This window comes from Acinetobacter sp. RW6, from assembly GCF_041956835.1.
Taxonomy (GTDB): domain Bacteria; phylum Pseudomonadota; class Gammaproteobacteria; order Pseudomonadales; family Moraxellaceae; genus Acinetobacter; species Acinetobacter calcoaceticus.
On sequence record NZ_CP167121.1, the window covers coordinates 3225850 to 3341192 of the forward strand.

Here is a 115343-nt window from a genome sequence, read left to right on the forward strand (position 1 = left end):
TGGGAAACCCCACACTACCATCAGCGCTAAGAGGTTTCACTTCTGAGTTCGGGAAGGGATCAGGTGGTTCACTCTTGCTATGGTCGCCAGCACAACTGGTATGGATACTTGCATTGGTCTTATTAGTTGCCGATGCGTTTTCCAAATCTTTACAGATGGGCTGATTGAGTCTTACTTTATTTTGTTCATTTTAGCTAAGCGTATAACTAAATCAAGTTGCTTTGCATATTAATGAATCGATTGATGCTTTATATACAACTGCTTGGGTGTTGTATAGTCAAGCCTCACGAGCAATTAGTATTGGTCAGCTTCACATATCACTATGCTTCCACATCCAACCTATCAACGTCCTAGTCTCGAACGGCTCTTTAGAGGACATAAAGTCCTAGGGAAATCTTATCTTGAGGTAGGCTTCCCGCTTAGATGCTTTCAGCGGTTATCCCTTCCGAACATAGCTACCCGGCGATGCGACTGGCGTCACAACCGGTACACCAGAGGTTCGTCCACTCTGGTCCTCTCGTACTAGGAGCAGATCCTCTCAAATTTCCAGCGCCCACGGTAGATAGGGACCGAACTGTCTCACGACGTTCTAAACCCAGCTCGCGTACCTCTTTAAATGGCGAACAGCCATACCCTTGGGACCTGCTTCAGCCCCAGGATGAGATGAGCCGACATCGAGGTGCCAAACACCGCCGTCGATATGAACTCTTGGGCGGTATCAGCCTGTTATCCCCAGAGTACCTTTTATCCGTTGAGCGATGGCCCTTCCATACAGAACCACCGGATCACTAAGACCTACTTTCGTACCTGCTCGACTTGTGGGTCTCGCAGTTAAGCGCGCTTTTGCCTTTATACTCTACGCGTGATTTCCGACCACGCTGAGCGCACCTTCGTACTCCTCCGTTACTCTTTAGGAGGAGACCGCCCCAGTCAAACTACCCACCAGACATGGTCCTCGCCCCGGATTACGGGGCAGAGTTAGAACCTCAACATTACCAGGGTGGTATTTCAAGGACGGCTCCATTGGAACTAGCGTTCCAACTTCAAAGCCTCCCACCTATCCTACACAAGTAAGGTCAAAGTTCAATGTCAAGCTGCAGTAAAGGTTCACGGGGTCTTTCCGTCTAGCCGCGGGTACACTGCATCTTCACAGCGATTTCGATTTCACTGAGCCTCTGCTGGAGACAGCGCCGCCATCATTATGCCATTCGTGCAGGTCGGAACTTACCCGACAAGGAATTTCGCTACCTTAGGACCGTTATAGTTACGGCCGCCGTTTACTGGGGCTTCGATCAAGAGCTTCGCTTACGCTAACCCCATCAATTAACCTTCCAGCACCGGGCAGGCATCACACCCTATACGTCCACTTTCGTGTTTGCAGAGTGCTATGTTTTTAATAAACAGTTGCAGCGGCCTGGTTTCTGTGGCTGTCATCAGCTCAGGAAGCAAGTTCCATCACCAACAACAGCGTACCTTCTCCCGAAGTTACGGTACCATTTTGCCTAGTTCCTTCAGCAGAGTTCTCTCAAGCGCCTTGGTCTACTCGACCTGACCACCTGTGTCGGTTTAGGGTACGATTCCTGTGTAACTGAAGCTTAGAGACTTTTCCTGGAAGCATGGTATCAGCCACTTCGCTGTACAAGTACAGCTTGCTATCAGATCTCAGCATAGAGCACCCCGGATTTGCCTAAGATGCATGCCTACTTCCTTTCACCTGGACAACCAACGCCAGGCTGACTTAACCTTCTCCGTCCTCTCATCGCATTACACAGAAGTATTGGAATATTAACCAATTTCCCATCGACTACGCCTTTCGGCCTCGCCTTAGGGGTCGACTCACCCAGCCCCGATTAACGTTGGACTGGAACCCTTGGTCTTTCGGCGAACGGGTTTTTCACCCGTTTTGTCGTTACTCACGTCAGCATTCGCACTTCTGATACCTCCAGCATACTTCTCAATACACCTTCATCGGCTTACAGAACGCTCCCCTACCACTTGACTTAAAAGTCAAATCCGCAGCTTCGGCACATAGTTTTAGCCCCGTTACATCTTCCGCGCAGGCCGACTCGACTAGTGAGCTATTACGCTTTCTTTAAAGGGTGGCTGCTTCTAAGCCAACCTCCTAGCTGTCTATGCCTTCCCACATCGTTTCCCACTTAACTATGATTTTGGGGCCTTAGCTGGCGGTCTGGATTGTTTTCCTCTTGACTACGGACGTTAGCACCCGCAGTCTGTCTCCCGGATAGTACTCATAGGTATTCGGAGTTTGCATCGGTTTGGTAAGTCGGGATGACCCCCTAGCCGAAACAGTGCTCTACCCCCTATGGTATTCGTCCGAGGCGCTACCTAAATAGCTTTCGGGGAGAACCAGCTATCACCAGGCTTGATTAGCCTTTCACCCCTATCCACAAGTCATCCCCTGGCTTTTCAACGACAGTGGGTTCGGTCCTCCAGTTAGTGTTACCCAACCTTCAACCTGCTCATGGATAGATCGCCTGGTTTCGGGTCTATACCCAGCAACTAAACGCCCTATTAAGACTCGATTTCTCTACGGCTCCCCTATACGGTTAACCTCGCTACTGAATATAAGTCGCTGACCCATTATACAAAAGGTACGCAGTCACCGAACAAGTCGGCTCCCACTGCTTGTATGCATGCGGTTTCAGGATCTATTTCACTCCCCTCACAGGGGTTCTTTTCGCCTTTCCCTCACGGTACTGGTTCACTATCGGTCAGTCAGGAGTATTTAGCCTTGGAGGATGGTCCCCCCATATTCAGACAAGGTTTCACGTGCCTCGCCCTACTCGTCATCATTATGTGTGCCCTTTCGTGTACGGGAATATCACCCTCTACGTTCGCACTTCCCAGAGCGTTCCACTAAAACACACATAACTTAATGGGCTGATCCCCGTTCGCTCGCCGCTACTAAGGGAATCTCAATTGATTTCTTTTCCTAAGGGTACTGAGATGTTTCACTTCCCCTCGTTCGCCTTGCAACACTATGTATTCATGTTGCAATACCTACCTTAAAGTAGGTGGGTTCCCCCATTCAGAAATCTCCGGATCAAAGGATATTTGCCGCCTCCCCGGAGCTTATCGCAGGCTATTACGTCTTTCATCGCCTCTGACTGCCAAGGCATCCACCACATGCACTTAATTACTTGACTATACAACCCCAAACAGTCGTTATTACCTACAAGGAGTAATAAGACATGATCAATGATTTCTCATCAATCTCTTACAGTTTGAAGTACTGTGTATTTAAACACTGTACAGCTTCAATCTAATTCATATACCAAAACGCTTGATTCAGTTAATTTGCTAGTTCTCAATTAATTCCAAGATCAGAATTACTTCTTCTCTTTTCATTATTGAGTGAACAATTTATTTCAGACTCAATTTTGCCAATCTGTTAATGAATAAACATGCCTTCGTCAGGTCATGCTTAATACCGTGATACTTAAATCACAGAAGTTAATAAACTAAGATCTTACAACCTCTATTTACTAATTTCTGTAATCCGAACTTCTCTTAAGTTCTGGTGGAGACTAGGAGAGTCGAACTCCTGACCTCCTGCGTGCAAAGCAGGCGCTCTACCAACTAAGCTAAGTCCCCAGCTTACATCATCAGTTATGTATCTTCTTTTCTATAACTTCAACCAGTCAAAGTCATGGTGGGTCTGACAAGACTTGAACTTGTGACCCCACGCTTATCAAGCGTGTGCTCTAACCAACTGAGCTACAGACCCTCAGATACATCTATGAAGAACAACTTGTTGTGGATTCTTACCAATCGTCAATCTTTCGTTAAGGAGGTGATCCAGCCGCAGGTTCCCCTACGGCTACCTTGTTACGACTTCACCCCAGTCATCGGCCACACCGTGGTAAGCGTCCTCCTTGCGGTTAGACTACCTACTTCTGGTGCAACAAACTCCCATGGTGTGACGGGCGGTGTGTACAAGGCCCGGGAACGTATTCACCGCGGCATTCTGATCCGCGATTACTAGCGATTCCGACTTCATGGAGTCGAGTTGCAGACTCCAATCCGGACTACGATCGGCTTTTTGAGATTAGCATCCTATCGCTAGGTAGCAACCCTTTGTACCGACCATTGTAGCACGTGTGTAGCCCTGGCCGTAAGGGCCATGATGACTTGACGTCGTCCCCGCCTTCCTCCAGTTTGTCACTGGCAGTATCCTTAAAGTTCCCGACATTACTCGCTGGCAAATAAGGAAAAGGGTTGCGCTCGTTGCGGGACTTAACCCAACATCTCACGACACGAGCTGACGACAGCCATGCAGCACCTGTATGTAAGTTCCCGAAGGCACCAATCCATCTCTGGAAAGTTCTTACTATGTCAAGGCCAGGTAAGGTTCTTCGCGTTGCATCGAATTAAACCACATGCTCCACCGCTTGTGCGGGCCCCCGTCAATTCATTTGAGTTTTAGTCTTGCGACCGTACTCCCCAGGCGGTCTACTTATCGCGTTAGCTGCGCCACTAAAGCCTCAAAGGCCCCAACGGCTAGTAGACATCGTTTACGGCATGGACTACCAGGGTATCTAATCCTGTTTGCTCCCCATGCTTTCGCACCTCAGCGTCAGTGTTAGGCCAGATGGCTGCCTTCGCCATCGGTATTCCTCCAGATCTCTACGCATTTCACCGCTACACCTGGAATTCTACCATCCTCTCCCACACTCTAGCTAACCAGTATCGAATGCAATTCCCAAGTTAAGCTCGGGGATTTCACATTTGACTTAATTAGCCGCCTACGCGCGCTTTACGCCCAGTAAATCCGATTAACGCTTGCACCCTCTGTATTACCGCGGCTGCTGGCACAGAGTTAGCCGGTGCTTATTCTGCGAGTAACGTCCACTATCTGAAGGTATTAACTTCAGTAGCCTCCTCCTCGCTTAAAGTGCTTTACAACCATAAGGCCTTCTTCACACACGCGGCATGGCTGGATCAGGCTTGCGCCCATTGTCCAATATTCCCCACTGCTGCCTCCCGTAGGAGTCTGGGCCGTGTCTCAGTCCCAGTGTGGCGGATCATCCTCTCAGACCCGCTACAGATCGTCGCCTTGGTAGGCCTTTACCCCACCAACTAGCTAATCCGACTTAGGCTCATCTATTAGCGCAAGGTCCGAAGATCCCCTGCTTTCTCCCGTAGGACGTATGCGGTATTAGCATTCCTTTCGAAATGTTGTCCCCCACTAATAGGCAGATTCCTAAGCATTACTCACCCGTCCGCCGCTAAGTGATAGTGCAAGCACCATCACTCCGCTCGACTTGCATGTGTTAAGCCTGCCGCCAGCGTTCAATCTGAGCCATGATCAAACTCTTCAGTTAAAAATCATTTTGCACCTTATTAAAGACAAGGTGCCAATTCTGGCTCATCAATTTTCTGACTTAAATTTCGCTCAAATAAACTTCGAGTAATTTAAACCAATCAATCAATGATAATATTTCGATCGATCAATCAGTAAAAATCCACACAAGTTGTTCTTCATAATCTCTTAATGATCTTCTTACTGGTTCGTCACCAGCAAGCTAGGTCGGCTATATTACTCTTAATCTCTTAAAAGTCAACAGGTAATTTCGATATTTTTAAAACTTATTCTCAAAACTAACTTCTCATCAAATTCATTACCTAAAGCAACTCACTCAATTCCAAGTAACTGTTTTTCAACAAGTTTCTATCTGCATCACCGCCGATGGATGTGCATTATAGAGGATTAAATTCCCTTTGCAAGCGAAAATTAAAAACTTATGACTTGAGCGTTCATTTTTAAAACAATAATCATATTAACCAATTGTTTTATATCAATAATTATTTTGATTATTTATTTTTGACTTAAATAAGCCAATATCATGCTCGATAATTCTTGTTTAAGTTGTTGTTCTGAGATAAGAAAATTGTTCTGACTAACATATCTCATCATTGTAAAAAGCGTACTATTGATGATTACAAAGGATTTATGCTTCACCTGTTCGAAGTCCCATTGATGGGGATTTCTACTAAATGTATATAGTCCAACTTCAAAAAAATGTCTTTCTAAAATCTGAGCAGCTTGCGAATGACTATAGTCATGCCAATGCTTCAGCACCTCTATAAAAAATCCATGATCGGCTTTTAATGCAGCAAATCCTAGTTCAATTGCTAAGGGGATAAGGATATCCAAAGGAATATTTCCTTGCTGCATAACTAATTCTTTGAATTGTTGCCCCAATAGTTCGCTTTTACGGCGCAACAGTTCTTCTATGATTTGATCTTTATTCTCAAAGTATTGGTAAATTGAACCCACACTTACTCCAGATCTCTCTGCAATTTTAGGAGTCGTGGTATGGAGCAATCCATATTGGGCAATACAGTGCTGTGTCGCCTCTAAAATATGGTCAACAATAATTTTTGAACGCTGTTGCTGTGGGGCTTTTCTCATTGGTTTTTTATTCTTTAAATGTGAATTGAATGCGAATAATTATTCATATTAGCCTATTTATTATTCAGTTTAATAAGTAAGTGACAATATGCAAACAAGTAGCCCGACTCGACTTGCCTCTTTTAATGACATGCAAGACAGTAATTTCTTTACTCAGTTTTTAAATGTCTGTTGCGAAAAACCAGCACAGCCAAACTATGCAGAATATATGTCTTTACAACGTGCTCTTTATGAAGGGGACGTTGAAATGGATAAAGTAATTGATTGGGTTATGCAAAATCCCAAAGATCACCGCATGATTTTTGAGAAGATATTATTTCAAGGCCGCCATGACTTATCTGAGCCCCTACCTACTGAGTTAGAAAGTTTCTTTAATTACATTGAACAAAAACCTGAATGGTTAGACCAACACCAAATTGTTGAGGCTATTAAATTTACTCATCGTTTAGGAATAAATAATGGTTTTATTCTTAGAGATTTATCTTTAATGGCGGGATATTTATATCCGGGGTTTAATCAACCTTTAATTTTAACAGGTGCATTAAAGAAACAGGCGGGTACTCGTTTAGCAGAAACCACGAAATGGTGGGTGGATATTACTGAACCTCAGGGCCTCACTCGTTTGAGTTCAGGTTTTACCTCAACCATTTATGTTCGCTTTATTCATGCACTCGTTCGCCGACAATTAAAAAAGTCTGATCGTTGGGATAGCGAAGTTTGGGGAATTCCTCTTAATCAGTTTGATTTAGCAATGACCAATTTAGCGTTTAGCAGTGTGGTTTTACTCGGTATTAGAGCTGTAGGAATATGGCCGACAAAACAGGAAACTAAGAATTTTTTACATTTTTGGCGTTATGTTGGCTGGTTGATGGGTATTGATGAAAAATGGCTTATTCAATCTGAGTCTGAAGGCTGGCGATTACTGTACTGGATGCAGTTTGCTCACCCTCGCTCCGATCACAGCAGTATTGAATTAGGATCGAGCTTATCTAAAGAACCTTTTGAGAGAAAGTATCTGCATTTACGCTCTTTGCAGCAGAAGCTTGCTTACCGACAACATTTAGAACTTACCCAATTTTTTATTGGTAAGAAAAGAATGAAACTACTCGGATTGCCTCAACAATCTGCTTCTTGGTTTGCTTATTATCTAATTTTGCGTAATTCATTACTTTATAGTGGTGCAAAGCTTTCACCAAGAATTGAAAACTTCTTATCCAAATCAGGGCGTAATATACAAAAACTTGGTCTAAGTCTTTATCAGAATCAAGGTAAAGCAAAAACCTTGGCGAGTATGCATCAATAATTTTCCAAGCCTAAAAATAAAAAATGGAAGCCCGTTAACCAGACTTCCATTTTTAAATATTAAAGGCTTATTGAGATGATGAACTGTGCATTTCAGCGTGATTCATTTGCTCGTGTGACTCCATCATCTGCTTATTTTTTTGACTTGGCATGTAATCAGGTTCATTGTTGATTGCCAAGTAAAAAATGATCATAAACAATAAACTCAAGATAGAAGCCACAATAAGTAACTTCCATCCCCACCAAGACTGTTCAGGCGATAATTTATTTGTCATTTGATTTCTCTCGTTAAATTAATATTTTCAGTTCATTTAATTCGTTACAGCTTATTAAAACTTCATGCTCATACGAACCCAGTAGTTTCTTCCGATATTATTGAACTGCTCTTCACTCGCAAATCCAAAGCCTGCACTACCCGCTTTATTTAAGTGTTCGGTGTAGGTTTTATCTAATACGTTGTCGATGCCGACAGATACATCAATATCCTTACGAAGGTTGTAACTTCCGTTTAGAGAAAGAGTTGAAAAACCTTTACTTGGTTTTAAGTCATATCCCACGATGTTACCTTGATGTAGACTCACGCGGTTTTGCTCAGCAACAGCTCGCCACAACAGACCTAAATTATATTTGTCAGCCACATAGCGAATATTTATTCGACCTTCTAAAGGTGAAATTTGAGGTAAAGGTTTGTCATCTGTGGTGTTTTTACCCCATGCATACATCGCACTCAAATCAGCCTGAATATGGTCGGTAAATTGATAGCCAATACCAGCTTCTGCACCTGCAATGGTTGCATCGACATTTTTAGCACCCGCAGTAATATCATGACTCATATCATGCCCACCCATTCCCGTGCTTGGGTGATGGTGATAACTCATTAAAATGTAGTCGTCGACTAAGCCTGCATAGGCAGAAGCCCATGTATTTAAAGCTCCATGTTGTTGCTGAAAGCCCAAATCCAACTGTAGTGTTTTCTCAGGATTCACACCGTTAAAGGTATTGGTTGAGCCAGCATTACCATGTTTAGGCGAAAAAAGTTCCCAATAATCAGGCATACGCTCTACATAGCCTAAACCGATATAGCTTTTTAGGTCATGCTCAGGATGTTGATTTTCCCAGCGGACAAATGCACTTGGTAAAGTCTTTTCAAGTTTAGTATTAAAGCCTTTTGCTTGAGAATCTGCGCGCTCATCTTCAACTGTTACTCGATCTAAACGCACACCTGTAACCAGTTTGTTGAGATCGTTCCATTGATAACCAAGTTCACCAAAAGCACCATATGATTGAAAACGCATATCTTGACGATATGGAACATTCATAGAAGGCATATTTGGCGATGACATGCTACCGCCATGTTTATTAAATTGAGAATCTACACCTGTAATCAGACTCCATTTATTCCATTCAGAGGTCATGGCTAAACGTGAGTTTAATGTACGGCGCGTCACTTGCATGGCCATCGTGTTTGGCATCAGCATAGTCATACCATCATGTGTCATTTCAACTAATGGCGGAGTACGTAAGCTAAAGTTATCCATAATATGGTCGTTATAACTATAGTTCACCTGCCCTTCTATTTTCTTGATGACATTAGTGATGTTTTTCTTTTCAAAACGTAGACCTAAGCTTTCACGCGCAAATTGAGAACCATCCATTGAACGCCCAGCATAAAGCGATTCACCATCAGATTTTCCACCAGTGAGTTCAATCCATGTGTTTTCATCTGGAGTGAAACCAATCGCCACATCAGCATTCCATTTTTCCCATGCTGAAGGTACGGTATTGCCGTCACCATCTTGATAACTATTGGACTCAGAACGATTAGCATTTAAACGGATATATTTTTTCTCATCACCAATTGCCGCTTCAACATTATGGTCAATACGCCCATATGAACCTAACAAAACACTGGCTTGCCCACGATAAGGTTTCTCTGTAGTGAGCTTTTCAGGCTGACGTTCAAAAAGAACAGTCGCTGCTGAACCCGTATTGGCATATTGAACTGTTTGCGGACCTTTAATGACAGAAATACGGTCATAACTTTCTGGTGAAATATAAGAAGTTGGTGCATCCATACGATTTGGACATGCACCTAAGTTTTCGGTTCCATCCGTCAAAATTTTGATGCGTGAGCCAAACATACCTCGGAATGTTACATCGCCATTTGTTCCACCGCTTTGTATTGAGTTAAAACCCATAATACTTTGCAGGTAATCTGCACCATCTGTAGCAGGTACTGGCTGAATCGGTTGCTTTGGATCTGCATGAACAATAAGACCATTTGCATCATTGCCTTGCTGTGCTGTAACAACGATAAGTGCCAATGAATGAAGTGTTTTGGTATCAATATCATTTTTTTCTGAATCAGCAAAAACTAGACCCGAATGAGAAACAGCAAGCATCGCAACCCATAAAGGTTGTAATAAGAATTTAGAATGTGACATTTTTTATACGCTCTAAAACATAAATAAAGTGATATTGAAGTCAATCAAGACCCCAACAAAAAATTGCTTTTATTTATGCAAATAGAGGTGGTGCACGCCCTTGCGGGAGTAGGAAAAGTCGCTGTAGTGCAAAATAAACATGTTTGAATGCTTGTTGATAAGCGACTAAGCGAACTTGTATGCGAACTAAAACTTCTTTTACGCCAAATTCAGGCGGTAAAACCAGATTGGCATAGACGGTACAATATTGACACTGGTGATTTGCATCATGATGGTCATGGTGTTCAGGTACTTGAGCCTGTTCAATATGATGATCATGATGCGAATGCATGGTATGTGACATGGCTTCCGTCTGTGCTTTGGGTTTCAGCAAAGCACGGGTAATAGTTTCACAGACCGGAGCAATTTGATATTGCTTCGGTAATAGCGGCTGTAGAAATACCGCGACCTGTAAAAATACTGCTGCACATGCAAGCAACAGACCACTACGAAAAACCAAAAATCACATCCACACTATATTAATATTTGAAGAATAGAAATTTTTAACGTTTTACTGCAACTTTTTCACGCTCACGTTGACGAACAACTTTTTCGACTTTTTCTCGCGCACGCTGACGTTTAAGTGGCGACAAATAATCCACAAATAATTTGCCATTTAAGTGATCCATTTCATGTTGGATACAAACAGCGAGAAGTCCATCAGCTTCTATCTCAAATGCTTGACCTTCAAGGTTAATTGCCTCAATTTTCACACGTGACGGGCGCTCAACTTTGTCGTATATTTGTGGCACCGATAGGCAGCCTTCTTCGTACTGCTGCTTATCTTCTGTCAGCGGAGTGATTTTGGGGTTAATAAAAACCAAGGGTTCATCTTTAGCTTCAGATAAATCTATAACGATTAACTGAATATGACGATCTACCTGTGAAGCTGCTAAACCAATACCTGGTGCGGCATACATGGTTTCAAGCATATCTGCTGCAAGTTGACGAATTTCATCAGTAACTTCTTCAACAGGCTTAGCAATGGTACGAAGTCGGGGATCAGGAAAACTTAAAATAGGTAATAAGGCCATACTGACGTCCTCACTTATGCCATTGATTGAAAAACCAAATGAAGGAAATACTTCATCGAAAAATTGTGTGTAAGCCGCCTATTATAACGCATCTGCACGCATAATTTTTAGGAATTATCATAATGAAAAAGGTTTTTAACGGCATGGGTGAATTTCATGCTTTGGGGATAAAAAAGCATTTACTTGCTTTCGCACTTTTTACAGGGGTTGCAATGGGTACAGTAGCAGAGGTTCATGCTGCTAGTCCGAACCATAATCCACCCTCTCTAAAAAGTAATGCACCACATGTCTACGTTGTAAAACGAGGAGATACGCTGTGGGATATTTCTGGTCATTTCCTAAGTAAACCTTGGCGCTGGCCAGAAATCTGGGCAAGTAATCAGCACGTCAAAAATCCACACTGGATTTACCCGGGTGACCGCTTATTGTTATGCAGTTTAGCTGGTCGACCATTGATAGGTAAAGATGAGGGAGATGGTTGTGTCGGCATTATTCGTCGCTACACAGGCCAAACAGCAAACTTACAACCTCAAGTTCGTGTGGAGTCACTCAACGATAACGTGCCTGTTATTCCACTTGAGCATATTAAACAGTGGTTAGAACACAGTACTATTTTACCAGCCGATGCAATTGAACATACGCCTTATATTGTTGGCACTGCCGATCAGCGTGTACTTGCGGCAAAGGGCCAAACGATTTATGCACGCGGACAAGGTTTAATTGATGGTCAACGTTATGCTGTCTACCGTGAAGGTGAACCGTACTATTTCATGGATAGTAAGGGTAAAAAACACAGTCTAGGTATTGAACTACAACAGGTTGCGTCAGGTATTGCGATCTCTTCTGAGAAAGACATAACAACACTTGAGCTAACTGATAGCTACAATTCCGAAGTGCGTCGTGGTGATCGGGTCATGCCAGAAGAAGATGCGACTTTACCCACTCTATTTTACCCAGTGGATGCTAAACAAGTGACGGATGGTGGCAAGATCATTCGTGTCATGGGTTCAATTGGTAGAGCAGCCAAAAATAGTGTAGTGACTTTAGACCGCGGTACGGCTCAAGGCATTCAGGTGGGTCAAGTCTTTGATATTACCCAACAAGGTGAAACCATTCGAGACCCTAAAACCAAAGAACCAATACAGTTACCTGGACAGCAAATTGGTAGCCTTATGGTATTTAGAACTTTTGATAAGCTTAGCTATGCATATGTATTAGAAAGTGACTTACCCATTAAAGTAGGTTCAAACATTCAGCCACCTCGTTTTGATGATTAACGCTGGATATACACTTTACAATGCTTACTCAACTTTCTTCACACCATTACCACACCCTTAAAGTGTGGTATTTGGTGCAGCACTCTTTAGTTAGCTTTAAAAAAATTGTCGACTATTTCGGTAGCTGTGAAACGGCTGTCCAACCTGCTGGGTTAGCCCAATGGTCTAATCTCGGTTTACATGCCAATCATTTAAAACGCGTAGATGAATTTCAAACTGCTCAAGGTCAGGCTCATTTTGAAAAACTGGTTCAGCAGATCCAGCAATATACTGACTTTATTTTAACGCCAGATGACTCTGGCTATCCTACGCAATTGCTACCTTACATAGACTATCCACCTATCATTTTTGGAAAAGGCCAAGCTCAAGCTTTGTTGCAACCACAAATTGCGATTGTGGGTAGTCGAAAACCAAGCCCACATGGTCGTCAGGTTGCTTATGATTTTGCCTATTACTTAAGTGAAAAAGGATTTTATGTGAGTAGTGGCTTGGCATATGGCATTGACGAAGCTGCTCACCAAGGAGCTTCAGTACATCAACGAACTATTGCTGTCACCGGAACAGGTCTAGACAGCACCTACCCTGCTCAGAATAAAAAACTTGCAGAACAGATCTTGGCTCAAAACGGCGCCATCATTACTGAGTTTTTACCCGGTACGCCACCATTACAGCAACATTTCCCTCGTAGGAACCGAATTGTTAGTGGTTTGAGTTTAGGAGTACTCGTCGTAGAAGCGACTTTAAAAAGTGGCTCACTGATTACTGCCAACAAAGCTGCTGAGCAAGGTAAAACGGTATTTGCTATTCCTGGCCATATTTACAGTGAGTTTCATCAGGGCTGCCATCAGCTTATTCGTGAAGGCGCAATCTTAGTCGATCATCCTGAACAGATTATTGAGGACCTTGCTCTCCCAACACAGTGGCAGAGTCAACAACAAAGCCAAAGTGAAGCAACTGAAACTGGCGCGCCAGAAATTCCTGAACATTTAATTAAACTGTATCAATCTTTAGACTGGGTCGGTCAAGATACTGATCAGCTTGTCGTGCATCACTCACAACCCGTTGCAGAACTCACCTCTTCACTCATGGAACTAGAACTACTTGGTTTATGTATGCAACAATCAGGGCTGTATTTACGTTGTCGCTCTTAGTATGGGAGCACACAATAGCAATTCTGTCTGATTGAAATGAAGAGTATTACCATGATTACCACCTCAGTTACCGAAGCCGCCGAAAGTTTACATCAAGGTCAAGTCTTGGCGTATCCAACTGAGGCAGTTTGGGGGCTAGGTTGCGACCCTTTTAACGAACAAGCTTTTCAAAAAATTCTAGTGCTGAAACAAAGACCTATTGAGAAGGGGGTCATTTTATTAGCCAGCCATATTAGCCAAGTCGAACACCTGTTGACCTCTTTACCTGAAGCGACTCAACAAGAAATTATTGATTGCTGGACGAATCACCAACCTTCAGAAAGAGCCACAACTTGGCTCTTGCCAGCTGGTGAACATATTCCTTCATGGATTAAAGGTGAACATCCACTTGTCGCTGTTCGAGTCACCACACATCCTTTGTGTGTAGCATTATGCAATGCTTTTCATGGTTTTATTGTCTCGACTAGTGCCAACCCGAGTGGGCAAGAACCGGCTCATTCACTACAAGATGCCTGCCAATACTTTGGTTCACAATTAAACTATCTCAATGGTGACTTAGGCCAAAGTCAGCAGCCAAGTAGAATTATTAATGCTCTCACAGGCGAGATTATCCGCGCCTAATTTCAGACAAAAAAAAAGCTCAGTTATATAGGGATAACTGAGCATAAAAAGGATGGGTATATACCGCATCCAGAGGGTTTGGATATCTCTGCAACGAAAGAGAATCTGCAAAAAGAGCGTCTTTCGTAGTGGTCGCTATTATGTGGCAAGAGACTAAATGAGAGAAATATATAATTTCTCTAAAAAAAGCATGAAAAGTGTAGGGAATTTACGGATTTTTACTTAAAAATTAAAATTATATTAATATTTTTATTGGCTTTTTTAATATTTATATTTCAACCTATTGTTATAAACTATTTATAAATCATATAGAAAAGCTTTAACTAATAAAAAATGGCATATTTTTATTAATTTTTTTCAAAATATGCCATAGTTTTTTTAGTCGTCTTAGTTTTGCTCTTGTATCAGCTCACTCTTTTTAGAACCGACCTTCTTTTGAGCCATAATGATACCAATTAAAATTATTACGCCCCCTAGTGTGTGATAAATGGTCCACTGCTCAGATAACCAGACACTCGCAATAATTGCTGTAAACACAGGAACAAGGTTCATAAAGATACTTGTTCTATTAGGTCCTAATTGCTGAACAGCCAACATCCAAACTAAAGGTGCAATGAGTGAAGCAAATACTCCTGCATAAATAGCACTCGGAGCATTTTGTGCATTTAAAGCATCCAGTCCGAACCAGAAAATTAAAGGAAGGTGAAATATTACAGAAAAACCAATCTGGACATATAAGCTCGTCATGATTGGAAGTGGCAACTGCCATTTTTTAAGAAACACCCCATAAAATGCATAAAAGAACACAGCGATAATCATTAAAGCATCACCAAGATGTCCACCAGAACTTAATAGGTGGCCAATATTTCCTTGGGACATGACATAGAGCAAACCTGCAAAAGACAAAATACTGCCAAAAACTGCAAAGCGATTAGGCACATCTTTTAAAATAGCAAGAGAAACGAAAATGGTAAAGATCGGAATAAATGCATTCACAATTCCCATATTAGTTGCACTGGTATAATGTGCAGCCGTATAAGCAAGCCCTTGATAAAGCACCATTCCAAATGCACTTAATACTGCTAATTTAGGCAAATATTGTTTTAATAAGTGTCGCTGTTTCCAAACTGGTAACAACATAAATGGGGTTAAAATAATAAAGGCGATTAACCACCGATAAAAACTGATACTGACAGGAGAGATATAATCAGAAACATAGCGGGTAACTACAATATTTAAAGACCAAATCAGTACTGCCAAAATGGGGAATATAAACGCCCATTTATGATATTTCATGACCTGACTCATAGTAATACGCCATCTGTAAAAGAGAGTTTATTTTGAAGAATGTCTTAATAAATTGAAATATCGTATTTCCGACATTGATATTGAACTTAGGACATCCTCCTTTTTTTAGAATAATGTCCAAGTCTTCATGGCATGTTCCACAACTTTGTGTAATTGCTCGGTACTCGCCCCATCTCTTGCTTGAATCGTTAACCCTTGAATGACGGTTGCATAAAAGTCTGTCATTTCCTGTAACGGTGCATTTGGAGACAAATCACCCTGCTCTACACCTTGTTGAAGACGTTTGAATAATTTTTCTTTGGTCTTTATTCTTTTATCGAGAAGATTCTGCTGCACATTCTGAGTAGCGTCAGAACAATTCATAGCAGCAACGACGAGCATACAACCAGCAGGCTTATTTGGCTGGACGAGTCTTTTAACGTTATCGTATAGATAAAGTTCAAAAGCGATTTTTGCTGTTTTTGCTTCTAAAAAGATGGTTTCAATAGGACATGCTTCATGAGCCAAATAGTAATCAATACTTTGATAGAAGAGCCCCGCCTTATCTCCAAACGCACTGTATAAGCTTGGTGCTGTAATTTCCAAAGCCTGTGTTAAATCACTGATCGACGTTGCTTCATAGCCATGCTCCCAAAACAGTAACATTGCCTTTTGCAAAACCTGCTGTTCATCAAAGCATTTAGGACGTCCACGCTTTTTTTTCAGCGTGTCTTCAGCAGCGATCAAATTCGTTTCATGCGTATTTGTCATAAAGATCACATCTATTTTTATAACAATCGTTATTAAATTAATTGACGTTCGATTTTTTATCAACTATTTTATTTTCATAATGATCGTTAGTTAATTAATAAATTGCCTTTCTTCACTCCAAATTTAGCCAAGTAAGGATTTCCTATGGACCAATCTTCTATCTCTAAAGCGCGACCCACGACCTCCCCACAGGGAAGCTGGTTTGCCATTTTGGCCGTTGCCATTGCAGCATTTGCATTAGTAACAAGTGAATTTTTACCTGTTGGTGTTTTAAATAGTGTTGCAACAGATTTAAATATTTCTGTAGGTACAGCTGGTCTTATTATTACCGTACCCGGCATTATGGCCGCGATTGCTGCCCCCTTATTACCAGTTTCAGTGAAACAACTTGATCGACGCTATGTTCTCATTTTACTGACAGCAATTATGGTTATTGCCAATACCATTACTGCTTTTGCTGAAAACTTTCATATTTTATTACTCAGTCGCTTAATTTTAGGCATCTCAATTGGCGGGTTCTGGGCCACGGCAATCGCTTTAAGTGGAAAATTAGCTCCCGCTCATCTCCCTATTGCTAAAGCAACTGCTGTTGTAATGGCAGGCGTAACTTTTGCGACAGTTTTGGGTGTTCCTATTGGAACATGGTTAAGTGAATTTTATGGCTGGCGCAGTGCTTTTGGAATTACAGCAGGAATTGGCTTAATTGTTTTAATCTTACAATTAATCTTTTTACCTAAACTTGTTCCAGACTCGCCAATCCATATGAGGGACTTACCAGCATTATTACGCACGCCTAAAGCACGTAGCGGCATGCTTATTGTTCTACTTATCGGACTCGCTCATTTTTGTGCATATAGCTATTTAGCACCTTTCTTCAAAAATATTGCTGGCTTTAATGGTACAACGATTAGTTCATTATTATTGCTCTACGGAATTGCAGGTATTTTCGGAAATGCATTTGCTGGATATAGTGGCAATCTGAATGTCCGTTATACGCTTGCCTTTGTTAGTGCTTGCTTTGCAATTGTATTTTTTGGATTCCCACTTTTTGCCATTCATGAATTTGGTGCTATTGTCTTAACTGCTTTATGGGGCTTCGCATTTGGTGCTTTCCCTACCTCAGCCAATATCTGGATGTTTGTACATGCGCCACATGCAGTTGAAAAAGGTATGCCTCTTTTTGTAGGTATGTTTCAGGTCATGATTGCCACAGGTTCATTATTAGGCGGTTATGTGGTTGATCATTTCAATGAAAATACCTTAATTTATGGTGTATTAAGCTTTGTGGCTTTAGCACTCGTAAGTACATTTACCTTTGCAAAGGGCTTAAATAATCCTAAAGCGACCTGTGAAAATTAAAATATAGTCTGAGTACAAAGATGAACAATGAGGACCAACACTTTTCTTTATTGAACAGTATAGAAGTTCATGAATTTCTATATCAAAAAGAAGATATTGTTCGTCCTCATGCCTCGCTCTGGGGAGATTTTAATTTCAGCTTAAATGGCATTTTAGAAATGCAGGTGGAAGAACAACTATATCTATCTCCCCCTAGCTATGGACTTTGGATTCCACCTCAAACAGTTCATCAATCGACTGATATTGATCACGAAATTCACTATATCTGTATTCGTCTACATCCCCGCCTATGCTCTGTTTTAGGAGATGTCTGTCAGTGTTTTAGTATCCAGCCCTTTTTTCGGACCTTAGTCCTCCAAATTCTGGAACAACAGAAGCAGAATAAAAAACCTGAATATTTAGAACATCTTTTACAAGTCTTATTCGACCAATTACAACAAGCCCCAGCCTATTCGCATTATTTGCCTCAAACGCGACACCCAGTTTTATTGCCTATTTTAGAAAAGCTTTCCGACCCATTACTTTTTGATCACTCTTTACAGCAGTTACTTCAAAATTTCTCTGTAAGTGACCGCCACCTGTTACGTTTGAGTCAACAAGAGCTACAACTCTCTTTATCCGAATGGCGAAATCGAGCCAAAATTGTTTATGCAATTCATCAAATACGACAAGGTACTCCAATTAAACGCTTAGCATATGATTTAGGTTATCAACATAGCTCAAGTTTTATTGAGTTTTTTAAACGTTATACTGGACAAACACCTATTCAAATTAGAAATAACTAGAATTCAGTTTATCTTTTAAAATCTTTTTCTTTTTTTGAACACGAATATTATTGCACTACCCCTCAATAGCAGTTAAAACAAATGCGTTACTTGATATCAACTACAATCTTTAGGAAATACTCATGACACAATCTGTATATCACATTCCAGTAAAAGCTATTTCAGGCGAAACGGTTGACCTTGAACAATATAAGAGCAAGGTTTTACTTATTGTAAATACTGCCTCTAAATGTGGTTTAACTCCACAATACGAAGGCTTAGAAAAGCTTTATCAAGCAAAAAAAGATCAAGGCCTTGAAATTTTAGGTTTTCCAGCAAACAACTTTAAAGAGCAAGAACCAGGTTCAGATGAAGAAATTCAACAATTCTGTTCATTAAATTATGATGTTCACTTCCCTTTATTTTCTAAAGTATCTGTTGTCGGTGAAGATAAGCACCCACTCTATGAAACTTTGACAGCAGCTCAACCAGAACGTACTGGTGAAGGACCTTTCCGTGAGCGTTTAGAAGGCTTAGGTATTCCAACTAATCCAGCTCCAGAAGTTTTATGGAACTTCGAGAAATTCTTAATTAATAAAAATGGCGAAGTAGTGGCTCGTTTTGCTCCAAACCTAACTGCGGATGATGAACAAATCGTTAAAGCAGTTGAAGCAGAGTTAGCAAAATAACGTTAAAAAAACGTAAAAAAGAGCGTTTTCTACGCTCTTTTTTATTATCTGGTCAAAATGTTGTTTGTTTGCAAAAATACAATCTTTCTCCATATTTTATGCCTATAGTACCTATTTGCTTTATTTGATGTTGTTTGTAGTTATGAAAAAAGTTTTACAGGGTGCATTTCTTCCTTTTGTAATTTTTGCCTCAGGCATGCTTTTACTCGGGTGTGATCAGGCACAAGACCATGCTACTGAACAAGAAAATACTGAAATAACTGAACAGGCATCTGATCAAGCTATTGAACGACAAGAGTCAGATATTGCTCCGAGTAAAACCGAATTTAAAAGCGGCAATATTTTTTATATGGTTCGAGATGCTGCTAATTTACAGCTTAAAGCTGGCGATTATGTTGAACAACTTAAAGACACTCAACTTGACGTTGAACAAGCTATCCAAGATAAAAATCAAAATGAATTAAAAACAACTGTTTCAACTTTAAAACAGCAATTAGAAGGTTTAAATCAAGCTCTTCTCACCTTAGATATCAAAAGTCAGGAAATTGAGAATATTCGCCAAAGTTTACTACATGCCAATCAACAAGCTCTAAGCATGCCTTTACTAAATGGAAAATTAGATCAAATCAATTTTGACCAAATTGAAAAACAGCTGAATACCATTCAAATGGATATGGTTAAACTCGCAGCTATGATTATGGCTGGAGATGAAAAACCTGATCCAAAAACTGATTCTTAAGTTATATCCAAATAACAAAAAAGCCACCTTACGGTGGCTTTTTTGATGAACAGTGCACAAATTATAATGCGCGGTTCTTCATCTTACGGATAGTTTCAAGCTGACCTGAAATCTCTGATAGAGATGCCAATGCAGCAGCTGAGTCCAAATCACTCTTTTGGTTCGCAAGCAATTGTTCAGCATTTTTACGTGCTTCTAAAATTGCAGCTTCATCCAAGTTGTCTGCACGGATTGCAGTATCTGCAAGAACCGTTACAACATGAGGTTGAACTTCTAAAACACCGCCAGATACATAGACGATTTCTTCTGTACCATTTTCCAACTGAACACGAATCGGGCCCGGTTGAAGCAAAGTCACAAGTGGTGCGTGTCCTGGCAAAATACCAAGTTCACCACCTGCGCCTTTCGCGATTAACATCGTTACTGCGCCAGAGTAAATAGACTCTTTAACACTTACGACATCACATTGCATAGTCGCCATGAGATGATCTCCTTAAATTAGAGTTTCTCAGCTTTAGCAATCACTTCGTCAATACCACCAACCATATAGAACGCTTGTTCTGGGATGTGATCGTATTCACCAGCTAATAGACCTTTAAAGCCACGAATCGTTTCTTTAAGCGATACTAATTTACCAGGAGCGCCAGTAAACACTTCAGCTACATGGAATGGTTGAGAGAAGAAACGTTGGATTTTACGCGCACGGTAAACAACCAATTTATCTTCTTCAGCTAACTCATCCATACCCAAGATTGCGATGATGTCTTTAAGCTCTTTATAACGTTGCAAAATGTTCTGTACAGAACGTGCAATTTCATAATGCTCTTGACCAACAACTAATGGGTCTAACTGACGTGAAGTTGAGTCAAGTGGATCGATCGCTGGATAGATACCAGAAGATGCGATGTCACGGCTCAATACTACTGTTGCATCTAAGTGAGCAAATGTAGTTGCAGGCGATGGATCTGTTAAGTCATCGGCAGGTACGTATACTGCTTGGATCGATGTGATCGAACCAGATTTAGTAGACGTAATACGCTCTTGAAGAACACCCATTTCTTCTGCAAGTGTAGGCTGGTAACCTACCGCAGATGGCATACGACCTAACAATGCTGATACTTCAGTACCTGCAAGAGTATAACGGTAGATGTTGTCAACGAATAATAATACGTCACGACCTTTACCATTTTCGTCTTTTTGATCACGGAAGTATTCAGCCATAGTCAAACCAGTTAACGCTACGCGTAAACGGTTACCTGGTGGCTCATTCATCTGACCGTAGACCATTGCTACTTTGTCAAGAACGTTAGAATCTTTCATCTCGTGATAGAAGTCGTTACCTTCACGAGTACGCTCACCAACACCAGCAAACACAGATAAACCTGAGTGAGCTTTCGCGATGTTGTTGATCAACTCCATCATGTTAACGGTTTTACCAACACCAGCACCACCGAATAAACCAACTTTACCACCTTTTGCAAACGGGCAAAGTAAGTCAATTACTTTAATACCAGTTTCTAAAAGGTCAGTAGAAGCAGCTTGTTCAGCATAAGAAGGCGCTTGACGGTGAATTGGCAAACGTTCTTCAGTTGCAACTGGACCAGCTTCATCAATTGGGCGGCCCAAAACGTCCATGATACGACCAAGCGTAGCTGGACCTACTGGAACAGAAATCGGTGCATTTGTGCTAGTTACATTAAGGCCACGTTTAAGACCTTCTGTAGAACCCATTGCGATGGTACGAACAACACCATCGCCAAGCTGTTGCTGAACTTCTAATGTAGTTTCAGTACCGTCAACTTGGAGAGCGTCATAGATCTTAGGAACGCTATTGCGCTCAAACTCGACGTCGATAACCGCGCCGATGATCTGAATGATACGACCGCTACTCATTGCTGTCTCCTCAATTCAAACTTAATAATGTTAAACGGCAGCGGCACCGCCAACGATCTCAGAAATTTCCTGAGTAATCGCGGCTTGACGCAGCTTGTTGTAAATGAGTTGTAGGTCTTTAATCAGTTGTCCTGCGTTGTCTGTCGCTGCTTTCATCGCGACCATACGAGCTGACTGCTCACATGCAACGTTTTCAATCACACCTTGATAAACCATAGACTCGATATAGCGAACCAACAAACCATTTAACAATTGTTCTGCTTCTGGTTCGTAGATATAGTCCCAACCATAAGTACGGTTGAGATCATCGCCTTCTTCTGCTGGTGCTAAAGGAACAAGTTGTTCTACTTTAGGCTGCTGAGTCATTGCATTAATGAAGCCATTTGATACGAGGTAGATACGATCTAATTCGCCCTTATCAAATGCATCAAGCATAACTTGGACTGAGCCAGTTAACTGTTCCAAACTCGGCGCATCGCCAAGTTGGGTAGTTGCACCAAGCACTTTACCGCCGTAATTCTTAAAAAACGAAACCGCTTTTTGACCAATTAAAGCAAATTCAACTTCAATTGACTGCTGTTGTTGTGCTTTGACATGCTGCACAACTTTCTTGAACAAGTTAATGTTCAAGCCACCGGCCAAACCACGATCTGAAGACACTACGATATAGCCAACGCGCTTAACAGGGCGGTCAACCATATAACGGTGTTTGTATTCAGGGTTTGCTTGAACCAAGTGAGCAATTACACGGCGCATATTATCGGCATACGGACGGCCCTGAGCCATGCGCTCTTGCGCACGACGCATTTTAGAAGCAGCTACCATTTGCATCGCGCGAGTAATCTTTTGCGTGCTCTTGATACTAGCTACTTTGGCGCGAATTTCTTTTAAATTTGCCATACGCTTAACCTAGTATTCGAAAGCCCTTTCGAGCTTCCGAAGGTTGATCCGTGAACCAAACTTAACTAAAACTAAACTTAGTAAGTTTGAGTCGCTTTAAAGCTTTCAATACCTGCTTTGATTGCTGCTTCGATGTCTTTGTTGTAATCACCAGTTTCATCGATTTGTTTCATCAACGGAGCATATTCTGAGCGGAAGTAAGAAATTAACGCAGCATCAAAGTCTACGATTTTCTTAACTTCTACGTCAGCCATATAGCCTTCGTTAGATGCATAAACAGAAACAGCTTGGTCAGCAATTGAGTAAGGAGCATATTGCTTTTGCTTCATTAACTCAGTTACACGTTGACCATGTTCAAGTTGCTTACGAGTTGCTTCGTCAAGGTCAGAAGCGAACTGAGCAAACGCAGCCAATTCACGGTATTGTGCTAAAGCAGTACGGATACCACCAGACAATTTTTTGATGATCTTAGTTTGAGCAGAACCACCAACACGAGATACAGAGATACCCGCGTTCACAGCAGGACGAATACCTGCGTTGAATAATGATGTTTCTAAGAAGATCTGACCGTCAGTAATCGAAATTACGTTCGTTGGTACGAATGCAGATACGTCACCTGCTTGAGTTTCAATAATTGGCAATGCAGTTAAAGAACCAGTTTTACCAGTTACTGCGCCATTAGTGAATTTCTCAACGTAGTCAGCAGATACACGAGAAGCACGTTCAAGAAGACGTGAGTGAAGATAGAATACGTCACCTGGATACGCTTCACGACCTGGCGGACGACGTAAAAGCAATGAAATTTGACGGTAAGCAACAGCTTGCTTAGACAAATCATCATAAATAATAAGAGCGTCTTCACCGCGGTCACGGAAGTATTCACCCATTGTACAGCCAGAGTACGGAGCTAAGTACTGCATTGCAGCAGGATCAGCAGCCGCAGCAGCGACAACAGTTGTATACGCCATAGCGCCAGTTTCTTCTAGCTTACGTACAACGTTTGCAATTGTTGATTGTTTTTGACCAATCGCAACGTATACACATTTAATGCCAGAATTTTTCTGAGCGATAATCGCATCGATCGCCATCGCTGTTTTACCAGTTTGACGGTCACCAATAATCAACTCACGCTGACCACGACCCACAGGAATCATGGTATCAACTGATTTATAACCAGTTTGAACAGGTTCATCTACAGACTGACGCCAAATTACGCCTGGTGCTACTTTTTCAACAGCATCAGTTAATTTTGCATCAATTGGGCCTTTACCATCAATTGGGTTACCCAAAGCGTCGACAACACGGCCAAGAAGTTCCGGACCAACTGGAACTTCAAGTACACGACCTGTACAACGAGCTTTTTGACCTTCTTGAAGGCTTAAGTAGTTACCTAAGACAACGGCACCCACTGAATCCTGTTCTAGGTTCAGTGCCATACCAAATAAGCCGCCGTCAAATTCGATCATTTCACCGTACATTGCATCAGCAAGACCGTGAATGCGCACGATACCGTCGGATACCATAACAATGGTACCTTCGTTTTTAGCGGTCGCGCTGGTGTCCAGATCGCTGATACGCTGTTTAATGAGCGCACTGATCTCGGATGGATTCAGTTGTTGCATTGCGCTATTCCTCAATCTTTTAATAGTTCAGTCTTCATCATTTGCATTATGCAAGAAGACGAGTACGCATTTTTTCAAGCTTGTTAAGCGCAGAATCATCTATCACTTGATCGCCTGCACGAATCACAACACCTGCAATAAGCTCAGGTTTAACTTCAACTGAAACAGTTACAGTACTGTTAAAACGCTTTTCTAAAGCAGATTTCAACAATTGCTCTTGCTCAGCAGTTAATGGGAAAGCCGATTCAATCACGACATCCACATTGTTGTTATTCTGTGATTTAAGCTGTTCATATTCTGCTTCAATTTCAGGTAACAACATTAAACGATCGTTATCTGCAAGAAGTGTCAAAAAGTTAGACACTGCTTGAGACTGATCTTCACCTAAAACTTTAGCAAAAAGCTTCACTTGCTCCACAGGAGTAAGTTCAGGGCGATTTAAATAAGCGGAAAATGCTTCGTCTTGCACCGCAGCACTGAGCACTTGTAACGCATTCGACCAATTGTCTGTTGCACCTTGCTCAGAAGCATAAGCAAATGCTGCTTTGGCATACGGACGTGCCAACGTCAAGAGTTCAGCCATGATTCGCCTCTCTTAAAGTTTAGCAGCCAGCTGAGACAGCATGGCGTTATGAGCTTCTGCGTCAACTTGCTGGTTCAGGATTTTTTCTGCGCCAGTTACTGCCAAAGCAGCTACTTGTTGACGTAATTCTTCGCGAGCAGAATTGATTTCTTGATCAACAGCTTCTTTAGCCTGTTGACGAATACGCTCACCTTCAGCCGCAGCTTGAGTACGAGATTCTTCGATCAATTGTGCTGCACGACGGTTCGCTTGTTCGATCAATTGAGCCGCTTGTGCTTTAGCTGCATCAAGCTCTTGCTTTACTTGCGATTGTGCATCGGCAAGCTCAGCTTTCGCTTTTTCTGCTGCATTTAAGCCATCAGCAATTTTACGCTGACGCTCACTAATCGCATTGATTAGTGGTGGCCAAACAAACTTCATGCAGAATGCAACAAAGAATGCAAACGCAATCGCTTGACCAATCAATGTGAGGTTGATATTCATTGCAATTCCTCAAATAGTGGATTTAGGAATTAAGATGATTAACCTACAAATGGATTAGCGAAGATGAAGAACAAGCCAATACCAACACCGATCATAGGCACAGCATCAAGAAGACCCGCGATTAAGAACATACGAGTTTGAAGTTGTGGAGCCAATTCTGGTTGACGAGCAACAGCTTCTAGAAAGCGACCACCCAAAAGACCAAAACCAATCGCAGTACCTAAAGCACCGAAAGCGATCAAGATAGCAGATGCAATTGCAACTAGACCTAAAGTGAGTTCCATGAAAAATTCCTCAGAGGTTAGGTTATTACCAAATTAAATTAAAAAAATTCAGCCCAACCATCGTTTGATAGTTAGGCAATACCATTAATGTTTTTCGCTTGCCATGCTCAAGTAAACGATGGTAAGCATCATAAAGATGAATGCCTGCAACGTGATTACAAGAATGTGGAAGATCGCCCAAGGCACAGATAACGCCCATTGAATCCAAAACGGCAATAAAGCAATTAGGATAAAGATCAGCTCACCTGCATACATGTTACCGAATAGTCGGAGAGCTAATGAAATCGGACGAGCAAGGAATGTTACCAATTCCAAAATCAAGTTCACTGGAATAAGCAACGCTTTTGCAACTGGATTACTTGGGTTAAATGGGTTAAGTGCCAACTCGCCAACGAAACCACTAACACCCTTTTCGCGGATGCTGTAGAACAAGATAAGTACAAACACAGATAAAGACATACCTAAAGTAATGTTTGGATCTGTAGATGGAACGATCTTGAAGTAAACGTGGTGAGGGTTCATACCAAATACGTTTGCACCCACAAATGCTGCAACTTGAGGAATCCAGTCAACTGGGAACAAGTCCATTAAGTTCATGAGGAAAATCCACACGAAAATAGTTAATGCAAGCGGAGCGATTAAACGTGATTTGCCATGAAAGGTGTCACGGACACTTGAGTCAACAAACTCAATGATCATTTCAATTGCAGACTGGAATTTAGTTGGAACACCTGCATTTGCAGCTTTCGCAACCATCCAGAATAACAAACAGAAAATAACACCAAGGCCAATTGACCAACCCATTGAATCCAAGTGAATTGCAGTGAACCCCATCGAATGAGCTTCTTCAGCAGTCTCAGCCAATTTCCATGTACCGTCTGGCATTTTGCCATAGGTCATATTGGTCAAGTGATGCTTGATATACTCTGTCGAAGTGAGGGCATGTTCTTCAGCAGCCATAAATCACACCTGGTCAATGTCAATTACTAAAAAGAAGGGTTACGAACATCGGCGTACTGTCGATATCTCGCCACCCTCCAAAAAATCTTCAATTCTTCTTGTTTCTATACCCGTTTTTCTAGACGTGACACCCAAAATGGAGCGACCCACGACATTGCCTGAACGAGAATAAAACCAAACAGCAATGCTAACGGTGATAAAGGTTTAACATTGCTCAAAATCAAAATAAATCCAACGATCATGATTGCAAATTTGCCTAACATGCCCCTATACATGTTAGACAGCACTTGTTTTGATGCTCTCGCACCTGCTGTTCTGAAGGATTGCCACGAGAAATAACTCATAGCAAGCCAGCAAACCAGTGCACCAAGTGCCGCACTTAATGCTGCTGTCATGTCTTTTATGCTCCACGCCACGAGGGCGGAAACAGGGATCATACATGCTTGTAAGAAGACCAAAGCTTTTGCTAATCGTCGGTCAATCAAGCGACTAGTTCGGCTCATTATTTATCCACTCACAGCATAAATGCTTGACAAGTTTAGCTGATGATCGCTTTTAATCGCAGGCATTATAGAGTTACACCCCTGAACATGCAATCTTTTCCCGACTTTAGTCGGGGTTTTTCATGACTGGTGGTGCTGACGCTACAGTCAGCCTTTGTTTATTTTTTATCTTACTTTTGCGTACTTAATACACATTTATCTGTTTTTATAGCCAGTTTCTTCCATGCAGTGACGAAATCATCCTCGTTATTCATGCTCTCGTCTACTGGTTGAAAAGTAATGTTACCTAATTTTTGATACTGACTTTTAGTGGTAAAACTTTCTGCGAGCAAACACATCTGATTTTTCGGTCGATTATCATTAAGATACTTAATTTGAGCTGCAGTTGGTGCAACATGCGGATCATCTGTCAAAGCGCCTGCGAACTTTAAGTTTAACGAGCGCTCTAAATATTGATAGGCATCATGATATGACCAATATGGCTTACCATTACTTGTACTGTCGTAAACTTGTACAGCCTGAAACATCTTACGGGCAAAAATATTGGCATTATTCCAATATTTAGCCTTGTTTTCAGGATGCTGCTGAGAACGTAAAGCAGCAATAAAGAAACCAATTCGGACTGCGTTGTTTGGTTCTAACCACACATGGGTGTCTACTGTATTAGGTAAAGCTACACCGCGTGTACTACGCAGTGGTAGAACAGAAACTATGCCACTATCTAATAAAGCAATCGCTTTCTTATTATTACCTAACAATTTATTTAGAGGTGCTTCATGAGCCTTACCCAACCAGATCACTAAAGATGCATCATTAATTGCTTTACGGTGAGCCGGAGTCAACTGTATGTCATGACCTGTCTGACCTTTAAGCAAAAGCTGAGGTTCTTCAACACCCTGAGTGATTTCTTTTGCAATCAGATAAATCGGGTGTGTAGAAACCACCAAACCCTGACTCCACCCTAACGTACTCAAAAGAGAGAACATACTGAAAACAAAAAAACGGAACATGCTAGACCATCAATTTAAATTAGCTCGAAGCATGTTATAATATAACAAAGTTACAAAAATACCTAAGATTAATCGAATGAAGCATCGCTTCATGCTAATATTCCGTTAAAAATTCGAGGTTATTTCTATGAGTTCCTGCTCGCATGAACATCATGATTCTTTGCATGGTGTGCATGATCACCATAATGTCGCAAACCGTTTAGCTGAAGCAGAAAATTTATGTTCTGCGACTGGCGCACGACTTACGCCTTTGCGCAAAGAAGTTTTGGAACTCATTTTAAACGCTTCGGGTCCAATGGGTGCATATGACTTACTCGCACGTATAAAAAGTCAAACTGATCGCCCCGCTGCTCCTCCAACTGTATATAGAACTTTAGATTTTTTATTAGAAAAAGGTTTGATCCATCGCCTAACTTCTATTAATGCCTATATTCCCTGTTGCCACCCTCGTGAAGGCCATCAAGCAGCATTCTTGATTTGTACCGAATGCCACATGGTTAAAGAAGCATCTTCTCAAGGTTTAACTCACCAGCTTGACCAACTTGCAGCGTCAGATGAGTTCGTGGCTCAACACAGCATTATTGAAATTTCGGGGAAATGCCAACAGTGCCGCACAACTCCTTAAATCCCGTATTAATTCAGCTTGAGCAGGTTTCTGTTCATCGCGATAATCGGGATATTTTAAAAAAAGTTGATTTTGCTCTACATCAAAATGAAATTGTGTCTTTGATTGGTCCCAATGGTGCAGGTAAATCAACACTTATTAAAGCTCTACTCGGTATTCTCCAGCCGAGTAGTGGCCGAGTTATCCATCATAAAAAACTTAAAATGGCTTATGTGCCACAAAAGTTCAATCCTTCACACAGCCTACCTTTGCGTGTTCAGGATTTACTTGATTTAGAAAAATGCAACCCTGCCCTACGTCAGGAAATTATTCAAGACACAGGCATTTCCAAGTTACAACAATCAAAAGTACAACAACTTTCTGGTGGAGAGCGCCAACGGGTACTACTAGCGCGTGCCTTACTTCGCCAGCCAGATATTTTAGTTCTTGATGAACCTATGCAAGGCTTAGATATTCAATCTGAAGCTGAACTTTATGAGTATGTCCGCAGTTTACCGGAACGATATGACTGTGCAATTTTAATTGTTTCCCATGACTTACAATGGGTGATGGAAGGAACACACCGTGTAGTGTGTTTAAATAAACATATTTGCTGTAGTGGACTACCCGAGAACATTCAACAACATCCTGAATATCAGGCTATATTTGGAACTCAACGGGTTTTCTATCAACATCATCATGATCACTGTGCTCACGGTGATGCTGCACACCCCTGCCCTCATAATGACCGCCCTCACATCCACCCAGAACCGGAAGCTTAAGCCATGATGGAATGGTTACAATTATTGTTACCCGCATGGATTATGGGAACCTTACTGGTCTTTTTGACCGCGCCTCTTGGTTGTCTAATGCTTTGGAGACGGATGTCTTTTTTTGCTGACACCATGGCACACGGCACCCTACTTGGGGTCGCTATCGCAGGTGCTTTAAGCCTCCCACTTTGGCTTGGTGTTGCAGGCACTGCCATTTTATTAGTCGCAATTTTATGGGCACTCCATGACAATCGCTTACCCAATGATGCCCTCTTAGCCTTATGTTCAGCGACATTACTCTGTAGCGGTTTATTGTTTATTCAACATGTACCAAGTTTAAGACCAGAGCTATTAAGTTATTTATTTGGTGATTTACTGAGTATTGACTGGCCCGACTTACCGGTTTTCACTTTAGTTATCGCGATATCACTCGTAATTCTTTACCGCTTTTGGCAGCCGCAAATACAGTTTGCAATTGATCCAGACATTGCAGTCAGTGAAGGGGTAAATGCGAACTGGCAACGTCTTATTTTTATGCTTTTATTGGCTTTATTTACTGTCTTAGCTTTGCGTGCTGTAGGTTCTTTACTTATGGGTGCATTACTCGTAATACCTGCTTTAAGCGCTCGCTTACTGGCAAACTCACCAAAGCAAATGGTTATTTGGGCATTCGTGTTAGCCCAGCTTGGTGTGAGTGTCGGCCTATGGTCAAGCGCAGCACTGAATATCTCTACAGGCTTGAGTATTGTTTTATGTATGGCGTTAACTTTTGCCATTATTTTTATAACTCAAAAGCTAAAAAATCAAACACAGGCGGCCTGAATTAGGACGCCTGATGAACTGTACTTAATAATAAAGCCGCACAGCTAAACATAACAGCAAACCCCCTATTCAAATATTTTTGCTGTTTAGGGGAACGAAGTAATCTTAGAACCTTTGATGCCAGCCCTGTATATCCAGCCATGACAATCAAATCAATACTAATCATAGTCACAGTCATAATCAGATACTGTATCCATTGAGGCTTACTCAAATCTAAAAACTGCGGTAAAACAGCTAATAGAAATACAATCGCTTTGGGATTACTAATATTGACCACAAAGCCATTTAGCAATAGCGCAAATACAGATTTATCTCTTTTTTCTTGTTGAATCTCTATATCTTTTACAGGTGCTGTCCATTGCAAATAAGCAAGGTATAACAAATAAATCACACCAAACCATTTCACAAACTGAAAAGCCAAAGGTGTCGTTGCAAATAGAACCCCAACACCCGCTGCCACCACCATAATTTGAAGTAGCAAAGCAATTTGTAAACCGATTGCATTCCAATAACCATGTCTAAAGCCATAGTTTAAGCCACTCGACATTGAAGCAATTGCTCCCGCACCTGGTGAGATACTAATTACCCAACAGGCCAACATATAAGCGAACCAAACTTGCAGAGACATAGTGAAAAATAGACTATAAAAGTGGAATTATACTGTTTTATAAAACTATCTTGATGAGAATTCAAACAATAAAATCAAGAAATAGACTACTAACAGCTCTGCGCATCAGGCACAATAATTAAAACTCATATCAAATTATAATCGAGGAGATTCCTTCCAATGAGTGCTCAATCTGTCATTTTGCCGTTGCCATCAGACCATGCACGCTTTATTGTTCTTCGCTTAAAAGACTTAACTATTGATGAATTAAAAAACCAACTTAGTGCTTTATTTGAAGCACGTGACCGCCTTATTACCCAACATTCAGATGCTCAAATTAAAACAGCAGTTGCTTTTGGTCCTGAATTATGGGAACAGCTATATTCGCAAACTCCTGTAGGTTTTAAGCAGCTTGAGCCTGAACAAGGCGCATTCAATATGCCCGTTGTGCCAGCTGATGTTCTCATTCATATCGCCAGCATGCGCTCTGATATTTGTTTTGCCTTGAGCCAAGCATTTTTTGAAGGTATTCAAGATAAAGTTGAGGTTCTTGATGAGCGTGTATGCTTCCGTTATTTCGATGGCCGAGATATGACTGGCTTCATAGACGGAACCGAAAATCCTCAATTTCCAGACGACCGAGCTGAGACAGCGCTCTTACCAGAAAGCGCTGGGGTATTTGCAGATGGCAGTTTCATTTTCGCGCAGCGCTATGCCCATGATTTAGAAAAGTGGAAAAAATTGAAAGTTGATGCGCAAGAAAATGTTATGGGCCGCACAAAACTTGAATCTATTGAATTAGATGATGACGTTAAACCAGAAAACGCCCATGTTGCCCGTACTGTTGTTGAAGATGATGAAGGCGAAGAAATGGAAATTTTACGTCATAGTCTACCTTATGGAGATGGTAGAGGTGATCAAGGCCTATTTTTTATTGCCTACACCAAAGACTTGACCATTATTGATGCCATGTTAAAGCGCATGTTCGGTACAAGTGGAGATGGTATCCACGACCGTTTATTGCATTTCGTGACCCCACTTGATGGTGCTTATTATTTTGCACCTAGTGAAGAGTTGCTAGAAGAAGTTCTAGGGGACTAAAATAAAAAAGAGGAGCTTAAGCTCCTCTTTTTATATTCTCACTCTTAGAAAGGAATACGCTTATATTTGCGGTATTCAGGTTTCCAGAACGACTGATCAATTTTCTGTTTCAACAAATCATCACTAATCGTTACAGCAACACCATCAGCCATAGCAGCTTTCGCAACTTCGAACGCAATAACTTTAGAAACTTGTTGAATCTCACCCAATGGCGGCAATAAATCAGCTTGCGGATCTTTAAGCAATGGAGAGCAATTTGCTAAAGCACTACTTGATGCCATTAACATATTTTCTGTAACCCGCTTAGCGCCCGATGCCACAACACCTAAACCAATGCCTGGGAAAATGTACGAGTTATTACACTGCGAAATATTGTAAAGTTTGCCGTGATGATTCACAGGAGCAAACGGACTACCTGTTGCAATTAATGCTTTACCTTCAGTCCACTCCACAATATCAGCAGGTACAGCTTCAACACGTGAAGTCGGATTAGATAATGGCATTACAATTGGTCGTTCACAATTTGCTGCCAAAGTCCTAATAATTTCTTCTGTGAACAAGCCTGGCTGACCAGAAACACCAATTAACACTGTAGGCTTAGCATTTTTAACAACATCAAGTAGTGAAATAACTTCTTCGATATTGCCCCACTGATCAACTACCTCAGCTTTTTGTGCCAACTTACGTTGGAAGTCGAGCAAGTTTGGTTGATTCTCAGTGATCAAACCAAAACGGTCTACCATATAAACGCGAGCACGCGCTTCTGCATCGGTTAAACCTTCTGCGATCATTTGTGCAACAATTTGTTCTGCAATACCACAACCTGCCGAACCCGCACCTAAGAAAGCAATTTTTTGATCTTTTAATTGCTTGCCCGCTGCACGACTAGCAGCAATCAAGCTACCGACAGATACCGCTGCTGTTCCTTGAATATCATCGTTAAAACAGCAAATTTTATCGCGATATTTTTCCAAAAGTGGCATCGCATTTTTTTGTGCAAAATCTTCAAACTGAATTAATGCTTTTGGCCAACGACGCTTCACAGCTTCAATCACCATATCTACAAATGCGTAATATTCATCGCCACTAATACGTGGCTGACGCCAACCCATATAGATCGGATCATTTAACAGTTGAGGATTATTGGTACCAACATCAATTGTAATTGGCAATGTATAGGCTGGGCTAATACCACCACAAGCTGTGTAAAGCGAAAGTTTTCCAATAGGAATCCCCATTCCGCCAATACCTTGGTCACCAAGACCTAAAATACGTTCACCATCTGTAATGACGATAACTTTTACATTGTTTTTATTTACGTTTTGCAAAATATCATCAATCACATCACGATCTGGATATGAAATGAAGATACCGCGGTGACGACGATAGATATCAGAGAAACGCTGACATGCCTCACCTACGGTTGGGGTGTAAATAATCGGCATCATTTCTTCGAGATGATTTTCGATTAAATGATAGAACAAGGTTTCGTTGGTATCTTGGATATTACGCAAATAGATATGTCGATTGATATCATCAGTGAAAGCGCAATATTGCTGATAAGAGCGCTGGCTTTGCTCTTCAATAGTTTCAATAATATGGGGGAGTAAACCGTGTAAGTTAAAGTTACTTCTTTCTTCTTCAGTGAAAGCCGAACCTTTATTTAAAAGTGGTAACTCTAAAAGTGTAAAACCTGCATATGGGATATAAAGGGGATGTTTACTTGGGTGTCCTGATATCATTGCCTATCTCATTTTCCAGCTTAGAGTAGAGAAAAACACGTTTTGTATGGTCTCTAAAACTCTTTGTGCGTATAAGCTTAAGCCTAATTCGTTCAAAATAGATATTTTAAACTGTGATGTTAAAATTGAAGACTATTTAGTTAAAACATGTTTAAAAATAATTAATAAATATCAATACTTTAATAATTTTATATTTTTAAAAATTCTTTTATTTATCTAATTTCAAAAGCTTTTAATATATATTTTTACTTACATAGCCATTTTTATAAGAAATAATGGTGGGATTAAAAGCTAATCTACTTTTTAAAACTTCTTAGAAGGCTTGTATTTGTTTGTTTTTAGAATAGTGAAGTGATTCACCCTGCAATATTCATTTAAAAAATAATCCTCAGTAAATTGCACAAAAAGAATTACTGGAATATTAAATCCACTCCCCTAACTCATAGGAAATTTGCTATATTTGACGTTTTTCTGCGACATCTATTTTCGATTGATATGAATACGGCAATACAAGCAGCTCTCGACCATGCAGTGCAAACTCTTCAACAAGAAGGGGTGCTTCCTTCCGACTGGAATAACACAAGCAACTTAACACGCACCAAAGACCGAAGCCATGGCGACTTTGCTTCTAATATTGCCATGATCGGCTCGAAAGCTGCTGGTATGAAACCACGTGATTTAGCTGAGAAAGTTCTAGCTGCATTACCAGAAGTTGCAGATATCAGCAAAGCTGAAATCGCAGGACCTGGTTTTATTAACTTCTTTTTAAATGCAGACCAGCGCTTTGCTATTCTTGACCAGATTCAAGCACAAAAAGAATTTTTTGGTCGCAGTCAGGCAAATGCAGCGAAAAAGATCCAAGTAGAATTCGTTTCTGCAAACCCAACGTCTAGTCTACATGTAGGTCATGGTCGTGGTGCTGCATATGGTATGACTGTTGCCAAATTACTTGAAGCAACAGGTGCTAAAGTTGACCGCGAATACTATGTAAATGATGCTGGCCGTCAAATGGATATTTTGGCGACATCTACTTATTTACGTTATTTAGAATTACTAGGTCAAAACCTTGTATTTCCAAAAAATGCTTATCAAGGCGATTACGTTAAAGAAATAGCACAGACTATTATTGATAAAGATGGCGACGCATATCTTCGTGAAGTGGCTGATGTCTATAAAGATGTGCCAGAAGACGTGCAATATGCAGAAGAACTAGATAGCGACGGCAATAAAGTCGTTTTATCTGGCGACAAAGAAAAACATATTGATGGTCTTATTGCCAACTCTCAACAATTACTGGGTGAAGGCTACCGCGTATTCCATCAAGCTGCTCTTCATGCCATTTTAGATGATATTAAAGATGACCTTGCTGACTTTGGTGTAACGTTCAACCAATGGTTTAGTGAAGCATCTCTTAGCGCAAAAATTGACGAAGCTTTAGAAACACTTGATCAACGTGGCTTCCTTTATGAAAAAGATGGCAACATCTGGTTTAAATCGACTGAATTTGGCGATGAAAAAGACCGTGTTGTTAAACGTCGTAATGGTCAAACGACTTACTTTGCATCAGACATTGCTTACCACTTAAATAAATTACAACGTGGTTATACCGACCTGATTGATATTTGGGGTTCTGATCACCACGGCTATATTTCTCGCGTAAAAGCGGCAATCGATGCAATGGGTTACGACTCTAAAAAATTGACTGTGCTTTTGGTTCAGTTTGTAAGTTTATGGCGTGGCGGAGAGATGGTTCAAATGTCATCTCGTTCAGGTCAGTTCGTGACTTTACGTGACTTGCGTAAAGAAGTGGGCAACGACGCAGCTCGTTTCTACTACGTGATGCGTAAGAGTGAACAACACATTGACTTCGACCTTGACCTTGCTGTGTCACAAAGTAAAGACAATGCTGTGTATTACATTCAATATGCACATGCACGTATTTGCCGTATGTTAGAAAAAGCGTTAAGCACAGGCTTACAATTCGATGTAAATGCTGCACGTACACATGCTACTCGCCTATCTCTTGATGCTGAAACTGAGATTCTTGCTAAACTGGCAGCTTATCCAGATGCAGTGTTGCGTGCTGCAAATGCGTATGAACCACATCAGGTGGGTAACTACTTAAAAGAGTTAGCTGCCTTGTTCCACGCTTGGTACAATGAACATAAAGTATTAGGCGATGATGCTGAGCTTACACAAGCACGTTTATTGCTTTCAATCAATGTACAACAAGTGTTGCATAATGGTTTAGAATTACTTGGTGTATCTGCACCAGACTCTATGTAAAAATTATATTGCATGGCAGTAAAATAAAGGTCATGCAACATATAGTAAGCAGTGGTTTGTAGAGTTAAAATAGCTTATACAAGCCACTGTTTTTAGCATCGTAATACGAGAATCAAACTCGAATTAAAACAATCAAAATACAGAGGAATAATCCACGTGTTTGGCAAAACGCAACGCGGTGTATCTGAAAGACCTAACAAGCCTAAAAAGCCCCTAATTCCCAAATGGTTAGGGACACTTGTCGCTATTTTGGCGGTCTTATGTATCGCTGTAATGCTTATGCTTTGGAAACCTTGGCAACCTGTTCCTGCAAAAAATCAGATTACCTCTGAACATTATCAAGAAGAAGATACGAATAAAGACTATCGTTTCTACGACCTATTACCTCAACAGCAAGTAACTCCTATTCCGGAACAAGCGATTCCTGAAAGCAAAAATCAAGGCACAGCCATGATTGTTGAGGCACCAAGTGCAACTCAACCAGCTGCTTCAGAAAGTGCAGGAATTGATACGAATCCATCAGCCACCGCTCCTCAGCAACCTACTTATATTTTACAGGTTCGCAGCTATAATGACCCAGATCAAGCTGATGCTCGCCGTGCAGAAATCATTTTAAATGGCTTATCTGCAGATGTAGTTAAGAGTACTGAAAATGGGCAAATATGGTACCGTGTTATTTCAGGACCTTATGACACCCAAGATGCTGCATTGGCTGCTCAACAGACTTTACAACACAGCGGCATTGACTCCATCGTGATCAAACGAAAGTAAAGTGAAAATAAAAAGGAACAAATATTTGTTCCTTTTCTTTTAAATATCAGCACAATTGCTTTCATTAGAACCAATTCCCTTTTTTTTCGCTTTTTGAAACGCCACCCTGCGCCGAATACGATGTAAAAAAGCCTGAATATTAGGATATTTCCCTTGCAAGCGTGATTGTAAAGACTCTAGAGGGAAGCTCATTTGAATATCGGCAAATGAAAAATCGCCTGCGAAATATTCATGCTCTGCCAAATAGTTTTCTAAAAAACTAATATGATCTTTCATACGTGGGCGGACAAAATTTGCCTTCACCCCTTCCGTGATTTTTTTTGCTACTGGTTGAATTAACCATGGCACATGCTTATTTACACTATTCATGACCAAAGTCATGACTAAGAGTGGCATGAGTGAGCCTTCTGCATAGTGCATCCAATAAATATACTGCTGTAAATCTTGGGGCTGCGTAGGTTTAAATTGTTGATTCTGATCATAACGTTGCTGTAGATATTCCAAGATCACAGCTGATTCTGCGATGACTTGCTCATCATCTGTCAGAATTGGAGCTTTACCTAAAGGATGAATACATTTCAATGTTTCTGGAGCGGAATAGTTAGGTAAGCGCTGATAATAATGAATATCATAATCTAAGCCTAATTCTTCTAAAGCCCATAAAATTCGAAACGATCGCGAACATTCCAGGTGGTGTAAACTAATCATGTTATTGCCTGCTTTTATTTTTCTTTTTACATAAAAAACAGCATGTGAACATGCTGTTTTATTCCATTTGTGGGATGGATATAAAATCATCCACCTCCACAAAATAGCATTTTTACACTGTAACAAGCACAGTATGAATGTCTAAACTACGTAACAAAGTTTTAGTGACTGGTGTTTTACCACATACCGCTAAGATTTTTTGTTGGAGCTCTTCATCTGGTAAGTCTTTAAAAACAATACGACGTTCTATATGTTCTTCATGCTCTCTATTGGTATGAAAATCAATTTCAACCGAGAACTCACCAAAATCATAACCTTTGTGATTTGCATACATTCTTAAAGTAATGAGTGTACAAGCTGCTAAACTTCCAGTAAGCAAATCATAAGGCGCTGGGCCTTGATCTTGACCTTCTAGCTTTTCAGGCTCATCACAAAAATACTGATGGCGACCACTGGTAATTTCACCCTTCCATTGCTCAGCAAGGGGCTTTGCTTTACTACTTGCGATTACTGCTGTCATTTTGATGCTCTCATTTGATCTGGAAGAACAGGAGCTTCTAAGCGTGCGCCAACATAATCTGGAATTTCACCAAAACGCGCATCATGACTAATCCATTGCTCACGAGCTTCTTTTAAATCATCCATTGTCCGTGCAACAAAGTTCCACCAGAGCAAAATTGGCGTTTCAAACGGTTCACCACCAATTAAAAGAACACGGTTGCCTTTTTTTACTTCAATCTCAATTTCACTTAGTCCAGTATCCAAAACAACCATGTTGTCAGCAGTTAACTCATGTCCATTCACATGGGCAATACCTTCTAATGCCATAAAACCATATTCATAATTAGGATTTAATGGAATACGGGTTTTAGTATCTTCGGTAGCAATTAAATCGACACCCACTAAAGGCGTATGTACCACTACTGGAGAAGTAGTTGCCAGATATTCGCCCACAAGAACAGTAAATTCTAGACCGTCCTTTTCAACAACAGGCAACTCAGGATAATGTTCAAATTTCGGGTCCATATTGCGCTTATGGTCAGGCAAAGCAATCCAGAGCTGAGCAGCGTGCATTTGAGTTTCAGTATCAGGCGCGACTTCTGTATGAGAAATGCCATGACCTGCTGTCATCAAGTTAACTTGCTTAGGACGAATTAATTGTTTTGAACCTAAACTATCGGTATGCATCATGGTCCCTTCAATCATCCAAGTGAAGGTTTGCAAACCAATATGAGGATGAGGGCCAACATCCAGACCGTCTCCCGCAGGAAAAGACACTGGGCCTGCATGATCTAGAAAACACCACGCACCAATCATTCGCTTTTGTCTGCTAGGCAAAGCCCGCTTAATCACTGTCCCCTGTCCAATTTCAGCAGAGCGAATTGGAAATTCCTGAATAAACTGATTGGCAAATTTTTCACAATCCTTTGAATCAGAAATATCGTAATCATTATTATTGCTCATGATATTACTCTCTTTTACCTATGCTTTTGCAATGAGTTGTTATAGTGATCTTAACAATACACTCATTATTCAATATAGTCTTTTAGTAATACACAGGGTGTTATGAATGAGACAATCCATTTTTAATTATAGAAAAATCAAGGCTGCATGAAACATGTTTAAGATGATTGATCTTTAACGATCTGTTTTAGGTTTTTCATGAATTGACCAAATTGTGGGAAAAACTCTTGAAATAGAGGGTGGTCTCGATTTTCCAACATAACTTCACTAAAAAGTTTTAGTCCCACCCCAAAAGATTTTGTAGTTTCATCATCAAAAAAACCTGCTTTTTTTAAGCGCTCCACAATTTCAAAGATATCGTCATGATTACCCGCATAAAACTCAAGACGCTCGGTATATGTAGAGGCCTCTCCTTTTGCATTCTTTAAGTGTTGCACAGTGACATGATATTGATGTTGTTTCATAAATAAATTCTCTATTAAAAATTTAATGACTATGGATGATTTCGACCTGTTTAAGATCGATTTGAAATTGTGTAAATACTGACTGTAAAGATGCTAAAAATTGTTCTTGTTTAGCAGCTGTTAGATCTGTACAACGAATTTGCAATAATTGATTATTCTCGACTGTTGGTAAGTTAAATTTAGCTTCATCTCGTTGTGGCTGACGATTTGAAATTAAACCCGCTCCCGCTAAGTCGTTCACTACCCGATAAACTGTGGCTAAACTTAATTTCTGTTTTTGGGCATATAACTTCTGGTAAATCTGTTTGACAGTTAGATCTTCTGCTTGCTGTTGAATTAAAGACAAAACAGCAAGTCTTGGATGAGTGACTTTTAGGCCCGTTTCTTTGATTTTATGCTGTAGCTCTAACATTTCTATTTCCAACTTATAATCGCCCAATCGAAACCGCAGCTTGATCAATTTTTTCAGCAATTTGATAAATCTGCTCTTGCTGCAAACTCGCCGAGTTCAACTTCAAACGTAAGGCTGTTTTTAGGTTTTCCATCGCACGGTGAATTTCAATTAATTCATCATTACTGTGAATTTCACGTCTAAGTCGTAATTTTTCTAATAGCTCAGTCAGCTTGTCTTGTTGTTCGGCTAAGTAAGCTTTACCAAATTCTGTGATTTGATATTGCTTACGTTCTACGTCTAACAAAGTAATGAAATTCATTTCTTCCAGACTAGTTAAAGTTGGGTAAATGGTACCTGCACTTGGTGTATAGCCATCGCCCACCAAATCACTTATTTCTTTAATAATTTCATAGCCATGCTTTGGACTTTGCTGAATGAGATAAAGTACTAAAAGTTTCATTCTGCCCGCTTCAAAAAGTCTCCCCCGTCGCCCTGAACGGTGATGACCACCATGATGTTCGTGGTGTTCAGCATGATGATGTTCTGATTGTTGTTTCATCAGTAAAGATTCCCTAATATGCTTAATTTATATTTATTAAGATATATCTTAATATATCTTTTATCAACTATAAGTAATAAGTTCAGATCTATTGTTTTGATATATATTAAAATTAATTTTAAACCTATAAAAGTTAAGCAATAAAAAAGAGTGCTTATGCACTCTTAAAAACTATTCTTGTCAAACCAATCTTGGTTTATTTATCTCATTTAAAATTCATTCGCCAAAAGCTAAATTTGGCACCCAGCTTTAAACCACTTCATTAAGGAATCACTAATTTTACTCATATCATTAGGATCCATACTGCCCTGATCTACTACAAAAACACCTGTCCCTAGAAATGGTATAAGAATAGATATTCCACCACTATCATCACCAATAGCCAAATAGTCTCCTGCATATTTTTGAACTTCAAAAGTTTGATTTCTTTCAAAAACTTCATCAGAAGAATAAATAACTACTCCTCTTTCAAATAAAAAACCATCCGAAAATTCTAATAACTGAAAATATATGTCAGGTAGTTGTCTATGGAAATCATTTTCAATTTTGGTTCTTAGTTCATTTAATAGTGGCATAACCTTTAGACCTTAAAATTAGTTAAAAACCAATTCACAAAATAAAATTATAAAATATTATATTCAGTCTTCTATGTACAATCCCTTGAGCTAATACACTTCACTGAAATCCTTAAGTAATAAAAAAGGACGCTAATGCGTCCTTTTCTTTACCAACAAGCAGAGAAAAATTATTCCCATTCAATTGTTGCTGGTGGCTTAGATGACACGTCGTATACAACACGTGATACATCTTTAATTTCATTCATAATACGCGTTGAGATTTTATCAACCAATTCGTATGGTAAATGTGCAAAACGAGCTGTCATAAAGTCAACTGTTTCAACTGCGCGAAGTGCAATAACCCATGCATAACGACGGCCATCACCTACGACACCAACAGACTTAACTGGCTGGAACACAGCAAATGCTTGAGCTGTTTTGTCATACCAACCGCTGTCGCGAAGCTCTTGCATAAAGATGTCATCAGCAAGACGAAGAATATCTGCATATTCTTTTTTCACTTCACCCAAAATACGAACACCTAGACCTGGTCCTGGGAATGGGTGACGGTAAATCATGCTGTGTGGCAAACCAAGTGTTGTACCTAATTTACGTACTTCATCTTTAAACAAGTCACGTAAAGGCTCAACCAATTCAAATTCTAAATCGTCTGGTAAACCACCCACGTTGTGGTGAGATTTAATAACATGTGCTTTACCTTGTTTGCTTGCAGCAGATTCGATCACATCTGGGTAAATCGTACCTTGTGCCAAGAATTTCACGCCATCAAGTTTACGTGCTTCTTCAGCAAAAACTTCAATAAACTCACGACCAATGATTTTACGTTTTTTCTCTGGATCAACTTCACCAGCTAATGCAGTTAAGAAACGTTCTTCAGCATCTGCACGAATTACACGGATACCCATGTTTTCAGCAAACATTTGCATTACTTGGTCGCCTTCGTTCAAACGAAGTAAACCGTTATCAACAAATACACATGTTAACTGGTCGCCAATTGCTTTGTGTAAAAGCGCAGCAACTACAGATGAGTCAACACCACCAGAAAGACCTAAAAGAACTTTTTCATCACCAATTTGCTTACGTAACTGCTCTACACGTAAATCAATGATGTGTTCAGGTGTCCAAAGGCCACCACATCCACAAATTTTATGAACAAAATTTGCAAGTAATTCTTCACCTTTTGCCGTGTGCGTTACTTCTGGGTGGAATTGCACACCATAGAAATGGCGTGTTTCGTCACTTACAGCAGCAACTGGACAACTTGGCGTGCTTGCAGTAATGCTAAAACCTTCTGGAATCTGGCTCACTTTGTCACCATGACTCATCCAGACATGAAGTTGGTCTTCACGGTCTTGTAGGTTGCCAATCAGTTGGTCACGTTTAACGATATCAACTTCGGCATAACCAAACTCATGTACAGTACCCGGCTCAACTTTACCGCCTAACTGTTCAGACATGGTTTGCAAACCATAGCAAATACCCAATACTGGAACACCCAACTCAAACACCACTTGCGGTGCACGTGGGCTGCCTTCTTCATGCACACTCTCAGGTCCACCTGACAAAATAATGCCATTTGGCTTAAAAGCGCGAATGTCTTCTTCAGACATATCAAAAGCATACATTTCAGAGTAAACACCGGCTTCACGTACACGACGTGCAATGAGCTGGCTATATTGAGAGCCGAAATCCAGAATCAGGATACGATCTTCAGTAATTTGAGTATTGGTAGTCATGACAAACCACTAAATGGCAAAAGAATTAAGCGCGCCATTTTAACATTTTTCACGCTTCGGCGCACCGCAAATCATCATATATCTTATTTTTTTCATTTTTGAATCATTTCTATAGCTAGATTCTGTCACAGAAATCAATATTTACTTATATTTATCAATAATCTGAGTTAATCTTAAAAACTTCATACGTATTGATAAATTCATCACATTCTATGCAGCATCACCATGAATTTGATGTTAAGATGACCCGATAAAACAGGCATTACCATGGAAAGGTAAATACCATAAGCGATATTTGTCTGTGTTTAAACAATTATCCATTTTTATGGCTTGTTGCCCCCTATCAAAATCAATAGAAATCCAAGGAACAACAATGCTTCAAACTATGATTGCAGATTTCCAGCAACATTTTTGGTTGTATATCTCTATTCCTTTTATGAGTGGTTTAATTGGCTACATCACCAAGGTGATTGCCATTCAGATGATGTTTTCGCCACTTGAATTTAAAGGCATTAAACCATTTCTAGGTTGGCAAGGCATCGTGCCACGCAAAGCCGAGAAAATGGCAACAATCGCTGTTGAACTGATGACAGCCAAGCTCATTAAACCTGAAGAAATTTTTGCCCGCCTAGATCCTAAACGTATTGCTAAAGAAATAGAAAAACCATTGCTGGCCGCAGCTGAAGATATTACCCGTGATGTTGCGCAAGAATATCAGCCTGGGTTATGGGAAGGCATGCCAGAGTTTGCGCGTCAAAGACTGATTCGTCGTGTGCAATCAAAAGCACCCGAGATTGTTGAACATATCATGGGTGAAGTACAACGTGATGTGAACCGATATTTTGATATTAAACATCTGGTTATTAGCAACTTGCTTAAAGACAAACGCCTACTCAACAACATTTTTAAACGAGTAGGAAAACAAGAATTTAAATTTTTCAGTAATGTCGGATTTTTCTTCGGTTTTGGTATTGGTGTGATCCAAATGTTTTGCTGGATCGTCACGCAAGGGAAATACCCGTGGATGCTTCCAATGTTTGGCGGCTTTGTTGGTTTTTTCAGTGACTGGATTGCACTGCAAATGATGTTTAGACCTCTTTATCCTAAAAAAATATTTGGTTATACATGGCAAGGTTTATTTATCAAACGTCAAAATGAAGTTGCAGCCGACTATGCTGCGCTCATTTCTAAACAGCTTCTGACTTCACGTCATATGATGGAAGAATTATTTTCTGGTACACATTCTGATCGTGTTATTGATCTGGTTAACCGTCATGTAAAACAAGAAATTGATATGCAAGCAGGCGTCATTCGCCCGTTGGTCGTATATGCAATTGGCGGAGAAAAATATCAGGATATGAAATCGCAAGTTGCTGAACGCATTCTGCAACGACTTCCAGAGACTATGAAATACGTAGAGTCTTATGCAGAAGATGCTATGAATATTCGCAGTACTTTAATTGAACGCATGCAGAAATTAACACCATCTGAATTTGAAGGCATGTTACGCCCTGCGTTCAAAGAAGATGAATGGGCCTTGATTGCCGTAGGTGCAGTACTTGGTTTTGTTGTTGGGGAATTACAAATCCAGTTTATGCTCTAATTTTTAAATCATAGAAATAAAAAACCGGATGAATTGTTCATCCGGTTTTTATTTTGTCTTGAATATTATTTCTCGATTGCATGATCCAGACTAATACGACCAGCACCATGAAGCATCAAGAAGAATAAGCCACCCGCCATTGCAAGGTTTTTCATAAAGTGAATGCCATTATTGTATTGCGCCGCTGCATCAGCACCGCCTTGGTGGAATAAAAAAGCAGTAAGAATACTAAAGATCCCAAGCCCAAAAGCTGCAAAGCGTGCTTGAAAACCAAATAACAAGGCTAAACCACCACCGAATTCAACCAAGATAACTAAAGGAAGAATTCCAGCTGGAACCCCCATTGCTTCCATATATCCAGCAGTTGCTGCATAACCGGTAATTTTCCCCCAACCAGCAATAAGGAAGATATAGGCAATAAGAAGACGCGCAATAAGGCTAATGAAACTATCTGCGCCCGATTGCGTTACGATATTTTTGACCACTACATTTGGATTAAACATATTGCCACCTTTATTTAAATGCTTATTTATTGATGAGCTCATTCTAGGTTTGGGACATTGATAATTAAATACTCAAAATCCATATATATCGTTGCATAAATGAGATGATCAATTTGTATTTTTTTGATGTTTTATACTGACTTTCTATAGGCTCACTGCTAGGATTTGAGCACGGTTTACCACTTGCTCTTATCATGGAACTTCTTGATTTTATTCTACACGTTGATCAACATCTCGCCGAATTTATTATAAATTATGGGACGTGGATTTATGGCATTCTATTTTTAATTATTTTTGTTGAAACCGGTTTAGTGGTTATGCCGTTCTTGCCGGGAGATAGTTTGCTATTTGCAGCTGGTGCTTTAGCTGCATCTACAGGTGCGATGGATCCATGGGTACTGGGCATTCTACTCTTCATTGCCGCTGTTTTAGGTGACACGGTCAACTACCATATTGGACGTTTCATTGGTCCACGTGTGTTTGAAATGAATTCTCGATTCATCAATAAACAGCACTTAGTTAAAACTCAAGAATTCTTTGCTCGCCATGGTGGCAAAACCATTATCTTTGCTCGTTTCATACCATTTGCTCGTACCTTTGCACCTTTTGTTGCTGGGGCTGGTAGCATGAACTATAAGTTTTTCCTAACTTATAACATTATTGGCGCATTCTGTTGGGTCGCTTCTTTTGTAACTTTAGGCTACTTATTTGGAAATATGCCAATCGTTAAAGATAATTTTACCCATCTTATTTTTGGCATCATTATTATTAGCGTTTTACCAGGCATCATCGCATTTATACGAGAAAAACTAAAAAATCGAAAAGCCAACGTTTGAGATTAATTTAGAAAAACCGGAATACTACTGGAAGCATACATAAAATAAGTAACATGGCTGATCCTTTATATAAATGATCGGCTTTTATTTTTTTGATTGGACCCGTTAACAATGCCCGTCCAAAAATCATCCAGAAACTTGCAGCCGGAATTAGGATCAATGAAAAAATACCAAACACTATGAGAAAATTTTCAGGCGAATTCCATGCTTCAGCAGGAAAGATCCCTGCTGCAAACAACAAAGCTTTAGGATTTTTTAAGGTAGATAAGAATAATTGACGAGGGCGAATATTACGGTGACTTTGACTGAATTGTTGTAAGTGGGTGTTCTTCCATAAGTGAAAAGCAAGCCAGAATACATAAAATACACTCGTAATATGCAAAATGAGCAGCAGTGCTGGCCAGATTGGAGCAGCTAAATGAATAAATACAGCCCAAAAGCTAATCCCGTAGGCATAGCCTAACCATTCCATTGGAATAAGCCAGAATGCTTTAGATAAACCTTGAGAATGAGCAGCGGTTGCAAGTAAAGCATTTGTCGGACCCGGAATGAGCAAAACAGCCAACATTGCCAATACAAAAAACCAACTCTCAATCATAAAATTTCCACAACATCCAAGATGGGGCCACCTTAAACGAAATAGGCAAAATATAGCAAGTTGATGAGGTCTTTTGATTATAGAAAATACAAGATTTATGAAGCTCGAAAATTTAAAATGTATTGATTTATATTCATTTTATTATGAAACATTTTGCTAAACTTTATTCATCACAATATGCCTTAATTAGCATATTGTGATGCAAAATTGACTATTAATTCGTCTTTTTCCGAACAATAATTGGACAGTTTTTAAATTGAGCAGCCTGAACTATTGCTTCTTGCTGACCTAAAACACGTGAAAGTTCAGTATTTTTGGTTGAAGAAGATTGTCCCATATTGACAGAGATGGATGGACCGAATCCCCAACCGCCTCGTCCCCAGCCACCACCGAGTCCAAGTCCAACACCCATACCAGTACTTTTCGGAGTTTGTACTCCATTATCGATATATTGTTGAATACGGTTATATTCACTTTGTAGCTGTTGGCAGCCCAAAGATTGATATTGTGTCGGAGACACGTAAGTCGGTTTTACCGTCGTCGCACAAGCGCCTAGTAATAAAGTGGCTGCCACCAAAGGCGCAATATATAAGCCTTTCATCATTTTTCTCTTATCGTTTTGGCTCAATTTCACCAAACAATGTCTCATAAGCTTGAGTCAATTTATGTTCTGGTGCCAAATGAGCCAAAGGTAAATTTTTCTGATGCGATTCTTTCATTAAAACCGAAGGCGGTAACATGCTATTAAGTACAGGCAACCCTTCATCTTTCAACTGCTGAACCACTTCCCGAGGTAATTTTGCTTGAGCTTGAAATTGGTTGACGACAATTCCTTCAATTTCCAAGCGATCATTATGATCATCTTGCGTTTCGAGAACATTTTCAATCAATGTTTGTAACGCGCGCTTTGAAAAGACATCGCAATCGAAGGGAATTAAGACTTTATCTGCTGCTATCAGTGCCGACAAAGTAAAAAAGTTAAATGCAGGTGGTGTATCTATATAGATACGATCATATCGTCCAATTAAGTTTTGAATTGAATCACGTAATTTATAAATTTTATGTTTACTTTCAAGTGCATGCTCAAGGGCACCAAGTGTTGGGCTGGCAGGAAGCACGTCTAATTTTGCAAAAGGAGTTGAGTGTACAAAGCTATCAATATCTTTATTTCGCGGGGCTTTTAAAATCGAACCTAATGCATTACCGATTAAACCCTTTTGTTGATTGTTTCCCAACACATCATCAAAGAAATTTTCGATATTTGGTTCTATAATTGATTTTTCAGCAGAATAAGTTGCGTCATCCCCTAAAAGGTACTGACTAGAGTTGGCTTGAGGATCAAGATCAATGACCAATGTCCTTAAGCCATGTTTGGCACTAATTGCGGCCAAATTTACAGTAATACTTGATTTCCCTACACCGCCTTTTTGGTTAAACACCACACGAGTTAACATGTTTCCCTCTGCATATTTTTTTACTGTACGCAGTTTAACCTAGAGCTTAAGCAAAAAGGCAAAGAATGTAGAACAATTAAGCAAAAACAGGCTTCACAATCACTAAAATAATAATAGCAATAAATGCGATAGCGCTAATCATTAAACCGGCCCTACGTTGCGCTAATAAAAGAGTGTCATCTTTTTTAAAGGCTTTCATAAGGGAAGATAACAAGACTAAAAATAGAATAATTTTAGCGTAAAACCACGGCTGTACCTGAAAGTCTTTCATGACCAATAAAATTGCGCCAGTAATAAAAACTACGGTAAATGATAGATGTTGTAAGGCAACTAATATTTTACGTCCCGTCGGATTTGGTTGTTCGCCTTGCACACCCACAAACAAAGTCGAAGCGCGTAATACAAAAACCATAAGGGCGGCAGCCACCGCGGTCATGTGAATAATTTTAGTCAGTAAATGTGCATCCATGAAATTAACCCTTAGCTTTTAGGTGCATGTGCACATTCTGGGCTAGCAGGTGCCTGACCTTGCCACTCACTTGGTAAATAAGCATGAATTGCTAAAGCATGAATTTGCCCTGGATTCATTAAGTCTGAAGCTAACGCATAAACTTTTTGATGACGTTGAACCAAACGCAATCCATTAAATTCATCGCTCACTACAATCACTTTAAAATGTGATTCTTTACCCGGGAAATAACCACCGTGTCCGGCAGACTCATTGATGACTTCCAAATGGCTGGGTGCAAGGGTCTGTAACCGTTCAATCAATTGTTGTTCAAGGCTCATGGCTTTTCCTTTTACGATTATTCGTATATTTGAACCTAGTATACCCTGTCTGCACACAAACAAAAGTTGCTCTTGTACGCTTTGGCTTCAAACAAAATGTCTATTTATTCGGCAACTTAACGAGAAAAATACATCTAATTACCCATTTCTGTTTTTATTTTATGCAATCAGCATATTTATTTGCATAAAGTTGTTGACCCATGTTTCGCTTAATGTATTATAAGCGGCACGCGGGAATAGCTCAGTTGGTAGAGCATAACCTTGCCAAGGTTGGGGTCGCGAGTTCGAGTCTCGTTTCCCGCTCCAAATTGGTTTTTTTTGAGAAAGTTTTCGTAAAAACTGCTTATATATGCGGGAATAGCTCAGTTGGTAGAGCATAACCTTGCCAAGGTTGGGGTCGCGAGTTCGAGTCTCGTTTCCCGCTCCAAATTTAAAAAGCCCTAGTCGAAAGACTGGGGCTTTTTTCTTTTGATGTCTTTATATATTTATACTTTTAAAATCACCAATTGTAGGGATTTAATCTAGTTATATTTGCAAGGTGTTGGGGTTATCCGATGCATAGATATAAACGGTAATAATTGAAAACAATCCAGATTAAAGCATTCTATATTGTGGCTCTGCTGTAAGCATATGGAAAAGATGAAGTTAGAATCATAGATATAGCTTTCAAAATAATACTTTTCTGTCTTTTGAGCATTATTGGTTGAGTCGAGAAACTGTATATATTCAGAAGACACATGAAAGTTTAGCATCTTTAAATGACGACTCATTCCATCGCCAGTACATTTAATATAAGCCTCTTTTAAAGTCCAAATTTGAAAAAACCGCTGATATACACTGAATGGATCAATAAGTTCATTCCCCTTAATCCATTCAATTTCACTCGGTGCTAACACACTATCGACACGCATCCAATCGAACTCACGATCTACTCGTTCAATATCAACTCCTATTTCCCCTTCTTCAGTCATAGCAAGGATAATAACGTCCGCTGAGTGAGTAAGATTAAAATACACAGCCTTGCTGCCTTGTACAAAAGGCTTGCCGTTGGGATGTAATTGAATATTAACTTCATGGGGTGAGATGCCTAGCTTATCCGCCAAGACAGACTTCACTAATGCGCGAGAGATCAAGAAAAGGCGAGCCGCCTTAGGATGATATTGATCATATCTCAGCTTCTCTGCCTCGTTGAGAAAGCCGAGATAATGACTCAATACCAAATGGTCTTGTGGTACCCGTGAAACTGGGCAGACATAAACCTGCACTTGTGCACGATCAAACATTAGGAAGCGGTAGTGCTAATGTATTTCGTCAGAACTGGCGCGAGGTAGTCATATACCGCATCTACATGTGTGACGTGTGGATTATGGCCTGCACCAGCTATGATATGTACAGGGATATCAGGATTTATTGTAGTAACAATTGGGTCCTTCTCTCCTACAATGATTTCAACTTTAGATCCAAGCTCATTTAACAAAGCTGTTTGAGTTGCACGCTGCTGCGGCAAACTAATGCGGTGCATATACTCACTAATATGCTTGGCTACCGACACTCGACGTAATGAATCCATCGCATAACCAACAGACGGATTTTGTTGCCCATCTGGATGCAAGTCTTTAGCAATCACATCTTTTGGTATAAAACGAAAAATAAGGTTAGAGAGGGTTTGTATCCGAAACATTTTAGCGGCCTGCGCCTGAACAAAATAAGGCGATACGAGGATAAGGCGCGCAACTTTATCTGGATATTTCTTTGCAAGATTCAACGCAAAAAGACATCCTAACGAATGCGCAATAACAACACTATTTGGCGCTAAAAGCTTTGCAGCAGTGTCGACAAACTGACGGTTATTATCTTCCATCATCTCATAACTACCTGAACGCCCAAGTCCCGGCAAGTCCATCATAGCCACCTGATCATGTGTGATTTTATTGATGATTGGAGACCAGCATGCACTATCAAATGGAATCCCATGTAAAAATAATGCAGATGATTTTTCTGATTTAACTGGCTGTTTAGTATAAATTTCTGTCCAATATCGATTCTGATAGCCAAAACCACTAGGTGTAGGTACTTGCATGCGACCAAAACGTGTAAGAACCAAGCGATCAATCCAACGAGAGTAATAGGGACTGATATTGATTAGGTCCGCGATGCCCATTTTCGCGGCCTGCGCCTCTGCCCCAGCGACATGATAGTGCTCGGTAGAAATGAAAGCGAGTTGCTCTTTAGAACCACCAAGCAATACCTCAGGTAATTTCTCCAATAGAACTTTGGGTACCTGTAAATGTGGTGCGCTGACGCCTAAGTGCTCGGCAGCTAGGTGAACCAAGCTATGAAACTTTGGTGTCGCTGGATCAAGCAACATATACTCCTGAGCAATGGTCTCAGGGTAAGACATCGTTCGGATGAGAAAGCTCACGATATACTGCATATTGCACAATGGCAGGAATGTATCACGCCCACCTGGCAATGCCATCAGACGTCCCTGATACAGCTTATCAATCATGTCAGCGACACCTATATACTGCATATCGCCATAAGTATAAAAACCATCAATGACTGTCGCTGGATTTATTGCAGTCCATGGTACATTTAAACGCTTACAGGCCTCAATGAAAGCTTGATAACCCAAAATTTTCGAAGCCTCATAGCCACCATGTTTGCAATACAACTCATCAGCCGACTCTTGCGGTGGAGCAGCCACACGATATCCGCCAATCCAGATAAATCGCTCAAGCTGCTTCAATGTTGCAGCCCATTCAATCAAAGCGAGTCCTGATTTAATGTTCGTACGCTCTGCTTCAGCTTTGCTAATGCCCCAATTAAATGAAGCAGCAAGATGATAGACAACATGGATCTTTGCCTGAGCATCCGCTAGCAGAGAGTCCAGCTTAAAGTCACGGCTTAAATCATATTCAACAAACGAAATAGAGGGATCAACTAACCCTTGCGTTGCAATGAAACCTAACAGCTTATCTTTCTTGGTTGCGGCATTACGCAGCGCAGCAATCACCTGATGGCCTTCGCGCAGAAGTTCAACGATCAGTCTGCTGCCAATAAAACCTGCTGCACCTGTTACTAATATGGTCTTCCGTGAAAAATTATCTTTTTTTGCGTTATTTAAATTATCCATAAATCACCTTATTAGGGACTGGGCACTCCAGCATTGTTTTGGAGCGAATTATCTTAAAAATTATATCGAATCTGGGCATACACCAGACTGTTATCTCTAAATTGTCCTAACACCGTATCATTTTTGCCCCAGAAGCGATCTCCACCTGCATTCAACTGCCAGTGATCATTGAGACTGTAATTAATACGTACTCTCAACAATTCATTAGGCTCTGGTGCAAAATAGAATCCCGTTACTTCCAGCTTTAGATTATCGTTCAGCAAGTTAAGTGCATAGCGCAGCATAGCTCCATACTGATCCTGCTCATATTGGTCACTGATTGTTTGCTGATAACGGTAAACTTCTCTCAATGATGGATTTGTTAGACTGTCGGCAGATCTAAAGTCCTCCGTATGTTTGTACACGCCTACTAAACTCAGCGTGGAGTTCTTTAATGACAATTCCGGTCCCATGACCACAGTTAAATTATTTTTCTTATGTGAAAGATCTTCGCTGCCATCCGAGTCTGTCTTTGTATACGCAGCTTCACCTCGCCACACGAGATCGTTATGGTTATAACTAAAATCAAATCCATAGACAGACATAGGATTATTTTTCAGTTGCAATGTTGCCTCCCCTGTTGGAGATGCTGAAAGAACTGACAGATCGGGCATATGGTCCAAACCTGAGAAATACGATGCCCCAACATCTAGACCATCTACGGAATAATCCCAACGCATTGCAAACGCAGGACGACTCTTACGGTCTATGTCATACTGAACACCAGCAATCTGACGCAATGGAATCACATCTGAACGACTACGCGGATACCAGAATGCCGTCCATTTATTGGTTCCAGACTCAGGAATATACGTTAATTTGAGAGCATCATTTCCAAGACGTTGATCTGTCTCATCTGGCACTAGACGCGTATAGTCACGGGGCGATAGATTATCCGTTGGATTAATCCCGTCAGCTCTCCCCCAGACTACAATCTGACGACCAACGTCGAGATAAAACGTCTGATCCCAGTTATAAGAGGCATATAACTCACGTAAGTTGCGATTCACCTTACTTACCTGATCTGGGTTTACAGTATGGTCCGTTTCGTCTCCAATATTTATGTCGTAATGGATCTTAAACTCAGGGTTAAACTTGAGCGTACCATTGGACCAGAAACTTGCTTGCCCAATGTTTTTTAACGAGCTTAGATCACGATCCGATGACCACACATCGAATCTAGCCGAGTTCTGGCTCACAAAACTAATTTCGCTGTCATCTGCATAAGCATGTTGCAGTAGCATAAAGCTACTGCAACATGCCAATACCCAATAGGTACCTTGCGTCATTTTTCAAGGCTCTGCGGTGAGAAAATCTTATCAGATAAGGTTTTTTCTGCGACAAAATCACTGACGATAACTTGTGTCATATGCTGAGTTTGCAGATTCTTTGCCATAGATTTCATGGCCTGCCATCTTGGTTTCACTTTGCCGTAAGGACGGATATCCGTGAACTCAATATGTTTTAACGGCTTACCTGCAGTATCCCAAATGTCGATGGTTGCTGTAACGAAGTTGTCTTTGAGTATGCACATGCGACGTTTGCTATAACCAAAGTCACTTTTCACAGTATTATTAATTGGCGTTGCTTCAATCGTGTAGCAATCTTTGCCATTAAATTTACCATCTGCCAGTTTCGTATACTTCCAATCACTTAACTTATAGCCAAGTACATCACCATAACTAAAGTCTGTACCGATAAAAGCATCGCCTTTATTTGCCGATGCAAGACGGCGCACTTTTTTCAAGGCAGGCAAATAGACAAACATGCTATCACTGCCTTTTGAGTTCTCAATCAACAGCGTCGTGGTTCCCTGTACATCTGCAGGCGAGATGAATTCGGTCAAACGCATATTGTTCTGAGTATTTCCAGCAAGCTTAGTCATATTTTTAGTCAAACGTACGCGTTGCTCGCCGCTTTTAGACGTCAGCACAAATTTGGCACTAGCACTTGAAGACAAGAACTTAGAGGCATCATCACTACGGTTAACAATGTCTTGAACTTCATCTGCATAAGATGTTTTAGGCATTGACATGGTGAGTGCAGTACCCAACAAAAGACTTGTCACAACAGTTTGTGCAACGGTAATGTTCTTTTTATTTGAGGGAAAGATAAAACGAGGTTTCAAGATTAGAATCATTGTAGGTACCATAATTAAGGTTGCAAATACACTGAAAAGCATCGCAATCACAATAAACATCGCTAGCCATTGATGGACGTGGAAGCCCTGCGACAAGGACAGCACACCGTAACCACCAGCAACCGCAGTCGCGACAAAAAGAGAGGCCTTACCAGCAGTACTTAAGGTTTTACGAATAGCGTCTTTGATATCGCCCCCTTCTTCGCGCAAGATTTCACGCAAGCGATAGAGGAAGTAAATGGCATAATCTGCACCAATACCAACAGCCATGGCGGAGATAAGGGAGTTCGGAATATTGAGCGGAATGTTGAGCCAGCCCATCACACCAAAGATCGCAAGAATCGAGAATAGAAGTGGAGTCAGGACAATTAGTCCCGCAGAGAGAGAACGGAAAACTAGCGCTGAGATAAAGAATACGGCAAATGAAATCTGTAGAATATTCATGAGCTTGCCGTGAACCATTGTTTCAGTCAAAGCAATGGTCTGAGTCACATCACCACCAAAACTTACAACAGCCTTATCGCCCAATTGACCCGCCATATACGTTTTGAGCGACTCAAGAATTTCTTTGATACGATGATTACTACCCGTTTTCAGCAGAATCGTGATCTTGGCATAGCGCTGAGTCGTATCAATGTAAGATTCAAAATCAGTCGGTTCACCAGACATTGAATACAACAGCAGATATTGAGCAACAACATCTTTGGTTGCTGGAACCTGAAATGCCTGTGGCTGATCGGCATTCATTGCCTGATTCATTCTCTTGATATAGTCCACGATAGAGATGGTTTTACCGACCTCTGGAATTGAATTCGCGAACTTCTCTGTATTATCAATCGCTTTTAGGATTTCTGGGTTTTCAATACCATCACGAACTTTAGTATCGACCATGATGTAGAGACTGTTTGTGCCACCAAGAGACTGATTTAAAAATCTGTCATCTTGCTGCATCGGTAAGTCGCGCGAGAAGAAGTTTCGGCTATCGTTATCCACCACAATACGGCTTGTGCCAATAGCAAGAAAAACACCCAGTACTGCAATCACAGTCATTAGCATCATGCGCGGACGAACTGACAAAATGACATCGCCAATGCGTTTTGGAATCCAGTCCCAAATCGGCAAACCTTTACGTGCGACCTTGGTCACCGAAGGCGGTGGTAGCATCGAGCGAAGTACAGGAATAAAAGTCATCTCAATGATCAGCGTACTGATGATCCCGATTCCTGTAAAAATACCGAATGAACGGATGGTCGGAATATTAAAGGTCAACAGCGAGAAGAATCCAGCCGCTGCAATTCCGCCAGCCAATATCATAACCGGACCAACACGAACCATAGACTGCACCACGGCTTCGCTATTCGCAGCTTTAGGTTCCATACCTTGGGCAGTCAGTCGATCAAAGTCTTCATAGTATCGCTTGAGCAACTGCACGGCGTGCCCTGCCGCAATGGCCAGAATCAGAATAGGCGTAGGAGAGTTAAAGATATCCATTGGCTGTTTGAACAGACCCATCATACCCATACCCCATGCCACAGCCAGTAAAGCTGTAACTAGTGGAAGGATCAAACCCTGCTTACTGCGGAATGCTTCGAAGTGCAATAACCCAATGACCAGTATGGCAATCGGGAATAATATATTGATCCGTTTAGAGTAATCCTCGGCTTTATCCAAATAAACAGGATTACCGCCCACACTAATGGTCATATCCTTAGACTGTTCAGCCGCTACGATCTTGTTGATCGGACCCATCATCTTTTGGAAGCCCTCTGGACTTTCTTCAAGCTCAAGCAAAATAGCAGCAGTTTTCTGATCTTTAGATACGACCGAATTCATGTAGATGGGATTCAGTGCCAGCAGTTTTTTCAGCTGATCGACATCACTCTCGGTCACAGAGCTATTCGGCAGTAGTTTCTTGGCATCAAATCCATCCGAATTGGCGGTGATCCCTTTGGCCTGACGCGCGGCCAGACTCATCAGAGTAGATCGAACCACGCCCGGAGCATTATCAACTTCTTCGGTAATACGTTTAACTTTTTCTAACACTTGCGGCTGATAAATATCACCCTGCTTCGGTGTAATACCAATCACGACCATATACTTGGAGCCGAATTTCTTTTCTATCAGCTTGGTCGAGGTGATATAAGGATGTCCTTTGGGCGCAAGCGCATCTGGGTCAATAATAATTTTCACGCCAGATGCGAGATATGCCAGTGCAATCGTCAAGAGCATCACCACCGTCAGCACAATACGGCGATGTTTGAGAATCCAACGCGCATATTGTTCCATCACCTGATGAGTCTTGTGACGTGGTTTCTTGGTCTCGTGCGTCTGCTTACCAACCGACTCATAGGCTTCGCCCTTCTGAGCCAATGCTTCAAGATTAGCAACGTCTTTCTTGAACTGAGCGAGGACCATTTTTTTTAGCAGCGCTGGAGGCAATACACCAAAAAAGCTACCTGGCTCTGCCTCAAACACCCATTCAATCCATGTACCTTCTGGATGTGGTTTGAAACGGTAAGTACCTGTGTAGTGGAAAGGTCCTTCCACTACTTTAAACGCATACAATTCGTTAGGTACTAGATGGGTAATTTCACCTTTAAAGGACATCTCACGACCAATAAAGCTAAAACCGATTTCGTACTTGCTGCCCACACGCGGAGTATTGTCTAGCAGTTCAGAATGCTTACACGACAATTGCCAGCCGGCATCATTGGCCGGGTTTGCAAGATAGTTGAAAACCTTGTCAATCTCGGCCGGTATGAGGAAAGCATGTTCTATGGTCACCATAGTGGTTCTACCTTCTTGTATTTCTTATGCGGGAATTGGATACATCTGATCAATTGTCTGGGCAACAGCCACGACATTCTCAGCGTACATAATTGATGAATGGTCACCAGGCAGATCCACCTGTGTAAATGTGTCTTTAACCAGTTGGTCCCAGCCTAGACTTTCGCCAAAATCTTCCAGCTCATCTTTGGCCTTAACCAAGAGGATCGGAAAATCTTCAGGCTCTGGGAAATAGGTCTGGAGTGCGATGCCATTCGCCAAATAGGTATCAAAGTAAAGTCGGAAATCTGAGGGGTCTGCATCTAGAGGTAGAACATTGATGGCCTTAGCTTCTTTAAGCACATGATCAAACATGTGATCTGGACTCAATTCACGCAAGTATTGCGCTGGTATCGTCAACTTCTTGCCATAAGGCGCAGCCAGATCACGGGCAAACCAAGATAAAAGCATCGCATCATCAGCATCTTCAGGCACATTCTCTGTAATTGGAGCTCGGGTATCGATCATGACAATCCCTGTGACCTGCTGCCCCATTTGACGCAACTGATGACTGATCTCGTATGCAATCGCACCGCCAAAGCACCAGCCACCGAGGAAATAAGGTCCCTCAGGCTGCGTCTTTTGCATTTCAGCAATATAGAGCGTCGCCATATCTTCAATTGCCACTTCTGCAGCATCTGCTTCAATCAGTCCCGGAGACTGAATAGCGCGCAAGGTACGATTCGGATTGAGATGACGCGAAAGCTCCATATAACAGAAGGTACTGCCACCAATTGGATGGAACAGCCACAGCGGTTGCTCGTAAGTTCCACGGCGCAGTTCAATTACGATGGAAGGCTTAATTTCTTTATTTTCACGAATGATCTCGCCCAGACTCGCCACAGTGGAATATTGCGCCAGCAAAGCAACTGATAGTTCGGTACCAAATGCTTTTTTGAGGTGATTAACAAGCTTCACAGCCAGTAACGAATGTCCACCCAAGTCAAAGAAGTCATCATGTATACCAACCCGTTTAACCGACAAAATCTGCTCAAAGGTAGTACAGAGTTCAATTTCAATCGGATCACGTGGTGCAACATAATCATTGCTTTGCTCAAACACAGGCTCAGGAAACGCTTTACGATCTAGCTTATTGTTAGCTGTCATTGGAAACTGGTCCAATGTAATAAACGTATTTGGCACCATGTAAGCTGGTAGATGGATTTGCATCGTCTTTTTCAGATTAGCAATGTCAATCTCATGTCCGATTAAATAGGCCACCAGTTTCTGATCATTGCTGGTAGTCGTCTTAACCAGTACGACTGCGTCTGTGATACCGTCGATCTGTTTGAGAACATTCTCGATTTCGCCTAGTTCAATACGGAATCCACGAATCTTGACTTGGAAATCTAGACGTCCATGATGAGTTAAATGTCCATCCGTACGCAGACAGACTTTATCTCCGGTGCGATAGAGTCGACTGGCATTTGGTAGAGATGGCAAAGTTCTAAATTGCGCATCTGTCAGCTCAGGTCGATGCCAGTAATCAACTGCCAGACCATCACCTCCAATCCAAAGCTCTCCCATAACGCCTGGCGGGACTAAACGCTGCTGTTCATCAAGGACATAAAGCTGGGTGTTCGCCAGTGGTTCGCCTAAATCAATAAATTTTGCATCAGTGATACGAGCCGCACTTGACCATACCGTAGTTTCGGTCGGACCATAGACATTCCAGAGACAGCCAACTTTACCCAGCAGTTTTTCTGCCAAAATAGTATCTAGCGCTTCGCCTCCACAGAGTGCAGTCAACCCCGCATTGCCAATCCACTCACTATCTAAAAGCATTTTCCAAGAGGCCGGTGTTGCCTGCAAGACATTGATAGACTTAGCATTTAAATAATCCACCAATTGATTACCATCTTGTGATACCTCTCGTGGGCAAACATGCACAACACCGCCGTACATCAGCGGAATGAGTAACTCAAGAATTGAAATATCAAACGCATAAGTGGTGATTGCTAACAACTGAGTTTCAGTCGTTACTTGCAATCTATCATTCATGGATAGCAAGAAATTGATGATTGAAGGATGCCCAATACGCACGCCTTTAGGCTTACCTGTCGAGCCTGAGGTGTACATCACATAAGCGGTCTCACCAAAGGCAAGCGTTTCGCGTACTTGCTCAAGGGGCACAACACCAGCTTGATTGATATCCAAACGCGGTACAGAAACGTTAAGAGCATCCATCAACTCGGTTTGAGTCAAGATGACTTTAGGTTCAGCATCTTCGATGATGTTATGTAGACGTTCACTTGGGAAATTCGGATCTAGTGGTACATAGGCTGCCCCTGCCGCCCAGATCCCGAGAATTGCAGCTGGTAATAATGCCGTGCGTTCTAACATCAGACCTACACGATCGCCACGAGTAACGCCATGTACACGCAAATATTCAGCGATACCAGCGATATGCTGACCTAACTCACGATAGCTAACCGCATGATCCTTCGAGGTCAGAGCATGATGATCACCACGCTCATCGATCTGCTTTAGAATCATTCCCAATAGATCATGTTGAGGATAATCAGTAGCCTGTCCACGTAGGGCATCGAACTGGATACCATCCTTATAATCAGGTGCGATATCTAATTCAACGATCTTACGTTCAGGATGAGCCACCATTTCTGATAGTACAGCTTGCAGCAGTTGCACCATATTATCGGCAGACTGTGCAGAAAATAGCTCGGAGTTGTATTTCAGTACGCCAACGAGTTCGCCTTGATATTCACCGCCCATTTCCAGCGTAAGATCCAATTGACCTTCTTGCTGGCGAACCGGAAAACTTCCTAACGTCAGGTCTTGACCAACCAAAGTCGCTGGGGTCTGGATTGGCAAGAGTAGTTCTTTAAACTCATCCATGCCACCTAGACGTTCCCAGAACATTCCCACCTGCGCCAATGGATTAATACTGCCATCACGCTTTGGTGAAACAGCCTCAACCACTCTGGAAAAGGCAACTTTTTGATGCTTGAGACTTTGTCTTAATTGTTCCTGCACTTGCTGTGTAAACTGACGTAAAGTCTGATCAGCATCGATGTCCATGTGAATAGCAATCGTATTGACAAACTGCCCCAGTGCATTGCGCAGCGAGCGTTCAAGTCGACCAGCTACTGGTGTGGCAATAACGAGATCATTTTCATTCGATAGTTTGTGTAGCAGGATATAAAAGCCAGATAGTACGAGTCCAAACAGCGTGATCTCATAATCTTTCGCCAAGTTCACAAGACCAGACGACACTGACTCAGGCACACGGAAAACCAGTGAGCTGCCTTTATGTTGCTGCACAGCAGGACGTGGATAATCAAGCGGAATGCTATGCACGTGTGGTGCATGTTGCAACGCATTTTTCCAGAAGAGTAGACTCTCATCAGCATCATCGGTCACGGTGCTCTGCTGCTTATCTGCATACTGTGCAAACTCGATTCCGTTCACTGTATCCGACTCTGTAACTAGTCCAAAACGTTTGCAAACATCACGCAACAAGAGACCAATCGACCAGAAGTCCATTAAGGCATGATGAATCACAACCGCAATCACATAGTGATTTTGACCGCGCTCATAGCAATGAATACGCCATAGCGGTGGCTGGGTCAAATCAAAGGGCTGCGTCGTATCCTGCTCGACTAATTGCGTCAAATCAGATGCATCGACATGGCGGGCATCCGACACGATAATATTAGGATAGATACGATCCCAGATAAGTTGCTCAATACCCTGATCATTGGCAGGCATGCTTACACGCAGCAGCGGATAATCATGCATTACCGCCTCTAGAATCTCCATCGGCTTGTTGCCTAATGGTTGGTTAACCTTCACATCAAAGGCCACCACCATATTGTAGGCACTGCAAGTCGACTCAAGCCGCTGGATATACCAGATGCCGAGCTGTTCTGCAGAAATCGCATGGCGCGATAGAATTGCAGGTTCCAGTCGTACAAGGTTGTTCACGAAGCAACTCCCTGCTCCAACTGAGAAACGATATATTCAGCCAACGCATTAATTGTTGGGTAATCCCATAGTAGTGTCGGCTCAAGTTCCAGTTGTGTTAGTTCCTCTAGATCCCCAGACACCGACAAAGCGACGATAGAATCAAGACCGTAACTGGTAAATTTTTTCTGTGGATCAAGAGTCTGGGGCTCTACGCGCATTTCTTTGGCTACTAGCGTGCGAATGATTTCGCTCCAGTAAGCTTTATCTTTATTCATGGGGTAATATCCTCTTTAACTGGTTTGGCATCACGCGGTGCCAGTGCAAAATCGATGACAGATAACATATGGTTGTTTGAAATTCGGTCTAGCAGATCTGCCAATGTGCTTTCACGCAGTGATTTCATTGGAGGGGACGTCTGCCCTTCAGCAGCATTTAGGAAAATAATCAGCCATGCACCATCCTGCAAAGCAGGTCTTAGGCCACGACGGTTAAAGACCCAAAAACCCAGCACAGCAATGCGGGCAAACAGCTCGGCATAGTCGCGGGCTAAGCTGAAACGTAATGTTTCGAACTCTTTAGCCGCATCTGAACTTGAGAAATAATCTTGAATTTTTTGATCTAGCGTGCGCTGCTCGATAAGAAGCTGATCAGCGCGCTCACGTAGCGTGGACAGGGTCTCAGCAGCCAGCCCTACTGTAGCGTCAGCATCGTTGAGCATCTCGATGATCGTTCCCAGTGACTCCATCACCAAGTCACCATCTCGGTTGAAAATCTCAAGCTCGCGGAAATCAATAGCGTCGGTTTCCATCTGCAAGTCATACAACTGGCGATAGCGTGCTTTAGCTTCGGCTTGGTCGAGATGGTCGGCTTTTTTTCTACGCCCTTTATTGGCAGATTTGAGTTGAAAACTTAAGCTGTCTAGACAGACGGTACTACTGCCGTCAAATACACTAACGATCAGATGATCTCTGAAAGCTTTCTGGTACATTCCATCAGCATATGCATTTCTTAAGAAAAAACGCGACCCAAGCACTGAGGAAGTAATTTTGGCCAGTGACTCTACATATTCAGGTACTAGTACCTTGATGATAGGTGACCATGTGCTGAACTGATTGATACAGACATGTAACCCGCGCGCACCAACGAGTGATAACACCTCAGCTGCTAATAGATAGGCATAAGCTGTAGCAAGTTGCTCACGCACCAACGGAATGTTAATGACTTTTTTGTTATACAACTCGCGTTCGATAGCAAACTCGGTCGCGATGCGTAGCATCGTATCACCCGCACCTAGAGAGAAGCTGCTGCAATATGCACGCGTCACCTGTAGCGTCTTGAGTCCAAGCTCCAATCCCTGACCTTCTTCACCGATCAGGGCATCTTTGTGAATTTCAGCATTATTAAAGCCAATACCGCTAATATCTAGCCCACGCATACCCACCGTCGGCAAGCGGTTCAGGCTGTAGGTTCCTTTAGAAGCCATATGACGCTTATCAAGCCAGAATGCACTCAGGCTACGGGGTCCACGATCATCTGATGTTTTAGCAATCAGACTTAAAGAGTCACCTAGAGTCGCACGATTGATCGACCACTTTTCGCCATTTAAGACGTACTTGCTCTCGGAAGCTTGTGCAGTTACTTCACTGGATAACAGATCGGCTCCATGCGCTTTCTCGCTATAAGCAAGCGCTGGTGCAGCACCACTCAAAATCCGACTAGCGATGTTTTCGCATTGATTAGGATTACCGCCGATCCATACGATCACAGACCAAGCATTAGTACTATAGGTCGAATTAATTGTTAGATCACGTCGTGCCAGCACGCGATGCAGATATAGCAACTCTTCACCAATTTCCATGCGACCTCCAAGCTCTGAAGGTACATAAAAACGGTTCATGCCTACGGCATTCAGAAAATCAACGGCACGCTGAGGGTATTGCTCCTTCTCATCACGCTCGATGGCCGCGGACCAAGAAAAATCATTATTAGTATCATGTACGGAGCCTAAAATTTGCTCCAGACGAGCAGCAGATTGAAACTGCCGCAAATTGGACGTAAGTGACATGAGTTTTTGCTCAAATGATTAAAGGGTAAGGATTAAAACAAAGCACTTTTCAGTCGATTAAAAATGAGCGCGCGCACTTCTCGTTCCTTGATCATTGAATTGAGTAGATTGGAGCTATAACGAATCAGTTGCCCCCGCTGCTCACGATCACGGATGACTTCTAAGCCATTCTTGACATAGTTTCGGGCCATCACCGTTCTACGGTTTGGATGGGTTAGGCAGATCAGTTGACCGCGCTCGATCTGCTCTTTAATTTTTCTTCTTCTAATTTTGCCGCTGGTGGTCTTATTTATCCGACCTTGATGCAGTAAATAGACACCTTCTACAGGCAAGCCGATATCAGCCGCCACTTGCTCTTTAACCTGAGTTCTGATGGTTTCAAAATTAAGGGTCTTGTCTATCGACTTCTTCTTGATCTCAAGTACAACCGTGACACCGTCAGAATTACCGAAATTCACTGCTGCGACACAACCCTTACGGACAGCAGGATGCGCTACTTCGACGGAGCACTCGATATCTTGCGGGTAATAGTTTTTGCCACGGATGATGATCACATCCTTAAGGCGACCAGTCACATATAGGTCTCCGTTTTTGATAAAGCCCATATCACCAGTTCTTAAGTAATGCACTTGACTAGGCTTACCTGCTTTATCGAGGATGGTTGCAGCAAAGGTTTCCTGATTGACCTCAGGCTTCTGCCAGTAACCCGCAGTAACACTCTCACCTGCTAACCAGATTTCACCGACTTCATCAGCCCCCACCTCTTTGTGGGTATGCGGATTGACGATACGGCAATCAATGTGTGCTGAGATCTTGCCACAGCTCACCACTTGCACAGCTGTCTGATCTTGGCTGGTCTGCACCAAATTGGCATTCAACTTTTCACGGTCTATCGAGATAGCATTGAGAGGACCAGTTACACCACTGACTAAGAGCGTAACTTCTGCCAAGCCATAGCACGGCAAGAAAGTATCTAGTCTCAATTGCGACTGAGTATTGAACTTCTCCATGAAATGCTGCATGACGTTGGCCTTGATCGGCTCGGCACCGTTAAACAGCACACGCACACGGCTCAGATCAAGCGATGCAGCCTTATCATCCGAGATGCGGTGTAGGCACAATTCATAGGCAAAGTTTGGCCCACCACTAATCGTGACCCCTTTCTCGCTGATGAATTGCAGCCACTTAAGAGGTTTACGAATAAAATCCAGCGGTGACATCACATAGCAAGTCAGACCTACATACACGGTCTGTAAAACCGAGCCGATCAATCCCATATCGTGATAGACAGGTAACCATGTAAGACCGATATCATCGGCTTGTGTACCAAAAGCTTCAGCAATCATGACTTCATTTGCCATGATGTTTTTATGGGTGACGATTACCCCTTTAGGCCAACCAGTTGACCCTGAAGTGTATTGAAGGAAGCAGATATCATCTTCAGCAATATGTGGAAAATCCTTTTCCACCAAATCATGCTGCAATTCAGCATCAACAGCATGCAATATTAAACTTTCATTTTGGGCTTTTAATGTGATCAGACCTGATAGCTCAAGAATCTTTTTGGTTGTGAGTACTATCTTTGGCTCACAATCATTCATAATATTCAAAATATTAGAAAAACCGTTGCGATTAAAAGGCAAGCTGACAGGTACTGCGATAATTTTAGCTTTCAGACAAGCAAAGAACGATACGATAAAGTCCAGTCCAGGCTCGAACAGCAATACGGCACGATCGCCACTGTCTACAAGATTCATTAATATTTGAGCTTGATATTGAACCCGCTCGTTCAGATCTGCATACGTCAGAGATTGAATACCACCAGATTGGCGTCCCAAATATTCAAAAGCAATCTTGCCTCCATTTAAATTTGCGTGGGATTCCAAAGTTGCAATGATATTATCCGTAGCCATTACAGCCATAACTTAACTCCAATTATTTATAATTCACCCTTAAAACTCGCTAATTCAGAAATTACATGTCTAGCTGGGGCTTTTAATAAAAAATGAATATACTTTTTTTGTTTAAAATATAAATTCACATTATATTTTATGTGCGGGTGTTTTTTATTACACCTGTAAGGGTTTACAGGTTGGCCTGTATTTATTGAAAATTAAGACACTAGATCTCTTTCATAAATTATTTTTATTCAGTCAATTTTGTGAAATCTGGAAATTAAATTAAAACTCAAATTCAATTTTTTGCATCTATTCCAATAATATTTAACAAGGTTTCTAAAGGTTTTTAACCTACCAACTTACACCCAGTCCGTATTTTTATTTTGTTGCTCTCTTGATTGTAGATCTTGTATTCAAGATCTAATTTACTGTGTGCTTTCTCTTTTTCAGAGCAATAAAAGATTCAGGTAAAATCCTCTAATAGCCTTTATTTACAAGGATAAAACTCATAAAGGAATCTGCTTTAAATTGTATTTAAATAGCTCGAAATCATGTACAGCACCGTGACTAATATATAAACTTAGAATCGATATATTTCATCCATAGACAATACAAAAAATACGAATATTTATTTTTTAGCAAGGATATTAATCAAGAAAATATTTAATATTAAAATAATAGAAAAATTAAAAACACTTTATTAGTTAAAATTTAAAAAATACAGCCCCCACAGTAAATAAGTTTTCCTAAAAAATTAATTTTAATTAAAATTTTATTAAATTAAAAATACCTTTCAAATAATTAATTTTATTTTAAGCACATATCTAATAATAGTTTATTTTATTAAAATCCAATATTAACTTTTCATATTTTTTATATTTAGATTCTTACAAAATTCCTAACATCACAGCCCGAATAGCTGCTGAAATTTTATTATTCACATTTAGCTTCTGCATTGAATTTCCAAGATGAAAATTTACTGTTCTTTCAGTTACCCCGAGAATCTGGGCAATCTCTGCTGACGTTTTTCCTTCCGCAGTCCAACGTAGAACCTCTTTTTCCCGGTTCGTTAAATAAAGATTAAACTGAGCAAATTCTGCATCATTCACAATTTTAGCAATGCTGGAATGCACTGTCTGAGACAACCAATACATATTTGTATATTGAGCTTTCTGCTCTTTTTCTGATAATTGGTCAGCGGATCTTGCAAGTGTTAACATCCCCCTTGTACCAATAAAGTCACGGCTTGACTGTGCCCAACCAATATTTAAACCATAAGAACGCGCCTCCTCCCAAAAATCTTTTTGAGCTTGTGTGTTCGCAGATTGGCTCGACCAGACAAGAGGTTGAAGTGACAACATACAATGCTGTACGGTTGGATCTACCACCACATATTGCTGTTTAACATAACGCTTCTGCCATGCTTCTGGATAATTATTCAACATAATCGTTTTTGGTTCAGCAATAGATAATGGCGACTGCATACCATAAGCACAATAATCAAATCCAAGCTTTAAAGCTGTAGATTTGACTACCTCAAATAGCTGATATTCATTTTTTACCATCAGAGATGCTGATAGTAGATCTTCTTGCCAATTTTCCATTTACTCTCATTAAACCTCATGCATAAATCATTTTTATTTAGTTGCATATAGTGAATTCATAATCCAATTAACAACATTTTTGAGCCTGAGAGGGTGGTAAATTCTTCGGATAAACTGATTTCAGAAAGCTTTTTAAGGTTGTTATATTGCATATGCGAATTATGCTTGAAAGCCTCAAATTTACAGGATGCATTTTATTCCAAAAATGAGTATTTTTTATTTTTAGAAGAAGCCTATTATTTCTCCTTACTTGTATATTTCTATTAATTTAACTAAAGAATAACGTCTACCAGTGATACTAGCAGTATAAGTTTTTTATTTATTATTTGATGAAACGCATAATAATGATAATGATTTCGAAAATATGGTTTTAATAATAGGATAGATATTATCTACAATACATATGAAAAACTTAAACTATTGATAGCCTTGAAACAAGCAACTCTCATATTCAAGCTATAGATGGGTCAATCTCTGCATAAGTAAAACTCACTGCCCGAAGTACTTTCTAAAGAACAGCTTAACGTTGTGTATCAGCAGATTACGGCTAACCTGTAAAACTTAACAGTATTTTGTTGGCAATAATTTATGTTATTTATCTATAGAACTGTAATTCAAGTCACTTGAATAGGTAGCATGGTCACAATCCCCCCTGATTTCTCAATCTCAACAGATGGTTTTATTCGGATGAATGAAAACCAGCTTATGCATTACCCCCTCCAACACCTCCTATCTATTGTTGAAACTACACAAATTGAAGACTCTCAAATTCTATATTGTGGCTTTACTGAATGGGCAACATCACGGAGCCCAGCTTTAAGTACCGGATGGGACTGGGAATTTATTGAGAACAATGGAATTGCTAGCTTAAAACGAATTGGGCTACCTCGAAGCAATATCATGATTGTTGATTTATCTGGTACAGATATTGGATTTGATGTTACTGAAACATTAATCGAAAAAAAAATAGATTCTTTATTTTGGGAACAGTTCATTTATGCTCAAATCAATACAATGCAAACAAAGACTAAATTAAGTCCAAATTTCTCGTAGAAACCTGTAAATTCTTACAGTTACCACCTTTTCAGCTGTCGAGTAAAGTCGCCTGAAAAATAAGTGGAAGCACTTGTAATGAATGTTATTGCTGGATTCCAAAACAATTTTTCAGAAGTCCTATATACCAAATTTAAAAGTTACCGCTACAAGGTATTTGTTGAACATTTGGGTTGGGAGTTGAACTGTCCAAATAATGAAGAACTAGATCAATTTGATAAAATCGATACAGCTTATGTCGTCGCTCAAGATAGAGAATCCAATATTATTGGCTGTGCCAGACTACTACCAACGACTCAACCCTATTTACTGGGTGAAATATTTCCTCAATTAATGAATGGAATACCTATTCCTTGCTCACCAGAAATTTGGGAATTATCAAGATTTTCAGCCGTAGATTTCTCGAATCCACCTTCCTCTGCTAGTCAAGCAGTGTCATCCCCAGTCTCTGTTGCAATTTTGCAAGAAGCGATCAACTTTGCAAGAGAACAAGGCGCAAAACAACTCATTACGACTTCACCTCTTGGTGTAGAGCGGTTATTACGTGCCGCGGGTTTTCGCGCCCATCGTGCAGGACCGCCAATGGTTATCGACGGATATGCTATGTTTGCATGCTTAATTGAAGTGTAGTTTGTTAAATCAAAGTCTAAAAATATTGATGACATTATAAAATTATAAAGATTAGGGTCATGAGTTCGAGTCTCGTTTCCCTCGCTAAAATTTAAAAGCCCTAATCCAACGATTAGGGCTTTTTTCTATTTAAAGCATCAAACTTAATATTAAGAATGCTCAGTAATCTTGGTTTTCAAATTTAATTCTGATTTCTTATGATAAGCCTCGTCAGTTTTAGTCTGCCAATCACGTGGCATAAATGAAGTCGATATAATCGCAACGATAGCCATAGAACCAATATAAATCATAATTAAGTAAGGATTACCCTGCCCGATACTTAAAAGTTTCGTCGCAATTAGCGGTGCTAAACCACCACCGAGCACTCCAGCTAGCTGTACCGAAATTGAGATTCCGCTATAACGAATTTCTGCCGGAAATTGACGTGCAAAAAGCTGAGCCTGTGGTGCATACATAATCGGGAAAACCACACCAATCGCTAAAACAATTGCCGTCCATACCAATACCGGATCTTTAGTGTTGAGCATGGTAAAGAATGGATAGCAATAAAGTGCCAATACGCATAACCCAAACATAAACATATTGCGTTGGCCGACTTTATCTGAAAAATGTCCACATAACGGCGTCATAAAGAGAATGACCACAGCACCGCAAATGGTGGCAAATAAAATGTCCTGACGTGGAATCCCAAGTTGGGCAGTGGTGTAAGCCAACGTAAAGGTTGAAGCAATATAGAACCATGCGTTCTCGGCAGCACGCGCAAAAATAATGGTGATGAGCTGCTTCGGATGATTTTTAAAAACTTGTAAGGCAGGAACTTTAACTTCTTCGGACTGCTGTTTTACTTTTTCAAAGTCTGGTGACTCTGGTACTTTCACTCGAATGTACCAGCCTACAGCCAGTAAAATAATGCTGGCAAGAAATGGTAAACGCCAACCCCAGCTAAACAGTGCTTCTTCAGGTAATAATGACACCAGTCCTAGAGCAATTGAGGCTAGCATTAAGCCACCACCCGTACTGGCTTGAGGCAAGCTTCCCCAAAATCCTTTACCACCTTCGGGTGCATGTTCAACGGCCATAAGCACTGCACCACCCCATTCACCGCCCATTGCCATACCTTGAATAAATCGCAAGATGACTAAACCGATTGCAGCCCAGTAACCAATTGACTCGTAAGTCGGTAATAATCCAATGAGAACTGTCGGAATCCCCATTAACATTAGCGTTAGCAGCAACATCGATTTACGACCAATTTTGTCACCAAAATGACCAAAGACTAAGCCACCTAATGGCCGTCCAATAAACCCAACGGCATAGGTGGCAAATGCAGCCAGTACGCCTGTAAGTGCGTCCAGATTTGGGAAAAATAATTTATTAAAGATGAGAGCTGCTGCTGCGCCATAAATAAAGAAGTCATACCACTCAATAGTAGTACCGACCATGCTAGAGATGCCTGCTAATCGATGTGACGACTTTTTAGAATGTGAACCGTTTCCTTGTATTGTTTGCATCGCAATTTCCTTTCTTAGATTTTCTTGTTTTGTCTTTTTTATGCTTATGACCAGCCCTGACCATAAGCATTTTCAGGTCTCGCTTTATCTCCTTAAGCTTTTTTTTATAATGGGGGCTTAGCTTAGCTTTTCTAAAATTTGCTCTAGCTCCGCATTACGTTCTTGCCACTGTGGTTGTTTATCTTTATCGACAATGAGCGCACGAACACCTTCAATAAAGTCACCATGCTCAAACCAGATATCCTGTAAATCACGTTCAAGTTGCATACATTGCGGCAAAGAAAGCCCACGGCCTAAATGTTGCAGTTTCAAACTCGTTTGTTTGGCAAGAAATGAACGTTGCTGCAAAATGCTGAGCATCTTGCTAGTCCAAGTCTTTAAGCTTTCATCTTGTTCATTTTCAAGACTTTGTTCAATTTCATCTAAATGCTGAAAACCGAAATGTTTACGAATACCTTCCGCCAATTGTTTTAATTCACTTTCGGCAGGACGAGTAATAAATCGGGTAATGATCTGCTCAATTCCTTCTTTACTTAAACTTGGCTTATCAACAAGTGCTTCTTGCAATGTTTGTAACTGCTCGCTTGGCACATGGTAGTCAATTAAATCGAGATAGAGTGCATCGCTACTGCTGATCTGCTCACCCGTAATTGCCATATAAACGCCGATATCATCAAGTCGAGACAGGAAGTGTGTTGCTCCAACGTCTGGGAAAAAACCAATCGCTGTTTCAGGCATAGCAAATCTGGACTTTTCACTGCTCACGACAATATGACAAGCCTGAGCTAAACCAAAACCACCACCTAACACATAGCCATCAAGCACAACGATGACTGGCTTTTCATATTCACGCAGCGTGGTCAGCATTTTATATTCGGCACTAAAATAGCCTTTATAGTCAGCCGTGCCATTTTTATAACTGTCGTAAAGATAGCGGATATCTCCACCTGCACAGAAGGCTTTCGGGCTATTTGACTTAATTAACACTGCCTGAACAGCAACATCATTTCGCCACAGTTCCAATTGGGCACCAATGCCTTCAATCATATCTAACGACAATGCATTGAGGTGAGTCACACGGTCTAAGGTAATAACGCCCAACTTACCTTGTTGCTCAATCATTAAGTGATTTTCTGTATTCATTTTATTGATCTCTTATTGATTTTTAAAATTTGGCTGACGTTTTTCAACGAAAGCCTGCATTCCTTCTTTTTGGTCAGATGTCGCAAAAATTGAATGGAACATACGTCGCTCAAAACGTAAACCTTCAGTGAGATTCACTTCATAAGCTCGGTTAATGGTTTCTTTGAGCATCATGTTTGCAGTTAAAGATCGTGCTGCAATTTTTTCTGCGGCTTGCAGGGTTTGTTCAAGTAATTCTTCTTTACTAAAAACACGTGCAACCAGCCCACTTTGCTCTGCCTCTACTGCGCCCATTTGTCGCGCGGTAAAGCACATTTCCATTGCTTTGGCTTTACCAATCGCATGAGTTAAGCGCTGTGTACCACCAATACCCGGAATTACGCCTAAAGTAACTTCGGGTAAGCCAAACTTGGCGTTATCGGCACAATAGATAAAATCACACATGAGTGCCAATTCACAGCCGCCGCCCAACGCATAACCACTGACTGCTGCAATTAAAGGTTTACGGCGCTGTGCGATACGATCTGCAAGATGAAAAAAGTCATCAAAATAAATATCTGGAAATGCCAAATCAGCCATTTCTTTAATGTCTGCACCAGCGGCAAAAGCTTTTTCTGAGCCCGCTAATACCATACAGCCAATTTCACGATCTTTTTCGAGCTGATCTAATGCCTGATTAATCTCACTAATTAATTCACTATTTAAGGCATTGAGCGCTTGAGGGCGATTTAATGTAATCAGTCCAACCCCATTACGCTTTTCTAATAAAATACTTTGCCACTGCATGATTTATTCCTTGTGCTGGTTTTATAGACTACGTGCGATCACTAAACGTTGAATATCACTCGTACCTTCGTAAATTTGGCAAATACGAGCATCACGATAAATGCGTTCAATCGGGAAGTCTTTGAGATAGCCATAGCCACCAAACACCTGTAAGGCGCTCGAACACACACGCTCCGTCATTTCCGAAGCAAATAGCTTGGCCATTGAGGCTTCATTTAGACACGGTTGGCCTGCTTCTTTTAAACGTGCAGCGTAGTGAACCAGTTGTCTGGCAGCTTCAATTTCGGTTGCCATGCTAGCAAGGCGAAAAGCGATAGCTTGATGCTCAAAAATCGGTTTGCCAAAAGTAATACGTTCTTTAGCATAGCGCGTTGCTTCTTCGAGTGCTGCACGTGCCAAACCTACTGCCTGTGCAGCAATACCGATACGACCACCCTCTAAATTGGCAAGTGCAATTTTTAAACCTTCGCCTTCTTTACCCAGCATAAGGCTCTTGTGAATGCGTACATCTGTCAGAGCAATCTGGCACGTATCGGATGCATGCAAGCCTAGTTTTTCTTCAACACGAATCACTTCATAGCCTGGTGTCTCGCGTGGGACTAAAAAGGCACTAATCCCTTTTTTACCCGCGCTCGGGTCGGTTACTGCAAACACAATAATCACGCCAGCATTGTTGCCAGAGGTAATAAACTGCTTGGCTCCATTTAAAATGTAATCATCGCCATCTTTAACCGCACGAGTTTTAAGTGCTGCTGCATCTGACCCAGTATGTGGTTCAGTTAGGGCAAAAGCACCGATCATTTCACCTTGCGCTAAAGGTTTTAAAAACCGCTCTTTTTGCTCATCGGTACCAAATTTCAAAATAGGCACACAGCCGACCGAGTTATGTACACTCATAATGGTCGAAGTTGCGCCATCGGCTGCAGCGACTTCTTCGAGTGCCAATACATAGGCTAAATTGCCCGTGTCTGAACCACCCCATTGTTCTGAAACAAGCATGCCCATAAAACCAAGTTGCCCCATTTGAGCCAAGGTTTCCTTTGGGAATGTCCCATCTCGATCCCAATCACTGGCATTGGGCTTGATTTGTTCTTGGGCGAAACTTTTCGCCATATCACGAATGAGTAATTGTTCTTCGGTAAATTGCATTGTTATTTCCTTTACCCTGCTTTAGCTTGTTGTTTAGCAATTTCTTGATTACGCAATAAAAAGCGCTGAATTTTGCCACTTGGAGTTTTAGGCAATTCACTCACAAATTCAACTAAACGTGGGTACGCATGTGCAGAAAGTCGTCTTTTAACAAATTGGCTGAGTTGTTCAGCAAGTGCATCTGAAGGTTGAGCGTCCGCAGCTAAAATCACGAATGCTTTAACGACTTCGGTACGATCTGGGTCAGGCACACCAATCACTGCTGCTTCAATGACAGCATCATGTTCGAGTAAGGCACTTTCCACATCAAAAGGTCCAATGCGATAACCCGATGTGGTGATTACATCATCACTGCGCCCTACAAAGCTCATACTGCCATCGGCATGTAACTCGGCAGTGTCGCCTGTTAAATAGTAATGACCCACAAAAGGCGATTTTCGGCTTTCTTTATAGCCACCGAACCACATCATTGGAGACTGGCTAATATCTACAGCTAAAATTCCCGGTGTGTCTGGCGGAAGTTCTTCACCTTGTTCATTGACAATCGCAACACGGTAGCCCGGACTTGGGAAACCTGCTGAACCGGCATGAATTTCATGTTTTAAACCATGATGATTACACACCACCATACCCACTTCGGTTTGTCCGTAATGGTCATAAATCGGAGCATCAAGCACTTGTTTAAACCAGCGAATCACTTCTGGGTTAAGCGGCTCACCTGCACTGCTAACGACACGGAATAGTCCTTTTAACGGCGCCATTTGTGCTGGATCAGCTGCCATCATCATACGGTAGGCCGTCGGTGCACCTGCTAAATTGTTAATTTTATAATCTTTCACAATTTGACATAGGCTATCTGTGCTGAAACCACCTTCATAAAACAAAGTAGCGTGGCCCAAAAATAACGGCCCAGTAATCGCATAGTACAGACCATAAGCCCAACCCGGATCGGCAATATTCCAAAACGAATCTTCTTCGGTTAAACCAATGGCGTCTTGCATATATCGCCCAAAAGCAATGAGTGCTTTTAATGGTACTTCCAATGGTTTGGCTGGCCCTGTAGTCCCTGAAGTAAACATCAATAAAAATGGATCTTGAATGTTACGCATGACCAGATCACATTGATCGGACTGCTGATTCACTTCATTCCAAAAGTTAAAATCATCTGCTTTGAGCGGAGTACCTTGTACATCGGCAACCGTTACAATTGGAGGGCAATTCTCAATTTCATCAAGCTTGCTGCGGTTACCCACATCGGTCACCACCAACTTGCTTTGTGCAAGCTGAATACGGTGCTCAATCGCCTTTGGGCCAAACGCAGTAAATAGTGGCTGGTAAACAGCGCCAATTCGCCAAGCTGCAAAAATAGTCACGATCAGTTCAGGTGTTCTTGGTAATAAACCTGAAATACGGTCGCCTGCTTTCACACCTTGTGATTTTAAAAAGTTGGCAAATTGACTCGACCATTCTTTTAGTTCACGGAAGGTGTATTGCTCTTTTCGGCCGTCTTTTCCTTGCCAATACAGCGCAATTTTGTCGCCATCTGCGTGTCTATCACAGCATTCATAACAAGCATTTAAGGCATCAAGTGAACCTGATAACATTTTTTTTGCAGTACTTTCCAAATCGAAAGTCTGTGCAGCATTTTGATAATCCATCATATCTTTTCCCTCAGTCCGGATTTGTTGTTATTCACGACAGGGTTTAATTGAGTTAAAGCCATCCTTTGGCTTTGCCGTTATGCCTCTTGTGGCAGGTATTGCTGAATAATGCTCGAAAAATCGAGATTAGCATTACCACGCATGCACATTTGCTGATAGAGCTGCTGCACCATACCACCGAGTAAAATTGGCTGTTTAACCTGGCCTGCGGCCTCGACAGCAAGACCTAAATCTTTCAGCATGAGCTGTGTGGCGAAACCATCTTGATAACCGCGAGATGCAGGTGCATTTTCATTAATATGTGGCCATGGGTTGCACACATCCGAACTCCAGCAACGACCACTTGAGCTATTAATGACGCCTGCCAATGCTTGCGGGTCAATGCCTAGCTTCACACCAAGTGCCATACCTTCGGCAACGGCAGCCATTGAAATACCCAAGATGAGGTTATTGCAGATTTTGGCAATTTGCCCTGCACCGACCTCACCACAATGAACAATATTTTTGCCCATGTGGCTGAGCACAGGTTTCACTTCGTTAAAGGTTTGCTCATCGGCACCCACCATAAAGGTTAGGGTCCCCGCTTGAGCACCAATGGTCCCACCAGAGACTGGCGCATCACAGATTTTAATATTTTTGCTATGTGCAACAGCAGCAATATCTTTAATGGTTTGCGGATCAATAGTACTGCTATCAATGCATAAGCTACCTGCTTTTAGCACTTCCAAGACACCATTTTCACCTAAGTAAACTTCTTTAACATGTTTTGCAGCAGGTAACATGCTAATGACCACATCTGCTTGTTTCGCGGCTGCCTGTGGGCTGTCACATACCACGCCACCCGCCTCGGCGAAGTGCTGAATAGCAACTTCACTGAGGTCATAACCATAAACTTTGATTCCGGCTTTAAGTAGGTTATGGGCCATTCTGCCGCCCATATTTCCTAGACCGATAAAGGCGATATTCATCCGTGATCCCCTTAACGTAAACTAATGGTTGTGTTTACTGCACCAACCTCATGGCTGTCTTCAAACCAGCGACTGGTAATGGTTTTGGTTTGGGTGTAGAACTGTACAGCCTGTTTGCCATATGGTCCCAAATCACCAAGTTTTGAGCCTCTTGAACCCGTAAAACTAAAGAAAGGCACTGGCACAGGAATTGGAATATTGATACCCACTTGACCAATATCAATGAGGTTTTGGAAAGTACGCGCAATCGCACCGCTTTGCGTAAATAAGCCGACACCGTTACCAAATGGGTTGGCATTGATTAAAGCAATCGCTTCCTCAAGTGTGTCTACGCAAATAATTGAAAGTACAGGTCCAAAGACTTCTTCTTTATAAATACGCATGTCGGTATTTACGCCACTAAAAATCGTCGCGCCTACAAAGTTGCCTGATTCATAGCCTTGAACTTGAACATCGCGACCATCGAGCAGCAACTCTGCACCTTGCTCAACTCCACTATTAATTAAATCAAGCACACGCGCTTTGGCACGTTTTGAAATGACAGGGCCAATATCGGTATTAGGCTCATGCCCTGCATTCACTTTTAATGTTTTCGCTTTTTCAACTAACTCTTGAATCCACTGTTTACTTTCACCCACCATGACTGCAACCGACAATGCCATACAGCGTTGCCCAGCAGCACCAAATGCTGCGCCCACCAAGGCATTTAAGGTCTGTTCTTTATTGGCATCTGGCATGACAGCCACATGGTTTTTTGCACCCATCATCGACTGCACACGTTTGCCATGTTGCCCAGCAAGGTTATAAACATGCGTTCCAACCGCAGTTGAGCCAACAAATGAAATGGCTTTAATGTCTTTATGCATACATAGACGATCAACAACTTCTTTACCACCATGCACAACGTTGAGCACACCTGCTGGAATACCTGCTTGAATCGCAAGTTCAACCAGCATCATGGTCGATAACGGGTCTTGTTCTGATGGTTTTAAAACGAAGGTGTTGCCACAAACGATTGCCATTGGGAACATCCACAACGGAATCATGGCTGGAAAGTTAAACGGCGTAATGCCGGCACACACCCCCAAAGGTTGCTGCAAGGTATACGTGTCTACACCACGTGCCACACCCTCGACATATTCACCCATTTGTAAGGTGCCGATTGAACAAGCATGTTCAACCACTTCTAAACCACGTTGAATATCACCTTCAGCATCTGCCAAGGTTTTGCCTTGTTCAGCCGTCAGTACTTGCGCAATGTCCTTCATGTTCGCACGAATCAAATCTTGCAGTTTAAGCATGATGCGCATACGTGCTTGAATTGGGGTTTGGCGCCAAGACGCGAAAGCATCTTGTGCAGCTTGAATAGCAGCATCGACTTCTTGAACCGTTGCAAATGGCACACGACCAATCACTTCCTGAGTTGCAGGGTTAACAATGTCTTGCCATTCCTGTGTTTTAGATTCGATAAAGTTTCCGTTAATGAGTAACTTAGCGGTTTCCAATTCGATTTTTTGGATTGTGTTCATAACCTCTCCGTAGGCCATATTTTTATTGTGTTCAATTATTAGAAAATACTTTTTGATCGTATTTTCTTTATTTCAGTTTCAATTGAGACTAACAAAGAAATCTTTGACCACCAACGGAAATTCATGCACGATTGATGTGCAAATATGCACAGGGATTACAATAAAAATGAAAGTGGATTGGGATCATCTACATTTTTTTCTGGTTTTAGCACGCACTAAAACCCTAACTAATGCTGCGCGTATTATTGGGGTAGAGCATAGTACGGTGGCTAGACGGATTCAGGCGCTAGAACTTGCTTTAGGTACAACGCTCTTTAAGCGTGAAGCGACTGGTTATGAACTGACACTCGAAGGTATGGCACTTGTTCCTCGAGTTGAACAAATGGAACAAGCTTTCTTACAAATTGAAAAACCACATCAACCTTTACAAGGCCGTGTGCGAATTGGCACACCTGAAGGCTTTGGTACCGCATTTTTAGCCCGCTTACTGGCTGAGTTCTCCATCCAGTATCCACTGCTTACCATCGACCTGATTCCAGTGCCGAAAATGATTAAGCTCTCACACCGTGAAGCAGATATTGTGGTGTCAATTGACCGCCCCACTTCTGGGCCATATATCATTACGCGCTTGTCTGACTATTGTTTAAAGATTTATGGTAGCCAAAACTATCTAGCTCAGAATCCACCTATTCGTGGTTTAGAAGATTTAACCCAACATCGCTTTGTGAATTATATTGATGATCTGGTCTATAGCCCCGAGCTGTACTGTTTAGAACGATTGCCCTTAAAGCTTAATGCCAACTTCCGTAGTAGCAGTATTTTGGCCCAACAAATTGCAGTAAGTGCTGGTGCAGGGCTTGCAATTTTGCCCAAGTTTTTGGCCGATGATAAACCTGAACTTGACGTCGTTTTAGAACAACAAGTTCGCTTTACCCATACCTTCTGGATGCTGACTTTTGTTGATTTACAACATGAACCGCGCATCAAATTAGTTTGGGATTATCTACGTAAGCAAGCCGATAAATATCAACATTTATTGGTTGATTAAAGAGTCTAAATAAAAAAGCCAATCATGATTGATTGGCTTTTTTGAAATTATTAATCATTAATCAAAAGTTTCTTGGCCTAGATTTTTCATGCGCGGTTTATAAAACACATGATAGCTAACGCCTAAAACAACTAGCCATAATGGACTAACATATACCGCTTTTAATGTATCTGGCTCTAGTGCCAAAATCACTAAAGTGAACAAGAAAAATGCAATGACAACATACGCCATCAACACCCCGCCCGGCATTTTAAAGGTCGATTTAGCATGTAACTCTGGACTCAACTTACGGTAACGTAAATAGCACGCCATGATCAGAAGCCATACGCTAATAAAGAGAATCACACAGAGTGAGCTTGCCAAAGTAAATGCTTCCATGGTGTTTGGAACAAAGTACTGCAACACTGCCCCACCCATAATGAAAATACATGAGAAGATTAAACCATTTGAAGGTACAGCACGTTTTGATAAACGCCCCAATGCACTTGGCGCCTGACCATCTTTCGATAAACCGAACAGCATACGACTGGTTGAAAACACACCGCTGTTCATAGAGGACATCACCGAAGACAGCACAACTAAGTTCATAATGATGGCAGAAACTGGAATACCTGCATTTAAAAACAACTCAACAAACGGGCTTTTATCTGCGCGAATGTGATCCCATGGTGTCACTGACATCACGACAAAGAGTGCTAACACATAGAATAAAATAATACGAATTGGAATCGCGTTAATCGCTTTCGGTAGATTTTTCTCTGGATCTTTCGTTTCAGCAGCCGTTGTACCAATCAGTTCAACGCCAATAAAGGCAAACACGGCAATCTGGAAACCTGCCAAAAATCCGCTTACGCCTTTTGGAAATATGCCGCCATGCGACCACACATTACTTACACTCACAACCTCGCCATGTGGAGCTTGAAAATGAGTGAGGATCATGTAACCACCGACTCCAACCAGGCCAATAATGGCCAAGATCTTAATGAGTGCGAACCAGAATTCAACTTCACCAAACAACTTCACCGTAAGAAGGTTAAGGCCTAAAATGAATAGTACACAGCCTGCACTAATCATGGCCTGTTGCATTGGTGAGAAACTGGCGCCTTCGGGCAGCCAGAAACTTAAATAGTTAATGACGGCAGAAAGATCGGCTATACCCACTAACACCCAGCCTAACCAATAGGTCCAGCCTATATAGTAGCCAGCCCATGGGCCGATTAAGTCATATGCCATATCAACAAAAGATTTGTAATGTAAGTTGGCAAGCAGTAGTTCGCCCAATGCACGCATCAGAAAAAAGAACATGCCACCAATTAACATGTAAATCACAAGAATTGAAGGACCAGCGAGGGAGATGGTTTTGCCCGAGCCCATAAATAAGCCGGTTCCAATTGCACCGCCAATTGCAATCATTTGTAGATGGCGATTATTTAATTTCCGTTGTAAATGATCAGGGGAGCTTGCCTCATCTGAATGATGAACCATTGTCATATTAGAAGTCCTTTTTATATTTTGCTTAACTTAAATCAGCAACCTATAGGGAGAAAAACGAACCGTATATCGTGGGTTGCTGAGTCTATACCTCAGGACAAGATGTTCAAGTATATTTTTCCTTAATTGATAAATCGTTTGTCCTGTTTTTTTTAAGTCACATTATTTATGTAATGCCTTCACGGCAATTTTAATTAACATATCTGGATTCTCCAGATTAGCCGGAGTGTAGCATGCGATAATGCTATATGTACTTTTCCAATACCCTCAAAATCGCACCATCGACTCAAAAATAAACAATATTATTCCGATAAAAAATCGAAAGAAAATAAAAAAAGCCAATCATGATTGATTGGCTTTTTATTAAAACTTAATGATCGTTGACGAGTTCACGTCCTAGCTTTTTCATGCGAGGTTTATACAGTACATGATAGGTGACGCCTAAAATAACCAACCATACTGGACTGACATATAGTGCTTTTAAAGTATCTGGCTCTAATGCCAAGATCACCAAAGTGAAAAGCATAAATGCCAGAACTATATAGCTCATCCAAATACCGCCCGGCATTTTAAAAGTTGATTTTTCATGTAACTCTGGACGTAATTTACGATAGCGTAAATAGCACACCATGATAAGACTCCACACACTGATGAATAGAATCACACAGAGTGAACTTGCCAAGGTAAATGCTTCCATGGTGTTTGGAACAAAGTACTGCAACACCGCTCCGCCCATAATGAAAATACAAGAGAAAATCAAACCATTTGAAGGTACTGCACGTTTTGATAAACGACCAAATGCACCCGGTGCCTGACCATCTTTTGATAAACCGAACAGCATACGACTGGTTGAAAACACACCGCTGTTCATTGAAGACATCACCGAAGATAGCACCACCAAGTTCATGATGATGGCAGAAACCGGAATACCCGCATTTAAGAATAACTCAACAAACGGGCTTTTATCTGCGCGAATGTGATCCCATGGTGTTACTGACATCACAATAAAGAGCGCTAATACATAGAACAAAATAATACGTATCGGAATCGCGTTAATTGCTTTTGGTAAATTCTTCTCTGGATCTTTCGTTTCAGCAGCCGTTGTACCTACAAGTTCAACCCCGACAAAAGCAAACACGGCAATCTGGAATCCGGCCAAGAAGCCTTCAGTGCCTTTCGGGAATAAACCACCATGCGACCAAACATTACTGATGCTTGCTACAGCACCTTGAGGAGCTTGGAAATGGCTGAAAATCATGTAACCACCCACTCCAATCAGGCCAATAATGGCCAAGATCTTAATGAGTGCAAACCAGAATTCAATTTCACCAAATAAACGTACTGTCAGAAGATTAAGTCCCATCACAAACAATACACAGCCTGCGCTAATCATGGCTTGCTGAGTTGGAGAAAAGCTCGCGCCATCGGGCAGCCAGAAACCTAAATAGTTGATTACCGCTGAAAGGTCCGCAATACCCACCAGCACCCAACCTAACCAATAGGTCCAGCCCAAATAATAACCCGCCCATGGACCAATCAAGTCATGAGCCATATCGACAAAAGATTTGTAATGCAGATTTGCAAGGAGCAACTCGCCCATTGCACGCATCAAGAAAAAGAACATTCCTCCAATAATCATATAGATCAAAAGAATTGAAGGACCTGCGAGGGAGATGGTTTTACCCGAGCCCATAAATAGACCGGTTCCAATTGCACCGCCAATTGCAATCAGTTGTAAATGACGGTTAGACAGTTTTCGTTGCAGATGATCAGGAGAATTTTCTGTATCTGAATGACGAGCCGTTGTCATATTAAAATTCCTTTTTGAATTCCTTTGTTAAGATCAGCAACCTATGGCGAAAATCGAACCGTATACCATAGGTCACTGAATCTGTTCACCAAAAAATGACTGGTTAAACCGTATCTATCTTCCTTCTGTTAGATACATCATCATTTTTGGAGTAAAAACGAATTACTTTTGTGCTGCCGTCACGGCAATTTCAATGAGCCAATCTGGATTGACCAAATCGGCCTGAATTGTGGCACGCGATGGAGCAACACACCCTTTTAACCAATCAACCCAAATTGCATTTACGGTTGAAAAGTCAGAAAGATTTTTTAAATAGAGCTGCGCAGAGAGCAAGCGAGATTTATCAGTATCGGCAAGCGCCAAAAGTTCATCAATCGTTGCAAGAATTTCACGAGTTTGGCCTGCCACGTCTTGCTCGGTATTTTTAGGTACCTGACCTGACAGATAAACTACTTTGTTAAAAACAGTCACGGCGCTCATGACTTCATTGGTTTTGATCTTTTGTATATCTGAATTGGACATTCGGATTTCCTTATACCTGATTAATAAATTGAACACGGGCGGTGACGGCACACATCAGTTCATACCCCACCGTACCGGATGAAACTGCAACATCATCAATAGGCAAAATAACGCCTGTACTTGATTGCCCCCAGAGCACTACTTCGCTGCCGACTTTGGCATTTTCAATACCCGTTAAATCGACTGCCAACATATCCATGCTGACGCGACCGACTGTACGAGTGCGAACAGAGTCCACTAAAACTGGAGTACCTGTCGGTGAAATACGCTGATAACCATCGGCATAGCCACAAGCTACAATCCCAATCGTCATGGGCTGCTCTGCGACAAAGTTTGAGCCATAACCTACGCTTTCATTCGCATCTACATGCTGAACGGAAATAATTTCACTACGTAAACTCATGGTCGGTTGTAGACCCCAATCGACAATATTATGCGTTGGATAGTCTGGTGAGCTGCCATAGAGCATGATGCCGCTACGTGCATAATCTGATTTGAGCTGGTCTTGATAGCGCAGAATTGCCGCACTATTACTTACCGATCTTTCACCCGGTAAATCTTTAATAATTTCTTCAAATGCAGAGATTTGATAATCAATACCTTGCTGACCAAAACGATCGCCATCTGCATCTGAAAAATGCATCATGTGCGTAATCTTGGAGACGTTTGCAAAGTTATTTAAACGTTCCCATGCCTGAACATAGTGCTGTGGTTTAAAACCAAGACGGTTCATGCCACTGTTCATTTTTAGGCAAACATCAAATTGTGCCGGATAAGGATGCTTTTGAACCCACTCAATTTGCGCTTCACTATGAATAGTGAAACTGAGTTGATACTGCACACAATCAAATAAATCTTGTGGAGAGAAAATCCCTTCGAGCAACAAAATTGGACCTGTCCAACCTAGAGCACGAATTCGTTTTGCTTCATCAAGATCAAGTAAGGCAAAGCCATCTGCTGCTTTAAATGCTTCATAGACACGTTCAATTCCATGTCCATAAGCATTGGCTTTTACAACGGCAAAGACCTTACTGTTTGGCATAGCCTTGCGTACCACTGCCAAGTTGTTTTGTAAGGCTTGACGGTGGATGACTGCGGTAATAGGACGAGGCATGATTTATTTCCTAAAGTCCGTTACGCAGCATGCGCATGAGAATAGCGCTGAATTGAAAGACCATCAGTACTGATTTCAGTCTTATGATTCAAGACGATGTCGCTGATTAATTTTCCTGAACCACATGCCATTGTCCAACCTAAAGTACCGTGACCTGTATTCAAGAACAGATTTTTAAAGCGAGTCGCACCAATAATTGGGGTACTGTCAGGTGTCATTGGACGTAAACCAGTCCAGAAAGATGCCTGTGCCATATCACCGCCCGGGAACAAGTCCTGAGTCACCATTTGCAAGGTTGCACGGCGGTCGTCGTTAAGACCTAAATTGAAACCACTTAACTCAGCCATTCCACCTACACGAATACGTTGGTCAAAACGGGTAATCGCAATTTTGTAAGTTTCATCAAGCACGGTAGATTGTGGAGCAAAAGCTGGATCAACAATTGGAATCGTCAACGAGTAACCTTTCACAGGATATACAGGTAACTGTAAATCGAGTGGTTTCAAGAAATCACGTGAATAACTACCAAACGCTAAAACATAACGATCTGCGGTTAAAACTTTACCATTGACCTGAACGCCCTTAATTTCATCGCCTTCAACAATCAATTTTTCTACGTTCTGGTTGAACTGGAAGTTAACACCCAACTCTTTGGCAATTTGAGCTAAAGCATTAGTAAATAAATAACAGTCGCCTGTCTCGTCATTTGGTAAATGCAAACCGCCAACCAGTTTATCTTGCGTATTTGCCAAAGCAGGCTCTACACGACCAAGCTCATTGCCATTTAATAATTCGTAACTTACGCCACACTCTTGTAGCACGCTAATGTCGCGTTGAACCGCTTCCATTTGCGCTTCTTTACGGAATAACTGCAAAGTGCCTTTCGCACGGTTTTCGTAATTAATACCTGTATCTTTTCTGAGTTCACGTAAACAGTCACGGCTGTATTCAGCCACACGCATCATACGTTCTTTGTTAACAGCATAACTTTGTGGATTACAGTTCTTCAGCATTTGTGCCATCCACTGTAACTGCCACATACTGCCATCTAAATTAATAGCAAGCGGTGCGTGGTGTTGGAACATCCACTTCACAGCTTTAAAAGGAATTCCTGGTGCTGCCCAAGGGGTTGAATAACCTGGCGAAATTTGACCTGCATTACCAAAACTTGTTTCTTCAGCAGGACCTGACTGTCGATCAAGAACAGTGACCTCAGCTCCTTGTTGAGCTAGATAATAGGCACTTGCCACTCCGATAACGCCGCTACCTAATACAATTACGCGCATTTCTATTCCCTCACGCACACCAGTTTATTTCACTAGTATATTTCCGCCTCAATAGTTTATTTCACTGTTTTTAAGGCTATAATCTAGGTAAATTTATGTTTTTATCACAAGAATTTTAAAAAAAGAGGAAATATCTATGCGCCCCCTAGATCGTATAGATCGCATGATTCTGGATATTTTGCAGCGTGAAGGACGAATTGCGATTAGTGAGTTGGCATCGAGAGTCAACCTGTCGACCACCCCCTGTTCAGAGCGTGTCAAACGACTTGAACGCGATGGCATCATCATGGGTTACTTCGCACGACTAAACCCAGCCTATGTGGACCGCAACTTGCTCGTCTTTTTAGAAATTAAGTTATCTGCCAAATCAGGCGATGTATTTGATCAGGTTGCCAGAGACTTAGTCGAGATTCCTGAAGTACTCGAATGTCACCTCATTTCAGGTGAGTTTGACTATCTTGTAAAAGCTCGCTTAAAGGAAATGAGCGCCTACCGCCGCTTATTAGGAGATCTGTTAAAGAAACTCCCCGCTTCGGCATCTTCACATAGTTATGTGGTCATGGAAGAAGTCAAAGAAACTCTATATCTAGATGTGAGTAAGTAAAGCGAAGCCCGATTGAACTCGCTTTACCCACTTTTTGAAACTTAGAAATATTTTAAAATCGAAATATGTTTATTTTGATGCTTAAACTTCGAGAACCACTTAACCGCTGGATAAAGTGCAACAGACAACATAATGGTGATTAACCACAACATCCACACATGGTTAACCGATAAATAATTGCCATGGTTGGCTCCCCACATACTTATTGCAAATACATACATCAGTTTCAACACATATAAATGTAGTAAATAAAAGAACATAGGAACCGAACCAAACACTACCAATGGTTTTAAAAATGAATATTGCTGCATACGTTCAAAAGCAACCAACACAATTAAACCGATTCCAACATTCAGCAAAATAAACAGCAAAGACGGTGGATACTTGGTGAGGTTAAAAAAGCTCATTAAAGTGAGTTGTAATGACTCAAAATGTTGCCAAGGCTGGTCACCATAGATATTGATAAAACGCAGTAAAACGAATAATCCAATACTTGCCAGACCGATACTCAATAAATAGTGGCTTCTTTGTTTTGCAGTATATTTTGAACTAAAGAATTGGCCTAAAACATAACCCAGCAAAATAACACCAATCCAAGGTAAAACAGGATAGCTTGTTCTGAGCTTTATACCTGCAAACTCAATCCAGCCACGCTCGTGTAAAACGAACCATACATTCTGTAAAAAACCATTTGTAAAATGCACAGAATCTAATAAGTTGTGCCCCAAAATAATCACTAAAGCTACACCAGTAAGAACAGGTAAAGGCAAACTCACACAACCAGCCAACACCACCATGCTAATACCGATTGCCCAAATCACTTGTAAATAAATGACTTCTGGTGGAAAAGTTGCTGTCCAAGCAAAGTTCACCAATGTCAGCTCTAACACAATTAAAAATAGACCACGCTTCAATAAAAACGCACGGGTTTGCTGTAAATCTTGTTTTTTTGAATGAAATAAAAAAGCCGAAACACCTGTTAAAAGAACAAAAACCGGAGCACAAATATGTGCCAATAACCGACTACCAAATAATGCAGGTTCAGTCACTGTGACATCCATTGGATCTATGACTTGCTTATGCAAATAGAAAGTTTCTCTCACATGGTCGAGCAACATAATCAAGATGACCAAACCACGTAAGGCATCAATCGACTGTAAACGCTCAATATTTTTTTCTAAAGACATAGCGATAATCAATAAAATAATGTAACGTTATACTATTACATTTAATCCCTTTTGTCTTTCATGGCTGCTCATTTATGCAACACAAATTAGGTTTGTTGTCTTCCTTAGGTCTATCGTTTATATCGACACTCAGTTGGGGAGAAGAAACGTCAACGGTACTGGCAACCATACGCGTTCAGGCTGAAGCTACCCAAGAAGATGTAAGTCAAAATAGTTCAGCGACTAAATTTTCTCATGATGTTTTAGATGTACCTTTTAATCGTGCTTTTGTTTCTAAGCAGGTGATGGAACAACAAGACGTTCAGCGCATTGATGATGCATTAACCTTAGTCAGTGGGGTTTTCCATCAGAATAATTATGGTGGTGGTTTTTGGGATAATTACTCTTTCCGAGGTTTTAGTGGTGATCCAAACTTAGGGACTACCATGATCCGTAATGGTTTGAGTGTAAACCGAGGGATTAGTGCTCCCAAAGACATCGTAAACATTGACTCTTTAGAATTTTTAAAAGGACCAATGGCTGCCCTCTACGGACGTGGAGAAACAGGTGGTTTGCTCAACCTCAATAGCAAAAAGCCACAGTGGGAACGTGAAAGTGAAATTAACTTACGCGCCAATAGCCAAGAACAATATCGAATTAGTCTAGAACACACTGCGCCGATTAACGATGAACTGGCCTATCGTTTAGCAGTGGCTCACGAAGATAATCAAAGCTTCCGTGATCATGTCAGCAGTGAACGTTGGTTCTTTTCGCCGCAGCTCACATGGAAAATTTCAGACCAGACTCAACTCGACTTTGATAGTGAATTTACAGAGCACAAAGGAACCTTTGACCGTGGGGTAAGCACCGTTAATCACCAGTTTGTGATGGACCCGAAAACCTTTACAGGCGAGCCTGACGATGGTGACATGAAGGTAAAAGATTACTTTTACCAGCTACGTCTTAGCCATGAATTTAACTCTGACTGGAAACTGAATAGTGCCGTCAGTTATAAAGATGCTCAAATGATCGGCTTTTCGACCGAACCACGACGCATACAAGCTGATGGTCGTACTTTAGAACGTCAACGCCGCTATCGTGATTATCAAAGTGAAGACGTGCTGGCTCAGACAGAATTACTTGGCAAAATTGATACCTCTTGGGCTCGACATGAAATTTTACTTTCAACTGAACTTGGTCAACTCGATTATCAACAATATCAACTTCGTCGTAACCACAGCTCAGGCATGCCAAATACAATTGATATTTACCAACCTGAATATGGAAAATATTTACCAGATTTAGCACCGTTCACCAACACTAAAGAACAGCAACGTTACTTTGCTCTTAATGTACAAGATCAAATCTTTTTTAATGATCAATGGAGTGTGCTTTTCGGCAACCGTTTTGATCAGGTCGAACAAGACTTTAAAAATCACCTGACTCAGACCGAAAGTAACCAGACCCTTCATCAAAATAGTCCGCGTTTCGGAGTAAATTTTAAAGCCTCTGACCAATGGGCTTTTTATACGAACTATGGTCGTTCATTTGCGATGAATAGCGGTATGAACCGAAATGGACAAACCTTTGCCCCTGAAAAAGGTGAAAGCTATGAGGTCGGCACAAAATATAAAATAAATGACCAAAGTGTACTTAGTCTCGCTCTATTTAAAATGAAAAAACAGAATGTGCTGACTACAGATCCAATCGACAATGCATTCCAAACAGCCGCTGGTGAAGTTAGCAGTAAAGGGATTGAATTTGACTTAAATAGCCAGATCAATGATCGATGGCTCGTCAATGCCAACTATAGTTATACCGATGCTCAAATTGAAAAAAACCAAGACCTAGCTAAAGGTGCACGTCTGAGTAATGTGCCGAAACACCAAGGTTCAATCAGCACCAATTATGAGTTTCTGCAAGAAGGCACGAAAAAGGCAGGTGTAGGTGCCAACCTCACCTATGTCGGTGAGCGCAGTGGTCATAACCTAGATAACGGCTTTAATTTGCCGAGTTATACACTGGTGAATTTAAATGGTTACTATGCCCCATCTGACCGCTTACGTTATCAGCTCAATGTGAATAACCTGTTTGATAAAACTTACTATGTCTCAAGCTATAGTGATTTGTGGGTTCAACCGGGTGAACCACTGAACGCTTCAATTTCGGCACAGTGGAAATTTTAATTCATCTATAAAATAAAAAAGCCCGAATCATTTTCGGGCTTTTCATTAAAACATACCATTTTCATTGACGAGTGGGTCGGGCTGTACTTGGCCAATATCCCAAAACTCAGCAATTTTTCCATTTTCGAAACGACAAATATGAACCACTGCCAAAGTGGTTAATCCGTTCATTTGCATTTCAAGTTTAGAATGCACAGCAACCAAATCACCATCTTCAATCACATGTTGAACGTCAAAGACTTTGTTTGGTGTTTCAGCCGCGCTTTCACGCATTCCTTCCTTCAAAGAAGTCGCATCACCCGCATAATAAGGGTTGTGATGCTTGAAGTTTGGAGCAGTATAATTGCTGTAGGCTTCATCGACTTCACCAGCAGCGGCAAGCTCTAAAAACCGTACAGCAATTTGTTTTTGAGATAAGTTCATGTTATCTCCTACCCGTTATTTTAGACCTTACTGCAACAGGTCATCTTCTTCATCTTCATCCTCATCAAAGACATAGGCCATGCAGCCCCATCCATCATATTCGCCCTGAAATTTTTCAGCGATGCTGGTAAACCATTGTTCCAAATCAACAATATCTGAATACTCTGGTTCCATGTTAACAAAGACCGTAATCACCCATTCATTTGGCTCAACAGAATCATCTTGAAAGAGTGAAACCTTTTGTTCTTGGTACAGTAAATAGAGTGAACATTGCTCTGCATTTTTCTGATCTTGAAAAGCAATAGAAAATTCAATTTCATGTAGATCGGTTAAATCATCCCCGTCTTCGGCCATTTGCCAAAGTACATTGCCGTTATCGTCATCTGGAAATTGTTCGTAATCACGAGTCATAATATGATCCCTTGTTGTTGTTGCCGTATTAATATTATTCGGCATTAAGAATACCCGACTTTTATTGCAGTTTGGGTATATATTCCGTTCCCAATTGCATCAAATTAATTTTTTTAATTATATAAATTTTAAAAAGGCACCTGCGATTCAATCACCACATCGGTTCCATTTAATGGATGCTGGAAAGCCAAATATGCGGCATGTAACGCCATACGGTTTAAGTGAAATTGTTTAGGTTCAGGGTGGTATAACTTGTCACCCATAATCGGATGTCCAATATGCATCATGTGTACACGTAGCTGATGTGAACGCCCTGTCACCGGCTCTAGTAATACCCGGCTTTGATCTATTTTTGCATCATAGATGAGAGGCTGAAATAAGGTTTTGGCATGCTTACCCAACTCAAAATGCACGATTTGTCTCGGGCGATTTTCCCAGTCGGTAATGAGTGGAACCTCTACGCTTCCCTCTTGATTTACTCGCCCTTGTACCAAGGCAATATAATGCTTTTTGACCGTTCTAGCCTGAAACATTTTACTTACCGCGACTTCTGCATCACGGTGTTTAGCAAACATAAGCAAACCCGAAGTTGCCATATCTAAACGATGAGTCACTTTAGCTAAAGGGAACTTTTCAAGCACCCGTAAATAGGCACTATCATGATGTTCAGGCAACCTCCCCATAACCGACAATAAGCCCGCTGGCTTATCAACCACGACCAAATCGTCATCTTCAAATAGGATTGAAAGAGGGTCTTGTGGTGGAGCATAAACAAAGTTGTCGTTTAAAGGCATTGTCGTAGAAGCAGCAAGGGAGCATGGCGGCAGATCATAAAGAAATTTCCGATTTACCGCAAAATATTCTATACAGCTCATTATGTTCCACGTGAAACTCAGATTCAGTTTTTACCGTTTTTTATTCATTTCAGATAAAAGATCGAGCTGAATTTCTTGAATATGTGCAAGTCTTTCCCATTGATGCGATAAAAGATGATCCATTTTTTCATGTAAATGTCTAATTTCAAGCTCAGCTTTTAAATTAATTTGATAGTCATGTTGAGCACGTAACCGATCTTTTACCTCTTGTCGATTTTGACTCATCATAATGACAGGTGCCTGAATTGCAGCTAAACAGGACAATACCAGATTAAGCAGAATAAATGGATAAGGATCAACAGGATGTACAACCATCACTACGGTATTTAAAATAATCCAAGCCACTAAAAATAGTCCAAAACAAGTTAAAAAGACCCAACTTCCACCAAAAGAGGCTATTTTATCTGCTAGTTTTTCACCCAAAGTCCAATTCTGATCGAACTCTGTCTCTGTATTTCGACTAATCAGCTCATGCCGTTGCATACTGCCAATCACTTCATTTTCTAAAGTTGTTAACTCGCCTTTTTCTGAACGTAATAGTGATTGCACATATTTAATACGGTAGTCTGCCAAATCAGCACGACAAATAAAGGTTGAAAAAGACCAATCCGGATAATCTTTCAAGATTTCTTCACCAATGACATCTCGAATGACTTCACCCGAAACCAGATCTTTTAAGGGAAAACTCTTTCCACAAACGGCGCATTGGCGACACTGGTTTTTATTGTCCATTTTATTCAGCTCGCAATTATAATAATAAGGATATTATATAAACGATTTCAACGGATAACATCGTAAATAAAAATAGTGCTCTAACCCAATATCTGTAAAGTGGCTGGTACTATTTTTCGGTGGGCAGGAATCACTGGCACCATGTAGAGTCGTCCAAGCAAATTTTTAATATGCACTACTGTGGTTATGGTCAGTACTTGAGTCTTTTCATTCTTATAAATAGATAAAGTCACATTTAAATGTTTATCGTCATCGCCAACCACTAACTCATTTTCGGTACGTTGCAATAAGGTAAAAATTCCGATCCGATCACCAACTACATATTCATTTTCTTTTTTATGCGCATCAATTTGCTTAAAACTTCCTAAATCTTTAAGCCCAATCTTTGAAGTAATTTTATTACGCAAATTCATGCTCCACTCTATCCACTGCGGAGTATGCTGAAACAATTTAATAAGCTGCCCAAATACATTCAGGTCTGGTTGGCCAAGCACAATACTCCACGAATCGTGGAAGTAAGCATTGTTCAATTGAGATGAGATTTGGCTGTCATGCGGCAAGGCAGAAAGATAAGGCTTATTCATAAATTATATTCTTGTAAAGTATCGTTTTTATTATAGAGAATTTTTTAGGGTGTCAAGGGAAAACATCTATGGTTTACTTCAACAATTATAACTTTGTAAGTTAGAACCTTATGCCTATAAACTTTTGATCTATAGCGTCCTAAGCCGAATCGAGACCTTTTGGGTGAGTACACACTAACGTTATACGTTTTGGTGCATGCTACTCTTTTCGATCCCTATCACACCCTTGAGATATAGTTTAGCCAGCACCCTGCGGGATTGTTTTTCTAAGAACAGCTAATTTTAAATATTTTTGGGAATTTTTACGCCATTAAGCAAATTAAAAAGAATTTATTACCATTTCAGTATAATTAGTTAAATTTAAATTCCACTTTATTTGTATTTTACGGTTTATTTTACCAAGTCATTAACTATTTTTTATAGCATTGCATCAAAATATAAAAATTAAATCACCCTTCACTTCTTCAGTCATGAAGGGCAAAAATCTTTTTATGAAGAAATAAAACCATGCTTACGAGCACTGTAAACAGTGCATAACGCGATGAGAGCAAAAACCAACATAATCCATGGAAAAGAAGCTGCGCCAAAACTTTCAAGTAACCCACCGCCAACCATTCCACCGAATGCGATAGCAAGGTTAAACATAGTGACCAACATGGACTGTGCGACATCTGCTTCGTGTCCCGCAGTATTTGCCAAAGCTGTTTGTAATAAGGTCGGAGCCCCACCAAAAGTTACTCCCCATAACACTACACCCGCCAGTACGACAAAACTTGAAGAACTATAAACACCTAAGAGCGCTGTTGCGATTGCAAAGATAAATAAGCTTAAAAGCGTTATTTTTCTTAATGATCGATCGATAAACACACCTGTAATCAAGATGCCTACAATTGAAGAAATACCGAATACAAAAAGTATCGTCTCGACTTTGTATGCCTGCCCTGTCGAAGCCAAGAAAGGCGAAATATAAGTATAAAGAATGCTATGGGCTAATATCCAAAGGAATACGACTGCTAAAACAGCTCTAATGCCGGGCATTAAAAGAACTTTTAAAATGGGCAACCTTTTTTGTGCTGACTGTCCCACAAAATCAGGAATACCAAAACGTATCCAGACAAATAAAATCAATGCCAATAAAGACATTATCCAAAATACGCCACGCCACTCAAACAGCGTTCCCAACCATGCACCCAAAGGAACACCAATAGACAAAGCAATCGGTTGCCCAACCCCAGCAATTGCTAAAGCTCGGCCTTGATACGATGCTGGGACCATGCGCCTTACATAACCCACTAAAAGCCCCCAAATAACGCCCGCCGCCCGCCATACCTGCAATGAAACGAGCAATCAAAGTCAAAATATAATCATTTGATAAGGCAGTAATCGCATTAAATAAAAGTAACCCTGCAATCGCACTGAGTAACAAGGGTCTCCGATTCCAACTACGAGTAAGACTAATCAGAGGTATTGCCGCTAAAACTGAGCCCAAAGCATACACTGCTATAAGCTGCCCTGCGTATGCCTCTGAAATATTTAGCCCTTGGCTGATTTGGGGCAAAAGCCCTGCTGGCATGGTTTCTGTCATGATGGTCAGAAAACCTCCAACTGTAAAAGCCAATAGTTTCCAAATCGGTAATTGAGCAGAGAACTCTTCACTTAACTGATGAGATGTTTCATCACTCTTAATATTCATAAGGGTTTACTCTCAAATTCTTTTTCAGCGGACTGACCATGCTCTGCATAGCTATACGCTTGTTTTACAACGTTAGGATAGGAAGACATTTATTCTCCATGTAAATTAAAAATCATTATTATGGAATGATCATTCCAATTTAAGTTAAATAAAAACCTTAACTATCCAGCTCAACAATAGTTAAGGTTTAAATGAGTTTTATAAAACGTTTAAAGCAATCTCGACCACATCCATTAAGCATTGTTTTCTTTCTTCAACAGGACTGCCTTTGCCTAAAACACGTAAACCTTGCATAGTATTTAGAAAGAAACTTGCCAATGCACGTGGGTTTTGGGTAGAAGCAATTTCGCCAGATTGTTGAGCTTTAATTAATAAACTCTCTAAAGCATGCTGTATTTTCTGTAGATTACTTACAACAAATTGAGCGACATCTTCATCATGGCCAGCCAGTTCCAAACACGCATTTGCAACGAGACAGCCTTTGTGTTCTGAATCATTCAGCTCATCTTCAACCACATTTATCAGTAATTGCCGAATAAGGGCTTTCGGTGAACCTGAACCAGACAACAGCTTCACATTGTTAAGTGTGGTTAAAAGTTCATAGCGTTGTAATGCTTGTTGATATAACCCCTGTTTACTCTGAAAGGTACTGTAAAGGCTACTTCGAGATAATCCCGTACCTTCAACTAAGTCTTGAACCGAAGTCGCTGCATATCCATGGCGCCAAAAAACATGCATGGCTGCATCAGCAATTTCATCAGTTTCAAATTCTTTTGTTCGCATAAGCAGACTTAATAGGAACGATCGTTCCAATTAATTTATAATAGGAGGATAGAGAAGTCAAACTACAAAAATTATTTCATCAATCGTTGTCCCATCTGGATCATTCAAACCAAACTTACTCATTACTGCTTTTAAGATTTTTTGTTTTGCTCTTTTCAGTATTATTTTTTATAGATAACTTTTTCGCTTGAATACATTATAAAAACATATTATAAACTATTTCTAACCAAATAATTGGTTTTTGGAACTTTATAATGAACAACAATATTATAATCTTTGGTTATGGAACAGGTATTTCTAAAGCCGTAGCACATAAATTTGGTAAAGAAGGCTATAAAATCGGGTTAGTGGCACGAAATGCCGAAAAACTCGAAAAAGCCATTTTAGAGCTTAGATCGCATGGTATTGAAGCTTACGCTTTTACATGTGATTTAGCGGTTCTTGAAAACATACCAAATCTTATTAAACGTATTAAAGATCAATTAGGAGAGATTAAAAATATTCATTGGAATGCTTTCCATGATATTGAAGGCAACATATTAGAAACCCCTCCACTGGAGCTCACCAAAAGCTTTCATATTCGTGTTTCGAGCTATATTGCTACGGTACAAGCTTGCCTACGTGATTTAGAAAAAAATCATGGTAGCATTTTATCGACAAATGGAATTTTCGCGTTCGATGCGGTCGGAATAGATTTAGTTGCCAAAGAATATTCATCATTAGCAATTACTGCTGCCGCCCAATATAAAACCACCAACTTACTTGCTCATAGTCTAGCTGACTCAAATGTTTACGTGAGCCAAGTCATTGTGAATGGCTTTGTTGATGGGACATCAGGCGCTCAAGATAAAACGTACACAGTACATCCCGAAACCATTGCAGAGCAGTTCTGGTACTTACACCAACGTAAACAAGAAACCGTTTCTCTTTGTGGAGAAGCAATTCAAGCGGCTTAAAATTATTTCTTATGACCGAAGAAGCGTAATAAATTACGCTTCTTACAGTTTATTGCACATAAGGCCAAATATCTGGGTCTATATAGCTTTCATCTATATGGTAACCCTCTTTTTTCATATTATTTTCTTCAGTTTTACGGGCTTTCTTATTATTGGCAACTTCAGTTTCAAATGCTTGCTTTAACTGCTCTGAATTCATCTTATCTGTATCAGAGATAGCATTTCGCCCTGCATATTTAAAGTTTTCAAAGCTGTACCTCACCATATACTGTTCTTTTTTATCATCTTTATAAGTCTGTCGAAGACTAATACCCAACTCCACATCCCCATTATACAAATTAAATACCAACCTATTTGTTTTCGAAAGAACATCCTGCCATTCTTTAAAACTTAAGATATAAGTTGGATCTATAACCTCACCCATAGTTTCAGTCATATGCTTTAGATTATCTTGTTTATCAATTCGAGCACTAAAAGGTAAAAAATACTGCTTCCATTGTTTGTCATTAATCTGATGCACTAATTTAGTATAAGCAGTATAGGCTTCTTGGCTCGTGGTATATTCATTTGGATGCAAGCTAGCATTAATGTCCATGATTTGAATACCATCATTGCTTCGTCGAGCTACTTGTGTACCTAGCACACTGATTACATTTTCAATTTCTAAATTACTCTTTTCAGTAATCACACGTACTCGACCTAGTTTTGGTGGAGTCCAATCTAATGATAAAAAATTCATCCCTGCAGGCTGACGATCAACTGGAGTAGTACTATTTTTACTAAAATCCTGCATGCCCTGTTCACCAAAATGAAGGGTTATCACATCTTGATTTTGGTTCTTTAGACTATAATCGGTTGGTTTACATGCAATTAAAAATAGGCATGTAGAGATGCAGATAAATAAAGATAAATAGTTCTTCATAATAAGTCTCCAGCCCTATTTATCAACAAACCTTCCTATCATTCCTACTCGAATGTATTTTAAAGTCATTTTTGCTATTTCCCCATCCAATACCAAAACACTTCTCCCCAATCCAACTCAGAAAGGATTGGTAGAATTTCACCTTGTTTAAAATACTGTAGTTCGTCTGGTTGTGCTGGTGTTTGCCAATAGCCAGTTTGTGGGCATAACTCTCCACCTTTCACTTTAAGTTTTTCTTCTAATGGTAAATTGCTAACCTTATTGATCCGTTTCCCATCCGGCCAATGGCTATCTTCATCAAAACGAGCAATCCATTGTGGAGAGTTCTCTATATCAAATCTTGGGTTTGGATCATCGTCCCATGCATCTAAAGTCGTTAATTTTAAATCATTACAACGAATTGGTTTAATAAGCTCATTTGCCATCACCAATAAATCTGGAATACCCTCTTCAACTGGATAAAGTGATAATTCTCCAAGTCGAATCCACAGACTAAATTTTTCAGGGTTAGTTACATCTGGAAGTTTTGTAATCTCAATCCGTGGATCATTAAGTTTTAAACGAATTTGTTCTTCACTGAGCCCTAATTTTTCTATCCAATAATGTGAAAGTAAAAAACACCATGTTGGAGTTCGTAACCCAGCTCCAAGAACAGGTAAATATTCAAAACCATCTTCATCATAATGAGAATGAAATGCCATTGCAGCTGGATGATCAATATCTAATCCATAAAAGTAATCGGTAAATATTCTTTCTGCTGTTTCAAATTCTGGAGAAATTGATGATAGTTGGGTACTATTTCCAATTTCATATCCACTATATGATTGAATTGGATTAAATTCTTTCAAGCATCTTTCAACAAATTCTTCCCACTTATTTTTATTATTTTTATACCATTTACTACTAAATGTAATTTTTAAATAAGAGTAGGCGCTAGCCTGTGATAACATCGCCGAATATGCCCATTGTGCACTTTGTAGATTTGAGTCAGCACTTGATGCCCCAATAAAATAAAATAAATCTGAGTCTAAGGTTTTAGTCACGTCAGTGATTATATCTTTCTTATTTGGTTTCTTTTTAACAATTTTCTTCCAATGGCTATCTTTATTTCGATAGAATAAGTTTAGTGGTTTATCAATTATTTCTTCTTCAAAAACATTACAAACAGATAAAATTTTATCTGCAATTAAAAGCACCTCATCATCACTATTTAAAATATAGAATGTTATAAATGGGCAAATACCAAACTCTTCCCCTTCATAACCATAGATATAATCACTATTCTGACTAAATTCAGATAAAAAATTTTTAATTTCATTTTCAGATAAAAATAATTCCGATGTACTCATTTTTTCCCAGTACCTCCTTTAGTTTTACTTTGTGCTGGTTTCTTCTCTTCTAGCATTCCAGCATCCTCAGGATATCGGAACAATGATAGCTTAAACCCTTCATTGGCAGTAACTTTGCTAGTAAATTTGGCTTTTGCGCATTGTAGCTTCAAGTCATTATATGCTTGGAATTGACTATCTTTAATCACATCATTTTGAAATTTAATTTCAACCAGTGCAAAAATATTAGTCAAAGTTAAAGGTTCACCACGATATTCAGGAATAATAATATCTGCTCCTATTATTCCTTTTCCTTTGTATGGCATTGGCCAAAATGGATTTAATTCTGAACCGACTCTTTTAATACGTGTCTGACCATCTAATTGAGGGGCTAAATATTTCTTAGTTTTTATATCATAACCAAAACATACTTCTGATTTTAAAGGACTACGCCACTTTAGAAGCTCATCCATAAACTCAAACATGAAGTTTACGGCAAGCTGCTTTAATCTAACAATAATATATTCGTCGACACTTGCTCCGGCTAATTCTTGAGCCGTCATTTTTAATAACTTTGCAACAATATCCACTTTACTTTTAGGAATAACATCTTTTAATTTTTTACCTTTTTGTTTTCTTAACTGGATCATCGGCAAATGATCTGCTTTCTCACATATTTGGCTAATAATAGGTCTAAAAGGAATTTTCTGCTTTATTGCCGCAGTAATTACATTACTTTTTACCTGTGGTCTTCCAGAGGCCGACTTTGTAGTATTAGTTTGTTTATCACCTGTAGTCAAAGTCGTTAATAATACTTTTTCACGTTGCCGATCAATCTTATCAGTAATCTCCTTATCAAGATTTTTCATTATTTTCTTGATTTCTTCTTTTGCCTTTTTAATATTATCTTGATAGTTTTTGACCTCATCATAAGCATTTGCTGCTGTACGATATAATTCATATGCCGTTATTGCATATCCAGCTAGTTCAATTATTCCAATCACTACAGGAAGCATAATTATTTTCCTACTGAACTAATTTTCTTAGCCATCTGTTCTAACTTAGCATCCCAGTTCTCAGTAATACGCTCACTTTCTCTCATTAGAGACTTATAACCTACGATCCTTTCTCTACTCTCTGTCACTAATTGTTCAGTAAAACCTTGATTATCAGTAATACCTTGCTTTATTAAATTATTTTTTGAATCATGGATAAAATATTTATATCCTTGGAAATTTCTCCCATCAGCCTTAAACAATTGATATTGAGCAGAATAAGGAGATTGAGCAAATTCTAATTTAGGCAACGCCGGAACATTAGCATTCGCACTCCCGCCTCCCATAAACAAATGCTGCCCAGCCTTCACTTCAAACTTACCGCCTGTAGTCATAAAAATGCCCGAACTGGTAATTTTGACTTGAGAGCCGCCTGCGGTGAGCACAATTTCTTTGGCTGCGGTCGCTTCAATTTTGTCTTCTGCTGAAATAATCTGAACCGCTTTACGGGCAATTAAATCTGCGCCATCACCTTGCGCTTGTATCTCAACTTTGCCTTTGCCTGCATATAGTCTTGCGCCTTCTTGAGCTGCAAAAAGGCTGATTTTATTTTGGGCATGTACAATCAAGTTCTTTTGGGTAGACAGATTAATGCTGTCTCCGGCAGTTTGGTTTAGCTGCCCATCTGCGCTTAAGTGAATGTCTTCGTTACTGCTCAGCGCGATGCTATTTGGGCTCGCCAACAGCATAATCGCATCTTTGAAAGTTTTGGCTTTTGCATTGTCTTGCTGCTCAAGTTTTTCAATAAAGGATTTTAGGTTTTCTAAATTTTCTAAAGGGTCAGTTTGTTGATTTTTGGCAACTTCACTGAGTGCCTTGGCATTGCTAAGGCCACCTTCAATTTGTTGTTTGGCCTCATTTGCATCAAGGTGTACGCCTTGAGCTTGATCCTGTTTATGGGTACTAACGAGTAAACCACTGCCAGCTCGAACTGCCCCCCACTGGTCTGTTCTGAGTTCGAAACCTTCACCTCGACCATCACTTTCCGCCTTGTCTTTTGGATGGCTTAAGTTACCCAAGTTGAGCTGGCTTGCAGCATGGCTACTTTGTAGCTGGGCACTGATTTGTCCCGTGGTGTCATCAAAACGTAGCTGGTTAAAGCCCTTACCATCGACTTCTTCTGAGCGGATACCGCTGAGTTTTTTGGTGTCGGGGAGTTGACCTTTCTGGTCAAACTGGGTCGGGTGACGTTCGGCTTCATGAATACGGCCCACCACAAATGGGCGGTCAACATTACCGTCAAAGAAATCAATGACCACGATTTCACCGACACGTGGCAAGAAGCGTGCGCCATAACCTGCACCCGCCCATGGGGTGAGTACATCTACCCAAGCCGAGTCGGTGTCATTGTCGTTACTTCCAGCTCCACCGTCATGACTATGGTCGTCATTTCGGGTAAACAAGAAACGGACTTTAATGCGTCCCCACTGGTCGACATGGATGCTTTCGCCTTCCAACCCCACCACTCTAGCGCGCTGCGGATAAGCGGCTGGTCGGTGTTCTAGCGGACTATATTCAGGCACAGCTTTAATGTTGCGTCGAACGACATTCAGCTCAGCAAAGTGACGCTGCTCAGGATTTTGCGTGTCGAGTTGGGCAGCTTTGAGCTTGTCTTTTGGCAACAGACGCTCGAGTTGCTGTTGTAATTCTTTCGGTAAATTATTCTGGTTATAGTAGTGCTTGCTTAAGATTAAAAACTCTTTGTCAGCACTGTCGTGGCGCTCAAGTTCTGGGTGATCATTCAGTTCAAACCAGTAACCCACTTGTGCATCGCGGACATTGCCTGAAACGGTAAACTGTTTAGAGCTCAGGTGGTGGTAAGCATTGATGTGCTGATTGAACTGTTCAATCTGACTATTGCCTGAGGCGGTGGCTTGGTCTTCACCGTTTAAGTCCTGCATCCACGCGGGGCTGACATGCCATGCATCTTCAAGATTTAAGCTCGCATTGTCATAGTGTTCGCTGTGTTTTTGCGTACCTTGTACGCTGCCACTCCCTTCTTCTTGTTGGAGGGCATCGGCTTGCCAGCGTTGCACATGAACCGATGTCGGCTGTAAACGGCGTTCTGACTTAACTTGCGTAATGGTATCGAACTGTTCTGTAGCACTGCTGCGCTGGTAACGTAGGCTACGGCGTTCAAGAGCTTGATAATTTTGGTTATCGTCAATTAAGCGTAGCACTTGTGGCTGAATGGACGCATTCGGATCAGCGACCAAAAGCTGTGATTCATCGACTAGCCAGTTAATGCCTTCGCTACGCCACAAACGGGTTAAAAAGTCATAATCGCTTTCGTTAGACTGCATCACAAACGGACGCACATCGTAGTCTTTGCTTAACCCTGCCGTGTCGAGCGTTAAGCTTGAGGCAAATAATGGGCTTTTACCTTGCCATTCTTTAAACAGAATTTCGCTAATATCGCGCACGCTTTTGTTCATAAACACGCGGCTATTACGGCGTTTATGCCAGAGTGCAGTTGGGTCTTTTAAGGTGAGGTTATAAATGGTGAGTGAGCCATCACTTTTGCCTTCGCTTGCTTCGGTAATAATGCCTGTGGTTCTAAAGAACTGGCCCATGTCAGTGACTTGATCAATAGCAACCTGACAGCCGATAAATTGTTTTAACGCAATATGGGCGTTTGTCGACAGACATAGTAATTCAGCAACGCTGCCCTGATTAAGCGTATGTTCGCCTTCAACGCGTTGTAAGAAGACTTGCTGATTTAAAGACTGATTTGAGAATTGGATATGAACAGCGCGATTTTGTGAAACAAGGCCTAAACGCTCCAATATACTCGACACACTCATCTGCATTTTTATTATCAATCAAACTTATATTTAGGCCGCATTTTAATTAAAAAAAGACTAACCTGTCTATCTATACTCATTTTCAAAATGTAACTGGTCTAAATATGCTGTTTTAGGTTAACTTCTTATTAAATAGATATTTAAACCGTAAAATTAGATCATTTTAAATTTCTATAAACCACTCAGATATATTCAACATTTTTCTTTTATATTCAAATAGATATTAAAGAAAATAAATATTCAAATTAATAAAGTTCAGGATGAGATATGAAAATAAAAAAGTCTGCTTTTTATATATTTACCGTGATTTTCTCACTTCATTCTTCAGCATTTGCTGAACCGAGTGTCGCCGATATTCAATATCGTGCAGAACAAGGGCAACCCGTTGCTCAATATCATTTGGGCATGATGCTTTTAAGCGGTGAACAAGGCGTTGTTAAAAATTATGAACAAGCGTTTAAATGGCTAACTGCGGCTGATCAAAATGGAAGCGTGGGCGCAAAATATAGTTTAGGCATGATGTATTACACAGGCACGGGCGTAGAAAAAGATGCCAAGCGCGCTTTTGATTATTTTAATAAGGCTGCGGCCAAAGGCCATGCTAAAGCGCAATATAACTTAGGAGTGTTATATGACAGGGGCGAAGGAATTGCGCAAAATTATGGGCAGGCGTTTGAATGGTTTAGTCGTGCTGCCGAGCAAGGCTATCCACCCGCGGAATATAATTTAGCTCAGCTATATAAAAAAGGTCACGGCGTCACCCAAAGTGATGAGCAGGCGCTTAACTGGTACACCAAAGCGGCCGAGCATGACGAAAGTGATGCCCAGTACAACTTGGCCCAGATGTATTTAAATGGTGAAAGCACGCCGAAAAACTTAGAAATGGCAAAGAAATGGTTCCAGCAAGCTGCCAATACAGGCGATGTAGATGCGAAAGAAATGCTTAAAAGTTTAGAATAAAGGTAGTCACCTATAATATTTTTATTTATAAGATGATGAATTTCTATTGTTAATAACATTGCATGCACAACTTATTTTATTCTTTATTTTTTCTAATTAAATATAAACATTAACTCTATTATTTTAAAAATATATTTAGTTTTATTATTAAATCAAAAATATTTTAAATATTAAATTGACGTAATTAAAATCACCGATTATTATTTCGTTGCTGGCCTACATTGCCAGTCGGTTATGACAGACCGCGAATAACAAAGTCGATATGCAAAATTCTTATTTTGTGTGTCGGGAACTCGTTCGCCCCCTTTTTCTCTATGGTAGGGCGGAAGGGGGACACCTTTGTGTGTGCTGGTTCCTTTGTTTCCAGTCTGTCAACCCTCTTTCGTTCTACCACCATAATCAATTGACGGTGATCTGGTGGTAGGACTCCATTTTTTAAGGAGTTGACCATGACACTTTTCAAATTTATTCCCTCTCCAATTTAATCATTTTATTTATTTAAAATTTGGGTTTCCTGTACTCTATTTTTTAAATTTATAAATTCTTTTTATTTTAAAACTTAAATTATTTTATTTTCCTATATTTACAGGAGGGTTAATTATTATCTAAAAATTTATTTAAAACCTTAAAACTAATTATATTTTATTCGACTCATAGATATAAATCATTATGAGAATAATATGAAAATTTATAAACCTATTTTGGCTTTAAGTTTCATTCTAGGTATTTCGGGTTGTAACCTACACACTCAGCAGGATTTTGAAAAAATTTGCCTGTCGGGTGGGCACAGCAAAACCAGTTGTGAATGTATTTACCAGCGACTTGAACAAGCCTACTCCCCTAAGCTGATGCAGCGCCTAGAACATGTCAGTTTGCAAAGTCCTGTTCTCCCACAGGACTTTGCCCCTACTTTTTTTAGCGTCATGCAGCGGTGTGACAAAAGTAGTATGGGTTAAGCGTTTGGCTTAGCCCCTTTATCTCTGTGTTGCAATGGTTTCTTACTTTAAATCAGCGCAAAAAATTAAAGTCTGTTGTGGCACAGAGGCCTAAGTTGTTTGATTAGTTGAGCTGATATTTAGATTTAATAAATTCAAATAATTCTTTAAAAAGAGGGTGCCATTCTTCTGTTGGAGGACTCAAAAAAGAGTGCCAGAAAAAATCGAAAGTTAATCCATTATCGTCTTCACAAAAATGTGACCAAGTGTCGTGTAAAGCGTCATGTGTAGTACATACAAAAACATGCCAATCAGGCCCTGCCTCTGAAGGAATATGTTTACCTAGGTATGAATGAATTTGAGCATTCTTTATTCCAGATTCTTCATAAAGCTCGCGCAAAGCGGCATGTTCTAACTTTTCTTGATGTTCCACTGTACCTTTAACGATTTGAATTCCTGCTAACGGATGTCTAAATACTAAAATTTCCAAGTTATTATTACTTTCCCTGAATACCACAGGAACAACTTTTTCTATTAAAGACATGATCATTTTCTTCTTTAAATTTAAGTGGATATTATAGAGCTTAGTTAGAGTTCGAATACGTTATTGATGATGTAAATCTTAAGTCCATATAAAGCATTTAACTTTCTTGTACGTTTTAACCTACAAACTTTTAGGGATTTTGCGGATTGGCTACCCTCTGCTTTTTCCCTAATATGAACTCATACAGGAACAGGATGTTCCGGAACAAAAAACAATAATAATAAGTTCATGCACTAGGAGCGTGAGATACGACAGGAGTCATATCTAGCAACCAAATACGAAAAAGCTCGACAGGATGTCGGGCTTTTTTTATGGTCATTTAAAAACAACCTAAAAGAAAATTCTTATATTTTTTTATTCACAACATACCTTTGAACTACTTGCTCGACAGTAATTTCAGAATGAAGACGGCCATTGTTTGCTTGAATGGTTTTTGCAGAAGCTAAATTAGATTTATAACAATGTATATGTAATTCTGTTAGGCCTAACTTCCATGCCTCCTGAATTGTAAGCTCTAATAATCTCGAGCCAAAATTCTGTCCACGTTTAGAGGGACGGATACCTAAACCAATATGCCCACCACAATATTGAATCTGTTCATTGAGTTTAGGTCGTAAGTTAGATGCACCAATAATTTCATTACCCTCTACTAACCAATATGTAATATTGGCAACATGTCCTTCCTGTAAGGATTCCCCTTTTTCATACTCTCTCAGTTTATTCAAAAACGAATCAAAATTTGTATGATCAAAATCCATTGTCAAAGGATAACGTTCTTCATCAGCTAATTCATTGATATAGTTTTTATAACTCTCTTTAAATCTTAAATCAGGTTTAACCAACATAACGATCATTTATGCATTACTCCCGAAGAAACTGTTCTTTTTATAACCACAACTTAAAAATAACATATTGTTATCAATAGCAACTCTATTTCTTCTCACCCTCCTAAATCGTTATGTATATAAGTAAGCTCACCGCTATTCACTCACCTATTGGAACTACAAAATCCCCTACGCCACTTTTCAATGTACGTTTTAACCTACAAACTTTTAGGGATTTTGCGGATTGGCGACACCCCTCTTTTTTCCTATGATGAATTCATACAGGAACAGGATGTTCCGGAACATAAAACAACAATAATAGGTTCATGCACTAGGAGCGTGAGATACGACAGGAGTCATATCTAGCAACCAAATACGAAAAAGCCCGACAGGATGTCGGGCTTTTTTTATTGTCATTTAAAAATGATATTTACACTAATCTATAATGGGCTATGTGCCTGTTCTTGCTTTTTATGACGTATCCAACGGACTGCCAAAATAACAGCAATAAGCACCACAACCGCAACAAGCGCGGGAACTAGCAAAGCTGAAACCGAAAGTAAGATTGCTCCAATCCACTCTCCTGTAGCGACTACAAAATTCCCCAAGCCACCTGTGGTTGCAGTTGAAACACCGCGTGCAGCAACGGTACTCATTTGCACCACACCTGCCGTGCCACCGCCCACAATAATCGCTGCCGCCCAACCCGCGAACTGAGACATTTCTCCGCTGCTGACTGCCATTGTCGCTAACGTACCCGCGATCATGGCCGCAGGGGTCGCGACTGTGTCTAAGGCATTATCGACCCATGGAATATAATAAGCGGCAACTTCACACACCGTTGCCACAGCTAAAGCCAAGCAAACCGATGGCATAGCCAACCACTCGAAACCTTTTGATGGCTCAAACCACCCCATCATGGTTGCAATGCTCATCACCAATAGCGGCACAAACACCCGAAAACCGCAGGCAGCGCTCAGACCCACGCCAATACATAAACCCAATATTGTTTCCATAACGGTTTCCTTTTTCATGCCCATCACGGGTCTTGTTATGTAAGTCTTATTTTTAAATTAACAAAAAGCCCCATCGGGTGACAGGGCTTTTTGTTAAATGCGAACGCAAATATTATTTCATTCTTAACGTTTAAACTCAGTGCAATAGCATTTCGTGCACGGCGGTAAACGATCTGTATTAATTTCTAGAAACACTCTCTGGCCACATTGAGCGCAGAAATAGAAGCCTGTTCCGGGTTTTTCGCCAGCTGTTACCATGATTGCATTCCTATAATCGTATAGATATTAAACAGGAATATAACCCAGTTAGAGTGATTGTCAATTGTCCATTTCGCCCGATGATGATGGCATAAATGCAAAAAATGTTATTTGTGCGATTTATCTTACAAACTTTTAGGGATTTTGCGGATTGGCTGCACCCTACTTTTTACCTATGATGAGTTCATACAGGAACAGGATGTTCCGGAACATAAAACAACAATAATAGGTTCATGCACTAGGAGCGTGAGATACGACAGGAGTCATATCTAGCAACCAAATACGAAAAAGCCCGACAGGATGTCGGGCTTTTTTTATTCTTAATGTACAGCATCGTTTGTTGTTTGAATTTTTAGGTATAAATATCCCGTTGAAAGCTTTTCTAATTTAATAATTTCGTTTTGAATATTTTTTCTTCAACTTTAAGAAGTCTTTCTTTGCCTATAGAATTTTAAAAGCTTAATTTAGTGTAATTTTAAATATATCCTTTTCAAAGATTACTCAACTAAGTTATATCATTTATTAATTTTCCTTAAAGATTTTGGGAGTAAAATATCAATTTCAGAATCAGAAAAAGTTAACTCCTCACACTCCTTCAGAGCTTTTGTCGCTTTACTATACGCTTTACTAAATGTCCTCGGTGTTCCTTTATAAATTTCAAACAATTCCTTTTGATATAAATCACGTCTTTCAATAATTTGTTCAATTGAAATACTATTAGACTGAATATCTGTTAATAATGATAAATAGTTTTCGCGAATGTTCCAGATTTGAATTGCAGCATCACTATGTTTTTGAGCTAATGCTCCCAAATCATAATTCTTAACAAAAGTATTCAATAGCGTAAGAAGAAAAGAAAATATCGCAGCGACAATAGCTAACCCAGAACTATCTCCAAATACAGAAGCTAATATTCCAGTTGTAACTAATCCTGAAATAAGTATTTGAGTTATTTTTAAAAAATTTTGTCTAAAACTTAGTATATCTGCACATTTTTCATGTGTTTTATGTGTCCAAACCGTTCTACCAAAGCACTCACGAATTTGTTCTTCAAGTATATTACGCTGGGAACTTGTTTCCATAAATTTCACGCCATGTTTGATTAGCTGTATAAGGCATTTTTTTATCCTCATATTCCAACGCTTTTAATGCAAGATCATAACATTTAGAAGCTTTATACTCAAAATTACCACTTCGCCATACATACTGTTTACTTCCAGGCGCAAGCCAATAATATTGTTCTGGGTTCTGATCTTTTAAATATTTGAAAAAATCTCTAGTCATCCAATCATAATATAAATATGAATTATTACTGTAAGACCATTGCTCCATAAATCTATAAGCTAAAGTATCAAGTAAGATTCCACTAATCGGCACATTCCATTGATCTTTCCATGCTCTCGCCATTCGGCATAATCTTTTTAAATTTTTATTAGAATCAATATTCAATTGATTTAAAGCATTTTTCTCTTCACGTGGCTTTGTTACTTTCCAACTCCCTCCACCATTTGTATCAGGATATGTATAATTAATACCATCACTATTTAAAAAAGCGGGAACTATTTCAAAACAAATACCATCTGCGAAATTTAATTTTACTACTTGCCCATCTCCTCTAACATATGTACTAGAGTAAGTTTTTTTTATAGAGTCTTTTACAGCTTGGATTAATGCTGATTGACCATTTCCTATATAGTTACTATATCTAGAATACATTTCGAAAGGGAGTTCAATGATCAAATCAATATCACTTGTATGAATATCAGTTCCTCTTCCATAAGATCCTACATATAAACTATGTCTGATTCCTGATTCTATCCCCCAAAAATCCAAGTTGATCCTTTTAGTAATCTGCTCGACTCTATATTTAATATTAAATACAGTAGTCTCACTCATTCTCAAATTATTACAAAATGATGTAAATTTATCGCTAATACTCATTATATTATCACCCCCAATTTAATAAGCCCCCTCAATGATTGGGGGCTTATTAATCTTTTTCAATAAATATCAAAATAATTTTTAACTTCTACACCACCCTTCCCTCTAAAAATTCTAAAGACATTTCTTCCTGTATCTAACAGGCAATAATACATTCAATCACCCGAGGTGTGAGATACGACAGGATGTCGGGCTTTTTTTATTGATCAACTTCTTTAAAGAAAATACATTCGAATCAAATTTGCCGCAATAAGCATAAGAATAATGGCTGTTAAACCTGTCAATAAATTGAGTAGTATTTTAGCGATATTTGATAAGTTTGATTTATAGATCTTAACATTTATACCATAAGCACTTGCTCCAAGAGCTCCGCCAATAGCACCTCCAACCAACATAAGTACGAGTGGCCAGCCACATAATAGATGTGCTTTAACTGGTAACTTCCTCTCAGCTTGATTATCTAATTTATTTGTTGTTTCCAATTTTTGATCCTTTTTTATATGGATATTTTTCTAAAAAAACCTATTTTAAATACAATTTTTTATGAGGCCATCAACTCTTTTTACACAATATATAGTAAAAACCCCATCATTAAGATAGGGCTTTTTTTGAACAATATCAATAATGTTTAACTAAAGTATCAAGCCACTTGGCCTTCTAAAAAGTCTTGCGCAAAACGCTGTAATACACCCCCCGCTTCATATACAGAAACTTCTTCTTCTGTATCTAAACGGCAAGTCACAGGCACTTCAAGAATCTCTTCTTTACCATCCGCTGTGGCGCGTTCAATCACTAACGTTAAAGTCGAACGCGGCGAAATATTACCAATTACGCTATAAAGCTCAGTACCATCTAGTTTTAAAGTCTTGCGGTTTACACCCGGTTTAAACTCAAGTGGTAACACACCCATACCCACCAAATTCGTACGGTGAATACGCTCAAAACCTTCTGCCACAATTGCTTCAACACCTGCGAGGCGTACACCTTTTGCAGCCCAATCACGGCTTGAACCCTGACCGTAGTCAGCACCCGCAACAATGATTAACGGCTGTTTACGGTTCATGTAGGTTTCAATCGCTTCCCACATACGCATCACTTCGCCTTCTGGCTCTACACGCGCTTTTGAACCTTGCTTGATCGTACCATCTGAACGGACCACCATTTCGTTATACAGTTTCGGGTTCGCAAATGTTGCACGTTGTGCAGTCAAATGGTCACCACGGTGCGTTGCATATGAGTTGAAGTCTTCTTCTGGTAGACCCATTTTATGAAGATATTCACCCGCAGCCGAGTCCATCAAAATCGCGTTTGAAGGCGACAAGTGGTCAGTGGTGATGTTGTCACCCAAAATTGCAAGCGGACGCATGTTCGCTAAAGTACGTGGTGCAGCCAACGCCCCTTCCCAATATGGTGGACGGCGGATGTAAGTACTTTGTGGACGCCAGTCATAAAGCGGACTTTCGGCCTCTACGGTTACGCCTAAGTCAAACATTGGAATGTAGACTTTACGGAACTGTTCAGGCTTCACAGCTTCTTTAACTAACGCATCAATTTCAGCATCAGATGGCCAAATGTCTTTGAGATAAATCGGGTTACCGTCTTTATCGTGACCCAAAGCATCTTTTTCGATGTCAAAACGAATCGTACCTGCAATTGCATATGCCACAACAAGTGGTGGAGATGCCAAGAACGCTTGTTTTGCGTATGGATGGATACGGCCATCGAAGTTACGGTTACCAGAGAGTACTGCTGTTGCGTACAAGTCACGATCAATAATTTCTTGTTGAATGACTGGATCTAACGCGCCCGACATACCGTTACAAGTCGTACAAGCGTAAGCCACAATACCAAAACCAAGTTGCTCTAAATCTTTTAGAACACCTGCTTCTTCAAGGTAAAGTGCAGCCGCTTTTGAACCTGGTGCAAATGATGATTTCACCCAAGGTTTACGAACCAAACCTAGTTCATTTGCCTTACGTGCCAACAAACCTGCCGCCACGGTGTTACGTGGGTTAGAAGTGTTGGTACATGAGGTAATTGCAGCAATAATGATTGCGCCATCTGGCATTAAACCATCAGAACGGTTTTCAACAACACCTGCAATACCTTTTTCTTTGAGGTCCGCAGTTGAAACACGTGCATGTGGGTTTGATGGGCCAGCAATGTTACGTGTTACTTTTGATAGATCAAAACGTAGTACGCGTGGGTACTCTGCTTTGGTCATGTCAGATGCCCAAAGACCGATTTCTTTTGCGTACTGTTCAACCAATGCCACTTGAGCATCTTCACGGCCAGTTAGGCGTAAGTAGTCAATCGTGTTTTGGTCGATGTAGAACATTGCAGCAGTCGCGCCATATTCTGGTGTCATGTTCGAAATGGTTGCACGGTCACCCACAGACATGCTGTCAGCACCTTCACCAAAGAACTCAAGGTAAGCACCGACTACACGCTCTTTACGCAAGAACTCAGTTAGAGCAAGTACGATATCTGTTGCAGTAATGCCAGCCTGACGCTGACCTACAAACTCAACACCAATAATGTCTGGCAGACGCATCCAAGATGCACGGCCTAACATTACGTTTTCAGCTTCTAAGCCACCGACACCTACAGAAATTACGCCCAAAGCATCTGTATGTGGTGTATGTGAGTCAGTACCTACGCAAGTGTCTGGGAATGCTACGCCATCACGCGCCTGAATGACCGGAGACATTTTCTCTAGGTTAATCTGGTGCATAATGCCGTTCCCCGCAGGGATCACATCGACATTTTTAAATGCAGTTTTGGTCCACTCAATAAAGTGGAAACGGTCTTCGTTACGACGGTCTTCAACAGCACGGTTTTTTTCAAAAGCGTCTGGGTCAGCACCGCCATATTCCACCGCTAACGAGTGGTCGACAATGAGCTGAGTCGGCACAACAGGATTGACTTTAGATGGGTCACCGCCTTTGTCAGCAATCGCATCACGCAAGCCTGCAAGGTCAACCAATGCAGTTTGACCTAAGATGTCATGACACACCACGCGCGCAGGGTACCAAGGAAAATCTAAATCCTGACGGCGCTCAATTAACTGCGTTAAATAGGCAGTTAAGTTCTCGGCATCGGCACGGCGTACCAATTGCTCTGCAAGTACTTTTGAAGTATAAGGCAGTTTTTCGTATGCGCCTGGCTGAATATCTTCAACGGCTTGACGCACGTCGTAATATTCAAGCTGGGTACCTGCCAGCGGTTTACGGTATTTTGTGTTCATTAACCACGCTCCGCCAATGGTTTAAATTTGAGGTTTTCAGGGCCTGTATAGTTCGCGCTTGGACGAATGATTTTGCCGTCTTGGCGTTGTTCAATCACGTGCGCTGACCAACCTGCTGTACGTGCGATCACGAATAATGGTGTGAACATTGCTGTTGGAACGCCCATTAAGTGATAGCTCACAGCACTGAACCAGTCGAGGTTCGGGAACATGTTTTTCGCATCTTTCATCACTGCTTCTAAGCGTTCAGCGATTAAATACATCTTGGTATTCTCTTGTGCTTGTGCCAAGTCATGTGCCACTTTTTTGATGACTTCGTTACGTGGATCAGAGATTGTATAGACAGGGTGACCAAAACCGATCACAACTTCTTTCTTCTCAACACGGCTACGGATGTCTGCTTCTGCTTCGTCTGCGTTGTCGTAACGTTGTTGAATTACGAATGCAACTTCGTTTGCACCACCATGTTTAGGTCCGCGAAGCGCACCAATACCGCCTGTAATTGCCGAATACATGTCAGAACCTGTACCTGCAACCACACGTGACGTAAATGTTGATGCGTTGAATTCGTGCTCAGCATACAAAATGAGTGATGTATGCATTGCTTCAATCCATTCTTCAGATGGTTTTTCGCCATGAAGTAAATGTAAGAAATGCGCTGCAATTGAGTCGTCATCAGTTTCAACCTCAATGCGACGACCGTTATTGCTGAAGTGATACCAATACAACAACATTGAACCTAGGCTTGCCATTAATTTATCAGCAATGTCTTTTGCGCCAGCTTCGTTGTGGTCTTCGTGTTCTGGAGTTAAACACCCTAGAACTGAAACACCAGTACGCATCACATCCATCGGGTGTGCAGACGGTGGTAATTGCTCAAGTGCAGTCTTAAGTGCTGCTGGTAAGCCACGAAGTGCTTTTAATTTTGCTTTATATGCTTTGAGTTCAGCTTTGTTTGGTAGTTTGCCATGTACGAGCAAGTGAGCAACTTCTTCAAACTGGCTACCGACCGCAAGGTCAAGAATGTCATAGCCACGGTAGTGCAAGTCGTTACCACTACGTCCTACAGTACAAAGTGCTGTGTTGCCTGCAACTTGTCCGCTCAGTGCAACTGATTTTTTTGGTTTGAAGCCTGTTGTTGTTTCATTTGAGCTCATAGAATCATCCTTTATATCAACCTGAATTTGTTGTTTGTTCAATTTTTAGTTGGGTAAAAACGCGACAGCGTCTTGCCGAGTTCTCATCCAATTTTCTGATTAACCTGCGGTTCGCCTTACTTTTCACGGATGAAAAGTAAGCAAAAATCCTTGTTGGTCTGACGATATATCCATATATCGCAGTCCAACATAGCGGCATCCATGCCGCCTTCACGATAGCCAAGACCATCGTATCCCTTTCTTTTAAAAGAGGACTTGTTTATTTCTTTTTAGCAAATGCGTTGTCTAAATAGTCTTCAAACGCATAGTAATTAATGCGTTCATATAACTCTTTACGCGTTTGCATAATATCAACCACGTTCTTTTGAGTGCCTTCTTTACGTAAGGTTTCATACACAGTTTCGGCTGCTTTGTTCATCGCACGGAAAGCAGAAAGCGGATAAAGCGCAAGGCTTACATCGGCAGATGCTAACTCTTCAGTAGTAAACAGTGGTGTAGAACCAAACTCTGTGATGTTTGCTAAAATCGGGGCACCTGTTGTCTGAGCAAATTGCTTGTACATATCAAGCTCAGTAATCGCTTCTGGGAACAACATATCTGCACCCGCTTCAATGTAGGCACCCGCACGGTCAATTGCAGCTTGTAAACCATCTACTGCCAATGCATCGGTACGCGCCATAATTACGAAGCTGTCATCACCACGCGCATCGACCGCAGCTTTAATACGGTCAACCATTTCTTCTTGAGTCACAATGGCTTTGTTCGGACGGTGACCACAACGTTTTGCGCCCACTTGATCTTCAATGTGCATTGCCGCGGCACCAAACTTGATAAGTGCTTTTGTAGTCCGTGCAATGTTAAATGCAGAAGCACCAAAACCTGTGTCAGCATCGACCAATAATGGAAGATCACATACATCGGTAATACGGCGTACATCTGTCAACACATCATCAAGGTTACTGATTCCCAAATCAGGCAAGCCTAAAGAACCAGCGGCTACACCACCACCTGATAAGTAAATCGCTTTATAACCTGCACGTTTTGCCAAAAGTGCATGATTGGCGTTGATGGTTCCAACCACTTGTAATGGCTTTTCTTGGGCTACGGCATCGCGAAATAGCTGACCTGCGGATTGTTTAGCCATTGTTATGTTCTCCTTGTGCTTGTAGCAGTGTTTGCTCAATAATTTTGTAAGAAGCATTGATATGTCGATGCATCAGCAGCTCGGCAAGTTCACCATCGCCTTCTGCAATTGCATCTAAAATACGGATATGTTCGTCCCAAGCTTTGCTCGGTCGATCGGGTGTGTTTGAAAATTGAATTCGGTACATACGGATGAGGTGATAAAGCTCATCACACAACATTTTTTCTAAGGTTTTATTGCCACTACTTTTAATAATGCAGTAGTGAAAATCATCCTGCCCTTCTTGCAAGTAATATCCTTTACCTGCTTTAAAGTTTTCATCTTCAGCATGCATACGTAATACATCGCGTAGCGCCAAGATTTGTTTTTTATCAATATGCTGTGCAGCAAGTTTGCAAGCCAAACCTTCTAAAGACGCACGAATCTGGTAAAGCTCTTTAAACTGTTGCAGTGAAAGCGAAACCACGCGTGCGCCCACATGTGCAGTGCGCTCAACGAGTTTTTGACCTTCAAGGCGATGAATCGCTTCACGTAAAGGCCCACGACTAATGCCATAAGTCCGTGCCAGTTCAGGTTCAGAGATTTTACTACCTGCCGGAATTTGACCCAAAACAATAGCCGTCTGTATTTGTTTAAATACATTCTCGGTCAGTGTTCTACCCTGACTTTGTAGAGGCTCTGGTGCGAAGGTCAAATCTTGCATATTGTCGACAATTTTTAATCAATTATGGCTTTTATAGCGGTATGAATGAAAAAAATCAAGGTGATTGTTGACACTTTAGAGAACGCACTAGGTCAATTTTTATAGATTAACCTCTTATTTCACCTTATATTTAGACTATTACGCTACTTACCTGTTAATACTTATAAAACAAAGATTTAATATCAATTTATCTATAGTTTTATGGTTCTTTCTCAAGTGTCTTTTGGGCGCTAAACTTTTGTTTCAAACTTTAGTCTACAACCCTTCTATGACAGTAAGATTGTAGACAATCTGTTTGAATGAAATCATGAGTTATAAATTAGTATCTATTTACCGTAATTTCTTTTAAATCTTTTTTATCGTTTCTTCCGGAAAATATCGATATTAGTGAAATTATCTGGTGCTTCACAGTAGCTTTATTGGTACATTATTGAGCATCGACATAGATGTAATGTATTTTTCGAAACAGAAAAAACTTAACTCTATGCATATTGTTGAATGAAAGGACTTTTTTGATGTTTCAACATATCCCCCCATACGCAGGCGATCCAATTCTCTCTTTAATGGAACAGTTCAATGCTGATACTCGTTCTGAAAAAGTAAACTTGAGTATTGGTCTTTACTATAACGAAGACAGTATTGTTCCTCAGTTAGAGACCATTATTGAGGCGCAAAAGCGTATTGAGCCTAAGAACGGTAAAACCAAACTTTATTTGCCAATGGAAGGCTTCAAACCTTACCGTGAAGCAATTCAAGCACTTTTATTTGGTGCAAACAGCCCAGCAGTTAAAGCGGGCCGTGCTGTAACCATCCAAACGCTTGGTGGTTCAGGCGCATTGAAAGTTGGTGCTGACTTCTTAAAAACTTATTTCCCAAATTCAGATGTTTGGGTAAGCCAACCAACTTGGGATAACCACGTTGCGATTTTCAATGGCGCTGGCATCAAGACTCATTTCTACCCATATTTCGATAACGAAACTCGTGGTGTAGATTTTGACGGTATGTTGTCTACACTTAAAACTTTGCCTGAGCAAAGCATTGTGTTATTGCACCCTTGCTGCCATAACCCAACTGGTGCTGACTTAAATCCAGCGCAATGGGATCAAGTGATTGCAGTATTAAAAGATCGTAACCTTATTCCATTCCTAGACATCGCTTACCAAGGTTTTGGCGATGGTATGGAAGAAGATGCGTATGCAATCCGTGCTTTAGACCAAGCGGGTCTAAACTTTATTGTGAGCAACTCGTTCTCTAAAATCTTCTCTTTATATGGCGAGCGTGTTGGCGGCTTAACTTTCGTATGTGACGATGCAGAAGCAGCTCAGTGCACATTCGGTCAGTTAAAAGCGACTGTACGCCGTATTTACTCTAGCCCTCCTACAACAGGTGCATGGTTAGTTGATGAAGTGTTAAATGACGCTGAACTTAACCAACAATGGCAAGGTGAAGTAAAAGAGATGCGTGAGCGTATTATTAAAATGCGTAGCATCTTGAAAGATGAACTCACTAAAGCATTACCAGACCGTGACTTTAGCTACCTTGTAAACCAAAAAGGTATGTTCAGCTACACAGGTCTAACTGCTGAGCAAGTTGATATCTTGCGTGAAGAATATGCAATCTACTTAGTACGTAGTGGTCGTATTTGTGTAGCAGGTTTAAACATGAACAATGTTTACACTGTTGCTAAAGCAGTTGCAGAAGTGCTTGCTAAATCAACAGAAGCTGCATAAGACATTTATTAAAAAAGGCGCTTCGGCGCCTTTTTTTATGTCTCGATATTAAGATTTAGCTTTGCCCCAATACTTAAGTTTTGAGGTGTGCCCAATACCCACATTAAAGCTATTGGTTGGGTCTAGTTTTTGGTAAAAATTCGCTAAAGCAGGTTTGGCAATATAGAGGTGCCCGACATTATGCTCTGCCGGATATTCAGCACGGCGCGCATCCAGCAACTTCCACATTTGATGTTCCATTTCTAACGGATCATTGCCCTTTTTAAGAATATAGTCTTGATGGAAAACATGACAAAAGAAATGCCCGTAATAGAGTTTATGGATAATATTTTTTTCCATCTCGGCTGGCAATTGCTCTACCCATTCTCTGTCATTACGACGTAACGCAATATCAAGCGCAACAATATCTTCAACTTCACTACGGTGTGTATCGCGATAACGAATTGCCGCCCCTGCAATCGCAAAGCGGTGTAAGAATGCTTT

General features: G+C 40.7%; 101 protein-coding genes, 4 tRNA genes, 3 rRNA genes and 2 pseudogenes (2 of these 110 only partly in view). 27 read left to right on the top strand and 83 right to left on the bottom strand.

Annotated features, from left to right (window positions below):
- The 6 genes and pseudogenes from rrf to ACB088_RS15295 all read right to left on the bottom strand — a co-directional run.
- Positions 1 to 91: ribosomal RNA gene (rrf, locus tag ACB088_RS15270) — 5S ribosomal RNA — on the bottom strand; it reaches 24 nt to the left of the window's first position.
- Between the two features lie 182 nt (positions 92 to 273).
- Positions 274 to 3167, bottom strand: a 23S ribosomal RNA gene (locus ACB088_RS15275).
- Between the two features lie 372 nt (positions 3168 to 3539).
- Positions 3540 to 3615 (bottom strand) — tRNA-Ala (locus tag ACB088_RS15280).
- Between the two features lie 56 nt (positions 3616 to 3671).
- Positions 3672 to 3748 (bottom strand) — tRNA-Ile (locus ACB088_RS15285).
- 59 nt (positions 3749 to 3807) lie between these two features.
- Positions 3808 to 5345 (bottom strand): 16S ribosomal RNA (locus tag ACB088_RS15290).
- The 16S, 23S and 5S rRNA genes sit together here with 2 tRNA genes alongside, the layout of an rRNA operon.
- Before the next feature lie 520 nt (positions 5346 to 5865).
- Positions 5866 to 6436: pseudogene (locus ACB088_RS15295) on the bottom strand (TetR/AcrR family transcriptional regulator).
- Between the two features lie 88 nt (positions 6437 to 6524).
- On the opposite strand from ACB088_RS15295, the gene ACB088_RS15300 reads away from it, so the two are divergent.
- On the top strand, positions 6525 to 7739 hold the full coding sequence (locus ACB088_RS15300) for an oxygenase MpaB family protein (RefSeq protein WP_375037360.1): 1215 nt from the start codon (positions 6525 to 6527) through the stop codon (positions 7737 to 7739).
- Between the two features lie 67 nt (positions 7740 to 7806).
- Here the strand turns inward: ACB088_RS15300 and ACB088_RS15305 are convergent, their stop codons facing one another.
- The 4 genes from ACB088_RS15305 to def form a co-directional block, all read right to left on the bottom strand.
- On the bottom strand, positions 7807 to 8013 hold the full coding sequence (locus tag ACB088_RS15305; RefSeq protein WP_375037361.1) for a hypothetical protein: 207 nt from the start codon (positions 8011 to 8013) through the stop codon (positions 7807 to 7809).
- Positions 8014 to 8067: 54 nt separating this feature from the next.
- Positions 8068 to 10182, bottom strand: a complete 2115-nt coding sequence (locus ACB088_RS15310; RefSeq protein WP_375037362.1) for a TonB-dependent copper receptor — start codon at positions 10180 to 10182, stop codon at positions 8068 to 8070.
- 73 nt (positions 10183 to 10255) lie between these two features.
- Positions 10256 to 10681, bottom strand: a complete 426-nt coding sequence (locus tag ACB088_RS15315) for a DUF2946 family protein (protein ID WP_309953377.1) — start codon at positions 10679 to 10681, stop codon at positions 10256 to 10258.
- A gap of 43 nt (positions 10682 to 10724) precedes the next feature.
- Entirely contained in the window at positions 10725 to 11255 is a 531-nt protein-coding gene (gene def, locus ACB088_RS15320; RefSeq protein ID WP_004795267.1) for a peptide deformylase, read from the bottom strand.
- 122 nt (positions 11256 to 11377) lie between these two features.
- Between def and ACB088_RS15325 the strand changes: the two genes are divergently transcribed.
- Genes ACB088_RS15325 through ACB088_RS15335 form a run of 3 tightly spaced genes read left to right on the top strand, consistent with a single transcriptional unit; the run spans position 11378 to position 14304 of the window.
- Entirely contained in the window at positions 11378 to 12532 is a 1155-nt protein-coding gene (locus ACB088_RS15325; RefSeq protein ID WP_375037363.1) for a LysM peptidoglycan-binding domain-containing protein, read from the top strand.
- A 20-nt stretch (positions 12533 to 12552) separates the two neighbouring features.
- Complete coding sequence (dprA, locus tag ACB088_RS15330) at positions 12553 to 13683, top strand: DNA-processing protein DprA (RefSeq protein WP_375037364.1); 1131 nt, start codon at positions 12553 to 12555, stop codon at positions 13681 to 13683.
- A gap of 51 nt (positions 13684 to 13734) precedes the next feature.
- Positions 13735 to 14304, top strand: a complete 570-nt coding sequence (locus ACB088_RS15335; protein WP_375037365.1) for an L-threonylcarbamoyladenylate synthase — start codon at positions 13735 to 13737, stop codon at positions 14302 to 14304.
- Positions 14305 to 14691: 387 nt separating this feature from the next.
- Here ACB088_RS15335 and ACB088_RS15340 read toward each other — a convergent pair whose 3' ends face one another.
- Both ACB088_RS15340 and ACB088_RS15345 read right to left on the bottom strand, forming a co-directional pair.
- Entirely contained in the window at positions 14692 to 15612 is a 921-nt protein-coding gene (locus tag ACB088_RS15340) for a DMT family transporter (protein WP_199991069.1), read from the bottom strand.
- A gap of 105 nt (positions 15613 to 15717) precedes the next feature.
- Positions 15718 to 16371 carry a TetR/AcrR family transcriptional regulator gene (locus tag ACB088_RS15345; protein ID WP_003655509.1) on the bottom strand — a complete coding sequence of 218 codons (654 nt, stop codon included), beginning with the start codon at positions 16369 to 16371 and terminating at the stop codon, positions 15718 to 15720.
- A 135-nt stretch (positions 16372 to 16506) separates the two neighbouring features.
- Here ACB088_RS15345 and ACB088_RS15350 point away from each other — a divergent pair, with 135 nt between their 5' ends.
- The 4 genes from ACB088_RS15350 to ACB088_RS15365 all read left to right on the top strand — a co-directional run bounded on the left by ACB088_RS15350 (position 16507) and on the right by ACB088_RS15365 (position 19913).
- On the top strand, positions 16507 to 17721 hold the full coding sequence (locus ACB088_RS15350) for an MFS transporter (RefSeq protein ID WP_307013250.1): 1215 nt from the start codon (positions 16507 to 16509) through the stop codon (positions 17719 to 17721).
- Positions 17722 to 17741: 20 nt separating this feature from the next.
- On the top strand, positions 17742 to 18506 hold the full coding sequence (locus ACB088_RS15355; protein ID WP_092710583.1) for a helix-turn-helix transcriptional regulator: 765 nt from the start codon (positions 17742 to 17744) through the stop codon (positions 18504 to 18506).
- A 122-nt stretch (positions 18507 to 18628) separates the two neighbouring features.
- Positions 18629 to 19174 carry a glutathione peroxidase gene (locus tag ACB088_RS15360; RefSeq protein WP_375037366.1) on the top strand — a complete coding sequence of 182 codons (546 nt, stop codon included), beginning with the start codon at positions 18629 to 18631 and terminating at the stop codon, positions 19172 to 19174.
- Positions 19175 to 19316: 142 nt separating this feature from the next.
- Positions 19317 to 19913, top strand: a complete 597-nt coding sequence (locus tag ACB088_RS15365) for a hypothetical protein (RefSeq protein ID WP_375037367.1) — start codon at positions 19317 to 19319, stop codon at positions 19911 to 19913.
- Between the two features lie 61 nt (positions 19914 to 19974).
- Here ACB088_RS15365 and ACB088_RS15370 read toward each other — a convergent pair whose 3' ends face one another.
- The 10 genes from ACB088_RS15370 to ACB088_RS15415 form a co-directional block, all read right to left on the bottom strand.
- A complete protein-coding gene (locus tag ACB088_RS15370) occupies positions 19975 to 20394 on the bottom strand; it encodes a F0F1 ATP synthase subunit epsilon (RefSeq protein WP_003655525.1) in 420 nt (139 codons plus the stop codon).
- Positions 20395 to 20411: 17 nt separating this feature from the next.
- On the bottom strand, positions 20412 to 21806 hold the full coding sequence (gene atpD, locus ACB088_RS15375) for a F0F1 ATP synthase subunit beta (RefSeq protein WP_003655528.1): 1395 nt from the start codon (positions 21804 to 21806) through the stop codon (positions 20412 to 20414).
- Positions 21807 to 21836: 30 nt separating this feature from the next.
- A complete protein-coding gene (gene atpG, locus ACB088_RS15380) occupies positions 21837 to 22706 on the bottom strand; it encodes a F0F1 ATP synthase subunit gamma (RefSeq protein ID WP_003655530.1) in 870 nt (289 codons plus the stop codon).
- Positions 22707 to 22783: 77 nt separating this feature from the next.
- The gene (gene atpA, locus ACB088_RS15385) at positions 22784 to 24328 is read right to left on the bottom strand and encodes a F0F1 ATP synthase subunit alpha (RefSeq protein WP_005037448.1); all 1545 of its coding nucleotides are present in this window, start codon (positions 24326 to 24328) and stop codon (positions 22784 to 22786) included.
- Between the two features lie 46 nt (positions 24329 to 24374).
- Positions 24375 to 24911, bottom strand: coding sequence for a F0F1 ATP synthase subunit delta (locus ACB088_RS15390; protein WP_003655534.1), 537 nt, complete (start codon positions 24909 to 24911; stop codon positions 24375 to 24377).
- A 12-nt stretch (positions 24912 to 24923) separates the two neighbouring features.
- Complete coding sequence (locus tag ACB088_RS15395) at positions 24924 to 25394, bottom strand: F0F1 ATP synthase subunit B (RefSeq protein WP_003655537.1); 471 nt, start codon at positions 25392 to 25394, stop codon at positions 24924 to 24926.
- 38 nt (positions 25395 to 25432) lie between these two features.
- On the bottom strand, positions 25433 to 25678 hold the full coding sequence (atpE, locus tag ACB088_RS15400; protein WP_000424060.1) for a F0F1 ATP synthase subunit C: 246 nt from the start codon (positions 25676 to 25678) through the stop codon (positions 25433 to 25435).
- Positions 25679 to 25762: 84 nt separating this feature from the next.
- Positions 25763 to 26638 carry a F0F1 ATP synthase subunit A gene (atpB, locus tag ACB088_RS15405; RefSeq protein ID WP_005037450.1) on the bottom strand — a complete coding sequence of 292 codons (876 nt, stop codon included), beginning with the start codon at positions 26636 to 26638 and terminating at the stop codon, positions 25763 to 25765.
- Between the two features lie 104 nt (positions 26639 to 26742).
- Positions 26743 to 27141 (bottom strand): ATP synthase subunit I, encoded by a 399-nt coding sequence (locus tag ACB088_RS15410; RefSeq protein ID WP_003655545.1) that lies wholly within the window; start codon positions 27139 to 27141, stop codon positions 26743 to 26745.
- A 170-nt stretch (positions 27142 to 27311) separates the two neighbouring features.
- Positions 27312 to 28151, bottom strand: a complete 840-nt coding sequence (locus tag ACB088_RS15415; protein ID WP_375037368.1) for a metal ABC transporter solute-binding protein, Zn/Mn family — start codon at positions 28149 to 28151, stop codon at positions 27312 to 27314.
- A gap of 127 nt (positions 28152 to 28278) precedes the next feature.
- On the opposite strand from ACB088_RS15415, the gene ACB088_RS15420 reads away from it, so the two are divergent.
- Genes ACB088_RS15420 through znuB form a run of 3 tightly spaced genes read left to right on the top strand, consistent with a single transcriptional unit; the run spans position 28279 to position 30350 of the window.
- On the top strand, positions 28279 to 28776 hold the full coding sequence (locus tag ACB088_RS15420) for a transcriptional repressor (RefSeq protein WP_003655556.1): 498 nt from the start codon (positions 28279 to 28281) through the stop codon (positions 28774 to 28776).
- Entirely contained in the window at positions 28749 to 29537 is a 789-nt protein-coding gene (gene znuC / locus ACB088_RS15425; protein WP_375037369.1) for a zinc ABC transporter ATP-binding protein ZnuC, read from the top strand. Before ACB088_RS15420 ends, znuC begins: the two co-directional genes overlap by 28 nt.
- A gap of 3 nt (positions 29538 to 29540) precedes the next feature.
- Positions 29541 to 30350: a zinc ABC transporter permease subunit ZnuB gene (znuB, locus tag ACB088_RS15430; RefSeq protein WP_026057177.1), complete on the top strand. Its 810-nt coding sequence runs from the start codon at positions 29541 to 29543 to the stop codon at positions 30348 to 30350.
- A 1-nt stretch (position 30351) separates the two neighbouring features.
- On the opposite strand, the gene ACB088_RS15435 is transcribed toward znuB, so the two are convergent.
- Positions 30352 to 30978, bottom strand: coding sequence for a LysE family transporter (locus ACB088_RS15435; RefSeq protein WP_375037370.1), 627 nt, complete (start codon positions 30976 to 30978; stop codon positions 30352 to 30354).
- A 159-nt stretch (positions 30979 to 31137) separates the two neighbouring features.
- On the opposite strand from ACB088_RS15435, the gene ACB088_RS15440 reads away from it, so the two are divergent.
- Positions 31138 to 32058 (top strand): Dyp-type peroxidase, encoded by a 921-nt coding sequence (locus tag ACB088_RS15440; RefSeq protein WP_375037371.1) that lies wholly within the window; start codon positions 31138 to 31140, stop codon positions 32056 to 32058.
- Between the two features lie 44 nt (positions 32059 to 32102).
- On the opposite strand, the gene ACB088_RS15445 is transcribed toward ACB088_RS15440, so the two are convergent.
- Positions 32103 to 33800: an NAD-dependent malic enzyme gene (locus ACB088_RS15445; protein ID WP_004640531.1), complete on the bottom strand. Its 1698-nt coding sequence runs from the start codon at positions 33798 to 33800 to the stop codon at positions 32103 to 32105.
- A 495-nt stretch (positions 33801 to 34295) separates the two neighbouring features.
- Here ACB088_RS15445 and argS point away from each other — a divergent pair, with 495 nt between their 5' ends.
- Together argS and ACB088_RS15455 are read left to right on the top strand one after the other, a co-directional pair.
- Positions 34296 to 36086: an arginine--tRNA ligase gene (gene argS, locus ACB088_RS15450; RefSeq protein ID WP_005037465.1), complete on the top strand. Its 1791-nt coding sequence runs from the start codon at positions 34296 to 34298 to the stop codon at positions 36084 to 36086.
- 156 nt (positions 36087 to 36242) lie between these two features.
- Positions 36243 to 36857 (top strand): SPOR domain-containing protein, encoded by a 615-nt coding sequence (locus ACB088_RS15455; protein ID WP_003655571.1) that lies wholly within the window; start codon positions 36243 to 36245, stop codon positions 36855 to 36857.
- A gap of 39 nt (positions 36858 to 36896) precedes the next feature.
- Here the strand turns inward: ACB088_RS15455 and ACB088_RS15460 are convergent, their stop codons facing one another.
- From ACB088_RS15460 to guaA, 8 genes are all read right to left on the bottom strand, one after another.
- Positions 36897 to 37565 carry a glutathione S-transferase family protein gene (locus tag ACB088_RS15460; protein ID WP_375037372.1) on the bottom strand — a complete coding sequence of 223 codons (669 nt, stop codon included), beginning with the start codon at positions 37563 to 37565 and terminating at the stop codon, positions 36897 to 36899.
- 112 nt (positions 37566 to 37677) lie between these two features.
- Positions 37678 to 38085 carry an OsmC family protein gene (locus ACB088_RS15465; RefSeq protein ID WP_375037373.1) on the bottom strand — a complete coding sequence of 136 codons (408 nt, stop codon included), beginning with the start codon at positions 38083 to 38085 and terminating at the stop codon, positions 37678 to 37680.
- Complete coding sequence (locus tag ACB088_RS15470; RefSeq protein ID WP_375037374.1) at positions 38082 to 39029, bottom strand: pirin family protein; 948 nt, start codon at positions 39027 to 39029, stop codon at positions 38082 to 38084. Before ACB088_RS15470 ends, ACB088_RS15465 begins: the two co-directional genes overlap by 4 nt.
- 158 nt (positions 39030 to 39187) lie before the next feature.
- Positions 39188 to 39493, bottom strand: coding sequence for a DUF3861 domain-containing protein (locus ACB088_RS15475; protein WP_347019082.1), 306 nt, complete (start codon positions 39491 to 39493; stop codon positions 39188 to 39190).
- Between the two features lie 22 nt (positions 39494 to 39515).
- Positions 39516 to 39905, bottom strand: a complete 390-nt coding sequence (locus ACB088_RS15480; RefSeq protein WP_092710556.1) for a Fur family transcriptional regulator — start codon at positions 39903 to 39905, stop codon at positions 39516 to 39518.
- A gap of 13 nt (positions 39906 to 39918) precedes the next feature.
- The gene (locus ACB088_RS15485) at positions 39919 to 40446 is read right to left on the bottom strand and encodes a PadR family transcriptional regulator (protein WP_092710552.1); all 528 of its coding nucleotides are present in this window, start codon (positions 40444 to 40446) and stop codon (positions 39919 to 39921) included.
- Between the two features lie 230 nt (positions 40447 to 40676).
- Positions 40677 to 41021 (bottom strand): SMI1/KNR4 family protein, encoded by a 345-nt coding sequence (locus ACB088_RS15490; protein WP_375037375.1) that lies wholly within the window; start codon positions 41019 to 41021, stop codon positions 40677 to 40679.
- 170 nt (positions 41022 to 41191) lie between these two features.
- The gene (guaA, locus tag ACB088_RS15495; RefSeq protein WP_375037376.1) at positions 41192 to 42760 is read right to left on the bottom strand and encodes a glutamine-hydrolyzing GMP synthase; all 1569 of its coding nucleotides are present in this window, start codon (positions 42758 to 42760) and stop codon (positions 41192 to 41194) included.
- Positions 42761 to 43145: 385 nt separating this feature from the next.
- Between guaA and ACB088_RS15500 the strand changes: the two genes are divergently transcribed.
- Complete coding sequence (locus tag ACB088_RS15500; RefSeq protein ID WP_375038815.1) at positions 43146 to 44363, top strand: DUF445 domain-containing protein; 1218 nt, start codon at positions 43146 to 43148, stop codon at positions 44361 to 44363.
- A gap of 65 nt (positions 44364 to 44428) precedes the next feature.
- On the opposite strand, the gene ACB088_RS15505 is transcribed toward ACB088_RS15500, so the two are convergent.
- Positions 44429 to 44866 (bottom strand): DoxX family protein, encoded by a 438-nt coding sequence (locus tag ACB088_RS15505; protein ID WP_375037377.1) that lies wholly within the window; start codon positions 44864 to 44866, stop codon positions 44429 to 44431.
- Between the two features lie 194 nt (positions 44867 to 45060).
- Between ACB088_RS15505 and ACB088_RS15510 the strand changes: the two genes are divergently transcribed.
- On the top strand, positions 45061 to 45702 hold the full coding sequence (locus ACB088_RS15510) for a DedA family protein (RefSeq protein WP_375037378.1): 642 nt from the start codon (positions 45061 to 45063) through the stop codon (positions 45700 to 45702).
- A gap of 7 nt (positions 45703 to 45709) precedes the next feature.
- Here ACB088_RS15510 and ACB088_RS15515 read toward each other — a convergent pair whose 3' ends face one another.
- The 5 genes from ACB088_RS15515 to ACB088_RS15535 all read right to left on the bottom strand — a co-directional run bounded on the left by ACB088_RS15515 (position 45710) and on the right by ACB088_RS15535 (position 48543).
- A complete protein-coding gene (locus ACB088_RS15515; protein WP_307013223.1) occupies positions 45710 to 46300 on the bottom strand; it encodes a LysE family translocator in 591 nt (196 codons plus the stop codon).
- Positions 46301 to 46514: 214 nt separating this feature from the next.
- Complete coding sequence (locus ACB088_RS15520) at positions 46515 to 46901, bottom strand: hypothetical protein (RefSeq protein ID WP_004795328.1); 387 nt, start codon at positions 46899 to 46901, stop codon at positions 46515 to 46517.
- Between the two features lie 10 nt (positions 46902 to 46911).
- Entirely contained in the window at positions 46912 to 47754 is an 843-nt protein-coding gene (locus ACB088_RS15525) for a ParA family protein (protein ID WP_003655596.1), read from the bottom strand.
- A 76-nt stretch (positions 47755 to 47830) separates the two neighbouring features.
- Positions 47831 to 48223: a SirB2 family protein gene (locus ACB088_RS15530; RefSeq protein ID WP_005037496.1), complete on the bottom strand. Its 393-nt coding sequence runs from the start codon at positions 48221 to 48223 to the stop codon at positions 47831 to 47833.
- Between the two features lie 11 nt (positions 48224 to 48234).
- Positions 48235 to 48543, bottom strand: coding sequence for a BolA family transcriptional regulator (locus ACB088_RS15535; protein ID WP_004640501.1), 309 nt, complete (start codon positions 48541 to 48543; stop codon positions 48235 to 48237).
- 230 nt (positions 48544 to 48773) lie between these two features.
- Here ACB088_RS15535 and ACB088_RS15540 point away from each other — a divergent pair.
- Positions 48774 to 48849, top strand: a tRNA-Gly gene (locus tag ACB088_RS15540).
- A gap of 45 nt (positions 48850 to 48894) precedes the next feature.
- A tRNA-Gly gene (locus tag ACB088_RS15545) sits at positions 48895 to 48970 on the top strand.
- Positions 48971 to 49064: 94 nt separating this feature from the next.
- Here ACB088_RS15545 and ACB088_RS15550 read toward each other — a convergent pair.
- The 9 genes from ACB088_RS15550 to abaR form a co-directional block, all read right to left on the bottom strand.
- Positions 49065 to 49826: a 4'-phosphopantetheinyl transferase family protein gene (locus tag ACB088_RS15550; protein WP_375037379.1), complete on the bottom strand. Its 762-nt coding sequence runs from the start codon at positions 49824 to 49826 to the stop codon at positions 49065 to 49067.
- Entirely contained in the window at positions 49826 to 51679 is a 1854-nt protein-coding gene (locus ACB088_RS15555; protein WP_375037380.1) for an alpha/beta fold hydrolase, read from the bottom strand. Before ACB088_RS15555 ends, ACB088_RS15550 begins: the two co-directional genes overlap by 1 nt.
- Positions 51680 to 51732: 53 nt before the next feature.
- The gene (locus ACB088_RS15560) at positions 51733 to 53007 is read right to left on the bottom strand and encodes a porin (RefSeq protein WP_375037381.1); all 1275 of its coding nucleotides are present in this window, start codon (positions 53005 to 53007) and stop codon (positions 51733 to 51735) included.
- Complete coding sequence (locus ACB088_RS15565; RefSeq protein ID WP_375037382.1) at positions 53004 to 56645, bottom strand: outer membrane lipoprotein-sorting protein; 3642 nt, start codon at positions 56643 to 56645, stop codon at positions 53004 to 53006. Before ACB088_RS15565 ends, ACB088_RS15560 begins: the two co-directional genes overlap by 4 nt.
- A gap of 24 nt (positions 56646 to 56669) precedes the next feature.
- On the bottom strand, positions 56670 to 60629 hold the full coding sequence (locus ACB088_RS15570) for an amino acid adenylation domain-containing protein (protein ID WP_375037383.1): 3960 nt from the start codon (positions 60627 to 60629) through the stop codon (positions 56670 to 56672).
- Positions 60626 to 60886: an acyl carrier protein gene (locus ACB088_RS15575; RefSeq protein WP_375037384.1), complete on the bottom strand. Its 261-nt coding sequence runs from the start codon at positions 60884 to 60886 to the stop codon at positions 60626 to 60628. Before ACB088_RS15575 ends, ACB088_RS15570 begins: the two co-directional genes overlap by 4 nt.
- Positions 60883 to 62658 (bottom strand): acyl-CoA dehydrogenase, encoded by a 1776-nt coding sequence (locus tag ACB088_RS15580; RefSeq protein ID WP_375038816.1) that lies wholly within the window; start codon positions 62656 to 62658, stop codon positions 60883 to 60885. Before ACB088_RS15580 ends, ACB088_RS15575 begins: the two co-directional genes overlap by 4 nt.
- A gap of 50 nt (positions 62659 to 62708) precedes the next feature.
- On the bottom strand, positions 62709 to 64598 hold the full coding sequence (locus ACB088_RS15585; RefSeq protein ID WP_375037385.1) for a fatty acyl-AMP ligase: 1890 nt from the start codon (positions 64596 to 64598) through the stop codon (positions 62709 to 62711).
- Between the two features lie 863 nt (positions 64599 to 65461).
- Positions 65462 to 66178 (bottom strand): LuxR family transcriptional regulator AbaR, encoded by a 717-nt coding sequence (gene abaR / locus ACB088_RS15590; RefSeq protein ID WP_375037386.1) that lies wholly within the window; start codon positions 66176 to 66178, stop codon positions 65462 to 65464.
- Between the two features lie 636 nt (positions 66179 to 66814).
- Here abaR and ACB088_RS15595 point away from each other — a divergent pair.
- Both ACB088_RS15595 and abaI read left to right on the top strand, forming a co-directional pair.
- Positions 66815 to 67231, top strand: coding sequence for a DUF4902 domain-containing protein (locus ACB088_RS15595; RefSeq protein WP_375037387.1), 417 nt, complete (start codon positions 66815 to 66817; stop codon positions 67229 to 67231).
- A gap of 63 nt (positions 67232 to 67294) precedes the next feature.
- Entirely contained in the window at positions 67295 to 67861 is a 567-nt protein-coding gene (abaI, locus tag ACB088_RS15600) for an acyl-homoserine-lactone synthase AbaI (protein WP_375037388.1), read from the top strand.
- A 149-nt stretch (positions 67862 to 68010) separates the two neighbouring features.
- Here the strand turns inward: abaI and ACB088_RS15605 are convergent, their stop codons facing one another.
- The 7 genes from ACB088_RS15605 to ACB088_RS15635 form a co-directional block, all read right to left on the bottom strand.
- Complete coding sequence (locus tag ACB088_RS15605) at positions 68011 to 69372, bottom strand: MFS transporter (RefSeq protein WP_375037389.1); 1362 nt, start codon at positions 69370 to 69372, stop codon at positions 68011 to 68013.
- A gap of 117 nt (positions 69373 to 69489) precedes the next feature.
- A complete protein-coding gene (locus tag ACB088_RS15610) occupies positions 69490 to 70515 on the bottom strand; it encodes an enoyl-CoA hydratase/isomerase family protein (protein WP_375037390.1) in 1026 nt (341 codons plus the stop codon).
- A 12-nt stretch (positions 70516 to 70527) separates the two neighbouring features.
- The gene (locus tag ACB088_RS15615; protein ID WP_003655631.1) at positions 70528 to 71301 is read right to left on the bottom strand and encodes an enoyl-CoA hydratase; all 774 of its coding nucleotides are present in this window, start codon (positions 71299 to 71301) and stop codon (positions 70528 to 70530) included.
- Positions 71302 to 71322: 21 nt separating this feature from the next.
- Complete coding sequence (locus ACB088_RS15620) at positions 71323 to 72450, bottom strand: acyl-CoA dehydrogenase family protein (protein WP_017391545.1); 1128 nt, start codon at positions 72448 to 72450, stop codon at positions 71323 to 71325.
- Between the two features lie 11 nt (positions 72451 to 72461).
- Positions 72462 to 74111 carry an AMP-binding protein gene (locus ACB088_RS15625; RefSeq protein WP_375037391.1) on the bottom strand — a complete coding sequence of 550 codons (1650 nt, stop codon included), beginning with the start codon at positions 74109 to 74111 and terminating at the stop codon, positions 72462 to 72464.
- Between the two features lie 77 nt (positions 74112 to 74188).
- Complete coding sequence (mmsB, locus tag ACB088_RS15630) at positions 74189 to 75079, bottom strand: 3-hydroxyisobutyrate dehydrogenase (RefSeq protein WP_309953442.1); 891 nt, start codon at positions 75077 to 75079, stop codon at positions 74189 to 74191.
- A gap of 11 nt (positions 75080 to 75090) precedes the next feature.
- The gene (locus tag ACB088_RS15635; RefSeq protein WP_375037392.1) at positions 75091 to 76608 is read right to left on the bottom strand and encodes a CoA-acylating methylmalonate-semialdehyde dehydrogenase; all 1518 of its coding nucleotides are present in this window, start codon (positions 76606 to 76608) and stop codon (positions 75091 to 75093) included.
- Between the two features lie 166 nt (positions 76609 to 76774).
- Here ACB088_RS15635 and ACB088_RS15640 point away from each other — a divergent pair, with 166 nt between their 5' ends.
- Positions 76775 to 77656 (top strand): LysR family transcriptional regulator, encoded by an 882-nt coding sequence (locus tag ACB088_RS15640; protein WP_004640467.1) that lies wholly within the window; start codon positions 76775 to 76777, stop codon positions 77654 to 77656.
- A gap of 57 nt (positions 77657 to 77713) precedes the next feature.
- Here ACB088_RS15640 and ACB088_RS15645 read toward each other — a convergent pair whose 3' ends face one another.
- The 5 genes from ACB088_RS15645 to ACB088_RS15665 form a co-directional block, all read right to left on the bottom strand.
- Positions 77714 to 79147 carry an amino acid permease gene (locus tag ACB088_RS15645; protein WP_347019104.1) on the bottom strand — a complete coding sequence of 478 codons (1434 nt, stop codon included), beginning with the start codon at positions 79145 to 79147 and terminating at the stop codon, positions 77714 to 77716.
- A 370-nt stretch (positions 79148 to 79517) separates the two neighbouring features.
- On the bottom strand, positions 79518 to 80957 hold the full coding sequence (locus ACB088_RS15650; RefSeq protein ID WP_375037393.1) for an amino acid permease: 1440 nt from the start codon (positions 80955 to 80957) through the stop codon (positions 79518 to 79520).
- 162 nt (positions 80958 to 81119) lie between these two features.
- Complete coding sequence (locus ACB088_RS15655) at positions 81120 to 81479, bottom strand: RidA family protein (RefSeq protein WP_003655648.1); 360 nt, start codon at positions 81477 to 81479, stop codon at positions 81120 to 81122.
- A gap of 10 nt (positions 81480 to 81489) precedes the next feature.
- The gene (gene alr, locus ACB088_RS15660) at positions 81490 to 82593 is read right to left on the bottom strand and encodes an alanine racemase (protein WP_375037394.1); all 1104 of its coding nucleotides are present in this window, start codon (positions 82591 to 82593) and stop codon (positions 81490 to 81492) included.
- A 20-nt stretch (positions 82594 to 82613) separates the two neighbouring features.
- Positions 82614 to 83879 (bottom strand): D-amino acid dehydrogenase, encoded by a 1266-nt coding sequence (locus ACB088_RS15665; protein ID WP_209735219.1) that lies wholly within the window; start codon positions 83877 to 83879, stop codon positions 82614 to 82616.
- Between the two features lie 136 nt (positions 83880 to 84015).
- Here ACB088_RS15665 and ACB088_RS15670 point away from each other — a divergent pair, with 136 nt between their 5' ends.
- On the top strand, positions 84016 to 84483 hold the full coding sequence (locus ACB088_RS15670; protein ID WP_003655656.1) for an Lrp/AsnC ligand binding domain-containing protein: 468 nt from the start codon (positions 84016 to 84018) through the stop codon (positions 84481 to 84483).
- Positions 84484 to 84524: 41 nt separating this feature from the next.
- Here the strand turns inward: ACB088_RS15670 and ACB088_RS15675 are convergent, their stop codons facing one another.
- Positions 84525 to 85670, bottom strand: a complete 1146-nt coding sequence (locus ACB088_RS15675) for a DUF1624 domain-containing protein (RefSeq protein WP_375037395.1) — start codon at positions 85668 to 85670, stop codon at positions 84525 to 84527.
- Positions 85671 to 85744: 74 nt separating this feature from the next.
- Between ACB088_RS15675 and ACB088_RS15680 the strand changes: the two genes are divergently transcribed.
- Complete coding sequence (locus ACB088_RS15680) at positions 85745 to 87835, top strand: TonB-dependent siderophore receptor (protein WP_375037396.1); 2091 nt, start codon at positions 85745 to 85747, stop codon at positions 87833 to 87835.
- Between the two features lie 45 nt (positions 87836 to 87880).
- Here ACB088_RS15680 and ACB088_RS15685 read toward each other — a convergent pair whose 3' ends face one another.
- The 7 genes and pseudogenes from ACB088_RS15685 to ACB088_RS15715 all read right to left on the bottom strand — a co-directional run bounded on the left by ACB088_RS15685 (position 87881) and on the right by ACB088_RS15715 (position 93336).
- Positions 87881 to 88258 (bottom strand): nuclear transport factor 2 family protein, encoded by a 378-nt coding sequence (locus ACB088_RS15685; RefSeq protein WP_209735216.1) that lies wholly within the window; start codon positions 88256 to 88258, stop codon positions 87881 to 87883.
- Between the two features lie 27 nt (positions 88259 to 88285).
- Positions 88286 to 88669 (bottom strand): ribonuclease E inhibitor RraB, encoded by a 384-nt coding sequence (locus tag ACB088_RS15690; RefSeq protein ID WP_133747947.1) that lies wholly within the window; start codon positions 88667 to 88669, stop codon positions 88286 to 88288.
- Between the two features lie 128 nt (positions 88670 to 88797).
- Positions 88798 to 89463: an RluA family pseudouridine synthase gene (locus ACB088_RS15695; RefSeq protein ID WP_375038817.1), complete on the bottom strand. Its 666-nt coding sequence runs from the start codon at positions 89461 to 89463 to the stop codon at positions 88798 to 88800.
- A gap of 111 nt (positions 89464 to 89574) precedes the next feature.
- Positions 89575 to 90276, bottom strand: coding sequence for a DUF1003 domain-containing protein (locus tag ACB088_RS15700; protein ID WP_003655668.1), 702 nt, complete (start codon positions 90274 to 90276; stop codon positions 89575 to 89577).
- A gap of 80 nt (positions 90277 to 90356) precedes the next feature.
- On the bottom strand, positions 90357 to 90860 hold the full coding sequence (locus ACB088_RS15705; protein WP_375037397.1) for a DUF2867 domain-containing protein: 504 nt from the start codon (positions 90858 to 90860) through the stop codon (positions 90357 to 90359).
- Positions 90861 to 91349: 489 nt separating this feature from the next.
- Positions 91350 to 92553, bottom strand: a pseudogene (locus ACB088_RS15710) (MFS transporter).
- Positions 92554 to 92751: 198 nt separating this feature from the next.
- Positions 92752 to 93336 carry a TetR/AcrR family transcriptional regulator gene (locus ACB088_RS15715; RefSeq protein WP_375037398.1) on the bottom strand — a complete coding sequence of 195 codons (585 nt, stop codon included), beginning with the start codon at positions 93334 to 93336 and terminating at the stop codon, positions 92752 to 92754.
- A gap of 254 nt (positions 93337 to 93590) precedes the next feature.
- Between ACB088_RS15715 and ACB088_RS15720 the strand changes: the two genes are divergently transcribed.
- On the top strand, positions 93591 to 94292 hold the full coding sequence (locus ACB088_RS15720; protein ID WP_375037399.1) for an SDR family NAD(P)-dependent oxidoreductase: 702 nt from the start codon (positions 93591 to 93593) through the stop codon (positions 94290 to 94292).
- Between the two features lie 49 nt (positions 94293 to 94341).
- Here ACB088_RS15720 and ACB088_RS15725 read toward each other — a convergent pair whose 3' ends face one another.
- The 4 genes from ACB088_RS15725 to ACB088_RS15740 form a co-directional block, all read right to left on the bottom strand.
- Entirely contained in the window at positions 94342 to 95214 is an 873-nt protein-coding gene (locus ACB088_RS15725) for a hypothetical protein (protein WP_375037400.1), read from the bottom strand.
- Between the two features lie 74 nt (positions 95215 to 95288).
- Complete coding sequence (locus tag ACB088_RS15730) at positions 95289 to 96563, bottom strand: type VI immunity family protein (protein WP_004640430.1); 1275 nt, start codon at positions 96561 to 96563, stop codon at positions 95289 to 95291.
- A complete protein-coding gene (locus tag ACB088_RS15735) occupies positions 96560 to 97558 on the bottom strand; it encodes a hypothetical protein (protein WP_004640428.1) in 999 nt (332 codons plus the stop codon). The genes ACB088_RS15730 and ACB088_RS15735 overlap by 4 nt, the downstream gene beginning before the upstream one ends.
- Positions 97559 to 97560: 2 nt before the next feature.
- Complete coding sequence (locus ACB088_RS15740; protein ID WP_375037401.1) at positions 97561 to 100407, bottom strand: type VI secretion system Vgr family protein; 2847 nt, start codon at positions 100405 to 100407, stop codon at positions 97561 to 97563.
- Between the two features lie 261 nt (positions 100408 to 100668).
- Between ACB088_RS15740 and ACB088_RS15745 the strand changes: the two genes are divergently transcribed.
- Complete coding sequence (locus ACB088_RS15745) at positions 100669 to 101361, top strand: tetratricopeptide repeat protein (RefSeq protein ID WP_375037402.1); 693 nt, start codon at positions 100669 to 100671, stop codon at positions 101359 to 101361.
- 680 nt (positions 101362 to 102041) lie between these two features.
- A complete protein-coding gene (locus ACB088_RS15750; protein ID WP_375037403.1) occupies positions 102042 to 102317 on the top strand; it encodes a hypothetical protein in 276 nt (91 codons plus the stop codon).
- Positions 102318 to 102420: 103 nt separating this feature from the next.
- Here the strand turns inward: ACB088_RS15750 and ACB088_RS15755 are convergent, their stop codons facing one another.
- The 11 genes from ACB088_RS15755 to ACB088_RS15805 form a co-directional block, all read right to left on the bottom strand.
- A complete protein-coding gene (locus tag ACB088_RS15755; RefSeq protein ID WP_375037404.1) occupies positions 102421 to 102840 on the bottom strand; it encodes an NUDIX domain-containing protein in 420 nt (139 codons plus the stop codon).
- 344 nt (positions 102841 to 103184) lie between these two features.
- Positions 103185 to 103694, bottom strand: a complete 510-nt coding sequence (locus ACB088_RS15760) for a GNAT family N-acetyltransferase (RefSeq protein ID WP_375037405.1) — start codon at positions 103692 to 103694, stop codon at positions 103185 to 103187.
- A 410-nt stretch (positions 103695 to 104104) separates the two neighbouring features.
- Positions 104105 to 104680 carry a DUF4126 domain-containing protein gene (locus ACB088_RS15765; RefSeq protein WP_375037406.1) on the bottom strand — a complete coding sequence of 192 codons (576 nt, stop codon included), beginning with the start codon at positions 104678 to 104680 and terminating at the stop codon, positions 104105 to 104107.
- A 123-nt stretch (positions 104681 to 104803) separates the two neighbouring features.
- Positions 104804 to 104938: a zinc ribbon-containing protein gene (locus tag ACB088_RS15770; RefSeq protein WP_004640417.1), complete on the bottom strand. Its 135-nt coding sequence runs from the start codon at positions 104936 to 104938 to the stop codon at positions 104804 to 104806.
- A 515-nt stretch (positions 104939 to 105453) separates the two neighbouring features.
- Positions 105454 to 106020 carry an SLATT domain-containing protein gene (locus ACB088_RS15775; RefSeq protein ID WP_375037407.1) on the bottom strand — a complete coding sequence of 189 codons (567 nt, stop codon included), beginning with the start codon at positions 106018 to 106020 and terminating at the stop codon, positions 105454 to 105456.
- Positions 105998 to 106879, bottom strand: coding sequence for a nucleotidyltransferase (locus ACB088_RS15780; RefSeq protein WP_375037408.1), 882 nt, complete (start codon positions 106877 to 106879; stop codon positions 105998 to 106000). The genes ACB088_RS15775 and ACB088_RS15780 overlap by 23 nt, the downstream gene beginning before the upstream one ends.
- Before the next feature lie 215 nt (positions 106880 to 107094).
- The gene (locus tag ACB088_RS15785; protein WP_375037409.1) at positions 107095 to 107361 is read right to left on the bottom strand and encodes a hypothetical protein; all 267 of its coding nucleotides are present in this window, start codon (positions 107359 to 107361) and stop codon (positions 107095 to 107097) included.
- A 158-nt stretch (positions 107362 to 107519) separates the two neighbouring features.
- Entirely contained in the window at positions 107520 to 110126 is a 2607-nt protein-coding gene (gene acnD, locus ACB088_RS15790; protein WP_375037410.1) for a Fe/S-dependent 2-methylisocitrate dehydratase AcnD, read from the bottom strand.
- On the bottom strand, positions 110126 to 111283 hold the full coding sequence (prpC, locus tag ACB088_RS15795) for a 2-methylcitrate synthase (RefSeq protein WP_003655705.1): 1158 nt from the start codon (positions 111281 to 111283) through the stop codon (positions 110126 to 110128). Before prpC ends, acnD begins: the two co-directional genes overlap by 1 nt.
- A 259-nt stretch (positions 111284 to 111542) precedes the next feature.
- Positions 111543 to 112427, bottom strand: a complete 885-nt coding sequence (gene prpB / locus ACB088_RS15800; protein ID WP_003655707.1) for a methylisocitrate lyase — start codon at positions 112425 to 112427, stop codon at positions 111543 to 111545.
- Positions 112420 to 113130: a GntR family transcriptional regulator gene (locus tag ACB088_RS15805; RefSeq protein WP_003655709.1), complete on the bottom strand. Its 711-nt coding sequence runs from the start codon at positions 113128 to 113130 to the stop codon at positions 112420 to 112422. Before ACB088_RS15805 ends, prpB begins: the two co-directional genes overlap by 8 nt.
- 515 nt (positions 113131 to 113645) lie before the next feature.
- On the opposite strand from ACB088_RS15805, the gene ACB088_RS15810 reads away from it, so the two are divergent.
- Positions 113646 to 114860, top strand: a complete 1215-nt coding sequence (locus ACB088_RS15810) for an amino acid aminotransferase (RefSeq protein WP_003655711.1) — start codon at positions 113646 to 113648, stop codon at positions 114858 to 114860.
- Positions 114861 to 114908: 48 nt separating this feature from the next.
- Here ACB088_RS15810 and dld read toward each other — a convergent pair whose 3' ends face one another.
- On the bottom strand, positions 114909 to 115343 hold the 3' portion of the coding sequence (gene dld, locus ACB088_RS15815) for a D-lactate dehydrogenase (protein ID WP_375037411.1). The gene runs 1272 nt beyond the window's last position; 435 of the gene's 1707 nt are visible here — the last part of the coding sequence; its start codon lies off the right edge, out of view; its stop codon occupies positions 114909 to 114911.

Bases quoted from the DNA above. Each gene is read 5' to 3' on its own strand.
- znuC (WP_375037369.1), top strand. From the start codon at position 28,749: ATGCCAACAGTGCCGCACAACTCCTTAAATCCCGTATTAATTCAGCTT.
- ACB088_RS15770 (WP_004640417.1), bottom strand. From the start codon at position 104,938: ATGGTAACAGCTGGCGAAAAACCCGGAACAGGCTTCTATTTCTGCGCT.
- ACB088_RS15650 (WP_375037393.1), bottom strand. From the start codon at position 80,957: ATGACAACGGCTCGTCATTCAGATACAGAAAATTCTCCTGATCATCTG.
- ACB088_RS15610 (WP_375037390.1), bottom strand. From the start codon at position 70,515: ATGAATACAGAAAATCACTTAATGATTGAGCAACAAGGTAAGTTGGGC.
- ACB088_RS15725 (WP_375037400.1), bottom strand. From the start codon at position 95,214: ATGAAGAACTATTTATCTTTATTTATCTGCATCTCTACATGCCTATTT.
- atpE (WP_000424060.1), bottom strand. From the start codon at position 25,678: ATGGAACTCACTTTAGGTCTAGTTGCAATTGCATCTGCTATCTTGATC.
- guaA (WP_375037376.1), bottom strand. From the start codon at position 42,760: ATGACTACCAATACTCAAATTACTGAAGATCGTATCCTGATTCTGGAT.
- ACB088_RS15670 (WP_003655656.1), top strand. From the start codon at position 84,016: ATGCGCCCCCTAGATCGTATAGATCGCATGATTCTGGATATTTTGCAG.
- ACB088_RS15735 (WP_004640428.1), bottom strand. From the start codon at position 97,558: ATGCTTCCTGTAGTGATTGGAATAATTGAACTAGCTGGATATGCAATA.
- ACB088_RS15780 (WP_375037408.1), bottom strand. From the start codon at position 106,879: ATGAGTATTAGCGATAAATTTACATCATTTTGTAATAATTTGAGAATG.
- ACB088_RS15680 (WP_375037396.1), top strand. From the start codon at position 85,745: ATGCAACACAAATTAGGTTTGTTGTCTTCCTTAGGTCTATCGTTTATA.
- ACB088_RS15435 (WP_375037370.1), bottom strand. From the start codon at position 30,978: ATGTCTCTGCAAGTTTGGTTCGCTTATATGTTGGCCTGTTGGGTAATT.
- ACB088_RS15675 (WP_375037395.1), bottom strand. From the start codon at position 85,670: ATGTCTTTAGAAAAAAATATTGAGCGTTTACAGTCGATTGATGCCTTA.
- abaR (WP_375037386.1), bottom strand. From the start codon at position 66,178: ATGGAAAATTGGCAAGAAGATCTACTATCAGCATCTCTGATGGTAAAA.
- atpD (WP_003655528.1), bottom strand. From the start codon at position 21,806: ATGAGTAGCGGTCGTATCATTCAGATCATCGGCGCGGTTATCGACGTC.
- ACB088_RS15355 (WP_092710583.1), top strand. From the start codon at position 17,742: ATGAACAATGAGGACCAACACTTTTCTTTATTGAACAGTATAGAAGTT.
- atpG (WP_003655530.1), bottom strand. From the start codon at position 22,706: ATGGCAAATTTAAAAGAAATTCGCGCCAAAGTAGCTAGTATCAAGAGC.
- ACB088_RS15480 (WP_092710556.1), bottom strand. From the start codon at position 39,905: ATGTTAGAGCTACAGCATAAAATCAAAGAAACGGGCCTAAAAGTCACT.
- atpB (WP_005037450.1), bottom strand. From the start codon at position 26,638: ATGGCTGCTGAAGAACATGCCCTCACTTCGACAGAGTATATCAAGCAT.
- ACB088_RS15750 (WP_375037403.1), top strand. From the start codon at position 102,042: ATGAAAATTTATAAACCTATTTTGGCTTTAAGTTTCATTCTAGGTATT.
- ACB088_RS15595 (WP_375037387.1), top strand. From the start codon at position 66,815: ATGGTCACAATCCCCCCTGATTTCTCAATCTCAACAGATGGTTTTATT.
- ACB088_RS15655 (WP_003655648.1), bottom strand. From the start codon at position 81,479: ATGTCCAATTCAGATATACAAAAGATCAAAACCAATGAAGTCATGAGC.
- ACB088_RS15665 (WP_209735219.1), bottom strand. From the start codon at position 83,879: ATGCGCGTAATTGTATTAGGTAGCGGCGTTATCGGAGTGGCAAGTGCC.
- alr (WP_375037394.1), bottom strand. From the start codon at position 82,593: ATGCCTCGTCCTATTACCGCAGTCATCCACCGTCAAGCCTTACAAAAC.
- ACB088_RS15615 (WP_003655631.1), bottom strand. From the start codon at position 71,301: ATGCAGTGGCAAAGTATTTTATTAGAAAAGCGTAATGGGGTTGGACTG.
- ACB088_RS15690 (WP_133747947.1), bottom strand. From the start codon at position 88,669: ATGACTCGTGATTACGAACAATTTCCAGATGACGATAACGGCAATGTA.
- ACB088_RS15530 (WP_005037496.1), bottom strand. From the start codon at position 48,223: ATGGATGCACATTTACTGACTAAAATTATTCACATGACCGCGGTGGCT.
- ACB088_RS15705 (WP_375037397.1), bottom strand. From the start codon at position 90,860: ATGAATAAGCCTTATCTTTCTGCCTTGCCGCATGACAGCCAAATCTCA.
- ACB088_RS15575 (WP_375037384.1), bottom strand. From the start codon at position 60,886: ATGAATAAAGATAAAGCTTACTGGAGCGAAATCATTCGCACGCTAGTA.
- ACB088_RS15420 (WP_003655556.1), top strand. From the start codon at position 28,279: ATGAGTTCCTGCTCGCATGAACATCATGATTCTTTGCATGGTGTGCAT.
- ACB088_RS15640 (WP_004640467.1), top strand. From the start codon at position 76,775: ATGAAAGTGGATTGGGATCATCTACATTTTTTTCTGGTTTTAGCACGC.
- znuB (WP_026057177.1), top strand. From the start codon at position 29,541: ATGATGGAATGGTTACAATTATTGTTACCCGCATGGATTATGGGAACC.
- ACB088_RS15685 (WP_209735216.1), bottom strand. From the start codon at position 88,258: ATGAACTTATCTCAAAAACAAATTGCTGTACGGTTTTTAGAGCTTGCC.
- ACB088_RS15740 (WP_375037401.1), bottom strand. From the start codon at position 100,407: ATGCAGATGAGTGTGTCGAGTATATTGGAGCGTTTAGGCCTTGTTTCA.
- ACB088_RS15325 (WP_375037363.1), top strand. From the start codon at position 11,378: ATGAAAAAGGTTTTTAACGGCATGGGTGAATTTCATGCTTTGGGGATA.
- ACB088_RS15510 (WP_375037378.1), top strand. From the start codon at position 45,061: ATGGAACTTCTTGATTTTATTCTACACGTTGATCAACATCTCGCCGAA.
- ACB088_RS15585 (WP_375037385.1), bottom strand. From the start codon at position 64,598: ATGGCTGTAATGGCTACGGATAATATCATTGCAACTTTGGAATCCCAC.
- ACB088_RS15755 (WP_375037404.1), bottom strand. From the start codon at position 102,840: ATGTCTTTAATAGAAAAAGTTGTTCCTGTGGTATTCAGGGAAAGTAAT.
- ACB088_RS15760 (WP_375037405.1), bottom strand. From the start codon at position 103,694: ATGATCGTTATGTTGGTTAAACCTGATTTAAGATTTAAAGAGAGTTAT.
- ACB088_RS15550 (WP_375037379.1), bottom strand. From the start codon at position 49,826: ATGTTTGATCGTGCACAAGTGCAGGTTTATGTCTGCCCAGTTTCACGG.
- ACB088_RS15470 (WP_375037374.1), bottom strand. From the start codon at position 39,029: ATGAGCAATAATAATGATTACGATATTTCTGATTCAAAGGATTGTGAA.
- ACB088_RS15805 (WP_003655709.1), bottom strand. From the start codon at position 113,130: ATGCAAGATTTGACCTTCGCACCAGAGCCTCTACAAAGTCAGGGTAGA.
- ACB088_RS15370 (WP_003655525.1), bottom strand. From the start codon at position 20,394: ATGGCGACTATGCAATGTGATGTCGTAAGTGTTAAAGAGTCTATTTAC.
- ACB088_RS15475 (WP_347019082.1), bottom strand. From the start codon at position 39,493: ATGAAACAACATCAATATCATGTCACTGTGCAACACTTAAAGAATGCA.
- ACB088_RS15360 (WP_375037366.1), top strand. From the start codon at position 18,629: ATGACACAATCTGTATATCACATTCCAGTAAAAGCTATTTCAGGCGAA.
- prpB (WP_003655707.1), bottom strand. From the start codon at position 112,427: ATGGCTAAACAATCCGCAGGTCAGCTATTTCGCGATGCCGTAGCCCAA.
- ACB088_RS15490 (WP_375037375.1), bottom strand. From the start codon at position 41,021: ATGCCACTATTAAATGAACTAAGAACCAAAATTGAAAATGATTTCCAT.
- prpC (WP_003655705.1), bottom strand. From the start codon at position 111,283: ATGAGCTCAAATGAAACAACAACAGGCTTCAAACCAAAAAAATCAGTT.
- ACB088_RS15465 (WP_375037373.1), bottom strand. From the start codon at position 38,085: ATGACAGCAGTAATCGCAAGTAGTAAAGCAAAGCCCCTTGCTGAGCAA.
- ACB088_RS15605 (WP_375037389.1), bottom strand. From the start codon at position 69,372: ATGCAAACAATACAAGGAAACGGTTCACATTCTAAAAAGTCGTCACAT.
- ACB088_RS15560 (WP_375037381.1), bottom strand. From the start codon at position 53,007: ATGACGCAAGGTACCTATTGGGTATTGGCATGTTGCAGTAGCTTTATG.
- ACB088_RS15350 (WP_307013250.1), top strand. From the start codon at position 16,507: ATGGACCAATCTTCTATCTCTAAAGCGCGACCCACGACCTCCCCACAG.
- ACB088_RS15535 (WP_004640501.1), bottom strand. From the start codon at position 48,543: ATGAGCCTTGAACAACAATTGATTGAACGGTTACAGACCCTTGCACCC.
- ACB088_RS15695 (WP_375038817.1), bottom strand. From the start codon at position 89,463: ATGCCTTTAAACGACAACTTTGTTTATGCTCCACCACAAGACCCTCTT.
- ACB088_RS15810 (WP_003655711.1), top strand. From the start codon at position 113,646: ATGTTTCAACATATCCCCCCATACGCAGGCGATCCAATTCTCTCTTTA.
- ACB088_RS15415 (WP_375037368.1), bottom strand. From the start codon at position 28,151: ATGTTCCGTTTTTTTGTTTTCAGTATGTTCTCTCTTTTGAGTACGTTA.
- ACB088_RS15730 (WP_004640430.1), bottom strand. From the start codon at position 96,563: ATGAGTACATCGGAATTATTTTTATCTGAAAATGAAATTAAAAATTTT.
- ACB088_RS15775 (WP_375037407.1), bottom strand. From the start codon at position 106,020: ATGGAAACAAGTTCCCAGCGTAATATACTTGAAGAACAAATTCGTGAG.
- ACB088_RS15515 (WP_307013223.1), bottom strand. From the start codon at position 46,300: ATGATTGAGAGTTGGTTTTTTGTATTGGCAATGTTGGCTGTTTTGCTC.
- ACB088_RS15305 (WP_375037361.1), bottom strand. From the start codon at position 8,013: ATGACAAATAAATTATCGCCTGAACAGTCTTGGTGGGGATGGAAGTTA.
- ACB088_RS15460 (WP_375037372.1), bottom strand. From the start codon at position 37,565: ATGATTAGTTTACACCACCTGGAATGTTCGCGATCGTTTCGAATTTTA.
- ACB088_RS15645 (WP_347019104.1), bottom strand. From the start codon at position 79,147: ATGACAATGGTTCATCATTCAGATGAGGCAAGCTCCCCTGATCATTTA.
- acnD (WP_375037410.1), bottom strand. From the start codon at position 110,126: ATGAACACAAAATACCGTAAACCGCTGGCAGGTACCCAGCTTGAATAT.
- ACB088_RS15445 (WP_004640531.1), bottom strand. From the start codon at position 33,800: ATGATATCAGGACACCCAAGTAAACATCCCCTTTATATCCCATATGCA.
- ACB088_RS15440 (WP_375037371.1), top strand. From the start codon at position 31,138: ATGAGTGCTCAATCTGTCATTTTGCCGTTGCCATCAGACCATGCACGC.
- mmsB (WP_309953442.1), bottom strand. From the start codon at position 75,079: ATGAATATCGCCTTTATCGGTCTAGGAAATATGGGCGGCAGAATGGCC.
- atpA (WP_005037448.1), bottom strand. From the start codon at position 24,328: ATGCAACAACTGAATCCATCCGAGATCAGTGCGCTCATTAAACAGCGT.
- ACB088_RS15565 (WP_375037382.1), bottom strand. From the start codon at position 56,645: ATGGTGACCATAGAACATGCTTTCCTCATACCGGCCGAGATTGACAAG.
- ACB088_RS15715 (WP_375037398.1), bottom strand. From the start codon at position 93,336: ATGCGAACAAAAGAATTTGAAACTGATGAAATTGCTGATGCAGCCATG.
- ACB088_RS15395 (WP_003655537.1), bottom strand. From the start codon at position 25,394: ATGAATATCAACCTCACATTGATTGGTCAAGCGATTGCGTTTGCATTC.
- ACB088_RS15485 (WP_092710552.1), bottom strand. From the start codon at position 40,446: ATGAAACAACAATCAGAACATCATCATGCTGAACACCACGAACATCAT.
- ACB088_RS15720 (WP_375037399.1), top strand. From the start codon at position 93,591: ATGAACAACAATATTATAATCTTTGGTTATGGAACAGGTATTTCTAAA.
- argS (WP_005037465.1), top strand. From the start codon at position 34,296: ATGAATACGGCAATACAAGCAGCTCTCGACCATGCAGTGCAAACTCTT.
- ACB088_RS15340 (WP_199991069.1), bottom strand. From the start codon at position 15,612: ATGAGTCAGGTCATGAAATATCATAAATGGGCGTTTATATTCCCCATT.
- ACB088_RS15300 (WP_375037360.1), top strand. From the start codon at position 6,525: ATGCAAACAAGTAGCCCGACTCGACTTGCCTCTTTTAATGACATGCAA.
- ACB088_RS15310 (WP_375037362.1), bottom strand. From the start codon at position 10,182: ATGTCACATTCTAAATTCTTATTACAACCTTTATGGGTTGCGATGCTT.
- ACB088_RS15765 (WP_375037406.1), bottom strand. From the start codon at position 104,680: ATGGAAACAATATTGGGTTTATGTATTGGCGTGGGTCTGAGCGCTGCC.
- ACB088_RS15555 (WP_375037380.1), bottom strand. From the start codon at position 51,679: ATGGATAATTTAAATAACGCAAAAAAAGATAATTTTTCACGGAAGACC.
- dprA (WP_375037364.1), top strand. From the start codon at position 12,553: ATGCTTACTCAACTTTCTTCACACCATTACCACACCCTTAAAGTGTGG.
- ACB088_RS15505 (WP_375037377.1), bottom strand. From the start codon at position 44,866: ATGTTTAATCCAAATGTAGTGGTCAAAAATATCGTAACGCAATCGGGC.
- ACB088_RS15700 (WP_003655668.1), bottom strand. From the start codon at position 90,276: ATGGACAATAAAAACCAGTGTCGCCAATGCGCCGTTTGTGGAAAGAGT.
- ACB088_RS15635 (WP_375037392.1), bottom strand. From the start codon at position 76,608: ATGAACACAATCCAAAAAATCGAATTGGAAACCGCTAAGTTACTCATT.
- ACB088_RS15525 (WP_003655596.1), bottom strand. From the start codon at position 47,754: ATGTTAACTCGTGTGGTGTTTAACCAAAAAGGCGGTGTAGGGAAATCA.
- ACB088_RS15620 (WP_017391545.1), bottom strand. From the start codon at position 72,450: ATGCAATTTACCGAAGAACAATTACTCATTCGTGATATGGCGAAAAGT.
- ACB088_RS15365 (WP_375037367.1), top strand. From the start codon at position 19,317: ATGAAAAAAGTTTTACAGGGTGCATTTCTTCCTTTTGTAATTTTTGCC.
- ACB088_RS15390 (WP_003655534.1), bottom strand. From the start codon at position 24,911: ATGGCTGAACTCTTGACGTTGGCACGTCCGTATGCCAAAGCAGCATTT.
- ACB088_RS15410 (WP_003655545.1), bottom strand. From the start codon at position 27,141: ATGAGCCGAACTAGTCGCTTGATTGACCGACGATTAGCAAAAGCTTTG.
- ACB088_RS15500 (WP_375038815.1), top strand. From the start codon at position 43,146: ATGATTGCAGATTTCCAGCAACATTTTTGGTTGTATATCTCTATTCCT.
- def (WP_004795267.1), bottom strand. From the start codon at position 11,255: ATGGCCTTATTACCTATTTTAAGTTTTCCTGATCCCCGACTTCGTACC.
- ACB088_RS15745 (WP_375037402.1), top strand. From the start codon at position 100,669: ATGAAAATAAAAAAGTCTGCTTTTTATATATTTACCGTGATTTTCTCA.
- ACB088_RS15335 (WP_375037365.1), top strand. From the start codon at position 13,735: ATGATTACCACCTCAGTTACCGAAGCCGCCGAAAGTTTACATCAAGGT.
- ACB088_RS15520 (WP_004795328.1), bottom strand. From the start codon at position 46,901: ATGAAAGGCTTATATATTGCGCCTTTGGTGGCAGCCACTTTATTACTA.
- ACB088_RS15625 (WP_375037391.1), bottom strand. From the start codon at position 74,111: ATGATGGATTATCAAAATGCTGCACAGACTTTCGATTTGGAAAGTACT.